This is a genomic window from Streptomyces sp. NPDC001068 (assembly GCF_042897315.1).
GTDB lineage: Bacteria > Actinomycetota > Actinomycetes > Streptomycetales > Streptomycetaceae > Streptomyces.
Genome location: NZ_JBIAYD010000007.1, coordinates 339,293 through 452,940, shown reverse-complemented (window position 1 = coordinate 452,940; position 113,648 = coordinate 339,293). Strand labels below are relative to the sequence as shown.

The following is a 113,648-nucleotide window of genomic DNA, read 5'->3' as shown; positions in this document are numbered from 1 at the left end:
TGCCGGCGGGGGTGGCGAGGACCACACCGGGGCGTCTGCCGCCGACGGCCCGGACGCCCCTGGCGGAACCGGTCCGCCAGTCGCTGTGCGTGGTCCACGAGTGGTAGTCGACCGGGCGGGCCAGGGCCCGGCCGGTGTCCTCGGACTCGGGCTCCGGCGCCGCGGCCGCGGGGGCCGCCGGGATCACTCCCTGGGCCACCGCGGCCGCCGCGACGGAGGCCGCGGCGGCCAGGACTGTTCTGCGGGACGGCTGTTCGGCTCTGCTCATGGGCGGGAAACCCCCAGGTGTGCGCGACGCTGCTGGTCCGGTGCGGGACTTCGCGCCAACTATGGAGCAGGGGACATGCCCCTGCCAGCACTTCCACCGATGCCACGCCCACCAATATTGGTCTGGTCCGCTGGAAGGCCCCGGCACCCGGCGCCGGGGCCCGTCCTCACAGGCGTCAGACGAGGTCCATCGCGGCCACCTCGTCGGGGCGGCCGTAGCTGACCGGGCCCTGGAAGCGGCGCCGGGCGGTGGCGAACCACCAGGCCGTGGCCACGATCAGGACGACGGCCAGGGCGATCGGCGCGTAGTTGAAGGTGTCGACGGTGATCGGCGAGGCCTGCGGAAGCATGAACAGGACGCTGCTCAGAAGGATCCAGGTCACCGCCAGCCAGCCCACCGGCCGGCTCCAGCGGCCGAGGTTCCACGGCCCGGGCCGGAACTCGTCGCCGAGGCGCAGCCTCAGGAACACCGGTACGGCGTAGGCGAGGAACAGCCCGACGACGTTGACGCTGACGATCGCGGTGAACGCCGTGTGCGACCACCAGCCCGGCACGATCAGGGCGAGGGAACAGGCGACCGCGAGCCACACGGCCTTGACGGGGGTACGGGTGCGGGGCGAGACCGAGTGCCACAGGCGGGAGCCGGGCATGGCGCCGTCCCGGGAGAAGGCGAAGATCTGCCGGGTGTTGCTGGTGAGGTTGGCGAGGCCGCAGAAGAGCATGGCGCCGATGACGACGAGCAGCATCGCCTTGGCCCAGCCCATGCCGAGTCCGTCGATGAGGATCTGCACGGGCGGCGCGGAAGAGCCCGCCACCTTGGCGTAGTCGCCGATGCTGTACACGAGCGCGAGCATCAGCACGAGGCCCGTGATCGCCGAATAGCCGATCGAGCGGATGATCCCCCTGGGGGCGTTCACGGTCGCCTGGACCGTTTCCTCGGACATGTGGAAGCTGCCGTCGAAGCCGGTGAAGGTCCAGCTGGTGACCAACAGGCCGAGCATCCCGCCGTAAAGGCCGTTGGTGAAGCCGGTGTTGTTCACGAAATGGGTCACGAAGGACGCCGACTGGTGCTGGGCGGGCATCACCACCAGTGTACTCACGATCACCACGAGTCCGATCAGCAGCCACCACACGGAGATCCGGTTCAGTACGGCCACGAGCTGGACGGTGTAGGTGTTGGCGAGCCCCTGGACCACGATGATCAGCGCCGTGATCAGGACCGTCTGGTGGACCGTCGGGGTGTACGAGGGCCACTGCAGGGCGACGAAGGCCTGGATGAAGGTGGCCGCCGCGTAACCGGTGGCCGCGGTGCCGCCGATCTGGCCCACGAAGTTCAGCCAGCCCGTGTACCAGGACCAGGCCCCCTTGTGCCGTTTCGCGAGTTTACCGGCCGAGAAATACAGGGCGCCGCTCGTCGGAAAGGCGGAGGCGACTTCCGCCATGGCGGCACCGATGCACAGCACCATCACGCACACGCCGATCCAGCCGAACACGAGAATGCGGGGGCCGCCCGCGTTCATGCCGAACCCGAAGGACGAGAAGATTCCGGAGAGAATATTGATGATGGTGAAGGAGATGGCGAAATTGTCGAACGCCTGGAATCGGCGGGTGAGTTTTCGCGGATATCCCATCGCGTGCAGGGTCGCGTCGTCGTCGAGGGTGACGGGGTCCGCTGTGCGCTCTGACACGTACCGGCCTTTCTCTGTGGGGGGTCTCGCTACGAGGGGACGGGCAGGCCGCAGGCGCGGCGGGCCCGGGAGAGCTGCTCGGCGGGCTCGCCGAAGACGCTCCACGGCATGCGGGAGGCGTACCGGCCCATGGCCGTGAAGACCGCCCGGGCCTCGAACTGGCACTGGGCCATGACCAGCGCGTGCGCGAGGTAGGCGAGGTCGAGTACCGGGGTGAAGGGATATCCGGCCGTGGCGGGCAGCCAGTTGTGGTAGTTCGACAGCGCGGTGGCGCGCCACTGCGGCTGCTCCCAGACCCGCTCGGCGAGCAGTTGGGTGGGGTTGTGGCTCTCCACCAGTGCGACCAGGGGCAGCAGCCGGATCGCCGAGTCGGCGGGGGCGCGCTGGGCCAGGAAGGCGGCGACGTCCCAGGCGGCGTTGACCGACCCGCCGTGGCGGGTGAAGAAGAAGGACAGGAAGCGGTGGTGGGCCTCCCGGTGCCAGGGGTCGAGGTCGAGGGTGTGCGCGAACAGCCGCCAGGGCCCGGGCGGTGAGGTCAGCAGGCCGCTCGGTGCCGCGTCGTGCGGACGGTGCAGCCGGGCCATGGCCAGCTTGGCGGCCCACGGCGTGGGATCGGCGGGGTTCACGGCCGAGGCCCGGTCGCAGGCGGCGAGGGCGATCCGCTCCAGCGCCTCGGCGCGCTCGTCGTGGGCGTCGGCCGCCCGGATCGCCCGCTGCACGGCCACCCGGGCCCACATCAGCGCGGACTCGGGGCCCGGTTCCTCGGCCAGCCAGCGCTCGACCAGGTCGGTGCCGGCCGCCTCGGAGGCCAGCACCAGGGAACGGTGGGCGCGCAGGGCGAAGTCGGCGCGGGTCTCGATCAGGGCCTCGTCGGCGCTGCGATATCTCCCGGCGCGCACGTCCACGCACACGCTCGCGAGCAAGCGGTCATCGGCCGCCGGATGCCATACGTACTGCCCCTCGAATAACTCCGCGGCCATCTTCCCCTGTCCGTCCCCGTGCGACGCGTCGCAGTCGCGCTGAAAACACCCTACTCAGCGGCGGCCGCACCGGGAACGTCTGATTTCGACATAACGGTCAGCGGGTCGAAATATTGACGAGGGCACCGGAGAACGGCTCGAAATCAGTTCAAGCCGCTACTTTCCCAGGGCCCGGGAACGCCCGCTATGCACCGCACTACTAGAATGTTTCGGGAAAACACCCCACACCGCGCGACACCACACCACACCTCGGCACACCTCGGGAATCGTCATTCACCGTCTCGCCTCGGCCCTCCGGGCCCTGCCTCCCTCCTGCGGCCCGGTCCGCCTCGTCGGCGTGGACGGACACGCCGGTTCCGGGAAGACCACCTTCACCGGGCGGCTGGCCGCCGCGCTGGGCGGGGCGCCGGTGCTCCACCTCGACGACATCGCCAGCCACGACGAGCTGTTCGCCTGGACGGGCCGGCTCCTGACCCAGGTGATCGAGCCGCTCGGCCGCGGCGAGACCGCCCACTACACGCCCTACGACTGGCGCACCCGCGGCTTCGGCCCGCCCCGGCCCTTGCCGCCCGCCCCCGTGGTGCTCGTCGAGGGGGTGGGCGCCGGCCGCCGAGCCCTGCGCCCGTTCCTGGCGCGACTGCTGTGGATGGAGGTGCCGCGGGAGGAGTCCTGGACGCGGGGCAGGTTGCGCGACGGAGCGGAACAGCGGGAGTTCTGGGACGGATGGGTCGGGGCGGAACGCGCGCACTTCGACGGGGACCCCTCGAGGCCGTACTCCGATCTCCTGGTGACACAGTCACAGAAGGGGTACAAGGTACTTCCGGGACCCGTGACGACGATTGGACCGGACCACACGGTCACTCACCGTGAGGGACCGTCGGCGATGTGCTGAACTCGTGAAGACGAGCCCGAAAGAAGTTGCCTCAGTACCTCAACTCGGCTTGACCCAAGGGTCGTACAGGACTTACGTTCTCACTGAGCGGCCCCTGGGAGCCGCCCCGCAGACGCGAAGCCCCCGGTTGTTCCCCCGTGATCGGGGGCTTCGTTCTACCCTTTATCCCTTTTGCGCGCGACGCGCGCACCTCCCCGCTCACCCTCGGTCACCGCGCGGTGTGCGCCCCGTCTGCTCCCACCTCGTCAAACGGCCTGTGCGGCACCCTTCGGCGGGCGGTGGGACCGCAGGTACGATGCCCTCGGTGCGACCTTCGAACGGCTGCTTCGCGCACCTGCAACTCCGGTCCGCGGCACAGCGGTTCGACCAACTGCGGCCATCGGGGGGAGCCCGGGGGCCAACCACGGGCACGGTTTGTGGGGGACGTGATGGATTTCGGCACGCGGGGCCCCGAGGCCCCGGCCGACCTCGCCTGGCTGCGAGGTGTGGACGCCTACACGATGGGCGCCTATCCGCAGGCGGAGGAGGAGTTCCGCGCCGCGGTACGGATGGATCCCGGGATGGCCGACGCCTGGCTCGGCCTGCACGCGCTGCGCGTCGACACGACGACCGCGCTGCTGCGGATGTTCCGGCACCGGGACCGCTTCGGAGATCAGCGCGCCCGGCACCGCCGCGCGCTCAACTCCTGGTACTGGCTCGGCTGGTGGGTGCAGCCGGTTCTCGAGAACCCGCGGGATCTGCTGCTCGCCCACGCCTCGCACTGGCTGGACGGCCGGCACGTCCCGGAGCTCGACCGGGCGCTCGCCGGGCTGCCGCCGGTCGACGCCGACCCGCAGGTCCGCTTCCTGCACGCCTGCCGGGCCTATCTGGTCAAGGACTGGGAGCAGTTGGTTCGGCACACCGACCCGCTCCTGGACGATCCCATGCTGGGCATCGAGGCCGGCCTCTTCGGTGGCATGGCCCGGGTCCGCCTAGAGACGTACGGCCAGGCCGAACCACTGCTCTCCGCGGCCCTGATGCGCTGCCGCAGCGAGCAGCCGCAGCGCAAGGAGCTGCGCTACTGGCTGGCCCGGGCGCACGAGGGCACCGGGCGCAGTGCCGCCGCGCTCCCCCTGTACCGGGCCGTGCACCGGGTCGACCCCGCGTTCATGGACACCTCGGCACGGCTGGCCGCGATCGCCGAGGGGGACGGGTACGACGACAGTGCCGACCTCGCGGCGATCACGCTGGCGGGCGCGGGCCAGGACGTCGTGGACGGGTCGGACCTGCTCGACCCGCTCTTCGGCGCGGAGGGCCGCGATCTGCGGTTCGGGGACGCGGAGCCGCCGGCCGGGGCGATGCCCTCGGTGGTCGATCCGGCGGTGCGCGAGAAGGTCATGGCCTCGCCTCCGCTGCCGGCCGGTCCGACCGACCCCGCGTTACTCGAGGAGGCGCTCGCCGAACTGGAGCGCATGGTCGGTCTCGAGCCGGTGAAGCGGCAGGTCAAGGCGTTGTCCGCGCAGTTGAACATGGCCCGGCTGCGGGCCGGGCAGGGGCTGCCGGTGCAGCCGCCGAAGCGCCACTTCGTCTTCTCCGGCCCCTCGGGCACCGGGAAGACCACGGTCGCCCGGATCCTCGGACGGGTCTTCTACGCACTGGGGCTGCTCGGCGGCGACCACCTGGTGGAGGCGCAGCGGGCCGACCTGGTCGGCGAGTACCTCGGCCAGACCGCGGTGAAGGCCAACGAACTGATCGACTCCGCGATCGGCGGGGTGCTCTTCGTGGACGAGGCCTACTCGCTGTCCAACTCCGGCTACGGCAAGGGTGACGCGTACGGCGACGAGGCCCTGCAGGTGCTGCTGAAGCGGGCCGAGGACAACCGCGACCACCTGGTGGTGATCCTGGCCGGCTATCCGGAGGGCATGGACCGGCTGCTGGCCGCCAACCCCGGGCTCTCCTCGCGCTTCACGACCCGCGTCGACTTCCCCTCCTACCGTCCGCTGGAACTGACCTCGATCGGCGAGGTGCTGGCCGGGGAGAACGGCGACGCATGGGACGAGGAGGCGCTGGAGGAGCTGCGCTCGATCGCCGGGCACGTGGTCGACCAGGGGTGGATCGACGAGCTGGGCAACGGGCGGTTCCTGCGGACCCTGTACGAGAAGAGCTGCGCCTACCGGGATCTGCGGCTGTCGGTGTATCCCGGGGCGCTCTCACGGGACGACCTGGCGACGTTACGGCTGCCGGACCTGATGCAGGCGTACGGCGAGGTGCTGTCGGGGCGCGGGCCGCAGGATCCGGCCGGGATGTAGCGGCGGGCCGGGACCGCGAGGTCCCGGCCCGCCCGCCCGGTCCGTGCCGCTCCCCCGCCCCCGGTCAGGTGGTCAGCGTCTCCGCCAGGGCGGCCAGGCCGTCCCGGTAGATGCCCTCGAAGAGCGCGGCCGCCTCGGCGTCGGTGACGCCGTCCGCGGTGAACGTGCCCGACCACTCCACCCGGCACCCCTCGCCGCCGCGGTCGACGACCTGGAGCGTGGATCGGTACCCCGTGACGGGGAACGGGGCCCGCACGATCGAGTAGGAGTAGCTGCGGGCCGCCTCGTCGAAGGCTTCGAGGCGTTCGACGATGACCCCGCCCTCGGCGTTCGTCAGGGTGCGCAGCCGACCGCCCTCGCTCGGCCGGCTCTCCGCGATGTACGGCAACCAGTCGGGCAGCGAGTCGAAGCCTCAGCCGCCAGACCCGCTCGGCGGACTGCCGCGCGTCGAGGGTGACGCGGGCCGCTGCGGTCACGAGGCGTCCCCCAGGGGGACCGGGGCGTCGTGCGCGATGATCTTCTGCTCGCGCAGGGCCTTCCAGAAGCCGTACGGGACGGGTTCGACGAGCGCGGCCAGGTCCTCGGCGATGCGGCTGGGCCTGGTCGCGCCGGGGATGGCCGCGGCGACGGCCGGGTGGGCCAGCACGAACTGGAGGGCGGCGGACTTGATGCCGATGCCGTGCCGCTGTGTGAGCGCCTTGATCCGGCCGACCTTCTCGACGATGTGCGCGGGCGCCTCGGCGTACTCGAAGTGGCTGCCGCCGGCGAGGATGCCGGAGCTGTAGGGGCCGCCGACGACGATGTCGACGTTCTGTTCGACCGCGGCGGGCAGCAGCCGCTGCAGGGCGCGGGAGTGGTCGAGCAGTGTGTACCGGCCCGCCAGCAGGAACGCGTCGGGGCGCGGTTCCTCCAGGTCCAGTGTCATCTCCAGCGGCTCGACCTTGTTGACGCCGAGGCCCCAGGCCCTGATGACGCCCTCCTCCCGGAGGCGGGTCAGGGCGCGGAACGCGCCGGTGCGGGCGCTCTCGTACACGCCGACCCACTCGTCGCCGTAGAAGTCCTGGGCGACGTCGTGCACCCAGACGATGTCGAGGCGGTCGGTCCGCAGGCGCTTGAGACTGTCCTCGACGGAGCGCAGCGTCGCGTCGGCGCTGTAGTCGTTGACCATCCTGTTGGGGCGGCCGTGCTCGAACAGGGCGCCCTTCTCGCCGAGTTCCCGGCTCGCGGGGTCCTCGACCTCGTCGAGGACGATCCGGCCGACCTTGGTGGACAGCACGTACTCGTCGCGCGGCTTGCCGGCCAGCACGTCGCCGAGCCGGAGTTCCGCCAGGCCCGCGCCGTACAGGGGCGCGGTGTCGTAGTAGCGGATGCCCTGGTCCCAGGCGGCCTGCACGGTGGCTGCGGCCTCGTCGTCGGGGATGGCGCGGAACATGTTGCCGAGTGGCGCGGTACCGAAGCCGATGCGGTCCGGCAGGAAGGAGCGGATGCTCATGGTGGTGCCTCAATCTGTCTTGCGGCGTGGGGGGTACGAGGTCGGGGGCATCGCGAGCGGGGCGAACGTCGCCCGTCGCGTGGCTAGTTGAGGGTGTCGGGGTCCGGGCCCGCGCGCATGCCGCGGTCGAGCGCGCCGATCGCCTCGATCTCCTGAGGGGTGAGCTCGAAGCCGAACACGTCGAAGTTCTCGCGGATACGGGTGTCCGTGACCGACTTGGGGATGACCACGTTGCCGATCTGCAGGTGCCAGCGCAGGACGACCTGGGCCGGGCTCCTGTCGTGCGCGGCGGCGATCGAGGTGATCGTCTCGTCCTTGAGGACGGCGCCCTGGGCGAGCGGGCTCCACGCCTCGGTGGCGATGCCGTGCCGGGCGTGGAATTCGCGCAGCGCGGCCTGCTGGAGGCCCGGGTGGAGCTCGACCTGGTTCACGGCCGGGACCACGGAGGCCGCTCCGAGCAGGCGTTCCAGGTGCGCGGGCTGGAAGTTGGAGACGCCGATCGCCCGGGTGCGCCCGTCGGCGTACAGCTTCTCCAGCGCGCGCCAGGTGTCGATGTACAGGTCACGGGCCGGGGTCGGCCAGTGGATGAGGTAGAGGTCGACGTGGTCCAGGCCGAGCCGGTCCAGGGACGCGTCGAAGGCGGCGAGCGTGCTGTCGTAGCCCTGCTCGCTGTTCCAGAGCTTGGTGGTGACGAACAGCTCGTCACGGGCGATCCCGGAGTCGGCGAGGGCCTGGCCCACGCCGCGTTCGTTGCCGTAGATCGCGGCGGTGTCGATGCTGCGGTAGCCGGCCCGCAGGGCGCCGGTCACGGCGGCGGTGGTCTCCGTGTCGGGTACCTGGAAGACGCCGAAGCCGAGCTGCGGCATGGTGACGCCGTTGTTGAGGGTGACGGCGGGGATGGAGGTCACGAGGTTCTCCCTGTCCTTGTCGATCTCGCCGGCCGCCGCGGGCAACGGGGTGCGTATCCACGGCTCCGTAGTCGATGGTCCGTGGTGTGCGGCGTCGGCGCGCGGTCAGCGGTGCCGTCGACGACATTACTTGCAGACGCCGATTAATTGCAAACGCGGTATAGCGGCGCACGCACAGCCAGGAGAACGGAGAGTTCGAGGAGAGAACGAAAAGGGCCGCGGGACCGGCCGTCACCGGTCCCGCGGCCCTCCGACGGCGTCAGCCCACCGTCACTTCCTCGGGCTCTCCGCTGGCCCGGGGCTCGGGCGGCCTCGCCGGCCGTTCCTCCCGGTGCGCCGGGTCCGTCACCTCGCCCACCAGCAGTTCCAGCACGTCCTCCAGCGCCGCAAGCCCCAGCACCCGGCCATGGGCGTCGGCCACCTGCGCGAGATGCGTCGCCGCCCGGCGCATGACCGTGAGCGCGTCGTCCAGCGGCAGCTCGGCCCGCAGAGTCGTCATCGGACGCCACAACTGCTGCGGCACCGCCCGGTCCGAGTCCTCCAGGTCGAGCACGTCCTTGACGTGCACATAGCCCATGAACGCACCCGCCTCGGCGGCCACCGGGAAGCGGGAGTAACCCGTACGGGCGGTCAGTTCCACGATCTGGCCCGGGGTGACCGACGGCGGAACCGTGATCAGGGACTCCCGTCGCAGGAGCACGTCCGTCACCGGGCGGGAGCCCAGTTCCAGCGCGTCCTCCAGCCGCTCCTGCTCCTCGGGGTCCAAAAGGCCCGCCTGCCCGGAGTCCTCCAGGAGCCGGTTGAGCTGCTCGCTGGTGACGACGGCCTCGACCTCGTCCTTGGGCTCCACCCGGAACAGCTTCAGGATGCCCTGGGCCAGGGCGCCCAGGGCGACCGTGATCGGCCGGCACACGCGGGCGAACGCCACCAGGCCGGGGCTCAGCCACAGCGCCGCCTTCTCGGGCGCCGCCATCGCCATGTTCTTCGGCACCATCTCACCGATGACCAGGTGGAAGAAGACGACTCCGGCGAGCGCGATCACATAGCCCAGCGGATGGATCACCCCTTCCGGCAGCCGTACCGCCTCGAACAGCGGCTCCAGCAGGTGCGCCACGGTCGGCTCGGCCACCGCGCCCAGCGTCAGCGAACACACCGTGATGCCGAACTGGGCGGCGGCCATCATCTGCGGGAGGCGCTCGAGACCGTAGAGCACCTGACGGGCCCTGGCGGTGCCCAGCGGTTCGATCTGACTGCGCCGGACCGAGACCAGGGCGAACTCGGCGCCCACGAAGAAGCCGTTGGCGAGCACCAGCAGGGCCGCGAAGACCAGTTGCAGAACGCTCATCGGACCGCCTCCGCGACGGCGGGGGCCATGCGGACCAGGCGGACCCGCTCGGCGCGGTAGTGGCCGACCCGGCGGACCGACAGCCGCCAGCCGGGCAGCTCGGCCCGGTCACCGGGCGCCGGGATCCGGCCGAGCAGGTCGGCGACCAGGCCGGCGACCGTCTCGTACGGGCCCTCGGGCACGTCCAGGCCTATCCGCTGCAGGATGTCGACGCGGACACTGCCGTCGACGTCCCAGGCGGGTCTGCCGTCCTGCGGCGGGGCGGCCGCGAGCTCCGGCGCGTCGGGGCTGTCGTGCTCGTCACGGACCTCGCCGACGAGCTCCTCGACGATGTCCTCCAGGGTGACCACCCCGGCCGTGCCGCCGTACTCGTCGACGACGACCGCGATGGGCTGTTCGGAGCGGAGCCGCGCGAGCAGCGGCTGGACCGGCAGGGTCTCGGGCACCAGCAGCGCCTTGCGGGCGATGCGCCCGACGGGTGTGCGCAGCCGGTCGTGGACCGAGACGGCCAGGGCGTCCTTGAGGTGCGCCATGCCCACGATCTCGTCGATCTTCTCCCGGTAGACCGGGAAACGGGACAGACCGGTGGCCCGGGTGAGGTTGACCACGTCCTCGGCGGTCGCCGAGTCCTGGAGCGCGCTGACCTTCACCCGGGGGGTCATGACGTGCTGCGCGGTCAGCTCGCCCAGCGACAGGGTGCGGACGAACAGGTCGGCCGTGTCCTGCTCCAGGGCGCCGGCCTGCGCGGAGTGCCGGGCCAGCGAGACCAGCTCGCCCGGGGTGCGGGCGGAGGCCAGTTCCTCGGCGGGTTCCACGCCCAGGGCGCGGACGAGCCGGTTGGCGACCGTGTTCAGCGCGGCGATGACCGGGCGGAACAGGCGGGAGAAACGGGCCTGCGGGCCGGCGACGAAGCGCGCGACCGTGAGCGGCTTGGAGACCGCCCAGTTCTTGGGCACGAGTTCGCCGACGACCATCTGGATCGCCGAGGCCAGCAGCATGCCGACGATCACGGAGATGCCGGAGACCGCGCCGTCGGGCAGGCCGATCGCGGTGAACGGGCCGTGCAGCAGCGCGGCCAGTGCCGGTTCGGCGAGCATGCCGACGACCAGCGAGGTGATGGTGATGCCGAGCTGGGTGCCGGAGAGCTGGAAGGAGAGTTCCTTCAGCGACTCCACGACCGTACCGGCGCGCTTGTCGCCGTCGGCGGCGGCCTTCTCGGCCTCGGGTCGCTCCACGGTCACCAGGCCGAACTCCGCGGCCACGAAGAAGCCGTTGGCGAGGATGAGCAGGAACGCGGCTGCCAGGAGCAGCAGGGGGGTGGTCATGATGCCGCCGCCTCCGAAGCCTCGCGGACATCGACCGGACGGTCCGCGGTATGTCGGGAGGGGGCGGCGCAGGTACTACAGGACGATCCGTCCATCGCCGGAGAGGGTCACTCCTCGGGTAGCAGGAACCCCTGTGCGCGGGGCGCGCGACAGGGGTGGAGGCGGGACGTGAAAAGCCTCCGCCAACAGATTAATCAAGACCTGGCCCACAAGGGCAGGGTGGACGACCCCGAGGCGGCCCCGAAGTTGCGTGATCTCAGCCCTGGTGCTGCTCGGGGTCGTGCACCGCGTGGGCCTCGGCGAGGGCCCGCAGGGCCCTGGCGTCGGCGATGGCGTGCCGTTTGGCGATGCCCGGCTGGATGCCGAGCGCGGGCAGGCTGGTGCCGTCGCTGAGGTTCAGGAACACCCACGGGTCACCCGGGCGGAGGTTCACCTGGACGATCTCCGCCCACGCCAGACGCCGCCTGCTGGCGATGTTGACGACGGTGACACCGGACTCGTCGGCGACCACCTTCACCCGGGCCAGCTGGGCCAGCGCCCAGAAGACCAGCGCGCCGGTCAGGACGAAGCTGAGCTGTTCGCCCGGGCCGAGCTGCTCGAGGAGCAGCGCGACCGCGGAGATCGTGACGAACATGGCGGCGCCCGCGGTGAGCAGGATCACGCGCGTCAGGCCCGGCCGGAAGGTGACGGGAAGGGAAGGGAGCTCGGACATCTCTCGCAGGCGTTTCAGAGGCGGCAGGCGTGGATGGCCGTGGTCAGGATGGCGCGGGCGCCGATGTCGTACAGGTCGTCCATGATCCGCTGCGCGTCCTTGGTCGGGACCATGGCACGGACGGCGACCCAGCCCTCGTTGTGCAGCGGGGAGACGGTCGGGGACTCCAGGCCCGGGGTGAGGGCGACGGCCTTCTCCAGCTGCTCGACCCGGCAGTCGTAGTCCATCATCACGTAGGTCCGCGCGACCAGGACGCCCTGGAGGCGGCGCAGGAACTGCTGGACCTTCGGCTCGGCGGGGTCCTCCGCGTGGGCGCCGGCCCGGCGGATGACGATCGCCTCGGAGGTCATGATCGGCTCGCCGAAGACCTCCAGGCCGGCGTTGCGCAGCGAGGTGCCGGTCTCGACGACGTCGGCGATGACCTCGGCGACGCCGAGTTCGATGGCGGTCTCGACGGCGCCGTCCAGGTGGACGACGGAGGCGTCGACGCCGCTGTCGGCCAGGTGCTTGGCGACGATGCCCTCGTAGGAGGTGGCGACCGTCCTGCCCGTCAGGTCCGGCAGGCCGTCGGCCGCGCCGGGCTTGGCGGCGAACCGGAAGGTGGAGCGGGCGAAGCCGAGCGGCAGGATCTCCTCGGCGTGGACGCCGGAGTCGACGAGCAGGTCACGGCCGGTGATGCCGATGTCGAGGCGTCCCGAGGAGACGTAGATCGCGATGTCCCGGGGGCGCAGGTAGAAGAACTCGACGTCGTTGACCGGGTCGATGACGCGGAGTTCCTTGGACTCCCGGCGCTGCCGGTAGCCGGCCTCATGCAGCATGTCCGCCGCAGGTCCTGAGAGGGAACCCTTGTTGGGGACGGCGATGCGCAGCATGAGGTCGGCTTCCTTTGCTCGAAAAGGCGGTTTTGTCGGAAAGGTTTCTACAGGTGGGCGTAGACGTCGTCCAGCGAGATTCCGCGGGCGACCATCATCACCTGGACGTGGTACAGCAGCTGGGAGATCTCCTCGGCCGCCGCCTCCTTGCCCTCGTACTCGGCGGCCATCCAGACCTCGGCGGCCTCTTCGACGACCTTCTTGCCGATGGCATGGACCCCCTTCCCGACCAGTTCGGCGGTACGGGAGGTGGCGGGGTCGCCGTGGGCGGCCTTGTGCTGGAGCTCGGTGAAGAGCTCCTCGAAAGTCTTGTTGGACATGGTGAGCGCCAGACTACGCCAAACGCCGCGTCGCTCAGTGCCAGGGTTCGGATACCGAGCGAAGCGTGGCCGCCGTCGCGACCGCCGCCGTCACCGCCTCGTGGCCCTTGTCCTCGTTGGAGCCCTCCAGGCCCGCCCGGTCCAGGGCCTGCTCCTCGTTGTCACAGGTGAGCAGGCCGAAACCGACCGGGACACCGGTCTCCACGGACACCTGAGTGAGGCCCTGGGTGACGCCCTGGCACACGTACTCGAAGTGGGGGGTGCCACCGCGGATGACGACACCGAGGGCGACCACCGCGTCGTAGCCGCGGCCCGCGAGGACCTTGGCGGCGACCGGGAGTTCCCAGCTGCCGGGGACCCGCAGCAGGGTCGGCTCGTCGATCCCCAGGTCGTGCAGGGCGCGCAGGGCGCCGTCCACCAGACCGTCCATCACCTTCTCGTGCCACTGGGCAGCGATGACGGCGACCCGCAGGTCGCTGACATTGCGCACGGTCAACTCCGGTGAACCCTTGCCGCTCACGTCTCTCCTCAGTGCTGTTTCTTTACTGGTTGCCGCAGGTGGACGTCGCCCCTGACGGGGTGTCCAGCCAGGGCAGGTCGTGGCCCATCCGGTCCCGCTTGGTGCGCAGGTAGCGGAGGTTGTGCTCGCCCGCCTGTACGGGCATCGGCTCCCGGCCGCTGATCTTGAGGCCGTGGCTGAGCAGCGCGTCGCTCTTGTCGGGGTTGTTGGTCATCAGGCGCACGCTGCGCACCCCGAGGTCGGCCAGGATCTCGGCGCCGGCGCCGTAGTCGCGGGCGTCGGCGGGCAGCCCGAGTTCGAGGTTGGCGTCGAGGGTGTCCCGGCCGCGCTCCTGGAGTTCGTAGGCGCGGAGCTTGGACAGCAGCCCGATGCCCCGGCCCTCGTGGCCGCGCAGGTAGACCACGACACCCCGGCCCTCGTCCTGGACGCGGTCCAGGGCCGCGTCCAGCTGGGGACCGCAGTCGCAGCGGGCGGAGCCGAAGACGTCCCCGGTGAGGCACTCGGAGTGGACCCGGACCAGCACGTCCTCGCCGTCGCCGATCTCGCCGTGGACGAGGGCGACGTGCTCGACGCCGTCGGTGGCGGAGCGGTAGCCGTACGCCGTGAACGTGCCGTGCCCGGTGGGCAGGTTGACCTCGGCCTCACGGTGGACGGTGGGCTCGGCGGCACGGCGGTGGGCGACCAGGTCCGCGATGGAGATGATGGTCAGACCGTGCTTGCGGGCGAACGGGATCAGCTCGGGGAGGCGGAGCATCCGGCCGTCCTCGCCCGCGATCTCGACGATGGCTCCGGCCGGGCGCAGGCCGGCGAGCCGGGCCAGGTCGACGGCGGCCTCGGTGTGGCCGTTGCGGGTGAGGACACCGCCGGGCCGGGCGCGCAGCGGGAAGACGTGGCCGGGGCGGACGAAGTCCGCGGGCCCGGCGTCCCCGGCGGCGAGCAGCCGCAGGGTGGTCGCGCGGTCGGCGGCGGAGATGCCGGTGGTGACGCCGTGCGCGCCGGACGCGTCCACGGAGATGGTGAACGCGGTCTTCATGGACTCGGTGTTGTCCCCGACCATCTGCGGCAGCTGGAGCCGGTCCAGCTCCTCCCCCTCCATGGGCGCGCAGATCAGGCCGCGGCACTCGCTCATCATGAAGGCGACGATCTCGGGGGTGATCATCTCGGCGGCGACGACGAGGTCGCCCTCGTTCTCGCGGTCCTCGTCGTCGACGACCACGATCGGGCGGCCGGCCGCGATGTCGGCGACGGCCTGCTCGACCGTGTCGAGGGTGAGGTCCTCGACGCCATCGGCGCTGTAAAGGACGGGCGGGACCCGGGGGACGGCGCGGAGCGTCTCGTTCGGGGCGGCGGCGGGCGACGGGAGGGCGGTCATGCGGGGGCTCCTTCGAGAGCGGGCCGCGTGCCCTGGCGGGAGCGCAGCCACCAGTCGCGCATGCCCCACAGGACGAGCGCGCCGTAGATGACGTAGACGAAGCCGGAGAAGGCGTAGCCGTTGGCGAAGTTGAGGGGGACGCCGACCAGGTCGACCAGGAGCCAGGCGATCCAGAACTCGACCATCCCGCGTGCCTGGGCGTACATGGCGACGACGGTGCCGACGAAGATGTAGGCGTCCGGCCAGGGGTCCCAGGACAGGGACGGGTACGCCTTGAAGAGCAGGGCGACGGCGACGGTGCCGGCGGCCGCGGCGGCGACCATCGCGCCGCGCTCGCGCCAGGTGGCGAACCGGGGGGTGATGTGCCCGTCCCCGCCGTCACCGGCCCGCCTCCGGTCGCGGTTCCACCGCCACCAGCCGTACAGCGCGACGGCCATGACGACGGCCTGCTTGCCGGCGCTGCCGGTCAGGTGCCCGTAGAAGGCGCCGAAGAGGATGAGGCCGGAGGCGAACTGGACCGGCCAGCTCGACAGGTTGCGGCGCCAGCCGAGCGCGAGCGCGGCCAGGCCGAGGATGTTGCCGATCATGTCCGACCACAGGATGTGCTGGCCGAACAGGGCGAAGGCCTCGGAGTTCAGCCAGTTCACTTGCCCGCTCCCCGCGAGCTCGCGAGCAGCCGCTCCACGTACTTGGCGACGACGTCGACCTCCAGGTTGACCGGGTCGCCTGCCTGCTTGAGACCGAGGGTGGTCAGGTCGAGGGTGGTCGGGATGAGGCTGACGGTGAAGTAGTCGGGGCCGGCCTCGACGACGGTGAGGCTGATGCCGTCGACGGTGATGGAGCCCTTCTCCACGACGTAGCGGGCGAGGTCGGCGGGGAGCGAGACCCTGACGATCTCCCAGTTCTCCGACGGGGTCCTCGACAGCACCTGACCGGTGCCGTCGACATGGCCCTGGACGATGTGGCCGCCGAGCCGGGAGCCGACGGCGGTGGGGCGCTCCAGGTTGACGCGGGAGCCGACACCGAGCGCGCCGAGGGAGGAGCGCTTCAGGGTCTCCTGCATGACGTCGGCGGTGAACTCGTCGCCCTCGTGCTCCACGACGGTCAGACAGACCCCGTTCACGGCGATGGAGTCGCCATGCTGTGCGCCCTCGGTCACGACGGGGCCACGGAGCCGGAAACGGGAGGCGTCGCCGAGATTCTCGACGGCGGTGATCTCACCCAGCTCTTCGACGATTCCGGTGAACACTTCCCGGGTCCTCCTGCCTCATTGGGGCACGGACTCCGGGGCCTGTCGAAGAACGACAGAAAGGACGGAAGAGCACACCGGGAACGACGCCGACAGGGCCCCGCCCATCACGGACGGGACCAGATACGGCGGCGCGCACGGATACATGCTCGCCCGCCGCGCACTGCCTCCCATCCGGACTTTAACCGTCGGTCCAGGAATTTCACCTGGTCAACCGGCCGCTGGAAGCGGACGGGTCGCGGACTGTAACCGCCGGTTCGGAGTTTCACCGACCCCGGAGTGCGCTGCTTCTGGTACACGGCCAGTCTGCCACGCCCGGGGGTGGTCCATTCAAGGGAAGCGTGTGGGTTGCCTCACAGACCGTGTCGCTGGACTTCCCCGACGGGCCGTCATATGCGTAGCGGGCACCCAACTACCCCCCGGACCAGGCAACTTGACTTGATCCGCAGCTCTTGACCCTACTGGTCTAGTCCATTTATCGTTCGGGCGGGCCCGGCGGCGGTGACGACGGCCCTTGCCCGTCGCCGGGTCGCCCAACGGGCTGCCGGGTCAGCGGTCCCGCGGTGCGAACAGTTCGTCCTGCGCGCGCTCCCGCGCCGTCAGAAGCGCTCCGCGCAGCACGGCCCCGCCGCCGAGGGCACTCGCCCGGACCTCGGTGGCCAGCGGGGACATCCGGCGCAGCCGCCCCTCGACGCGGGCGGCCAGCGCGGTGCCGCCGGCCGCGCCGATCTCGCCGCCGAGGACCACCCGGCCGGGGTCCAGGACCGCCACGACGGCGGCCACACCCACGGCGACGCGGTCGGCGAGGGCGTCGAGGAAGCGGGTCCCGGGAGACACCGGCGAGGGTGGACGGTCGTCCGCGGGTCCGTCGTGACCGGTCGCGCAGTTCCCCGCGCCCCTTCGGGGCGCCGACTCCCCCGCGCCTCGGACCGCCTCCCTGACCAGGGCGGCCGCCGCGGGCTCGGGGCCCGTCGACCCGGCGGGCGCAAGGCCGTGTTCGGCGCCGAGTTCGGCGATCGCGGCCGCCGCCACCAGGGAGTGGTAGCCGCCCGTGCAGTCCGTCGCCGACGGGAGCGCTCCGGTGCCCGGCACCGGCAGGAAGCCGATCTCGCCGGTGCCGCCGGAGGCGCCCCGGCGCAGGCTGCCGTCCAGGACGACGGCGGCGCCGCAGCCGTGCCCGAGCCAGAGCAGCACGAAGGTGTCCCGGTCGCGGGCGACGCCCTCGCGCTGCTCGGCCAGGGCGGCCAGGTTGGTCTCGTTCTCCACGCTGACCCGGGCCTCGGGGAACCGCTCCTGCACGGCGGCGACCAGCCGGCGGTGCCAGGCCGGCAGGCCCGCCGTGTCGCGGAGTTCGCCGCCTGCCGGGTCGACGAGCCCGGGCGCCCCGATGCCGACGGTGTGCAGCCGCCCGCCTCCGGAGGCCGCCGCCTCCTTGGCGGTCCGCTCGACCAGCTCCACCGCCCGCTCGACGGCCGCCGTCTCCCCCGCCTCCGGCCCGACCGGCACCGACCCTTCCGCCAGCACCCGCCCCACCAGGTCGGACACCAGCACCGAGACGCTCTCGGTACGGACGTCGAGGGCGGCCAGGCAGAAGCGGTCGGCGACGATGCCGTACAACCGGGCGTTCGGCCCCCGGCGCTGCTCGCCGGACTCGCCGACCACCGCGATCAGGCCGGAGGCGGTGAGCCGCTCGACGAGGTCGGCGACGGTGGGCCGGGACAGCCCGGTGAGCTGCTTCAACTGCCCTGCCGTCAGCGCGCCTTCCCGCTGGAGCAGGGTCAGCGCGAGCCGGTCGTTGATGGCCCGGGCGGTGCTCGGTGATGCGGGCATGACGGGCATCCTCCCAGATCGGTCCGGCCCGGACGGCCGTATCGCTCCCTATCTATCAGGAAGGGTCCCTGATAGTTTACGGCGCGACAGCGGGGCGGTACCCACCCGGGGAGGGGCAGGACCATGAAAGACGTGGGTCACGAGCGGCACGAGGTGAAGCGGGCGCGGTACGCCGTCGCGGCCGTGTTCACCGTGCACGGTGCCGTCACCGGCTCGTTCGCGACCCGGGTCCCCTGGATCCAGGAACACGCCGGCCTGGGCACCGGGCAGCTGGGCTTCGCGCTCGCCTTCACCGCGTTCGGCGCCTCCTGCTCGATGCCGCTGGCCGGCCGGATCAGCCACCGTTTCGGCAGCCGTACGGCGCTGCGCGGGCTGATCGCGATGTGGACGCTGTCGCTGGTCCTGCCGTCCCTGGCGACGAACCTGTACACGCTGTGCCTGGCCATGTTCGTGTACGGCGCCAGCGCGGGCATGTCCGACGTCGCGATGAACGCGCTGGGCGTCGAGGTGGAGCGGCTGCTCGGGAAGTCGATCATGTCGGGGCTGCACGGCATGTGGAGCGCGGGCGCGCTGATCGGCTCGGCGGCCGGCACCCTCGCCGCGCACCTCGGCTCGGACGCCCGGCTGCACTTCGCGCTGGCAGCCGCCACCCTGACCGTGCTCGGCGTCCTGGCGGCCGGCTGGGTGCTGGACGTGCAGCCCGCCGAGGACGAGGAACCGCCGCCGCGGTTCGCGCTGCCGCCCCGGTCGGCGCTGCTGATCGGCGCGGTCGGCTTCTGCGCGGTGTTCGCGGAGGGGGCGAGCCTGGACTGGTCGGCGGTGTTCCTGCGCGACCGGATGGACAGTTCGGCGGGGCTCGCCGCGGCCACCACCACCGGGTTCATGCTGACCATGGCGGTCGCCCGGATCTGCGGGGACACGGTGGTGAACCGATTCGGCGCGGTGCGCACCGTGCGCGGCGGCGGGGTGCTGGCCGCGATCGGCGGCCTGCTGATCGTCCTGGCCGGACATCCGGCGGTGGCGATGACCGGGTTCGCGCTGATGGGTCTCGGCATCGCCGTCGTCGTACCGCTGTGCTTCGCGGCCGCCGGGCACGCGGGGCCGAACCCGAGCCAGGCCATCGCGGGCGTCGCGACCATCACCTACACCTCGGGCCTGGTCGCCCCCAGTCTGATCGGCGGGGTGGCCCAGGCGACCAGCCTGGTGGTGTCGTTCGGTGTGGTCACGGTGCTCACCTGCGGCCTGGTGGGGTTCGCGGGGGTGCTGCGGGCCGGGGAGCGGGGCGCGCGGGCCGAGGTCAGTCCGCCGGCCGCAGCAGTTCCCGGCCCGCGGTCCTGAAGCGATCGCTCCAGGGGGCCGGGCGCAGGGTGGCCGCGTCCAGCCGGACCAGGACCCGGGTGCCGTACGCGTAGGTGGTCCGGCCGTCCGCCGAGGAGAACCGGAAGCCGTAGGTCAGCCCGGTGTTGCCGAGCCGTTCCAGCCAGAGGTGGACGGCGTACGTGCCCGGCCGGGTGACCGGCGCCTCGTAGCTGATCCGGAGTTCCTTGACCGCGTTGCAGGCGTCCTCGGCCGCGGCCCAGTCGCCCTCGAACGCGAAGCCGTGCCCCTGCCACAGCTCGGCCCAGGCGCGCTCGACCATCACCGGGTAGCGGGCGTTGTGGAGCAGCCCGAGCGCGTCCAGGTCGTCGAAGTGGACGGTGACGGGGATCAGCCGTCCGTAGGACAGGGCGGGCGCGGTCGGGGCTTCGGCGGTCACGGGTGGGGCTCCTGGGCGTTGCTGGCATGTCGCTGACCTTCAGCTCCCGCCAGTCTAAGCGAGCGCTCAGAAGCCCCACCGGCGGGTTCAGCCCGCGATCGAGTCCAGCTGTTCGGCGGCCGGGCGCAGCGCCCAGAGGTCCCCGCCGGGGGGCGCCTCCAGCCGTCGTACCGCCCGCCGGGCCGCCCTGTCCCCGGCGTCGGCGGCCGCGTGGACGACGTCGGACGCGGCGTAGCGGTGGAACTCCAGCTCCGGATAGGGCCAGGCGGTGGCTCCGGTCGCGGCGGGCAGCAGGAAGTCGACGGCCCTGAACAGGTTCTGCCCGTCCGGTCCCCGGTAGGTCCACAGGTCGACCCCCACGTGCCGGCCGATGGCGGCGAGCCGGGTGTAGGCGACCAGGTCGAAGGTCGAGTAGTGCCAGCTCCTGGTCCTGGCCAGCTCCTGCGGCTGGCTCCCGTCGGCCGCGACCTGCGGGTCGATCCGCCGGGCCCGGGCGTCCAGCACGGTCTTCCGTGCCAGTGCCCGGTCGCCGGTCGCGTAGGCGAGGGCGGCGAGCTGCATGTCGTAGAAGGTGCCGTGGTTGTTGGCGGCGGCCCCCTCCTCCTTGCCGAAGGCGCTGTTCCGGAGCCAGTCGCGGAAGTCCGTGTTCCAGTCGCGCATCCCGGCCCGGTCGGCGGCGCTCCAGCCCGGTGCGCCGGTGGCGAGGACGGCCAGGGCGTCGACCACGCTCGTGTACGACTGGGAGAAGTCGATGACGCCGATGGCGCGGCCGTCGTACTTGCACGGGATGAACTGGGCGTGGTCGAGGTTCGGGTTCATCCGGGTCGCCGGGGCGAGGAACCAGGTGCGCAGCACCTGTCCGGCCTTCTCGGCGTACCGCCGCGCGCCCGTGTAGTACCAGGCCAGGGAGAGGTCGTAGGCCGAGTCGAAGACCTTCTCCACGTCCTGGCGGTCGGTTCCGGTGTCGACCTCGGGATTGCGCACCCCGTCGCGCTGGACGTAGGGGCAGCCCCAGGGGTTGCCGGCGGTGGGGGCGGTGGTGGGCCACCAGTAGGGGGCCTGGCTCAGGTAGTCGTGGACGTCGCCGCCGGGGGCGGGCTTCGGTTTGTCGACGACCGTCCAGGGACCCTGGTCCAGCCAGGCGTCGGCACGCTTCGTCAGGACCGCGACGGTACGGCGCAGCCGGGGGTCGCCGTGGTCGAGTCGGGCCTTGGTGCGCTGGAGGCGGGCACCGTCGAGCACGGCGGTGTCGGGGGCCTTCGGGGCCCTCGCGGTCGCGTGGGCGGAGGGGACGAGGACGGCCCCGATGGCCGCCAGTGCCGTCAGGACGACGGCCGCGCGGGATCTTCCACTCATCGAGCACTCCGATCGGACGAACAGACGGGAAGCAGTCGCAAATCAGATATATGAACGAGGTTCACGAGTGGGACCGTGTGAGCGTAGGACGGCCAGGTAGCCGTGACAATGGTCCGGACCGTCTTCACGTACGAAGCCGGCTGCACAGCACCTCGAAGAAAGCGAACCCCCATCATGGATCTCGGCGTGCGCTGGAAACTGCACGGAGACGGGCGCACGCCCGCGCCCGGAGCGGTGGTACGCCCCGACGAACGGCTCTCCTGGCCCCGCACGATCGGGCTGGGCGCCCAGCACGTGGTCGCCATGTTCGGCGCGTCCTTCGTCGCCCCGGTACTGATGGGTCTGGACCCGAATCTCGCGATCATGATGTCCGGTGTCGCGACCGTGATCTTCCTGCTCGCGACCCGGGGCCGGGTCCCCAGCTACCTGGGGTGCTCGCTGTCCTTCGTCGGGGTCGCGGCCGTCATCCGCGCCCAGGGCGGCACCAGCGCCACCGTGACCGGCGCGGTCCTCGTGGTCGGTGCCGTGCTCTTCCTGGTCGGCCTGGCCGTCCAGCGCTTCGGCGCCCGGATCATCCACGCCGCGATGCCGCCGATCGTCACCGGCGCGGTCGTGATGCTGATCGGCTTCAACCTGGCCCCGGTGACCGCCTCCACCTACTGGCCCCAGGACCAGTGGACCGCCCTGCTGGTGATGGCCTTCACCGGTCTGGCCGTCGTCTGTCTGCGTGGTTTCTGGTCACGCGTGGCGATCTTCCTCGGCCTGGTCTTCGGGTACGTCCTGTCCTGGGCCCTGGACCGGATCCTCGGCCGGATCCACTCCACCGGCCCGGGCGGCAAGGTCACCGACCACTGGCGCCTCGACCTCTCGGGCGTCGGCCGGGCGGACTGGATCGGGCTGCCGTCCTTCCACGGACCGTCCTTCCAGTGGTCGGCGATCCTGGTCGCCCTCCCGGTCGTGATCGCCCTGGTCGCGGAGAACGCCGGACACGTCAAAGCGGTCGGCGAGATGACCGGCGACTCCCTCGACGACCGGCTCGGCACGGCGATCTCGGCGGACGGGGTGGCCTCCATGCTCTCCACCGCGGTCGGCGGCCCGCCCAACACCACGTACTCCGAGAACATCGGCGTGATGGCCGCGACCCGGGTCTACTCCACCGCCGCCTACTGGGCCGCGGCCGGCTTCGCGCTGCTCTTCGGCGTCTGCCCCAAGTTCGGCGCGGTCGTGGCCGCCGTCCCGGGCGGGGTGCTCGGCGGCATCACCGTCATCCTCTACGGCATGATCGGCCTGCTCGGCGCGCAGATCTGGCTGCACGCCAAGGTCGACCTGCGCAACCCGCTGAACCTGGTCCCGGCCGCCGCGGGCATCATCATCGGCGTCGGCAACGTGAGCATGAGGTTCACCGACACCTTCTCCCTCAGCGGCATCGCCCTCGGCACGCTGGTCGTCATCGTCGGTTACCACACCCTGCGCGCCTTCGCCCCCGCCCACCTCAAGGCGCAGGAGCCCCTCCTCGACGAGGGCACCAGTTCCTACGACGAGACCAGCCCGCAGTAGCCGCACACCGGGACGGAGCCCTCCGTCCCCCGTTTCGGGGAAGCGCCGGGCCCGTCGGCCCGCCCGCCGGTCCGGGGCTGGGACGCTTCCCCCATGGCGCAGTCGGAACACCTCACCCTTCCGGTCAACACCGTCGTCTCCCGGATGCGGGCGCTGGACGCGGCCCTGCCCGGGCGGGACGGGGTCGCGGTCTTCAACCGCGTCTACCTCGCGGTCACCGAGGAGGTCGAACGGGGTCTGTACGCGGGCCGGTTCGCGGACCCCGGGGCCGCCGCGACGCTGGACGTGCGGTTCGCGCAGCGGTACCTGGCCGCCGTGGACGCGGCGGACGACGGCCGCCGTCCGCCCGCCTGCTGGCGCCCGCTCTTCCAGCTCCGCCGGCACCCGGGTGTCCGGCCGCTGCAGTTCGCGCTCGCGGGCATCAACGCGCACATCGGGCACGACCTGGCGCTGGCCGTGGTGGACAGCTGCCGGGAGCTCGGTTGCGAACCAGCCGAGATCGAGGACGAGTTCGACCGTGTGGGCGAGCTGCTCGTCTCACTGGAGGAGCGCATCCGCGAGGATCTGATGCCGGGTCCGGATCTCCTCCAGATCGCCGATCCGCTGACCCATCTGCTCGGTTCCTGGAGCCTGGAGCGGGCCCGGGACGCGACCTGGTCGGCGGCGCGGGCGCTGTGGGCGCTGCGCCGGTTCGGCGACCTGGCCGAGGAGTTCACCGAGCGGCTGGACGCGGCCGTGGGGCTGGCCGGCCGGATGCTGCTCACCCCGCTGTCCGGCTGAGGGTGGCCTGATCCGATCGGCGTGCGAGCCGCCTCGGAATCACCCGGCGATCACCATACGTTGACGGCACGACCCGACTGCGAAGGAGAACCGGAATGACCACTCGGCTCGGCCTCGGCCTTCCCCAGATGCGGCAGTACTCCATCGGCACGGACGTCCCCGACGTGGCCCGTACCGCCGAGCGGATCGGTTACGAAAGCCTGTGGGTCTTCGAGCGGGCCCTCTTCCCGGAACCCGCCACCCAGGGCCTGTACAACGTCGAGGGACTCCCCTGGCCCGACTCGTACCGGAACGTGGCCGAACCGCTGGTCACGCTCGCCCTCGCCGCCGCGGTGACCGAGCGGGCACGGCTGGGCACCAGTGTGCTGGTGGCCCCGCTGCACATCCCCTTCCAACTGGCCAAGTCCCTGGCCTCGCTGGACGCCGCCAGCGGCGGCCGGGTGGTCGCCGGCCTGGGCACCGGCTGGTCGCTCGACGAGTACGCGGCCGCCGGGATCAGGCCGTTCGAGGAGCGCGGCAAGGTGCTCGACGAACTGATCGGGGTGTGCCGGGCCGTGTGGGGCCCGGACCCGGTCAAGTACGACGGGCTGGTGACGAAGATCGCCTCCGCCGTGGTCGGCCCCAAGCCCGCAAGGCCGATCCCGGTCCTGCTGGCCGCGGGCGGCGGGAAGGCGCTGCGGCGGCTCGTCGACCACGCCGACGGCTGGCTGCCGGTGGGCATGGGCGCCGATCAGCTCGCCGCCCAGTGGCGGCAGTTGCAGGACCTGGCGGCCGAACGCGGCCGCACGGAACCGATCCGGACGGTCGTGCGGGTCAACGCCGTCCACACGGCGAAGCCCTACGACGGCCCCGACCGCCAGCCCTTCCAGGGCAGCGCCGACCAGATCGTGGAGGACCTGGTGGCGCACGCGGCGGTCGGTCTCGACGAGATCCTGGTGGACCTCCAGACCACTCCGCGGGACGCCCAGGAACTGAAGGAGGTCGCCGCGGAGGTGTACGAGAAGGCCAGGGCGGCCGGGGTCTAGTCCTCGGGGAGCTCGACCGGCGCGATCTCGTCGTAGACGTCACCGGGGCCCGGGTTGGACGCGTCGGTCGTGCCGCCGAAGTGGTGCATGACGCCCCAGACCGCGTTCAGCGCGGTCTGGACGGCGCCCTCGGCCCAGCCGGCCGTCCAGGAGATGTCGTCGCCGGCGAGGAAGATGCCCCGCTTGTCCGCGGGCAGCCGGTCCTGCATGAAGTGCGTGAACAGGCGGCGCTGGTAGCGGTAGTGGCCGGGCAGGTTGGCCTTGAACGCGCCCATGAAGTACGGCTCGTTCTCCCAGGAGACGGTCACCGGGTTGCCGATGACGTGCTTCCTGATGTCGACCTTCGGATAGATCTCGCCCAGCGACTTCAGCATCACCTCCATCCGCTCGTTCGCGGACAGCGGCAGCCACTTCAGGCTGTCGTCGCACCAGGTGTAGGAGAGGCAGATGACGGCCGGCCGGTCCGGGCCGTCGTCGAGGAGGTAGGTGCCGCGGGTCATCCGGTCGGTGAGCGTCATCGACATGACGTCCCGGCCGGTCTCCTCGTCCTTGTCGAGCCAGAACGGCCGGTCGACCGGGACGAACAGCTTCGAGGACTCCATGTAGTGGGTGCGCTCGATCGCGGTCCAGTGGTCGATCGGGAACAGCGAGTCGTCGCAGGCGATCTTCGAGAGCAGCATCCAGGACTGGGCGGTGAAGATCGCCGCCTGGTACGTGCGGATGTCACCGGCCGCGTCGGTCACCGTGATCCGGTTGCCGGTGGTGCGGTGCAGCCGGGTCACGGCCGGGCGCGGTTCGCCGCCCCGGTGCAGCTTCGCGAGCGAGGTGCCGTACTCCCAGTGCACGATCTTCTGCGGCTCGCGCTCCCAGAGCCGCAGCGGAAGCTGCTGGCTGCCGCCGACGATGCCGCGGTGGTGGTCGTCGGCCTCGGTGTAGACGACCCGCAGGATCTCCAGGATCGAGTTCGGGAAGTCCGTGTCCCAGCCGCCCGTCCCGAAGCCGACCTGGCCGAAGATCTCGCGGTGCCGGAAGGACTTGAAGGCCTCGGAGTCGCAGAGGAAGCCGTAGAAGGTCTGGTTGTCGAGCTTCCCGACCAGCCGGGACCAGATCTCCCGGATGCGCGGCACGTCCCGCTCGCGCAGCGCGCGGTTCATGTCGGAGAAGTCGGCTCCCTCCTCCAGGCACTTGTTCCAGGCGTCGGCGACGTCACGGTAGACCTGCGGGAGGTCGGCGGCCGTCTCGGCGTAGTGCGACTCGCCCTTGAGGTCCACGACCGTCGAAGGGGTCGCCTCCGCGAGGGGGTTGGGGAAGGGCCGGGTCTCCAGTCCCACCATGTCGATGTAGTGCTGCAGCGTGGTGGAGGAGGGCGGGAAGCGCATCGCGCCCATCTCGGCGCGCAGCGAGGGCTCGCAGCCCTCGAAGCCGACGGTCCGCAGCCGGCCGCCGATCTTGTCGGCCTCGTACACGACCGGCTTCAGGCCCATCTTCATCAGCTCGTACGCGGCCACGATGCCGGACAGGCCGCCGCCGATGACCGCGACCTCGGTGCCGTGCTCGGTCGCGGGTATCTGGCCCAGGCCCGCCGGGTGGGCGAGGAAGTCGTCGTACGCGTAGGGGAAGTCCGGCCCGAACATGGTGATCGGCGGCTGCTGTTCGTCGGCGTGCTCGACGGCGTTGGGCACCGTGGACGTCATGGGGTACGGACTCCTTGCGACTTGCGACCTGCGAGAAGAATGGGGAAGGGAGAGCGGGGGGAGGTCAGGCCAGGGACCCGTAGAGGCCGGGCCGGCGGTCCTTCAGGTAGGGGTTCGCCTCGCGGGAGGCGGCGAGGAGGGCCGGGTCGACGTCGGCGAGAAGGAGTTCCTCGCCACGTCCGGCGCGGGCCCGCGCCACGCCGTCGGGGCCGGCCAGGCCGGAGAGCCCGAAGAAGTCGAACTCGCCTTCCAGACCGACCCGGTTGACGTACGCCACATACATCTGGTTCTCCCAGGCCCGCACCGGGACGAGCGACTCGGCGACGAGCTGGAACGGGTGCATGTTGGCCGTCGGCACGATCAGCAGGTCGGTCCCGGCCAGGGCGTGCGCGCGGACCGGCTCCGGGAACTCGACGTCGTAGCAGATCATGATCCCGACGGTCAGGCCGTTCAGCTCGGCCTGCACGACCGGCTGCTCGCCCGGCGTGAAGTGGTCGCGCTCGAAGCCGCCGAAGAGATGCGTCTTGCGGTAGTTCGCGAGCCGGGTGCCGTCCGCGGAGATCAGCTGGGCGGAGTTGTGGACCACGTCTCCGGCCCGCTCCGGGTAGCCGTAGGTGATCGCCACGCCGTGCCGGTGGGCCAGCTCGGCGATCGCGTCCGCGCAGTCGCCGTCGGCGGGCTCGGCGAGGCGGCCGATGCCGTCGCCGATCGCGTAGCCGGTCAGGAACATCTCGGGGGCGACGAGCAGCGCGGCGCCCGCGGCGGCGGCCCGGCCGGCGGCGTCGTCGAGCGCCTTGAGGTTCTCGACGGTCGAGCCGGGGCGGCCGGAGCTCTGGAGCAGGGCGGTGCGCATGCGGGTCCTCACCGGGTACGGAGGGGTTCTGGGGCCATTTAGACGTTAAGTCCGCAGGCCGGACCGGACAAGGAGGAGCCGTTGCGCGTGGCCGGGCGGTTCGTTGCGTGATACAGGTGTCCGGCGGCGATTCGTTGCGCCGGCCGTCCCCCTACAGCTCCCTCAGCCGCTCGATGATCTCCTTCAGCAGGGCCGGGTCGGCGACCGGGCCGCTGCCCGGCACCCGACGCGGCCGGTCGATACGGATCAGGCCGGCCTCGGCGAGGTCGCCGAGCAGCACGCGCACGACGGTGAGCGGCAGGTCCGCGTCCGCGGCGAGCTCGACGACCGGCCGGGCACCGCGCCGCACCAGGGCGAGCAGCGCGGCCCCGGCATGGTCGACGCGAAGCCGGGCCGGCTCCGCGTCCACCGCCGTGACCTGGGACATCAGGTCGATCGTGTGCCGCCCGGACGGCGCGGTGCGGCCCCTCGTCACGGTGTAGGGGCGGACCAGCGAACCGGTCTCGTCCTCGTACCAGTGCTCGTCGCTCACCGCGGGGTCATGGGGCCGAGCGCGCGGCCGCGTCCAGGTGGCGGCCGAGGCGGCGGACGAGCAGGGCCATCTCGTGGGCCAGCTGTCCGATGTCGGTGCGGACGTCGCTGAGGACGGCCAGCCGGCTGCCGTGCCCGGCCGGGGTGACGAAGAGGTAGGCGTCGTCGAGCATCACCATGGTCTGCCGCACCTCTCCGGCCGCGAACCGGTCTCCGGCCGAGCGGGCCAGGCTGTGGAAGCCGGAGCAGACCGCCGCGAGATGCTCGACGTCCCGCCGCCGCATGCCCTCGGAGTGGCTGAGCGGCAGCCCGTCCGCGGTGAACAGCACGGCCTGCCGGACGTGGTCGGTCCGGGCGACCAGGTCGTCGAGAAGCCAGCCGAGGTCGCTGCCGGGGGCCGCGCCCGGCTCCGGGGCGGGGTTGTTGTCAGTGGTCATCGGCGTGGGGCGTCCTTTCCTCGGTGGCGGTCGGCTCGTCCGTGTCGAGGGGCAGTCCGCTGCGCCCGCGGGCCAGGCCCCGCTGGAACGCTCCGAAGACCGCCCTCATCTCGTCGGCGTCCAGGTCACGCGGCCGCCCGGGCTCCGGCTCGGCGCGCAGTCCGGGGGCGAGGGAGGCCTGGCGCCTGCGGGTGGGCAGCGCGGGGGCGGCGGCCGTGCGGGACCCGCCGGGACCGTTCGCCGCGGTTCCGTCCGGTCGGACGTCGGTCACCGCCGGGCCGTCGGGACCGCGCGGCGGCCCGTCGGCGGCTGCCACCGCGCCGACCCCACCCGACGGCACACCCGTGCCCGTGCCCGCACCCGTGCCCGTGTCCAACTCCGTGCCCGTGCCCGAGTCCGTGCCCATGCCCATGCCCATTTCCGTGTTCGTGTCCGTGTCCGTGTCCGGCAAGGCGTGCGGGCCCTTCGCGGTGGGAGCGGGCAGGGCGCCCGTGGTCGCGTCGGGCTCCGCGAGCACCGTCGCCGGCAGCAGCACCACCGCGGTGGTGCCCCCGTACGGGGACTCCCGCAGGGTCACCTCGATGCCGTGCCGGGCGGCCAGGCGGCCCACGACGTAGAGGCCGAGCCGGTCGTGGCGGGTCGGGTCGAAGGCCTCGGGGTCGGTGAGGGTGCGGTGGGCCTCGGCGGCCTGGGCGGCGTCCAGCCCGAGGCCCCGGTCGTCGATCTCCAGGGTGAAGCCGTGTCCGGCCCGCCCCGCGCGCAGGGTGACCTCGGTGTGCGGCGGCGAGAACGCCGTGGCGTTCTCCAGCAGTTCGGCGATCAGGTGCACGACGTCGGCGACCGCGTCCGCGGCGACCCCCGCCTCGGGCATCGGCGGCACCACGACCCGCGGGTAGTCCTCGATCTCGCCGACCGCCGAGGAGACCACGTCGGCGACGGGCACGGGCCGCCGCCAGCGCCGCCCGGGGGTGGCACCGGAGAGGATGATCAGGCTCTCCGCGTGCCTGCGCATCCGGGTGGTCAGATGGTCGATGCGGAACAACTCGCCCAGCACGGCCGGGTCGTCGGTCCGCCGCTCCAGTGTGTCGACGAGTTTCAGCTGGCGGTGGACGAGGGCCTGGTTGCGGCGCGCGATGTTGAGGAGGACCGCGAACAGGCCCCTGCGCAGGGTGGCCTGCTTCACCGCCGCCTCGACGGCGGCCAGCCGCGCCCTGTTGAACGACCGGGCGACGTCCCCGATCTCGTCGTGGCCGGCCTCCCCGGCGGCCAGCGGTGGCGCCTCGGTGACCGCGTCGACGTCCTCGCCCGCGCTCAGCCTGACCATCAGGGCGGGAAGCCGGCGGGCGGTGAGCAGGTCGGCCGCGTCCCGCAGTTGTTCCAGACGGCGTGAGATGCGGCGCGCGCCGCGCACCGTGAACCACAGCGAGAGCCCCACCGCCGCCAGCCCGACCGCACCGACCACGGCCGCCTTGGTCAACTCCCGGTAGGCGAAGGCCCGTCCGCGCGCGGCACAGTTGCGCGCCGAGTCGGTGGCCAGCTGCATGTACCGCTTGACGGCCCGGTCGGTGGTCGACCGCCAGGTGTCCGCGGCGACGGCCGCACCGGCCCGGTCCGCGCCGGCCCGCAGCAGCGCGTCCTCGCCGCGCACCAGGGACGTGTACAGCGCGCCGTGCTGGAACCGCTCGAACAGCGCCCGCGAGTCGGCGGGCAGGTCGGGCACGTAGGTCCGCTCGAAGACCCGGCGGTCCTCGATGGCCGCGGTGAGGCCGTCGTACTGCCCGTCGGTGAGCCGTCCGGCGGCCCGGGCGCCCGCGACCAGCGCGTCCTCGCGTGAGACGAACTCCCGCACCCGCACCAGCTCGACGAGGACCTGCGCCTCCCGGGCCAGCTGTCCGGCCTGGAGTGCGGTCAGGGCCGACTGGACGTCGAAGCCGGGCTCCACGAGGGCGTTGTAGTCGGTGACGGCGGTGTCCCAGGAGATCTTCCGGGACAGCACCCGCGCGCGCAGCGCCTCCAGCCCGCCGGTGGCGGCCACCATCGCGTCCAGGCTCGCGCGCTGCCCGTCGCTGAGCCGTCCGCGGTCACCGCCCCGGATCGCGTCCCGCATGGCGCCCACCGCCCGGTCGGTGCGCCGCTGTTGTGCCAGCAGGTCGGCGGCGGTGGCCGTGGAGAGCCGGCCGCCGAGGTAGGCCGCCGACAGCCGCCGCTCGGTCTGGAGCTGCCCGACGGCGGTGTCCACGGGGGTGCCGAAGTCCTCGTACACCCCCTGGACCCTGATCAGCGCGCGCAGTTGGGCGGTGACGGAGACCATGGCGAAGGTCCACAGAGCCGTCAGTGCGACGGCCGGTGCGAGGGCGAGTGCCACGATCCGCGCGCGGACGGTGGTGGATCGGCCGACTGTCCAGCGCATGGATTGCCTACCGGTGTTACCAGCGAGTAAGTAGCCCGGCACAAACTACGGGATGCCCCCGGTGACCGCAATGGTTGCCTCTGGTGACACCCGGTCAGTACTCGACGGCGAACGTGCTGACGACCGCCGCGTGGTCGGAGGGCCAGTCGTTGCCCGCCACGTCCGGCCAGGGCGCCGGAACACCGCTGACACAGGTCCGGGAGTCGAGTACGCGCAGCCCCCTGTGCAGCACGTAGTCGATCCGGTCCTGCGGCTCGGGCCGCCCGCTGCCGTCCTCCGCCACCGGGTGGACCGGCGACCAGGTGTGCCCCGGCGCGGTCACCGGATCCGGGTGGACCTCCCGGTAGGAGTCACGGAACCCGGCCTCCTCGGCGGCCCTGGTCACCGGCCACTCCACGTCCGTCCAGTCCAGGTGGGAGGGGCAGTTGAAGTCCCCCACGAGCACCACGGGCACCGGACCGTCCCCGATCCGCCGCAGCGCCTCGCGCAGTTGCCCGAGCCGGACCTCCTCGTGGTCGATCAGTTCGGCCGCCCCGAGCCCGTCGAAGTGGAACTCGTAGGGCCCGTACGGGGTGTAGTGCAGGTGCGCGGTCCAGACGTCGACCTCGCGTCCGGGACGTACGGCGATCCGTACCCCGGCGGCTCCGTAGAACCCCACCTCCGGGTCGCCCAGCCGCGCGGTGATCGGATACCGGCTGATGATCCCGAGGTTCTCGCCGGCCGTGTGGTGGTGCCAGCCGAGGGCCTCGGCGAGTTCCGCGGCCGAGGTGCCGGCGGTCTCCTGGAGGCCGACGACGTCCGCCCCGGCGTCGACGACGGCCTTGATCTGCTTGGCCCGGGCGTCGTCGATCCGGCTGCCGCCGAGCCACAGGTTCCAGGACATGACCCGCAGTTCGGGTACGGCCATGTCGCTGAGCTGCTTCGGGGTGACTCCGACGAGGGTGTCCCGGACGGTCCGGCCGGGGGCCTCGCCGATCGGTGCCAGCGAGGGGACGGCGAGGACCGCGCAGCCGGCGGCCTCGGCGGAGGCCACTCCGGTCTCGGTGTCCTCGACGGCGACACAGGCGGCCGCGTCGACGCCGAGCGCGCGGCAGGCGGCGAGGTAGGGGTCGGGGGCGGGCTTGGTGCGACCGGTGTCGTCGGCGGTGACGGAGGCGGCGAACCGCCCCGCGCCGAGCGCGTCGAGCACGAGGTCGGCGACCGCGCGTGGGGACGCGGTGACCAGGGCGGTGGGAACGCCGGCGGCGGCGAGCGCGTCCAGCAGGTCGAGGGCGCCGGGGCGGGGCACGATGCCGGTGCGGACGCGGTCCGTGAACTCCCGGTGGAGTTCGGCCGCGAGATCGGCGCCGGACCTGCCGGTGCGGCCGGCCAGCCAGTGGGCGGTGTACTCGACCGGCCGGCCCAGCACCTCGGGCTCGTCGGATTCGCCGAGCGTCCGCCCGGCAACGCGTTCCACCGCCTCCCACCACAGTCGCTCGGTGTCGACGAGCGTTCCGTCCATGTCGAACAGGACGGCCTGGAGCGGGAGTCGGGGGTGGGGGGTCACGTTGTCGTCATTCCTCACGTCTGGGCTGCGGGAAGCCTCCGGACATCCGGAAGCGAGGCTTCTGGACGGTCCGGAAGCGTTGTATCCGGTCGGGGTCCGGAAGCGTTGTATCCGGTCGGGGTCCGGATGTGTCGTCTCCGGTCGGGGTCCGGAAGCGTGGTCTTTTTTCAGGGGGGCCGGAAGCGTTACCTCCGGGTACGGTCGGCCACCAGCACCGGCCTTTCGGGCAGCGACACGCTCACCGCGGCGCCGGCACCCAGACCCGCGGCCTCGTGGGCGGCCAGATCGGCCTTGGCCTCGGTGCCGTCGGCGAGCCGTACGGTGACCCGGACGACCGCGCCCAGGAAGGCGGTGGCGACGACGGTGGCCGTACCGGTGGCGTCCGCGCGCACTTGGACCGCCTCGGGCCGCACCAGCACGTCGACCTCGCTCGCGTCCGGCGCCGGTCCGTCCAGCGGCAGCCGCTGACCGAGCACCTCGACCCGGTCGTCCTTGACCGTGCCCGGGATCCGGCTCATGGTGCCGACGAACTCGGCGACGAAGGCGGTGGCCGGCCGTCCGTACAGCTCGGCGGGTTCCGCGCACTGTTCGAGCCGCCCGGCGCGCATCACCGCGACCCGGTCGGCGACGGACAGCGCCTCCTCCTGGTCGTGGGTCACGAACAGCGTGGTGATGCCGAGTTCCTGCTGCAGGCGGCGGATCTCCTCGCGGAGGGTGAGCCGGACCTTGGCGTCGAGGGCCGACAGCGGCTCGTCGAGCAGGAGCACCCGGGGCCGCAGGGCGAGGGCGCGGGCGAGGGCTATGCGCTGCTGCTGGCCGCCGGAGAGCTGGTGCGGGAACCGCTCCCCCTTGTCGCCGAGCCCGACCAGCTCCAGCAACTCGGCCGCCCGGGCGCGCCGTTCGGAGGTGCGGACCTTGCGCATGCGCAGCCCGAACGCCACGTTGTCGACGGCGTTCAGGTGCGGGAAGAGGCTGTACGACTGGAAGACCATCCCGGCGTCGCGGCGGTGCGCGGGCACCGAGGTGACGTCCTCGCCGTCCACCAGCACGGCGCCGGAGTCGGGGTGTTCGAACCCGGCGAGCATGCGCAGCGCGGTGGTCTTGCCGCAGCCGGACGGGCCGAGCAGGGCCAGGAACTCCCCGGGCCGGACGGTGAGATCGAGTCCGTCGAGGGCGACGGTGGTGCCGAACTCCCTTCGCAGGGCGCGGAATTCGACGGTGGCGGCGGTGGCGGCGGTGGCGGTGGCCTTCTCAGGCGTGCTGACACTCATGGTTCATCCCCGGGAGGAAGCGGTTCGGTCACGGCCGCCGGCACCGGCGAGCGCGAGGAGCAGGGCCCAGGTCACCAGGAGACTGAGCACGGACACGGCGACGGACATCTGGGCCTGCGAGCCGCCGACGTTGTAGATCCACACCGCGAAGGGCTGGAAGCCGAGCAGCCGGGCGACGGTGAACTCGCCGAGCACCAGCGCGAGAGTGAGGAAGGCCGCGTTGAGCAGCGCCCCGCGCAGGTTGGGCAGTACGGCCCGCACCAGCGCCTGCGGCCAGTTGGCACCGCAGCTGCGGGCGGCCTCGACGAGGGTGCGCACGTCGATCGCGCGCAGTCCGGCGTCCAGCGCCCGGTACACGAAGGGCAGCGCCATCACGACGTACGCGAGGACCAGGACGAACGGGAAGTCCGGGTTCTGGATGGCGACGAACGTCTCGAACAGCGGGGTCCGGGACAGGTGGTCCGGTCCCCACTTGAGAACGCTCGCGATGCCGGCGACGAACGCGATCGGCGGCACCACCAGCGGCAGCGAGCAGACGATCTCGACGACGGGCCGCAGCTTCGGCGCGCTCAGCCGCAGCGCGACCACGGCGGGCACCATCAGCAGCAGCACGACGGCGATGGTGGCGACGGCCAGCTCGAGGGAGAGCAGCAGGCTGGAGGTGAACCCGTCGGCGGACAGGATCTGGCTGTAGGCGTCGAAGGTGACGCCCTGGCCGGGCACGTCGACCGTGAAGACGACGGAGGCGCCCAGCGGGACCAGGAAGTAGAGGGCGGCGAGGCCTAGGACGGCCCAGCGCCAGGGGGTCAGGCGTCGAGCCATCGGGCACTCCGTCGTTGCAGGGGCAGGTACACGGCCATCACCACGCCGGCCACCAGCACCATGTCCAGGCTGAGGGCGAGGGCCACGTTCTCCTGGCCGACCAGGACGTTGCCGGAGAGGGCGTCGGCGATCTGCAGGGTGACCAGCGGGACCGCGCTGCCGACCATCGCGGCGGCGGTGGCGTAGGCCGCGAAGGCGCTGCCGAAGAGCAGCACGAGCCCGCCGAGCAGCGAGGGCGCGAGCACCGGCAGGGCCACGAAACGCCAGTACTGCACGCCGGTGGCGCCGTTGTTCAGCGCGGCCTCCCGCCACTGCGCGCGGAGTCCGTCCAGGGCGGGGGTGATGGTGAGGACCATCAGCGGGATCAGGAAGTACAGGTAGACCAGGACGAGGCCCCAGAAGCTGTACAGGTTCCAGCCGTGGTCCGCGAGGTGCAGGTGCACGGTGAGCACACCGGCGTTGCCGAGGGTCGCCACGAACGCGAAGGCCAGCGGTACACCGCCGAAGTTGGCGAGCACACCGGAGGCGGTGAGCACGGCCTCGCGCAGCGCTCGGGAGCGGGAGCTGACCACGGCCTGGGCGAGCGGCAGTCCGAGGACGGCGGCGATCAGGGCGGAGAGCGCGGACAGCTTGACGCTGCCGACGAGGGCGGTGAGGTACGGCCCCTGGAGCGAGTCCGTGAGGTTGCTCCCGGTGTACGAGGACACCCCGGTCGCCGGGTCCTTGACCGTGAAGGCGCCGTTCAGCATGGCCACGGCCGGCAGCCCGAAGGCGACGGCCGTGAAGAGCAGCAGCGGGACGACGGCCAGCCAGCCGGGGGCGCGGCGCCGCCGCTTCTGGGAAGCGGCGGACGCCACGTCGGCCCGCGTGAGCGTGGCCGTCATCCGGAGACGGCCTTCGACCAACCGGAGGAGAGGACGGTCTTGGCCTTGTCCTGCTGGGCCTCGGTCGGGAAGGACGGCGAGCCGGAGACCGCGGGGAGCTTGGCGGCGGCGGTCTTGTCCAGCGTGCCGGCCGAGTCCATGGAGGTCATCAGGACCGGGCGGGCGTAGCCCTTGAGCCACAGGTTCTGGCCCTCGGTGCTGTACAGGTACTCCTGCCACAGGCGGGCGGCCGCCGGGTGCGGGGCGTCCTTGTTGATGGCCTGCGAGTAGTACTGGGCGTACTGGCCGTCGGACGGGATGGCGACCTTCCAGTCCACGCCCTTGGACTTGAACTCGTCGGCGTAACCGGCGTTCAGGTAGTCCCAGTCGATCGAGATGGGCGTCTCGCCCTTCTCGACGGTGGCCGGGGTGGACTCGACGGGCGTGTAGTTGCCGTTCTTCTTCAGCTTGGCGAAGAAGTCCAGACCGGGCTGGATGTCGTCGAAGGAGCCCTTGTTGGCGAGTGCGGCCGCGTACACGCCGCCGAAGGCGGAGCCGGACTTGGTCGGGTTGCCGTTGAGGGCGACCTGGCCCTTGTACTGCGGCTTGAGCAGGTCGGCGAAGGTGGTCGGGCAGGTCTTGACGCGCTTGGCGTCGCAGCCGATGGAGATGTAGCCGCCGTAGTCGTTGAACCAGCGCGCCTGCGGGTCCTTCTGGGCGGTGGGGATGTCGCCGTACGTGGTCACCTTGTACGGCGCGAGCAGCCCCTGCTGGGCGGCGCTGAGCGCGAAGGAGGAACCGAGGTCGAGCACGTCCGGCGCGCGGTCCTGGCCCTTGCGCGAGGTCACGGCGTTGATCTCGTCCTGGCTGGAGCCGTCGGGGCTCTCGTCCTCGATCTTGATGCCGTACTTCTTCTGGAAGCCGTCGATGATGGCGCCGTAGTTGGCCCAGTCACGGGGCACGGCGATGATGTGCAGCGCGCCCTCCTTCTTCGCCGCGGCGACCAGCTTGTCCATGCCGCCGAGGTCGGCGGCGGAGGTGGCGGTGGCGGCGTTCTTGCCGTCGGAGGTGGTGGACGACGCGTTGTCGGGGGCGGCGCCGCAGGCGCTCAGGGCGAGCGCGGCTACGACGGCGAGGGAGCCGCCAAGGACGGCGGTTCTCGGCAGGGACACGATCACGGTCTCTCCAGGGAGTACGCACGAGGGTGGCGCTGTGGTCGGCGCTGTGGCTGGCGCCGAGCGAACTTGTCTGAACAAGTTGACCCCAGTACGCCCGGCGCGAGTGACCTGTTCATGAACACGGCCCAAACACCGGCCCCTGATTCCCTGCACATTCGCGGCTGACACGAATCACCCATGAACGTCGATTAGGCTGGTCACGCTGTGCACAGCAGCCCGATCAGAGGGGAAGCATGACGGCGCGACACGAGGAGATCGCCGACGAGTTGCGGCGCGCCATCGACCGCGAGGAGTACACCGTCGGCAGCCGGCTCCCCGCGGAGACGGAGCTGGCGGCTCAGTACGGCGTGTCCCGCGGCACCGTCCGGCAGGCCGTCGCCGCGCTCACCTCCGAGGGACTGATCGGCTCCCGCCAGGGCGCCCGCCGGGTGGTACTGGCCAGCCGGCGCAGCCAGAGCTTCGCGGAGCTGCGCAGTTTCGCGCAGTGGGCGCGGTCGATGGGGCGCGAGGCGACCGGACACGTGGTGTCCCAGGAGTACCGCCCGGCCACCCAGGAGGACACGGTCCGCCTCCAGCTGCCCCTCGGCACCGACGTGTTGCACGTACTGCGGGTCCGCGGACTGGACGGCGAGCCGGTGCTGCTGGAGCGCACGGTGTACGCGGACTGGATCTCCCCGGCGGTGGCCGCGATCGAGCCGGAGTGCCCGTCGGTGACCCAACGCCTGTACGAGGACACGGGGTTGGTCTTCGCCTACGGCGAGCACGTGATCGACGCGGTCGCCTGCGGGGCACGGGACGCCGACCTGCTCGGGGTCCGCCGGTCGAGCCCGCTGCTGCGGGTGCGGCGGGTGACCACGACCCGGGAGGGGCGCCCGGTGGAGTGGTCCGACGACCGCTACCGGTCCGACGCGGTGAGCTTCAGCGTGCACAACTCGATCGGCAGCAACGCGTTGGCGCGGATGACCGCGGGGTAGTGGGTGCCGGCGCGTTTCCGGGTGCGGGTGGTCCGTGGCTGGTCGCGCAGTTCCCCGCGCCCCTTGGCAAGCGGCACTACCGTGCCCTGAAGGGGCGCGGGGAACTGCGCGAGCAACCCCCACCCGCCCCCACCCGGCACTCCACTGTCACCCCCGGGCCGATCCCGGGCCGATCCCGCCCCTTACCCCGGCGCCCCGGAGGAGAACCGGCGCAGCAACGGCGACAGCACGAGTACCGACTTGGTGCGTTCCACGAACGGCTCCCCCGCGATCCGCTCAAGCACCCGCTCGAAGTGCCGCATGTCCGACGCGAAGACCTGCACGACCGCGTCGGCCTCCCCGGTGACCGTGGACGCGGCCACCACCTCCTGGTACCGCTCCAGGCCCCGCTGGATCGTCTCGGGCGAGGTGTTGCGCCGGCAGTAGATCTCGACGAACCCCTCCGTCTCCCAGCCGAGGGCCGCCGGATCGACCCGCACGGTGAAACCCGTGATCGCTCCGGTGGCGCGCAGCCGGTCCACGCGCCGTTTGACGGCGGGCGCGGACAGGCCGACCAGTTGCCCGATGTCCGCGTAGGAGCGGCGGGCGTCCTCGGCGAGGGCGTGCACGATGCGTTCGTCGAGATCGTTCAGCAAGGGGTGGTTCAGCTTTCAGGTGGTGCAGGACGGGACCGGCGACAGCCGTAAGGGAAGTAGAACACGAGCCCCGCCGCCGTCCTGAAACGGCGCCCCCGGCGAGGCGGCTAGCTCCAGCTCGCGTGCAGCGGCTTGCCCTCCGCGTACCCGGCCGCGCTCTGGATCCCCACGATCGCCTTCTCGGCGAACTCCTCCAGGGAGCCCGCGCCGGCGTACGTGCACGAGGACCGTACGCCCGCGATGATCGAGTCGATCAGGTCCTCGACGCCCGGCCGGGCCGGGTCGAGGAACATCCGGGACGTGGAGATGCCCTCCTCGAAGAGCGCCTTGCGGGCCCGGTCGTAGGCAGACTCCTCGGAGGTCCGGTTGCGTACCGCGCGTGCCGAGGCCATCCCGAAGGACTCCTTGTACAGCCGGCCGTCGGCGGCCTGCTGGAGGTCGCCCGGCGACTCGTAGGTGCCGGCGAACCAGGAGCCGACCATCACGTTGGACGCGCCCGCGGCCAGTGCCATGGCGACGTCCCGCGGGTGCCGGACACCGCCGTCGGCCCAGACGTGCCTGCCGTACTTCTTCGCCTCCGCGGCGCACTCCAGGACCGCCGAGAACTGCGGCCGGCCGACGCCGGTCATCATCCGGGTGGTGCACATGGCGCCGGGGCCCACACCGACCTTGATGATGTCCGCGCCCGCGTCCACGAGGTCCTTGACGCCCTCGGCGGAGACGATGTTGCCGGCCGCGATCGGGACCTTCGGGTCGAGGCCGCGGACCAGCTTGACCGCGCTGATCATCGACTCCTGGTGGCCGTGCGCGGTGTCGATGACGAGCGTGTCGACGCCCGCGTCGAGCAGCTGCTTGGCCTTGTCCGCGAAGTCCCCGTTGATGCCGACGGCGGCGGCGATCCGCAGCCTGCCCCGCGCGTCGGTGGCCGGGGTGTACAGGGTGGCGCGCAGGGCGCCCTTGCGGGTGAGGATGCCGGCCAGCCTGCCGTCCCCGTCGACGGCCGGGGCGTAGCGGCGGTTGGCCGTGTCCAGCCGGTTGAACGCCTCGCGCGGGTCGATGTCCGCGTCGAGCAGCAGCAGGTCGCGGGACATGACCTCGGCCAGCTGGGTGAAGCGGTCCACGCCGCTGAGGTCCCGGTCGGTGACGACGCCGACGGGGCGGCCGTCCTCGTCGACGACGACGCCCGCGTTGTGCGCGCGCTTGGGCAGCAGGGCCAGCGCGTCGGCGACGGTCTGGTGCGGGGCGAGCACGATCGGGGTGTCCAGCACCAGGTGGCGGCTCTTGACCCAGGTGATGACGTCGGTGACCACGTCGATCGGGATGTCCTGCGGGATGACGACGAGTCCGCCGCGCCGGGCCACCGTCTCGGCCATCCGCCGGCCCGCGATGGCCGTCATGTTGGCGACCACCAGCGGGATGGTGGTGCCGGTGCCGTCCGGCGAGGCGAGATCCACGCCCTGGCGCGAGCCGACCGCGGAGCGGCTGGGCACCATGAAGACGTCGTCGTACGTCAGGTCGTACGCGGGCTGGATGTCATTGAGGAAACGCACGTGCCGCACATCCCGGTCGATCAGAGGTGACCCCCGGACCGGCCGGCCAGAGGGAAGAGCACGTACTTCATTGTCCCACGGCGACCGGTATGCGGTGCCCGGGACGAACGTCCAGGCAGGTCAGCGCCGCTTGGGAGGAAGCTACAGGCCCGCCTTCCGGGCGGGTCCGAGGGCGGGTGCCGGCGGCAGGTCGTCGAGGAAGTCGCCGGACGGCACGTGGAAGAGCGTGCCGGTGACCGCCGTGGAGAAGTCGAGGATCCGGTCGTGGCGGGCGTTTTCGGTGCCGAGGAACATGTTCCGCAGCATGTGCTCGATGACGTCCGGGGTACGGGCGTACCCGATGAAGTAGGTGCCGAACTCGCCCTTCCCCGGGCTGCCGAAGGGCATGTTGTCGCGCACGATGTCCTGTTCCCTGCCGTCGGGTCCCTCGACGGTGTTCAGGTCGACGTGCGAGCCGGGCTCCTCCAGTTCGATGTTGGTCAGCTTCGTCCGGCCGATGATGCGCTCCTGGGTCTCGACCGGCAGCGCGTTCCAGGCGTCGAGGTCGTGCAGGTACTTCTGCACGACCACGTAGCTGCCACCGGCGTGCGCGGGGTCCTCCGCGCCGATCAGCACGTCCCTGCGGGCGGCGGCGCCCTCGGGGTTCGCGGTCCCGTCCACGAAGCCCAGCAGATCACGGGCGTCGAGGTACTTGAAGCCCTGGACCTCGTCCTCGACGGTGACCGCGTCCCGCAGCCGGCGCATGATCTCGGCGGCCAGTCCGAAGCAGAGGTCGAAGCGGGTGGCGCGGATGTGGAACAGGAGGTCGCCCGGAGTGGCGACGGCGGTGTGCCTGGCGCCCTCCAGGGGCCGGAAGGGACGGAGCCCGGCCGGGCGCGGGTGGTCGAACAGGCGGTCCCAGGCCGCGGAGCCGATCCCCGCGACGCAGCTCAGGGCGGCGTCCGGGGCACCGAACCCGAAGCTGCGCCGGAGCGCGGCGAGATCGCCCAGCACGTCCCGCACCTCGGACTCGTGGCCGGGACGGACGCCGACCACCAGGAAGATCGCGGCCGTGGTCAACGGGCCCAGAACCGGCTGCGGTTCGGTTTCCCGTGCGGGCTGGGGTTCAGTGCTCACCGCGTCCTCCGATGCGATCGGTTCTCGGCCCGTCCTACACGTGCGCCGTACACATGATCGGGGTTGACGCCGCCCGGTCGGCGCAGACGCTCCACACGCCGGCCCGGATATCGCCACGCGGTCTCGCGAAGTTTTTTCGCCGCACCGGAATAGACAGACCTGTCTATGGGGTTGACCTGGTCACGTAGACAGACCGGTCTACTCAAAGAACGCGACCGTGACCGACGATCTCCAGCACCGTCACCGCTAAGGATCTCTCCGATGACACACCCCGCACAGCACGCCCGGCACAAGGCGCCGGGCAGGCCGATCCCGCCCCGCGCGGCGTTCTACGTGCTCGCCTCCATCGTCGTCTCCTTCCTCGCCGCCTCCAGCGCGCCGACCCCCCTCTACGCGTCCTACCAGGCCGAATGGGGCTTCAGCCCGATCACCACCACCGTGGTGTTCGGCATCTACGCCATCGCCGTGCTCTCCGGTCTGCTGGTCCTCGGCAAGCTCTCGGACCACGTCGGCCGCCGCCCCGTCCTGATCACCGCGATCGCCGCCCAGGCCGTCGCGATGGTGCTGTTCTCCACGTCCTCCGGCGTCGGCGAGCTGCTCGTCGCCCGCATCGTGCAGGGACTGTCCACCGGCGCCGCCCTCGGCGCCGTCGGCGCCGCGATGATGGACATCAACCGTGCCCGGGGCACCGTGGCCAACGCCCTCGCCCCCGGCCTCGGCACCGCGACGGGCGCCCTGGTCAGCGGATTCGTCGTGCAGTACCTGCCCGCGCCGACCCACACGATCTACCTCGGCCTGCTCGGCGTGTTCGTGGCCCAGGCCGTCGCCATCACCCTGATCGACGAGACGGTCACCCGTGCGCCCGGCGCGCTGGCCACCCTGGTACCCGAGATAAAGCTCCCGCGCACGGTCCGCGGCGCCGCCCTCGCCGTCGCCCCGGTCATCTTCGCCGTCTGGGCGCTCGCCGGGTTCTACGGCTCCCTCGGCCCCGCCCTGGTCCGCACCCTGGTCGGCTCCGACTCCGCCGTCTACGGGGGGCTCGGCCTCTTCGTCCTCGCGTTCGTCGCGGCCGCCGCCGTCCTAGTGTTCCGATCCGCCCGCGCGACGACCGTGATGTACACCGGGATCGGCGCGCTGGTCGTGGGCGTCGCGCTGACGCTGCTGGCCGTCGACCGGAGCGCACCGGTGCTGTTCTTCGTCGGCACGGCCGTCGCCGGCTTCGGCTTCGGCAGCGGCTTCCAGGGCGGCATCCGCACCGTGCTGCCGCTGACCAGGCCGCACGAGAGCTCCGGCGTGCTGTCCCTGCTGTTCGTCGTCGCCTACCTCGGCATGGGCGTCCCGTCCGTGATCGCCGGAACGCTGGTGGTGCACGGCGGCGGACTGGTCCCGACCTCCGAGGAGTACGGCGCGGTGGTCATCGCCCTGGCGCTGCTGGCCCTCGCCGCCCTGCTGCTGCGCCGCGGGCCGCGGAGCGCGCCCGGCGTACTGGTCGCCGCCGGCGGAGCGCCCGCCGACGAGGTCCGCGACAACGAGCGCGCCGACGCGGTGAGCCGGTGAGCCGGTGAGCCGGTGACTGAGTAGACCGGTCTGGTCATCCGTAGAGTGGAAGTCTCGGGAAGGTGATTGGCATGACGAAGACGTCGGGCGCCAAGGCTCCCACGGCCAGGGAGCGGCTGCTCGCGGCCGCGGACGAGCTGTTCTACGCGGAGGGCGTGCAGTCGGTCGGGATCGACCGGATCATCGAGCGCGCCGGGGTCGCCAAGGCCTCGCTGTACAACACCTTCGGCGGCAAGGAAGAGCTCATCCGGGCCTACCTCGACTCCCGGAACGGCAGGCTGTCCGGACGTCTGCAGCGCGCCGTCGAGGGCACCGACGATCCACGGGAACGCCTGCTGGCCGTCTTCGACGCGCAGGCCGCGCTGTACGCCCAGCCGGGTTACCACGGGTGCGCGTTCCTCGCGGCCAGCGCGGAGGCCAAGCAGGGCAGCGCCATCGAAGAGGCCTCCGACGCCTCCCGCGCCTGGGTCCGGGCGCTGTTCACCGACCTCGCCCGGGAAGCCGGTGCCCCGGATCCCGAGAACCTCGCCCGCCAGCTCCACCTGCTGTACGACGGGGGTGGCGTGTCCGCCCGGATGGACCGCGACCCGTCGGCGGGCCTGGTCGCCCGGCAGGCCGCCGCCGTCCTGATCGACGCGACGCTGCCCCGCCGCCCCGCGGACCCCGCTTCCGGGGAGCCCGCTTCCTGAGACCTCGACCCCGGGGACCGGCGGCCACCGGCGCCGGGCGGGCGGACGGGCCGTCGCCCGGACAGGCCGGGACCCGGAACCGGGAATCGGTCCCGGAACCGGGAACCGGCTCCAGCGGCAAGGGAGTTCGCCCCCTCGGCAGCGTTGTCACCGGTACCGGTGCCGCAGCGGTCGTCTCCGTCAGGAACCGTCTGGGTCGGAACGGTTGAGCGTCGACTTGGGCGTGGGCCCCGCCGTCATCAGGTAGTCGGCGGCCGAGGTGTCGGTGACGAGGCTGGTGACCAGTCCCGACCTCAGCACCGCGTCGATCGCGGCCGCCTTGCGCTGCCCGCCCGCGATCGCCACGACCTCGGGGATGCGGCGCAGCTGGTCGGCCTTGACCGTGATGCACCGCTCCCCCAGGTCGCGTCCGACCCGGCGGCCCTCGGCGTCGAAGAGATGCGCGGCCATCTCGGCGGCGACACCGAGCGTGGCGTAGTGCGCGCGCTCCTCGTCGCTGAGCATGTCGTGCACCGTCGAGATGCCGGGCTCCCAGGAGCCGATGGAGACGCAGGCGACCGTGACCTTGTCGAAGTACTCGAAGGCACGGGCGATACCGGTCTGGTTGCGCAGCGCGGCCGCGGTGGCCGCGTCCGGCAGCAGCATCGGCGCGTAGATCGGGTGCGCGTCGCCGCCGGACACCTGGGCGGCGCGCCGTACGGCCTCGACCGAACCGCGCTCCGAGGTCCCGGCGTCGTACACGCCCGTCAGCTGGACCACCGTGCACGGGGGCAGCCGGTCGAGAGCCGCGGCCATGTGGATGGTGGAGCGGCCCCAGGCGAGGCCGAGCACGTCGCCCTCGTTGACGAGTTCGCCGAGCAGGTCGGCGGCCACCTCGCCGAGGTTCTCGGGGTCGGGGGTCTCCTCCGCCTCGGCCGGGGACTCGACCACGACGGCGTGCCGCAGGCCGTAGCGGGCGCGGAGCGCGTCGGAGCGCTCGGCGTCCAGTTCGGCCGGCACCCGGATCTCGATGCGTACGAGATCCCTTTCGAGGGCGGTCTCCAGCACCCGGGCCACTTTGAAGCGGCTGACGCCGAACTCCTCCGCGATCTGGATCTTGGATTTGCCCTCAAGGTAGAAGCGGCGGGCCATGGCCGCCGCCTGCACCAGCTCAGCGGGACCCATCCGCATGGCTGACCGGCCCGCCGACATACCCGACACGGCCATCTCCTCACTGCTGTTCACACTCTGGATACGCCGTTCATCCTTGCAGATCCGGCGCAGTCGATCAGCCCTGATCGGAGCCGTTCACGTTCCCGTACCTCAGTGGTCGCACGCCCAGGACGCGGCAGCCGTGGCCGCCTCGGCCTGGGTGCGTAGTGCACGTACCGCCTCTGCCGGGTCGTTTGCCCCGTACACCGCGGAACCTGCCACGAAAACGTCGGCTCCCGCGTCCGCGCACCGTTCGATCGTCGCCGCCGAGACTCCGCCGTCGACCTGCAGCCACAGCTCCAGTCCGTGCTTGCCGATCAACTCCCGGGTGCGGCGGATCTTCGGCAGCATGATGTCGAGGAACGCCTGTCCCCCGAATCCCGGCTCCACCGTCATGATGAGCAGCATGTCCAGCTCGGGGAGCAGGTCCTCGTACGGCTCGATGGGTGTCGCGGGCTTGAGCGCCATGGAGGCGCGCGCGCCCTTCGCGCGGATCTCGCGCGCGAGCCGTACCGGAGCGGCCGCCGCCTCCACGTGGAAGGTGACGGAGGAGGCCCCCGCTTCGACGTACTGGGGTGCCCACCGGTCGGGGGCCTCGATCATCAGATGGCAGTCCAGCGGGGTGTCCGTGGCCCGCGCCAGGGATTCTACGACCGGTACGCCGAGCGTGAGGTTCGGGACGAAGTGGTTGTCCATGACGTCGACGTGGAGCCAGTCGGCGCCCTCGACCGCCCTGGCCTCGTCCGCGAGGCGGGCGAAGTCGGCGGACAGGATGCTGGGGTTGATCTGCGCGGCCATGCGTCAAGCGTGCCATGCCCTGCCGGGGAGGGCCGCGTGGGGTTCCGGGGTGGTCGCGGTCGGACCCCGGCCACCGGACGGTGGGGGCTGATCGCGCAGTTCCCCGCGCCCCTTCCGGGGCGCACCGGGATCAGCCGGTCCTGCGGATCAGTGCCAGGTACATCGCGTCCGTGCCGTGCAGGTGCGGCCACAGCTGGACGTCCGGGCCCTCGCCGAGGTCCGGGACGCCCGGCAGCAGTGGACGCGCGTCCAGCAGTTCCGTGTCCGGGCGCTGCTTCAGCACGTCCTGGACCACCGCCCGGGTCTCGGCGAGATGCGGTGAGCAGGTGGCGTACCCGACCACCCCGCCCACCCGCACCGAGTCGACGGCCGTCCGCAGCAGCGCCCGCTGCAGCGGAGCGAAGTTTTCGAGGTCCTCGGGCCGCCGGCGCCAGCGTGCCTCCGGGCGTCGGCGCAGGGCGCCCAGACCGGTGCAGGGGACGTCCATCAGCACCCGGTCGAAGGTGCCGGGACGCCACGGCGGCCGCGTGCCGTCGGCGGTGACGACCTGGTAGGGCCCCGGATTGCCGTCCAGCGCCTTGGCCACCAGGCCGGCCCGGTGCGGCTGCTTCTCCGAGGCCAGGAGCACGGCCCCGCGCTCCGCGGCGAGCGCGGCGAGCAGCGCGGCCTTGCCGCCGGGACCGGCACAGCCGTCGAGCCAGGTCCCGTCGGGCCCGTCCAGCGGCGCGTTGGCCAGTGCCAGGGCCACCAGCTGGCTGCCCTCGTCCTGCACCCCGGCCCGGCCCTCCCGGACGGCCTCGACGGCGCCGGGCTCCCCGCCCTCGCTGAGCCGCACCGCGTACGGCGACCAGCGCCCCGGCACGGCCGCCTCCTCGGTCAGCAGTTCCTCCGTGGTGGCCCGCCCGGGCCGGGCGACCAGCGTCACCTCGGGCCGTTCGTTGTCGGCGGACAGCAGGTCCTCGATGCCCGCGCGGCCCCCGCCCAGCGAGTCCCAGAGCGCGGAGACGACCCACCGCGGGTGCGAGTGCACGACGGCGAGATGGTCCTCGGGGTCCTGGTCGTAGGGGGGCGCGACCTTCGCGAGCCAGCCGTCGAGATCGTCCTGAGCGACCTTGCGCAGCACGGCGTTGACGAACTTGGCCCGTCCGTCGCCGAGCACCACCCGGGCCAGCTCGACGGAGGCGGACACGGCGGCGTGGGACGGGATCCGGGTGCCCAGCAGCTGGTGCGCGCCGAGGCTCAGCACGTCCAGCACCGGCGGGTCGACCTCGCGCAGCGGCCGGTCCACGCACTCGGCGATGATCGCGTCGTACGTCCCCTGGCGGCGCAGCGTCCCGTACACCAGCTCGGTCGCGAGGGCCGCGTCCCTCCCGTCGAACCTGTCGGGGCCCTCCTTCTCCCGCGCCTTGCGCAGCAGTGGCGGCAGGACGAGGTTGGCGTACGCGTCCCGCTCGTCCACGGCGCGCAGCGCCTCGAAGGCGAGGAGACGGACGGGGTCCTTCTGGGGACGGCGGTAGGGCTTGGCGGGCCGGCGCGGCCCCCGGGACTGCTGGCTCACGAAAAAGGTGCTCCGGGTATGGGAATGAGGCGACTCCCAGCGTACGCCGCGCGCACCGGGAAGCCGTTGCCGGGACGGGCGGCTCAGTCGCCGAGGGTCTCCTCGGGGCCGATGCGCACACCGCGCGCCCAGTCGGCGGCCCGCATCGGCTTCTTGCCCTGGGCCTGCACCCAGAGCAGTTCCACGGCGTACGACCCGGTCCCGACGTGCGCGCTGTTCTTCCCGACGGCGATCCGGCCCGGCGCCAGATCGGTCCGGTCGGGCACCGGGGCGACCTGGATCAGCTTGAGCCGCTCACCGCGGAAGGTGGTCCAGGCGCCGGGGGCGGGGGTGCAGCCGCGCACCACCCGGTCGACCCGCAGCGCGGGGGCCGACCAGTCGATCCTGGCGTCCTCGACGGTGATCTTCGGGGCGAGGGTGACGCCGTCGGCCGGCTGCGGCACGGCCTTGAGCGTGCCGTCCTCGATGCCGTCCATGGTGGCGGCGAGCAGCCCGGACCCGGCGAACGCGAGCCGGGTCAGCAGGTCACCGCTGGTGTCGGTGGGCCGGATCTCCTCGGTGACGGTCCCGTAGACGGGTCCGGAGTCCAGGCCCTCCTCGATGAGGAAGGTGGAGGCGCCCGTGATCTCGTCGCCCGCCATCACGGAGTGCTGCACGGGAGCCGCCCCGCGCCAGGCGGGGAGCAGGGAGAAGTGCAGGTTGACCCAGCCGTGGGCCGGCACGTCGAGGGCGACCCGCGGCAGCAGCGCGCCGTACGCCACCACCGGGCAGCAGTCCGGCGCGATCTCCCTCAGCCGCTCCAGGAACTCCGGGTCGCGCGGCTTGACCGGCCTGAGCACCTCGATGCCGGCCTCCATCGCCCGCTCGGCCACGGGCGAGGCGACCAGCCTGCGACCCCGCCCGGCCGGCGCGTCGGGCCGCGTCACCACGGCGGCCACCTCGTGCCGCCCGGAGGCGATGAGAGCGTCCAGGGCGGGAACGGCGACTTCCGGGGTACCGGCGAAGACGAGCTTCATGGGCGACTGAGGGCCTCTCGGACACGACGAACACGGGCAACGCACAAGTCTATGCCGCGAACCGCGGGCAGCCGACGGCGAACACCCCCGCGGACCGTAGGACCGACGACGACGGGAACGAGCGGTGCGCGGGCGGCAGAACACGGCGTACGCATATGCCCGTACGCCCCCTCACCGTGACCAGCGGCGCGCCCACGCGTTGGTCAAGGAAGAGTTGACCACAACGGGCCGCACGCGCGGCCCATTCCTTTCAACGCCGGTTCGAGAGGCTTGTTCATGGCCGACCACGCAACCCACGACGCCCAGGCCCGGGCCAGCCTGCACTTGTTGGTGCGGGACATCGAGCGGGTCCGCCGACAGGTGGACGCACTGCGCACGCTCACCGCCCAGTTGGGCAACGTCTACCGCCCGCGCCGCTCCGGGCCGTCCACGGGCTTCGTCGTCTACGGACGCGCCCCCGCCCCGACGGTCCGCCTCGCCCAGGAACTCCGGGACAGCGTGGAAACCCTGGTCACGGCCGCCGTGGACTTCGACCGCTCGCTCGGCTTCTCGTGGGACGCGGTGGGTTCCGCGCTCGGGGTGACCAAGCAGGCGGTGCACCGCCGTTACGGCGCCCGCCGCGCCACGGCCCAGTCGGCGCCGGCCACCGAGACGGACCGGCCGGCCGAGCCGGCCGCCACCCGCACGCTCAACATGGGCACCGGTCTGCCCGCGGTACCCACGGTCCCGGCCGCCCGTTCCATGCCCACCCAGCCGACCGCGGGCAGCCCCACCCTGCGCGACGAGGTGCGGCCGACGGCCTTTCCCGGTCCGCGCAACGGCTGACCGGGCCGGACGGCTGACCTTCCGCGGGCCACCGCGCCCGTCCCTGCCCTCCCGGCACACATCCGGGAGGGCAGCCGTCGACCCACCGGGAATCAGCCGCACGCCGACCCACCGCGGACCAGTCGTGCGCCGCCCCCGGGGACCAGCCCTACGCCCCCCCCGAGGACTAGCCGGGCGCCGACCCACCGGTGATCACGGGACAGTCCTCAGCCGATGTCGGGCGGGTCGATCCGCACCCGTACGGTCTCGCCGTTCCCGCGTGCCATGCGCGCGGCCTGAGCCGCCTTCAGCGCGGCCGTCAGCACGGCACCGCTCCCCGGCCGCACCCGCACCAGCGCCCGCTCCCAGTGCTCCCCGGGTGGTGGCGCGCCCGCCCGCCAAGGCGCACCGGCTCTCGTCACGGGCAGCGGAACCGGTCCCAGCACCTCGGCGTCCGCAGGCAGTTCCGCCGTCGTGAGGAACTCGCCGAGCGCCTCCGCCGGACCCGACACCGCCGCCATCCGCGACACCGGCGGAAACCCCAGCTCGGCCCGGTCGGCGAGTTCCCGGACGGCGTGCCCGACCGGGTCCCAGCGCACCAGCGCCTGCACCGGTCGCAGCGTCGGCTCCGCGACGACGACCACCGTGCCGCCCTCCTCCTGCGGCCGCACCAGTGCCCCGGCCGCGATCCACCGCCGCAGCGCGTCCTCGCCGGCCCGCAGGTCGGGCCGTCCGAGCATCGCCCAGCCGTCCAGCAGCAGGGCCGCCGCGTAGCCGCCCTCCGCGACCGGCTCGGCCCCCGGTGTGCTCACGACCAGCGCGGGCGTCCCCGGCACGGTGTCCAGCACCTGCTCGCGTCCCGAGGTGCGTACCGGCACGGCGGGAAACGCCCGTCCCAGCTCCTCCGCGGTGCGCCGGGCCCCGACCACCTGGGCGCGCAGCCGGAAACCTCCGCACTCGGGGCAGTGCCAGTCGCTCTCCGCCCGCCCGCACCAGCCACACGCGAGCGCCCCGGCGTCCCGTGCCTCCAGCGGGCCCGCGCAGTGCCGGCAGCGGGCCGGCGCCCGGCACCGGTCACAGGCCATCCGCGGCACGTACCCGCGCCGGGGCACCTGCACCAGCACCGGCCCGTGCCGCAGGCCGTCCCGGACGGCCTGCCAGGCGAGCGTCGGCAGCCGCGCGGCGCGGGCGGCCTCGTCCCGCGCGAGATCCCCGTCGCCCACGGTCCGCACGAGCGGCGCGGCCCGCCGCACCTGTTCCCGGCCGGCCACCAGGGGCCGCGCCCAGCCGTTCTCCACGAGTTGCGCGGCCTCCACCGTGCAGCTCCAACTCCCCAGCAGGAATGCGCACTTGTCCAGGGCGGCGCGCAGCAGCAGGACATCCCTGGCATGCGGCTGCGGGGCGTGCTGCTCGCTGTGGCTGTCGTCCCCGTCGTCCCAGATGGCGACGAGCCCGAGGTCGCGTACCGGTGCGAACATGGCGGCCCGCGTCCCCACCACCGCGCGCACCGCGCCGCGGCTGACCGCGAGCCACTGCGCGTACCGCTTCTCGGGACCGGCGTCGGCCGTGAGCAGCGCGTGCCGCCCTTCGCCCAGCACTTCGGTCAGCGCCGCGTCGACCCGCGCGGCGGTCCGCCCGTCCGGTACGACGACCAGCGCCCCGCGTCCCGAGGCGAGCGTGGCGGCGACGGCGCGGGCGATCTCCTCGCTCCACCGGGGTCCCGGCAGGGCGTTCCACACCGCTCGCGGCGCGCCGCCGGAGGCCAGTGAATCGACGAAGGCGGGCCCGTGTTCGTAGCGCGTCCAGGAGCCGGCGTCGGGCACCGGCGGGGGCGGCAGCGGCTCGGCGCAGGGCCGCTTCTCCGCTCGGGCGCTGCGCGGCGGCACCGCCAGCTGCAGCACGTCCGCGAGGCTTCCCGCGTACCGGTCGGCCACGGCCCGGGCGAGCCGCAGCAGTTCCTCGCCGAGCACCGGCTCGGGCGACACCACCTGGGCCAGCGCGGCCAGCGGTCCCGCGTAGTCCGACTCGGCGAGTCGCTCCACGAGGAACCCGTCGACGAGTCCGCCGCCCTCCCGGCGCCCGTCCCGCACCCGGTGCCGGCCGGCGCCGAACCGCACCCGCACCCGCACCCCGGGCTGTGCGTCGGCGTCCAGCTCGGCCGGGACGGCGTAGTCGAAGTACCGGTCGAGATGGAGCACGCCCTTGTCCACGAGCACCCGGGCCACCGGCAGCCGCTCGGCCAGCGAGGCTCCCCGCCAGGTCCGCGGCTTGGCCCGGGGGGCCTTGGCTTCCCGCACACTCTCCCGGATGAGCGCGAGCTGCTCCGGCGGCGCCCCGTCGGCGCCCCCGCTCCGCTGTCCGTTCTCGCTGCTCACGCTTGCATTCTTACCAAACGCCACTGACATCGGCCGCGCCCGCCGTGAGCGGCGCCGAACGGCCCCGGCTCCCGCGTCCACCGGGCGGTGGTCGCGGGAGCCGGGGTCAGGGGCGCTTGCGGGTCAGAGGCCGGCGGCCTTGCGCAGGGCCTCCACGCGGTCCGTCTTCTCCCAGGTGAACTCGGGGAGTTCACGGCCGAAGTGGCCGTAGGCGGCGGTCTGCGCGTAGATCGGGCGGAGCAGGTCGAGGTCGCGGATGATCGCGGCCGGACGCAGGTCGAAGACCTCGTCGATCGCCTTCTCGATCTTCTCGGCGTCGACCTTGGCGGTGCCGAAGGTCTCCACGAAGAGGCCGACGGGCTCGGCCTTGCCGATCGCGTAGGCCACCTGGACCTCGCAGCGGGAGGCGAGGCCCGCCGCGACGACGTTCTTGGCGACCCAGCGCATCGCGTAGGCGGCGGAACGGTCCACCTTGGACGGGTCCTTGCCGGAGAAGGCGCCGCCGCCGTGGCGGGCCATGCCGCCGTAGGTGTCGATGATGATCTTGCGGCCGGTCAGGCCGGCGTCGCCCATCGGGCCGCCGATCTCGAAGCGGCCGGTCGGGTTGACCAGCAGGCGGTAGCCCTCGGTGTCGAGCTTGATGCCCTCGTCCAGCAGGGCCTTGAGCTCCGGCTCCACGACGAACTCGCGGATGTCGGGGGCGAGCAGCGACTCCAGGTCGATGTCCGAGGCGTGCTGGCTGGAGACGACGACCGTGTCGAGGCGGACGGCCTTGTCGCCGTCGTACTCGATGGTGACCTGCGTCTTGCCGTCGGGGCGCAGGTAGGGGATGGTGCCGTTCTTGCGGACCTCGGACAGGCGCTTGGACAGGCGGTGCGCCAGGAAGATCGGCAGCGGCATCAGGGTCGGCGTCTCGTCGGTCGCGTAGCCGAACATCAGGCCCTGGTCGCCGGCGCCCTGCTTGTCGAGCTCGTCGTCGTCGCCCTCGACCCGGTTCTCGTACGCCGTGTCCACGCCCTGCGCGATGTCCGGGGACTGCGCGCCGATCGACACAGACACGCCGCAGGAGGCGCCGTCGAAGCCCTTCTTCGACGAGTCGTAGCCGATGTCGAGGATCTTGTTGCGGACCAGCGTCGCGATGTCCGCGTACGTCTTGGTCGTGACCTCGCCGGCCACGTGCACCAGGCCGGTCGTGATCAGCGTCTCGACGGCGACCCGGGAGGTCGGGTCCTCGCGCAGAAGCGCGTCGAGAATGGTGTCGCTGATCTGGTCAGCGATCTTGTCGGGGTGACCCTCGGTCACGGACTCCGAGGTGAACAGGCGACGGGACACAACGCTCCCTGGGGTTGCAGCGGCTGCTGGCTGATCATTGGCGGACGACACGGGGAGCTGCGCCCGGCATCGTCCGAGAACAGTTTATCGGTCGTACTCCGCCGCGGGCCCACCTGTCTCGACACTCGGAAGTGCTGTGACCTGCGGCACGGGCATTGTGCCCAATGGGCGGCGGCGTTGAACAGGGCCCCCGCACCCGAATGTGGCGTCCGGGGAAGTTGACAGACGGGCTGTGGACGTTAACCCAATCGGGCCGCCGCCAGATCCCACACGATGTCGGCGAGGGCCTCCTTGGGCCCGTGCGGCACGGGGGTCTCGCTGCCGTCGGCGCCGAGCACCACGGCCTCGTTCTCCTCGGAGCCGAAGGTCTTGCGCTCCCCCACCTCGTTCACCACGAGCAGGTCGCAGCCCTTGCGGGCCAGCTTGGCGCGGCCGTTGGCGAGGACGTCGTCGGTCTCCGCGGCGAAGCCGACGATCACCTGTCCGGGCCGCGCCCGGTCGGCCGAGATCTCCGCGAGGATGTCCGGATTCCGCACCAGGACGATCGGCTCGGGCTCCTGGCCGTCCTTCTTCTTGATCTTCCCGGTCGCGTAGACCGCGGGGCGGAAGTCGGCGACGGCGGCGGCCATCACCACGGCGTCGGCGTCGGCGGCCGCCTTCAGCACGGCCTCCCTCAGCTGCACGGCCGTGCCGACCGGGACGACGTCCACGCCGGCCGGGTCGGGCAGGCCGGTGGTGTTGGCGGCGACCAGCGTCACCCGGGCGCCCCGCGCGGCGGCCGTGCGGGCGAGGGCGTAGCCCTGCTTGCCGGAGGAGCGGTTGCCGAGGAAGCGGACCGGGTCGAGGGGTTCGCGGGTGCCGCCCGCGGAGACCACGACATGGCGCCCGGCCAGATCGGGCTCCCGCACCCCTCCGGCCAGGACGCGGCGGCAGGCCTCGAAGATCTCGGCCGGGTCGGGCAGCCGTCCCTTTCCGGTGTCGACGCCGGTGAGCCGGCCGACCGCCGGCTCGACGACGACGGCGCCGCGCCGGCGCAGCGTGGCCACGTTCTCCTGGGTGGCCGGGTGCTCCCACATCTCGGTGTGCATCGCGGGGGCGAAGACGACCGGGCAGCGGGCCGTGAGGAGGGTGTTGGTGAGCAGGTCGTCGGCCAGGCCGTGGGCCGCCTTGGCGAGCATGTCGGCGGTGGCGGGGGCGACCACGACCAGGTCGGCGTGCTGGCCGATCCGGACGTGCGGGACCTCCTCGACGCGGTCCCAGACCTCGGTGGAGACGGGGTTGCCGGAGAGCGCGGACCAGGTGGCGGCGCCGACGAAGTGCAGCGCGGAGGCAGTGGGCACGACCCGGACGTCGTGGCCCGACTCGGTGAACCTTCTCAGCAGCTCGCAGGCCTTGTACGCGGCGATGCCACCGCTGACTCCCAGCACGACCTTCGGCTTGTCCACCGTCTCTCCCCGCACTCGGCTCCCGTGCACCGGCTCCGGCGCACGACTCCATCACACACCACAGGCCCGACAGTCGGCTGCCGGGCCTGTGGATAAGTCAACTGCAGTACGAACGTACTACCGCGGAACTACTGCGCCGGGCCCTCGACGGCCTCGGAGGTCAGCAGACCCGCGTTGATCTCGCGCAGGGCGATGGAGAGCGGCTTCTCGTGGACGTGGGTGTCGACGAGCGGACCGACGTACTCCAGGAGACCCTCGCCGAGCTGCGAGTAGTACGCGTTGATCTGACGGGCGCGCTTGGCCGCGTAGATCACGAGGCTGTACTTCGAGTCGGTGGCCTCGAGGAGCTCGTCGATCGGAGGGTTGATGATGCCCTCGGGCGCGGTGATGGAAGAGGACACGCTCTGCCTTCCGATGGATGGGAAAGATTTCAGTCTGAATGATCAGCGACGATCACACAACGTCCATCAAGGCTAGCAGCTCGCGCGCCACGTCCTCGACGGAGGTGTTGACCAGGGTCTCGTCGAACTCCGGCTCGGCCGCCAGCTCAATCCTGGCCGCGTCCAGACGGCGCTCGATCACCTCGGGCGGCTCCGTGCCCCGTCCGGTGAGTCTGCGCACCAGCTCCTCCCAGGAAGGGGGAGCCAGGAACACCAGCCGGCCGTCCGGCATCGTCTCGCGGACCTGACGGGCGCCCTGGAGGTCGATCTCCAGCAGTACCGGTACGCCGGACTCCAGGTGCTCCAGCACCGCCTGCCGCGGGGTGCCGTAGCGGTTGCCCGCGAATTCGGCCCACTCCAGGAGCTCGCCGTTGGCGATGAGCTTGTCCATCTCCTCGTCGGAGACGAAGAAGTACTGCACTCCGTGCTTCTCGCCCGGGCGGGGCTTGCGGGTGGTCGCCGACACCGAGAGCCAGACCTCGGGGTGCACCGTGCGCATATGAGCGACGACCGTGCTCTTGCCGACCCCTGAGGGGCCGGAGAGCACGGTCAGCCGCGGACGTACGTCCGGGGGCTCGGGGGTCGTCCCCCGGAATGTTGCAGCCATGCAGCGATTATTCCAGCAATCGCGGGCTGCCCGGGACGGGTGTCCCGGGCAGCCCGGCGATCAGGAGCCGGTGCTGCCGAACTCGCGCTCCAGGGAGGCGATCTGGTTGGAACCGAGACCACGGACCCGGCGGCTCTCGGAGATCCCGAGTCGCTCCATGATCTGCTTGGCGCGGACCTTGCCCACGCCCGGCAGGGACTCGAGGAGGGCGGAGACCTTCATCTTGCCGATGACGTCGTTTTCCTGACCCTGCTTGATGACCTCGTGGAGAGAGGCGCCGGAGTGCTTGAGTCGATTCTTCACCTCGGCCCGCTCCCGGCGAGCCGCGGCGGCCTTTTCGAGCGCGGCTGCGCGCTGTTCAGGGGTAAGGGGCGGAAGAGCCACGCCTACGTCACCTCGGATGTCGAACTGTCGGATACGGACCGGTGAGGAACCTAGTCGCCCCACACCAGGGGAGCTACGAGCAACACGCTTGCCCGCGACTCTGCTCGGAGACTAGCGGGCAAGTCCGCCGGAGTCAGCGAGAACAGCGGAAAAGTCCTGGTCAGCCTCCGTGAGGCCAGACTTTTCGGACATACTGCCCTGGATTTGAGGATGTATTCACGCTCGGCCCGTCGCCGGAACGCTGTCCGAGGCGCCTGCCGGAGTCCTCATCCACCTGCGACGACGTCCCGGATCTCACCCGCGAACCGCTCCGCGGCCACCCGGAGGGCCACGACATCGGGACCGTGACGCAAAACACCTCGGCTCACGTTTGGAACCACGTTGCGCACCGCCGCCCCGAACACCGCGGGCAGGTCGGCGGCCGTCGCCCCCTGTGCCCCGACACCCGGCGCGAGCAGCGGGCCGTTGATGTCGAGGTCGTACGACGACAGGTCGCCGACCGTGGCACCGACGACCGCCCCGAAGGAGCCCAGCGGCTCCTCCCCCGCGTTCTCGGCGGCCAGGTGGGCCAGCATGGTCGCACCGACCGTCCGGCCGTCCCCGCGCACCGCGTGCTGCACCTCGGGACCCTCGGGATTCGAGGTCAGCGCCAGGACGAACAGCCCGGCCCCGCTCTCCCTGGCCAGCGCCACGGCCGGGCTGAGCGAGCCGTAGCCGAGGTACGGCGACACGGTCAGGGCGTCCGAGAACAGCGGCGCGTCCTTGCTCAGGAAGGCCTCCGCGTACCCGGCCATGGTGGAGCCGATGTCACCGCGCTTGGCGTCCATGACGACCAGCGTCCCGGCGTCCCGCGCCTCCCGCACGACCCGTTCGAGGACGGCCACCCCGCGCGAGCCGAACCGCTCGAAGAACGCGCTCTGCGGCTTCATGACCGCGACCCGGTCGGCCACCGCCTCCACCACGGTTCGGCTGAACCGCTCGAGCCCGGCCACGTCGTCGTCCAGACCCCACTCGCAGAGCAGTGAGGCGTGCGGGTCGATGCCGACGCACAGCGGACCGCGCTCGTCCATCGCACGGCGCAGCCGCGCGCCGAAGGGCTCCAACGGGCTCATACGGTCGTCCTCACATCGGCGCCGACGGCGTCGGCGAGCGTGGCGTACGGGCTGGTGCGCAGGCGGGCCGCGAGCCCCTTGTGCACGGCTCGGGCCCAGAAGGGCCCCTCGTAGATGAAGGCGCTGTAACCCTGCACCAGCGTGGCACCGGCCAGGATGCGCTGCCAGGCGTCCTCGGCGTTCTCCACGCCCCCGACCCCGACCAGGACGATCTCGTCGCCCACGCGGGCGTACAGCCGCCGCAGCACCTCCAGGGACCGCGCCTTCAGCGGCGCCCCCGACAGCCCCCCGGTCTCCCCGACCAGTTCGGGGCCGGAGCGCAGCCCGAGGCCCTCGCGCGCGATGGTGGTGTTGGTCGCGATGATCCCGTCGAGTCCCAGCTCGACGGCCAGGTCGGCGACGGCGTCGACGTCCTCGTCGGCGAGGTCCGGTGCGATCTTGACCAGCAGCGGCACCCGGCGGTTGGCGGCCACCCGGTCCGCGGCCTCGCGCACGGCGGTGAGCAGCGGCCTGAGCGCCTCTGTGGCCTGCAGGTTGCGCAGGCCCGGCGTGTTCGGCGAGGAGACGTTCACGACCAGGTAGTCGGCGTACGGGGCGAGCCGCTCGGCGGACTTCACGTAGTCGCGGACCGCCTCGGCCTCCGGTACCGCCTTGGTCTTGCCGATGTTGACGCCGACGGCGGTCCTGAAGACGGGCTCACGGGTCGCCAGCCGCGCGGCGACGGTCAGCGAACCGTCGTTGTTGAAGCCCATGCGGTTGATCAGCGCCCGGTCGGCGACCAGCCGGAACAGCCGCTTCCCGGGGTTGCCGGGCTGTGCCTCACCGGTCACGGTGCCGATCTCGACGTGGTCGAACCCGAGCATCGACATCCCGTCGATCGCGACGGCGTTCTTGTCGAAGCCGGCGGCCAGCCCGAAGGGCCCGTGCATGCGCAGCCCGAAGGCCTCGGTGCGCAGTTCCTTGTACCGGGGCGCGAGCGCGGCGGCGACGAAGGTGCGCAGCACGGGGACGCGGGCCGCCAGCCGGATCCACCGGAAGGCGAGGTGGTGCGCCCGCTCCGGGTCCATCCGCTTGAAAACGAGGTTGAAGAAGATCTTGTACATGGAGTCCTCGTGCGAAGGGGGACACCGAGTTCGGTGCCCCCCATGTCGACAGCTGGGCAACGCGCCCCGAAGGGGGCGCGGGGAACTGCGCGACCGGCCGCAACCGGCCCGCAGCCGACCTACGGCCTATCAGTCCCGCGCGGCCGTCAGCGTCTCCGCATGCTCCTGCAGCGACCGCACGCCCACGCCTCCGTGATTCAGCGCGTCGATCCCCTGCACGGCCGCCGCCAGCGCCTGCACCGTCGTCAGACACGGCACCGACCGGGCCACCGCGGCCGTCCGGATCTCGTACCCGTCCAGGCGACCACCCGTGCCGTACGGGGTGTTGACGATGAGATCGACCTCGCCGTCGTGGATGAGCTGGACGATCGTCCGCTCGCCGTTCGGCCCGACGCCGTCCGACTGCTTGCGCACCACCGTCGCGTTGATGCCGTTGCGCTTGAGCACCTCGGCCGTGCCCGACGTGGCGAGCAGCTCGAAGCCGTGGGCGACCAGCTCACGGGCCGGGAAGATCATCGAGCGCTTGTCGCGGTTGGCGACCGAGATGAAGGCGCGGCCCTTGGTCGGCAGCGGGCCGTAGGCACCCGCCTGCGACTTGGCGTACGCCGTGCCGAAGACCGAGTCGATGCCCATGACCTCGCCGGTGGAGCGCATCTCCGGGCCGAGCACGGTGTCCACACCGCGCCCCTGGATGTCCCGGAACCGCGACCACGGCATGACCGCCTCCTTGACGGAGATCGGCGCGTCGAAGGGCAGTTCGCCGCCGTCGCCGCGGGCCGGAAGCAGCCCCTCGGCGCGCAGTTCGGCGACGGTCGCGCCCAGCGAGATCCGGGCGGCGGCCTTCGCCAGCGGCACCGCGGTCGCCTTGGAGGTGAAGGGCACGGTACGGGACGCGCGCGGGTTGGCCTCCAGGACGTAGAGGATGTCCCCGGCCATCGCGAACTGGATGTTGATCAGGCCGCGTACGCCGACGCCCTTGGCGATGGCCTCGGTCGAGGCCCGCAGGCGCTTGATGTCGAAGCCGCCCAGGGTGATCGGCGGCAGGGCGCACGCCGAGTCGCCGGAGTGGATGCCGGCCTCCTCGATGTGCTCCATGACGCCGCCGAGGTAGAGCTCCTCACCGTCGTAGAGCGCGTCGACGTCGATCTCGATCGCGTCGTCGAGGAACCGGTCGACGAGCACCGGCCGGGAGGGGCTGATCTCGGTCGACTCGGCGATGTAGGAGGCGAGGCGGGTCTCGTCGTAGACGATCTCCATGCCCCGGCCGCCGAGGACGTACGACGGCCGCACGAGGACCGGGTAGCCGATCTCGTCGGCGATGGCCTTGGCCTCGGCGAAGGTGGTGGCGGTGCCGTGCTTGGGCGCCGGCAGGCCGGCCTCCGCGAGGACCCTGCCGAACGCGCCCCGGTCCTCGGCCGCGTGGATGGCCTCGGGGGAGGTGCCGACGATCGGCACGCCGTTGTCCTTGAGGGCCTGCGACAGGCCCAGCGGGGTCTGTCCGCCCAGCTGGACCACGACGCCGGCGACCGGTCCGGCCTGCTGCTCGGCGTGCACGATCTCCAGGACGTCCTCCAGGGTGAGCGGCTCGAAGTACAGCCGGTCGGAGGTGTCGTAGTCGGTGGAGACGGTCTCCGGGTTGCAGTTGACCATCACGGTCTCGTACCCGGCTTCCGACAGCGCGAAGGAGGCGTGCACGCAGGAGTAGTCGAACTCGATGCCCTGGCCGATGCGGTTGGGACCGGAGCCCAGGATGATGACGGCCGGCTTCTCGCGGGGCGCGACCTCGGTCTCCTCGTCGTAGGAGGAGTAGAAGTACGGCGTCTTCGCGGCGAACTCGGCCGCGCAGGTGTCGACCGTCTTGTAGACCGGACGGACGCCGAGCGCGTGCCTGACCTCGCGGACGACGTCCTCGCGCAGGCCGCGGATCTCGCCGATCTGCTGGTCGGAGAAACCGTGCCGCTTGGCCTCGGCGAGCAGGTCGGGAGTGAGTTCGGCGGCGGCCGCCAGCTCGTCCGCGATCTCCTTGATCAGGAAGAGCTGGTCCACGAACCACGGGTCGATCTTCGTGTACTCGAAGACCTCCTCGGGGGTGGCGCCCGCGCGGATGGCCTGCATGACCGCGTTGATCCGGCCGTCGGTGGGCCGCACCGCCTCGTGCAGCAGGGTCTCCTTGTCGCCGGGGTCGCCGACGAACGTGAACTGGCTGCCCTTCTTCTCCAGCGAGCGCAGCGCCTTCTGGAAGGCCTCGGGGAAGTTGCGGCCGATGGCCATCGCCTCGCCGACCGACTTCATGGTCGTGGTCAGCGTGGAGTCGGCCTGCGGGAACTTCTCGAACGCGAAGCGCGGGGCCTTGACGACCACGTAGTCGAGCGTGGGCTCGAAGGAGGCCGGGGTCTCCTGCGTGATGTCGTTGGGGATCTCGTCGAGGGTGTAGCCGACGGCCAGCTTGGCGGCGATCTTCGCGATCGGGAAGCCGGTGGCCTTGGAGGCGAGCGCCGAGGACCTCGAGACACGGGGGTTCATCTCGATGACGATGACCCGGCCGTCCTCGGGGTTGACCGCGAACTGGATGTTGCAGCCGCCGGTGTCCACGCCGACCTCGCGGATCACGGCGATGCCGATGTCCCGCAGGATCTGGTACTCGCGGTCGGTGAGCGTCATGGAGGGGGCGACGGTGATCGAGTCGCCGGTGTGGACGCCCATCGGGTCGAAGTTCTCGATGGAGCAGACGACCACGACGTTGTCGTGCTTGTCGCGCATCAGCTCCAGCTCGTACTCCTTCCAGCCGAGGATGGACTCCTCCAGGAGCACCTCGGTGGTCGGCGAGAGGGTCAGGCCCTGGCCCGCGATGCGGCGCAGCTCCTCCTCGTCGTGGGCGAAGCCGGAGCCGGCACCGCCCATGGTGAAGGAGGGGCGCACCACGACCGGGTAGCCGCCGCCGAGTTCCTCGACGCCCGCGATGACCTCGTCCATGGTGTGGCAGATGACGGAGCGGGCGGACTCGCCGTGGCCGATCTTGCGGCGGACCTCCTCCACGACCTCCTTGAAGAGGTCGCGGTCCTCGCCCTTGTTGATGGCCTCGACGTTGGCGCCGATCAGCTCGACGCCGTACTTGGCGAGGACGCCGTTCTTGTCCAGCGCGATGGCGGTGTTCAGGGCCGTCTGGCCGCCCAGGGTGGGCAGCAGGGCGTCGGGGCGCTCCTTGGCGATGATCTTCTCGACGAACTCTGGGGTGATCGGCTCGACGTAGGTCGCGTCGGCGATCTCCGGGTCGGTCATGATCGTCGCCGGGTTGGAGTTGACCAGGACGACCCGCAGGCCCTCGGCGCGCAGTACGCGGCAGGCCTGGGTGCCGGAGTAGTCGAACTCGGCGGCCTGCCCGATGACGATCGGGCCGGAGCCGATGACCAGGACGGACTGGATGTCGGTGCGCTTAGGCACGCTGGCCCTCCATCAGGGAGACGAAGCGGTCGAACAGGTAGGCGGCGTCGTGCGGGCCGGCTGCCGCTTCGGGGTGGTACTGGACGGAGAAGGCCGGCTGGTCGAGCAGCTGCAGCCCCTCCACGACGTCGTCGTTGAGGCACACGTGCGAGACCTCGGCGCGGCCGAACTCCGTCTCGCTGACCCGGTCGAGCGGGGCGTCCACGGCGAAGCCGTGGTTGTGCGCGGTGACCTCGACCTTGCCGGTCGTACGGTCCTGGACCGGCTGGTTGATGCCCCGGTGGCCGTACTTCAGCTTGTAGGTGCCGAAGCCGAGCGCGCGGCCGAGGATCTGGTTGCCGAAGCAGATGCCGAACAGCGGGGTCTTCCGCGCCAGGACGGCACTCATCAGGGCCACCGGGCCGTCGGCCGTGGCCGGGTCGCCGGGGCCGTTGGAGAAGAACACCCCGTCGGGAGCGACGGCGTAGACGTCGTCCTCGGTGGCGGTGGCCGGCAGCACGTGCACCTCGATGCCGCGCTCGGCCATCCGCTGCGGGGTCATGCCCTTGATCCCGAGGTCGACGGCGGCCACGGTGAACCGCTTCTCCCCGACCGCGGGGACGACGTACGCCTCCTTGGTGGCGACCTCCTCGTAGAGCGAGGCGCCCTTCATGTGCGGCTGGGCCTGCACGCGCGCGACCAGTTCGGCGTCGGCGGCGATCGCCTCGCCGGAGAAGACGCCGGCGCGCATCGAGCCCCGCTCGCGCAGGTGGCGGGTGAGGGCCCGGGTGTCGATCCCGGAGATGCCGACCACGCCCTGCGCGACCAGCTCGTCGTCCAGGGAGCGCTTGGCGCGCCAGTTGGAGGGCACGCGCGAGGGATCGCGCACGACGTAGCCGGAGACCCAGATGCGGCTGGACTCGTCGTCCTCGTCGTTCCAGCCGGTGTTGCCGATCTGCGGGGCGGTGGCGACCACGATCTGGCGGTCGTAGGACGGGTCGGTGAGGGTCTCCTGGTAGCCGGTCATGCCGGTGGAGAACACGGCCTCGCCGAAGGTCTCCCCCACGGCCCCGTAGGCGCGGCCGCGGAAGATGCGGCCGTCCTCCAGGACGAGTACGGCGGGAGCCTGGCCGGCTCCCCTGGTGGAGGTCGTCATCGTTCGGCGCCTTCCGTGCTGGGTGTCTTGATCATGGAGTTGACGGCGTCGACCCACTCGGTGTGCTCGGCCGCGTGGTCCGAGCGGAATCCGGAGTCGATCAGCCGGTCGCCGTGTTGCCAGGTCACCACGAGCAGTCCGCCCTCGGTGAGGACCTTGCCCGCGATGCCCTTGCCGAGCAGGGCCTCGCGGAGCGCGGCGGCGGGGATGAAGAAGTCGTTCGCCCCGGGGCGTACGACGTCCAGGCCCGCGTCGGTCAGGGTGAGCTCGGCCCGGCTGCGGGAGCCGAGGCCGCGGGCCACGATGCGGTCCAGCCACTGCCCGGCGGTGGTGGAGCCGTGGTAGCGGCCGCTCATCGTCAGTCTCGCCTCGCCGGGGTTCTCCGGCGCGGTGGGCAGCTCCGGCAGGTCGCCCTGGAGGGTGCCGCGCCACTTCCAGCCCTCGCGCATCAGCCAGTAGACGAGCGCGACGAACAGGGCGAGGCCGACCAGCCAGCCGATGCGGGCGGACCAGTCGGTGACCGCGGCCGACTTCTTGTCGTCGGCCAGCAGGATCAGAGGTGTCACGTCAGCTTCCCGTCCACGAGCGTCGCCTTGCCCCGCAGCCACGTGTGGGTGACACGGCCCGGCAGCTCACGCCCCTCGTAGGGGGTGTTGCGGCTGCGCGAGGCGAAGCCCGCGGGGTCCACCGGACCACGGTATTCCGTGTCGACGAGGACGAGGTTGGCGGGCTCGCCTGCCGAGACGGGACGGCCGTGACCGGCGGCCCGTCCGATCCGGGCGGGCGCGAAGGACATCCGGTCGGCGACACCGGCCCAGGTCAGCAGGCCGGTGTCCACCATCGTCTCCTGCACCACCGACAGCGCGGTCTCCAGGCCGACCATCCCCATGGCGGCCGCGGCCCACTCGCAGTCCTTGTCCTCGTGCGGGTGCGGGGCGTGGTCGGTGGCGACGATGTCGATGGTGCCGTCGGCCAGCGCCTCGCGCAGCGCCACGACGTCGCGCTCGGTGCGCAGCGGCGGGTTGACCTTGTAGACCGGGTTGTAGGACCGCACCAGTTCGTCGGTGAGGAGCAGGTGGTGCGGGGTGACCTCGGCGGTGACGTCGATGCCGCGGGACTTGGCCCAGCGGACGATCTCGACGGAGCCCGCGGTCGACAGGTGGCAGATGTGGACGCGGGAGCCGACGTGCTCGGCGAGCAGGACGTCCCGCGCGATGACCGACTCCTCGGCGACGGCCGGCCAGCCGCCGAGCCCCAGCTCGGCGGAGACCACGCCCTCGTTCATCTGGGCGCCCTCGGTCAGCCGCGGCTCCTGCGCGTGCTGGGCGACGACTCCGCCGAAGGCCTTCACGTACTCCAGGGCGCGGCGCATGATCACGGCGTCGTCGACGCACTTGCCGTCGTCGGAGAAGACGGTGACCCCGGCGGCCGACTCGTGCATGGCCCCGAGTTCGGCGAGCTTCTTGCCCTCGAGGCCGACGGTGACGGCGCCGATGGGCTGGACGTCGCAGTAGCCGTGCTCCTGCCCGAGCCGGTAGACCTGCTCGACCACGCCGGCGGTGTCCGCGACCGGGAAGGTGTTGGCCATGGCGAACACGGCCGTGTAGCCGCCGCTCGCGGCCGCGCGGGTGCCGGTCAGCACGGTCTCGGAGTCCTCGCGGCCCGGCTCCCGCAGGTGGGTGTGCAGGTCGACCAGGCCCGGCAGGAGCACCTTGCCGTCCGCCTCGACGACCTGGTTGGCCTCGGCCTGCGGGATCACGCCCACCTCGGCGATCGTCTCGCCGTCGATCAGGACGTCCTGCGGCTCACCGCCGAGCACCTTCGCACCACGGATCAGGATCTTGCTCATGGGTGTTACTTCTCCTCGATGGTGCGGGCGTGGCTGACGGCGGGTTCGTTGCCGCCGAGCAGGAGGTAGAGGACGGCCATCCGGATGGAGACCCCGTTGGCGACCTGCTCGACGACGGTGCAGCGTTCGGAGTCGGCGACCTCGGCGGTGATCTCCATGCCCCGGACCATCGGGCCGGGGTGCATCACGATGGCGTGTTCGGGCATCCGCGCCATCCGCTCGCCGTCGAGGCCGTACCGCCGCGAGTACTCGCGCTCGGTCGGGAAGAACGCGGCGTTCATGCGCTCGCGCTGGACGCGCAGCATCATCACGGCGTCGGACTTGGGGAGGACGGCGTCGAGGTCGTAGGAGACCTCGCAGGGCCAGTTCCCGACGCCGACCGGCACCAGGGTGGGCGGGGCGACGAGGGTGACCTCGGCGCCGAGGGTGTGCAGCAGGTCGACGTTGGAGCGGGCGACGCGGCTGTGCAGGACGTCGCCGACGATCGTGATGCGCCGCCCGGCCAGGTCCTGCCCTATCCCGGCGTCCCGGCCGACCAGCCTGCGCCGCATGGTGAAGGCGTCCAGGAGGGCCTGGGTGGGGTGCTGGTGGGTGCCGTCGCCGGCGTTGATGACGGCGGCGTCGATCCAGCCGGAGTTGGCGAGGCGGTAGGGGGCTCCGGAGGCGCCGTGCCGGATGACGACGGCGTCGACGCCCATGGCCTCCAGGGTCTGGGCGGTGTCCTTCAGGGACTCGCCCTTGGAGACGCTCGACCCCTTGGCGGTGAAGTTGATGACGTCCGCCGACAGCCGCTTCTCGGCGGCCTCGAAGGAGATCCGGGTCCGGGTCGAGTCCTCGAAGAAGAGGTTGACCACGGTGCGGCCGCGCAGGGTCGGCAGTTTCTTGATCGGCCGGTCGGCGACCCGGGCCATCTCCTCGGCGGTGTCGAGGATCAGGACGGCGTCGTCGCGGGTGAGGTCGGCGGCCGAGATGAGATGACGCTGCATCTGTCAGGCTCCGTAAGGCAGTTCACATATGGGGAGATTACGGGCAGGCGTGGGCGCACCGGTGCGGTGCGGGTCCCTGGGCCTGCTAAGGGGTCGGCTTCACACCGAGCAGCACGGTGTCGCGACCGTCCTCCTCGGTGAGCTGGACCTTGACCGTCTCCCGCAGCGACGTGGGGAGGTTCTTGCCGACGTAGTCGGCGCGGATGGGCAGTTCGCGGTGGCCGCGGTCGACGAGGACCGCGAGCTGGACCGCGCGCGGGCGCCCGATGTCGTTCAGGGCGTCGAGGGCGGCGCGGATGGTGCGGCCGGAGAACAGCACGTCGTCGACGAGGACGACCAGCCGGCCGTCGACGCCGTCACCGGGGATCTCGGTGCGGGCCAGCGCACGCGGCGGGTGCATGCGCAGGTCGTCGCGGTACATGGTGATGTCGAGGGAGCCGACGGGCATCTTGCGGTCGGTGATCTCCTCCAGCTTGGCGGCGAGCCGCCGGGCGAGGAAGACACCGCGGGTCGGGATCCCGAGCAGCACCACGTCGTCGGCGCCCTTGGCGCGCTCGACGATCTCGTGGGCGATGCGGGTCAGCACCCGCGCGATGTCGGGGCCCTCGAGAACGGGCCGGGCATCGGAAGCCTGGGCCTGAGCTTCGGGCTCTGCCTGCCGGTCCTGCTGGTCTTGCTGGTTCTGCTTGTCCATACGAAACGGACCCCCTTCTCCGCCTCACGGGACGGATCTTAAAGGACGTCGGATTTGCGCCATCCACCGTATCAGGCGCCGGGGAGGGCTCCGATCACCCCCTTGGCGTAATCGGCCATCGCGACCTCGGAAGAGTCGGTGCGGACCATTCGGCTTGACGCGAGAGAGTAACGCTGCGTAACCTCACAGTGAGTTACCAGCCGCGCGGCGGGAACCAAGGGCCGGCCGCGTCGACACAGTGTCCGGGGAGCTATATGTCCAGCGAATACGCCAAACAGCTCGGGGCCAAGCTCCGGGCCATCCGCACCCAGCAGGGCCTTTCCCTCCACGGTGTCGAGGAGAAGTCCCAGGGTCGCTGGAAGGCCGTGGTGGTCGGTTCGTACGAGCGCGGCGACCGTGCCGTGACCGTGCAGCGTCTTGCCGAATTGGCGGATTTCTACGGGGTTCCGGTGCAGGAGCTGCTTCCGGGCACCACCCCTGGCGGCGCCGCCGAGCCCCCGCCGAAGCTGGTCCTGGACCTGGAGCGGCTGGCGACCGTGCCGGCCGAGAAGGCGGGCCCGCTGCAGCGCTACGCGGCGACGATCCAGTCCCAGCGCGGTGACTACAACGGCAAGGTGCTGTCGATCCGCCAGGACGACCTGCGCACTCTCGCCGTCATCTACGACCAGTCCCCCTCGGTCCTCACCGAGCAGCTGATCAGCTGGGGCGTCCTGGACGCGGACGCGCGCCGCGCGGTCGCGACCCACGAGGACGCCTGACCCCACGACGCTTGAGCAGAAACGTGCCGCCGCGGTGGCCGGAACCATCGAGTTCCGGCCACCGCGGCGGCCTTTTCGGCGTTCACGCGTCGAGGGACGTACGGGCGACCCCGGGAGCGCCGGGGGCACCCCCGGCCGAGGGCTGGGCCAGGAACCGCGCGACAGGCCCCGGACGGCCCGCAGCCGCGCCACAGGCGCACCACCCGCCCCATGGGCCACACAGCATGCCGGAGGGCCCGCAGCAGGCGCTGCGGGCCCTCCGGCATGCGTCGCTCACGCCTCCCGGCGCAGCGAGGGCTTGAGCTCCTTCAGGCGCCCGAGAAGCCCGTTCACGAACGAGGGCGACTCGTCCGTCGAGAACTCCTTCGCCAGCTGCACCATCTCGTCGAGGACGACGGCGTCCGGCGTCTCGTCGACCCAGATCAGCTCGTAGGCACCGAGCCGCAGGAGGTTCCGGTCCACGACCGGCATCCGGTCGAGGGTCCAGCCGACCGCGTACTGCGCGATCAGTTCGTCGATCCGCCGCGCGTGCTCGGCGTAGCCCTCGACGAGCTGCATCGTGTACTCGCTCACCGGCGGCTGCCGGGTGTCGTCCCGGGAGAGCCTGATCCAGTCGGCGAGCACGGTCAGGACGTCCGCCCCCCGCTGATCGCCCTCGAACAGGATCTGGAAGGCGCGCTTGCGGGCCGTGTTGCGGGCAGCCACGGTTAGCTGTTCACCCGGCCGAGGTAGTCGCTGGTACGGGTGTCGACCTTGATCTTCTCGCCGGTGGTGATGAAGAGCGGCACCTGGATCTGGTGGCCGGTCTCCAGCGTGGCGGGCTTGGTGCCACCGGTGGAACGGTCGCCCTGGACACCGGGCTCGGTCTCCTGGATGACCAGCTCGACGGCGGCCGGGAGCTCGACGAAGAGCACCTCGCCCTCGTGCTGGGCGACGACGGCCGTGAAGCCCTCGATCAGGAAGTTCGCGGCGTCGCCGACGGTCTTCCGGTCGATGTGCAGCTGGTCGTAGGTGTCCATGTCCATGAAGACGAAGTACTCGCCGTCCATGTACGAGAACTGCATGTCGCGCTTGTCGACAGTGGCCGTCTCGACCTTGACGCCGGCGTTGAAGGTCTTGTCGACCACCTTGCCGGACAGCACGTTCTTCAGCTTGGTGCGCACGAAGGCCGGGCCCTTGCCGGGCTTGACGTGCTGGAACTCGACGACGGACCAGAGCTGGCCGCCTTCGAGCTTGAGCACCAGGCCGTTCTTGAGGTCGTTCGTGGAAGCCACGGTTGCGGAATCTCCTGGACTGACGTACGACCCCGGGTCACGCGCTACAGCGCGAGCAGCTCCTTGGTCGTGATGGTGAGTAGCTCGGGTCCGCCGTCCGCCTCAGGGCGTACGACGAGCGTGTCATCGATCCGGACACCGCCCCGGCCCGGGAGGTGGACCCCCGGTTCGACGGTGACCGGCACGCAAGCGTCCAGTTTACCCATGGACGACGGGGCGAGCTGCGGGTCCTCGTCGATTTCGAGTCCGACGCCGTGTCCGGTGAGGGGCTGCAGCCCCGTGCCGTACCCCGCGGAGTCCAGCACCTGACGGGCCGCGCGGTCCACGTCGCGACAGGAGGCCCCCGGTACGAGGCCCTCCCGGCCGGCCCGCTGAGCGGCGAAGACGAGGTCGTAGAGCTCGATCTGCCAGTCGGCCGGCGAGGTGCCGATGACGAAGGTCCGGCCGATCTCGCAGCGGTAACCGCGGTAGGTGGCGCCGAGGCAGACGGACAGGAAGTCACCCTCCTCGACCCGCCGGTCGGTGGGGCGGTGCCCGCGGCGGCCCGAGTTCGGTCCGGTCGCCACGGAGGTGGGGAAGGCCGGGCCGTCGGCGCCGTGGTCGACGAGCCGGCGTTCCAGCTCCAGCGCGAGGTGCCGTTCGGTGCGGCCGACCAGGATCGACTCCAGCAGCTCCCCGAGTGCCTGGTCGGCGATCTCGGCACCGATGCGCAGGCAGGAGATCTCCTCCTCGTCCTTGACGACCCTCAACTGCTCGACGGCGCTGCCGAGGTCGGCGAGGCGGAGCCGGGGGGCGACCGAGGACAGGGCGCGGTGCCGGGTCACCGTGAGGTGGTGCTCCTCGACGGCGAGGAGGTCGGCGTCCTGGGCGGCGGCCAGGTCGGCGGCGGCCACGGCGGCGTCGCCGCCGGGTCCTTCCAGCAGGTGCTGCCGGAGGGACTCGTCGGGGCGCGCCTCGGTGGGGCGGTCGTCCCGCACCCCTGGGCCGACGAGAAGGTCCTCGTGTCTGCCGAGCAGCAGGACGGAGCCGGCGGGGGCGGCGCCGGCCAGGTATCTCACGTTGGCGGGGCGCGAGACGAGGGCGGACTGGCAGCCGGCCGCGTTGCATCGTTCCCTCAGCCTGGTTCGGCGGGCCGCGTACACGTCTGACATGAGTCGAGCGTAGGAGTTGCGGGCGGTTTGCGCCGGTTGAGCGGGGCCGAGTGGGGTGGCCGGGCGCCGCGGTCCACGGCGGGACAGCGGGAGGACCGCGCGTTTCCCCACGCGCCCGGCCGACCTGACCCCCGCGCGCTGCCGACCGGACCCCCGCGCGCCCGACCGACCGGACCACCGCGCGCTGCCGACCGGACCCCCGCGCGCTGCCCGCCGGAAGGCCGGTTCGGGCCGACGGCGCAGTGCCCTGCCCCGGTGCGGGCCCGCGGGGGCGGTCCCGCGGTTCCCCGGGTTCCCCGCGCGCCTGTACGGACCCGGGGTCTCGCCAGGGTCACGCCCCTCGGGAGAGCCGCTCGGGAGAGCCGCTCGGGACTCACCAGTTCGGGGGGCTCGCTATCGCTCTCGCCAGGACCTCGTCCAGGACGCGGGCCGTGGCCGGGACGTCCAGTTGCGAGTTGTCGATGATCGGGAGGCCGGAGCCGTACCAGCCCGCCATGCGGCCGTGGATGCGGGCCACCTCCTCGTCGGTGAGGCGGCGGTTGCCCGTGCGTTCGGCGTTGCGCTCCAGGACGACGTCCAGTCCGGGGAGGAGGACGACCGGAAGCAGGCCGGGGCCGACATGGCGCTTCCAGCCGCCGAGGCCGACGACCGGACGGTCGGGGAAGACCGCGTCGTCGAGGATGCACGAGATGCCGTTGGCCAGGAAGTTGCGTGCCGCGAAGCCGCAGGTGCGGCGGGCCAGGCGGTACTGGGCCTCGGAGTGCTCGTTCCAGCCGGACTGGGGGTCGGCGAAACCGGAGCGGACCCATTCGCGGACGTCGTCGAGGCTGATGTGGGCCGTGGGAACCCTGCGGTGGTCGGCCCAGTACTTGGCCACGCTGGTCTTGCCCGCGCCCGCCGGGCCGATGAGCAGCACGGCCAGGGTCGTGACGGTCGGGTCGGGTGCGGCGGTCGCCGCCGGGGGTGCGGTGGGGATGCCCACCGGGGCACCCGGCGGCAGCGGGACATGGCCCGTGGTGTCGGCGGACGGCGGCATCGAGGGCGGTGGCGGCGCGACCGGCGGCTGGGTACGCGGGGCCGGTGGCGGCACGGCCGGTGGCGGCGTGAGCGGCGGCTGCGGGGGCGCGGCCGGTGGCGGTGGCACGGGTGCGGGGCCCTGCGGCGCTCCCGGGTGCTGTGCGGCCGGCGGCCAGCCGGCCGGTCCCTGCCCCGGCTGATGGGGCGGCGGCAGCGGAGATCCCACTGCGTGCTGCATCCGGTGCCACTCCGTCTCGTCGTGTTCGGCTGCGCTCGTGACCGAACGGTACCGCCCCAGGTCGTCGTTTGGTGAAACGGCCGGGGGCGGTACGAAGTGCCCGCGCCGAAAGGCGAATCCGGGCGGAAGGAACAGCTGAGGACCTACTGCCCGACCTCGCCGTAGGCGGCGAGCAGTACGGCCGGGTCCGGGCCCTCCAGGACGGTCGGCTTGGCGAGGCCGTCCAGGACGATGAAGCGCAGCAGGTCGCCGCGGGACTTCTTGTCGACCTTCATCGTCTCGACCAGCTTGGGCCACTGGTCGTACCGGTAGTGCAGAGGCAGGCCCACCGACTCCAGGACCGTGCGGTGGCGGTCCGCCGTCGCGTCGTCCAGGCGTCCGGCCAGTCGGCCGAGTTCCGCGGCGAAGTGCATGCCGACGGCGACCGCGGCGCCGTGCCGCCACTTGTAGCGCTCGTTCTTCTCGATGGCGTGGCCGAGGGTGTGGCCGTAGTTGAGGATCTCGCGCAGGCCCGATTCCCTGAGGTCGCTGGAGACGACCTCGGCCTTGACCCGGATGGAGCGCTCGATCAGCTCGGCCGTGTGCGGGCCGGCCGGGGTGCGCGCGGCCTCGGGGTCGGACTCGATCAGCTCCAGGATCGCGGGATCGGCGATGAACCCGGCCTTGATGACCTCGGCGAGCCCGGAGACGTAGTCGTGGACCGGGAGGGAGTCGAGGGCGGCCAGGTCGCAGAGCACGCCCGCCGGCGGGTGGAAGGCACCGACGAGGTTCTTCCCCTCGGCGGTGTTGATGCCGGTCTTGCCGCCGACCGCAGCGTCCACCATGGCGAGCACGGTGGTGGGGACGGCGATCCAGCGGACCCCGCGCAGCCAGGTGGCGGCCACGAAACCGGCCAGGTCCGTGGTGGCGCCGCCGCCCACTCCGACGATCACGTCGGAGCGGGTGAAGCCGCACTGGCCGAGCGCCTTCCAGCAGTAGGCGGCGACCTCGGCGGTCTTGGCCTCCTCCGCGTTGGGCACCTGGATGGCGACGGCCTCGAACCCCTGCCCGGCCAGGTCGGCGCGGAGCGCGTCGCCGGTCTCGGCGAGCGCCTCGGGGTGGATCACCGCGACCCGCTTGACCCGCTCGCCGACCAACCCGCCCAGCTCGCCGAGCAGTTGCCGGCCCACCAGGACCTCGTACGGCTCGGTGCCCGCCGTGCCACCGACCTGGATCCGGGTGACTGCCTCGCTCATGCTTCCTTCAACTCCAGTGCGTCCAGCGCTGCTTCGGTGACCTCTTCGGGGGTACGCCCGTCGGTCGCGACGACGGCCGACGCGACCTCCTCGTACAGGTGCCTGCGTGCCTCCATCAGCTCCCGCCACTGCCTGCGCGGGTTGATGGCGAGCAGCGGCCGGGCGACGTTGAGACCGGTGCGCTTGACGGCCTCCTCGACGTCCATGGACAGGTAGACCACCTGCCGGCCGGCGAGCAGCGCGCGGGTGTCCGGGTCGAGGATCGCGCCGCCGCCGAGGGCGAGGACTCCCTCGTGCTCGGCGAGCGCGACCCGTACGGCCCGCTTCTCGATCTCGCGGAAGGCCGCCTCGCCCTCGGCGACGAAGATGTCGGCGATGGTCCGGCCCTCGGCGGCGACGATGTCCTCGTCGCTGTCCCGGTAGCCGACGCCGAGCCGCTCGGCGAGCAGCTCCCCGACCGTGGACTTGCCGACGCCCATCGGCCCGACCAGCACCACCAGCGGTGCCCGGGTCACCGGATGGCCAGGTTCTCGAGGTACGACCGGACGTTGCGGCGGGTCTCGGTCACCGAGTCGCCGCCGAACTTCTCCGCGACCGCGTCGGCGAGGACCAGGGCGACCATGGCCTCGGCGACGATGCCGGCGGCCGGCACCGCGGAGACGTCGGAGCGCTGGTGGTGGGCCTGGGTGGCCTCGCCGGTGGCGACGTCGACGGTCTGCAGGGCGCGCGGCACGGTCGCGATCGGCTTCATCGCGGCCCGGACCCGCAGCAGCTCACCGGTGGACAGGCCGCCCTCGGTGCCGCCGGAGCGGCCGGAGGCGCGACGGATGCCCTCGGGGGTGCCGAGGATCTCGTCGTGCGCCTGGGAACCGGGCACCCGGGCCAGCTCGAAGCCGTCACCGATCTCGACGCCCTTGATCGCCTGGATGCCCATCAGGGCCCCGGCGAGCCGGGCGTCCAGCTTGCGGTCCCAGTGGACGTGCGAGCCGAGGCCGACCGGTACGCCGTAGGCCAGGACCTCGACCACGCCGCCGAGGGTGTCGCCGTCCTTGTGGGCCTGGTCGACCTCCGCGACCATCGCCTTGGACGCGTCGGCGTCCAGGCAGCGCAGCGGGTCGGCGTCGAGCCTCTCGACGTCGGCCGGGGTGGGGTAGACGCCCTTCGGGGCCTTCACGGAGCACAGTTCGACCACATGCGAGACGATCTCGACGCCGGTCGTCTCCTTCAGGTACGACCTGGCGACCGCGCCGAGCGCCACCCGGGCCGCGGTCTCCCGCGCGGAGGCGCGCTCCAGGACCGGCCGGGCCTCGTCGAAGCCGTACTTCTGCATACCGGCGAGGTCGGCGTGGCCGGGGCGGGGGCGGGTCAGCGGGGCGTTGCGGGCGAGCCCGGCCAGGACCTCGGGGTCGACCGGGTCGGCGGCCATGACCTGTTCCCACTTGGGCCACTCGGTGTTGCCCACCATGATCGCGACCGGGGAGCCGAGGGTCAGGCCGTGCCGGACACCGCCGAGGAAGGTGACCTGGTCCTGCTCGAACTTCATGCGCGCACCGCGTCCGTAGCCGAGGCGCCGCCGCGCGAGATGGTCGGCGACCATCTCGGTCGTGATCGGCACGCCGGCGGGAAGGCCCTCCAGCGTCGCGACAAGTGCGGGACCGTGGGACTCCCCCGCGGTCAGCCAACGCAGCCTGCTCAACGATGCTCCTCAGTGCTCGCGCCCCGGTACTGCCCTTGGTACGCGTGTCCTCGCGTACGGCGACGGCCCGACCGGGTGCGCGGCCCCGGTCCGCCATGTCCGATCCTCCCACGTCCGGGCGGTGGAACCGCCGTCCGGTCCAGCAGACGGACGCGGTCGCCCGCGGTCGCGATCTCCGCCAGTTTCTCCGCGGCCGTGAAAATGAGGACCCCGATCCCGGCGCCGAGGGAATTCAGCACGAAATCGTCGACATCGGCGACCCGCCCGCCGCCCAGGACCAGCTGCGAGAATTCGATCAGAAAGCTGAGAGCCACCCCGCCGCACAGGGCGACCCACGGCCCGAGACGCCGCCAGGAAAGCCCGATCAGCGAGGCGAAGGGGGTGAACATGAGAATGTTCGCCAGGGCTTCCCTGACGACCATGTCCTTCTCCAGGCCGCCGAGGTTCCGGCCCCCGTCCAGGAAATAGGCGAGCGCGCCGGATTCCAGCCGCCCGCTTCCGCCGGTGCCGTAATCCATGGAGAAGGTGGCGGCGATCACCAGCAGGAGACAGGACGCGAGCACCGTACGGCCGATCACGCTCACGCCCGCCCGGTGGCGTCGTGCCACGAGGAGCAGGGCCGCCACCGGGAAGGGGGCGGCCAGCAGTACCGAGATCGTCGTCGCCGGGGTGACCCAGAGGACGACCTGCCATAAGGACACCGGACGCCCGTCACTCCTTGCCGGGGCTCAGGGCTCCGGTCGCCGCGGCGCGCAGCACCGACACCGGGACCGGCGGGCGTCCCGTCATCTGTTCGACCTGGAGAACCGCCTGGTGCACCAGCAGGTCGAGGCCGCCGACCACGGCACCGCCGAACATGGACCAGCGTGCCGCGAGTTCGGTGGGCCAGGGGTCGTAGAGCACGTCGAAGAGGGTCGCGGGCCGCTCCGGTACGGCGGCGGCGAGCGCGTCGGTGGTGCCGGCGGGCGTGGTCGCGATGACCAGCGGGGCGTGCAGCGCCTCGGCCGCGTCCGCCCAGTCGGCCGTGCGGACGTCGACCTCCAGGCGCTCGCCCCAGTGCCGCATCTCGGCGGCGCGCTCCTCGCTGCGGACGTAGGCGACGACCTCGCCGGTGCAGATCCGGGAGAGCGCGGCCAGCGCCGAGGAGGCGGTGGCGCCGGCGCCCAGGACGGCCGCGGAGTCGACCTGTTCGACGCCGTGCTCGCGCAGCGCGGCGACCATGCCCGGGATGTCGGTGTTGTCCCCGAGTCGGCGGCCGTCCTCCGTGAAGACGACCGTGTTGACCGCGTCGACCGAGGCGGCCGTCTCGCTGATCTCGTCGACGAGCGGGATGACCGCCCGCTTCAGCGGCATGGTCAGCGACAGCCCGGCCCACTCCGGGCCCAGCTGCCCGAGGAAGCCGGGCAGCCGGGTCTCGTCGACCTCGAAGCGCTCGTACGACCAGTCGGTGAGCCCGAGTTCGTCGTACGCGGCCCGGTGCAGCACCGGGGAGAGCGAGTGGGCGATGGGCTTGCCGAGCACCGCCGCCCGGCGGGCGTCAGTGGCCCGAGGTGGCATTGAATTTGTCCTTGAGCTGCTGGAATTCCGCGTAGGTCTTCGCGAATTCGGTGTTGTTCTGACCGTCGGTCGCCACGAAATAGATCCAGCCGTCGTCGGTCGGATTCAGCGCCGCCTTGAGCGCCTCGTCGCCGGGGTTCCCGATCGGGCCGGGCGGGAGGCCCTTCTGGGTGTACGTGTTGTACGGATCCTGGTTGCTGTTGATCTCCGACTCGCTGATGTGGATGTTGCTGGTGCCCTTCAGGTAGTTGAAGGTCGAGTCGAACTGCAGCTTCTGGTTGGTCTCGGTGTTCGTGGGCTCGAGGCGGTTGTAGATCACTTCCGCCATCTTGCGGAAGTCGTCGTGGGTCTTTCCTTCGGCCTGGACGAGGCTCGCGACCGTGATGACCTGCAGCGGGTTGTCCAGGCCGAATTTCTTGGCCTGGGCCGTGAGGTCGAAGGTGGCGTACTCCTCCTTGGCCGCGGCGACCATCTGCTTCAGGACCACCTCGGGCTTCATGCCCTTGGCCGCGGGATACGTGCCCGGGAAGAGGAAGCCCTCCAGCGGGTCCATGATCTTGCTGTTGGTGTTCGCGTAGCTGGGCAGACCGAGGCTCTTGTACTGGGCCTTGGCGACCTTCCGGGTGCTGCCGGAGGAAAGGCCGAGCTTTTTGTCGAGGTCCGCATAGACGCGCGCCGCCCGCTCGCCCGGGGTGACCACCACGTTGGCCTTGCTCTTCGGGTCGAGCATCAGATGTACGGCGCTCGCCGCGGACATCTCCTTCTTCAGGAGATAGGCGCCCGCCTGAATCGTTTTTCCATCGGGGTTCTGCGACTGGGCGGCCACGAATGCGTCGACGCTCTTGACGACCCCGGCGTCCTTCAGACGCCGGCCGATGTCGTAACCGCCCGCGCCCTTCGGAATCTCGACGGTCACCGAGCCGGTGCCGTCGCCCGCGTAGTCGGGGGCCGCGCCGAAACGATTTTGATAGAAGTGCCAGCCGTAATAGCCGACCCCGGCCGCGCCGCCTCCGAACACCAGGCAGACCACCAGGCAGGCGCAGCCGTTGCGCCGCTTCTTGGCCCCCTTGCCGCCCTTCGCCTCCTTGCCGCGGCCACCACCGCGGCGCCCTTTCGGGTCGTCGTCCTCGTCGTCGCCGTCGTCGTCCGCGCCCGTGAAGAAGGGGTGCTGCTCTTCCTCCTCCTCGACGGCCGGCTCCGGCTGCGGTTCCGGCTCCGGGCGCCGGCGGCCGGGTGGCTCGGGCGGCGGGTAGGCGTCCTCGGTGCCGTAGAAGTCGGGCTGCTCCCCGCCGTACGCCACCGGCTGCTGGCCGTAGGGGTCGCCCGGGTCGGCGGCGTAGGGAACCTGCCCGTGGGTGCCGGTCGCGTCCCAGCCGCCCTGGTGGTACTGCTGCTGGGCATGCCCGGCGTACTGCTGGTCGTACTGCTGCTGACCGTGCCCGTCGGCGTACCGGAGCCGGCCCTGCTCGTCGTAGTACGTGTACTGCTGCCGGCCCTGGTTCTGGTCGTACCCGCCCTGCGGATGCTGGGCCCAGTCGCCGTACTGCTGCTGCTGCGGCTGCTGCGGGTAGTGCTGCGGCTGGCCGCCGTAGGGGGACTGCTGGCCCACGTGGGGCTGCTGTCCGCCCCACCCGTCGTCCCCGTACAACGGGTCCTCCGGGTGCCACGGTTCGGAGCCCTGGCCCCGGCCATACTCAGTCATCGATCCCCTAGAGCCGCGAGGCGGCGCGTCATGCGGCTGGTGGGCCGGGTGACCGTTCCGCCTCTTGCTGTGCGGTGGCTGTTCGAAAACCATCGCATCGCGCGGAACGTTACCGTATCGCGATCAGATGACCACTTCGACGCCCTCGCCGGGTGGTTTACCTGACACCCGTTCGGATTCCAGCGCCTGCTGCAGGATGATCACAGCGGCCGCCTGGTCGATGACCGAACGCCCCTTCTTGGTTTTCACCCCCGAGGCGCGCAGCCCCTGACTGGCCGTCACGGTCGTCATCCGCTCGTCGACCAGCCGGACCGGCACCGGTCCGATGCCCTTGGCCAGCTCCTGGGCGAAGGCCCGCACCTTGGCGGCGGCCGGCCCCTCGCCCCCCTTGAGGGAGCGAGGGAGTCCGACGACGACCTCGATCGGCTCGTACTCCTCGACCAGCTGCCGCAGCCTGCGGTGGGCGGCGGGGACGTCCCGGCCGGGGACCGTCTCGACGGGGGTGGCCAGGATCCCGTCGGGGTCGCACGAGGCGACCCCGATCCGGGCGTCCCCGACGTCGACGGCGAGCCGACGTCCTCTGCGCATCTTCGTAACCGTTTCTTACTCGGCGGTCTCGGCCACGAGACGCTCGACGGCGTCGATGGCCTCGCCCACGGCGGCCGGGTTCTGGCCGCCGCCCTGGGCGACGTCCGGCTTGCCGCCGCCACCGCCGCCGAGCGTCTTGGCGGCGGTGCGGACCAGCTCACCGGCCTTGAGACCGCGGTCGCGGGCCGCGTCGTTGGTGGCGATGACCGTGAGCGGCTTGCCGCCCGTGACCGTGAACAGGGCGACCACGGCGGCCCGCCCGCCCTGGATGCGGCCGCGCACGTCGAGGACCAGCTTGCGCAGGTCGTCGGCGGTGGTGCCGTCCGGGACCTGCCCGGTCACCAGGGCGATCCCGCGCACGTCCTTGGCGGAGTCGACCAGGCCGCCGGCGGCCTGCAGCACCTTCTCGGCGCGGAACTTCTCGATCTCCTTCTCGGCGTCCTTCAGCTTGCCGAGCATGGCGGAGACCTTCTCCGGAAGTTCCTCCGGGCGGCCCTTGATCAGCTCCTGGAGCTGGGCGACGACCGTGTGCTCACGGGCCAGGAAGTTGTAGGCGTCCACACCGACGAGGGCCTCGATCCGGCGCACGCCCGAACCGATCGACGACTCGCCGAGCAGCTTGACCAGGCCCAGCTGGGCGGTGTTGTGCACGTGGGTGCCGCCGCACAGCTCCTTGGAGAAGTCGCCGATGGTGACCACGCGGACCCGCTCGCCGTACTTCTCGCCGAACTCGGCGATGGCGCCCTGCTTCTTGGCCTCGTCGATGCCCATGATGTCGGCGCGCACGTCCAGGTCGCGGGCGAGCACCTCGTTGATCTTCTGTTCGACGTCGGTCATCACGGCCGTCGGGACGGCGGACGGCGAACCGAAGTCGAAGCGGAAGCGGCCGGGCTGGTTCTCCGAACCGGCCTGGGCGGCCGTCGGGCCGAGGGCGTCGCGCAGCGCCTGGTGGGTGAGGTGGGTGGCCGAGTGGGCGCGGGCGATGGCGGTCCGGCGGCGCTGGTCGATCGCGGCGTGGGCCTTGGCCCCGACCGTGACCTCGCCGACCTGGACGACGCCCTTGTGCACGTAGACGCCCGGGACCGGCTTCTGGGTGTCGCGGATCTCGATGACGGCACCGGTGTCGACCCTGATCCGGCCGGTGTCGCCGATCTGGCCGCCGCCCTCGGCGTAGAACGGGGTGCGGTCCAGGACGATCTCGACCTCGTCGCCCTCGGTGGCGGCCGGCGAGGACACGCCGTCGACGAGGATGCCGACGACGGTGGTCTCGCCCTCGGTGTCGTTGTAGCCGATGAAGTCGGTGGCGCCGGTCCGGTCGGCGATCTCGCGGTAGGCGCCGGCGCCGGCGTGCCCGGTCTTCTTGGCCTGGGCGTCGGCCTTGGCGCGCTCCCGCTGCTCCTTCATCAGGCGGCGGAAGCCGTCCTCGTCCACGGCCAGGCCCTGCTCGGCGGCCATTTCGAGGGTGAGGTCGATCGGGAAGCCCCAGGTGTCGTGGAGCAGGAAGGCCTTGTCGCCGGCGAGGACCGTGCCGCCGGACTCCTTGGTCTCGGTGACGGCGGTGTCGAGGATGTTGGTGCCGGCCTTCAGCGTCTTGAGGAAGGCGTTCTCCTCGGCGACGGCGACCTTCTCGATGCGCTCGCGGTCGGTGACCAGCTCCGGGTACTGCCGGCCCATCATCTCGATGACGGTGTCGATGAGGTCGAGGACGACCGGGCCGGTGGCGCCGAGCAGCCGCATGTTGCGGATGGCGCGGCGCATGATCCGGCGCAGCACGTAACCGCGGCCCTCGTTGCCCGGGGTGACGCCGTCGCCGATGAGCATCACGGACGTGCGCATGTGGTCGGTGACCACGCGCAGCGAGACGTCCGAGCCGTGGGCGTCGCCGTAGGCCACGCCGGTCAGCTCGGTGGCCTTCTCGATGACCGCCATGGAGGTGTCGATCTCGTACATGTTCTGCACGCCCTGCAGAATCATGGCGAGTCGTTCGAGGCCGAGGCCCGTGTCGATGTTCTTGCTGGGCAGCTCGCCGAGGATCTCGAAGTTGTCCTTGCCGATGCCCTCGCCCCGCTCGTACTGCATGAAGACGAGGTTCCAGATCTCGACGTACCGCTCGTCGTTGACGGCGGGGCCGCCCTCGACGCCGAACTCGGGGCCGCGGTCGTAGTTGATCTCGGAGCAGGGACCGCAGGGGCCGGGGACGCCCATGGACCAGTAGTTGTCCTTCATGCCGAGGCGCTGGATGCGCTCCTTCGGCACGCCGACGACGTCGTGCCAGATGCGCTCGGCCTCGTCGTCGTCCTTGTAGACGGTGATCCACAGCCGGTCCGGCTCCAGGCCGTAACCGCCCTTGTCCTGGGGGCTGGTGAGCAGCTCCCAGGCGTACTTGATGGCGCCTTCCTTGAAGTAGTCGCCGAAGGAGAAGTTGCCGCACATCTGGAAGAAGGTGCCGTGCCGGGTGGTCTTGCCGACCTCCTCGATGTCCGGCGTGCGCACGCACTTCTGCACGCTGGTGGCGCGGTCGAAGGGCGGCTTGACCTCACCCAGGAAGTAGGGCTTGAACGGCACCATGCCGGCCGGGACGAGGAGCAGAGTCGGGTCGTCCGCGATGAGCGACGCCGAAGGGACGACGGTGTGCCCGCGCTCCTCGAAGAAGCTCAGCCAGCGGCGGCGGATCTCTGCCGACTCCATCAGTGGTCCTCATTCCGGTCGTACGAGTACGTCGTGTTCTCGATGTACTTCGGGTTGCTGCGGTTGTTCTCGATGGCGGTGAACCGCCGGGGCGCGGGGAGTTCGGGGTTCGCGTCGATACCCAGCGCGTCCCCCAGTTCCTGTTCCCGCTGGGCCATGTTCTCGCGGACGTCCAGCGCGAAGCCGATCGCCCGGTCCTTGATCCGGTGGCCGGTCTCCAGCGCCTTGTTCGCGGCGGTGGCGGCGAGACTCTCGGGAGTCAGCTGCCGGAGCTTGCGGTTGACCTTGGTGGTGGCCCAGACACCGGCGGCGACGCCGGTGGTGAACCAGAACGTACGGCGGAACATTGCCTGGCTCCTACTTTCCGCGGTTCTTCCGCCGAGCGGCGGGCACGGTCCGGCCCAGGATCACCGTACGCCCGGGCTCCCGGGCGGGCATGTCCGCCCTGCGGCCGGACAGGGCCCGGCGCACGCCGTACCCGAACGCGGCGACCTTGACGAGCGGGCCGCCGAAGGTGGAGGCGACGGTGGTCGACAGGGCGGAGGCGTTGGAGGTGACCTCCTGGACGTCGGAGGCGATCGCGTCGACCCGGTCGATCTGGGTCTGCGCGGACCGTACGGCCGCGGAGGCGTCGGCGAGCAGCGGGACGGCCTGGTCGGTCACGTCCGCCACCAGCTTGGTGGTCGCCCTGAGCGTCTGGGCCAGCCTCACGAGAGCCACCGCGAGGAAGGAGACCAGGATCGCCCAGAAGACGGCCACCAGGATCCCGGCCACCTCTCCACCGGACACCGTGCGCACCTGCTTCCGCTCTTCCGCGAGAATCGATCGAGCTCCGAGCCTATCGCGCGCGGCGTCGGGCTCCGTACCGGATTACCGCGCGCGAGCGGCCGAGTTGCGGGAACCGATTGTACGGACCGAACACGGTTAAGTACGCTCCGTGTCCTATGCGAGGTCCTCAGCGCCCCGGCCCGTCGGCGGACGGCAATCTGCCCCTGGAACTGACCGCGTTCGTGGGCCGCTCGGCCGAACTCGGCGAGCTGGCCCGGGCCCTGGGGTCCGGCAGGCTGGTGACGGTGACCGGGGTGGGCGGGGTCGGCAAGTCCCGGCTCGCGGCCAGGGCGGCCGCCGCGGCGGCGCCCCGGGACGGGGTGTGGCGGGTGGAGCTGGCCGCGGTGCGCGACCCGGGGTTCGTGGAGTACGCGGTCGCGGAGGCGCTGGGTCTGACCGACCACACCACCCGGCTGCCGCGCGAGACGCTCCTGGAGCACCTGGCGGGCCGCCGGTGCCTGCTGTTCCTCGACGGGTGCGAACACCTGGTCGCCGACTGCGCGGAGCTGGTGGCCGAACTGCTGGGGTGGCTGCCCGACCTGACCGTGCTGGTGACGGCGCGGCGGCCGCTGGGGCTGGCGGGTGAACGGCTGTTCCCGCTGGCGCCGCTCGGCCCCGAGGACGCGGTGGAGCTGTTCGCCGAGCGCGCCGAGCGGCAGGGGCTGGCGGTCCGGGACCACGCGTCGGTACGGGAGCTGTGCCTGCGCCTGGACGGGATCCCGCTGGCGATCGAGCTGGCGGCGGGCCGGCTGCGGGCGCTGTCGCCGGCGCAGATCCTGGAGCGGCTCGACGACCGGTTCCGGCTGCTGACCGGCGGCGGGCTCGACGGCCTGCCCCGGCACCGGACGCTGCGCACGGCGATCGGCTGGAGCCACGAACTGTGCACCGGCGCCGAGCGGTTGCTGTGGGCGCGGCTGTCGGTGTTCGCGGGCGGCCTCGACCTGGAGGCCGCCGAGTACGTGTGCGGCGGGGACGGGCTGCCGTCCGAGAACGTCCTGGACGTGCTGACGGAGCTGCTCGCGCAGTCGGTGGTGTCGCGGGAGGAGACCCCGGCGGGTGTGCGCTACCGGATGCTCGACACCGTGCGGGCCTACGGCGCCGAGTGGCTGGCGGCGACCGGGGACGCGGGACGGCTGCGGCGACGGCACCGCGACTGGTTCATGGGGCTGGCGACCTGGTGCGAGCTGGACTGGTTCTCGCCCCGGCAGGGCGAGGTGGCCGCGCGCGCCGAGGCCGAGCTGCCGAACCTGCGGGCCGCCCTGGACCACTGCCTGACCGAGCCGGACGAGGCGCATCTGGGGCAGTACCTGGCGGGCTCGCTGTGGTTCTACTGGGTGGGCTGCGGGCGGCTCTCGGAGGGGCGGCGCTGGCTGGAGCTGAGCCTGGAGCTGGACTCGGAGTACCCGCGCTCCCGGCTGAAGGCACTGTGGGTGCTGGGTTACGTGGCGGTCCTCCAGGGCGACGCGGTGTCCGCGCTGGCCGCGCTCCAGGAGTGCCGGGAGGCGGCCGGGCCGGCCGCCGACCCCACGGCGCTGGCGTACGCGGAGCACCGCACCGGCTGTCTGGCCCTGGTCACCGACGACATGCCCCGCGCGGAGACGCTGCTGCGCTCGGCACTCGACCGTTACCGGGAGATCGGCGAGCTCAACAGCAACGTCCTGATGGGCCAGGTCGAGCTGGCGATGGCCCGGGCGTTCCTCGGCGACCTGCCGGACGCGGTGCGGCTGTGCGAGGACGTGCGCCGGGTGTGCGAGGACCACGGCGAGCGGTGGGCGCGGTCGTACGCGCTGTACGTGCTGGCGTACGCGGCCTGGCGGGACGGCGATCTCGCGGGCGCCCGCGAGCTGCTGGCCGACTCCCTGGGCCATGCGCACGGCTTCAACGACCTGCTGGGGTCGGTGCTGTCGATCGAGCTGCTGGCGCTGGTGACCGTGGCCGAGGGGGATCCGGCGGAGGCGGCGGTGCTCCAGGGGGCGGCGGGTCGGATGTGGCCGTCGGTGGGGCTGCCGCTGTTCGGCTCGGCCTACTACAACGCCCCGCACGAGCTGTGCGCGGCGACGGCCCGGCGGGCGCTGGGCGAGGAGCGGTACGCGGAGTGCGTGCGGCAGGGGGCGCTGCTGGACCGGCAGGCGGCGGTGGCCCGGGCGCTGGACCGCTTCGGGGTACGGCCGCTGGACGCGCTGCCGTCGCCGCGTGGGCCGGGCCCGCGGCACGAGGACGGTGCCGACATGCGGCAGCCCGCCGCCTCGCCCACCCGGAAGGGCGGGGAGACGGCGGGCTGACGACCGAGTGCTGTGCCGGGGCTGGGATCAGCGGGCGTAGTACTCGACGACGAGCTGCTCGTCACAGATGATCGGAACTTCCTTGCGGTTGGGCTCGCGGTCCAGGCGGAACGCCAGGGCCTTGAGGTTCACCTGCAGGTAGCGCGGGATCTCGCCGTCGGGGGCGAAGCCGCCCTCACGGGCGATCTGGAAGAGCGTCTTGTCCTTCGAGCGGTCGCGGACCTGGATGACGTCGTCCGGACGCACGCGGTAGGACGGCTTGTCGACCTTCTGACCGTTGACCTGGATGTGGCCGTGCACGACCATCTGGCGGGCCTGGTAGATCGTGCGGGCGATGCCCGAACGCAGGACCAGCGCGTCGAGGCGACGCTCCAGCTCGATGATCAGGGCCTCACCGGTCTTGCCCTGCACCTTGGAGGCACGCTCGTAGGCGCGGACGAGCTGGCGCTCGGACACGTCGTACTGCGCGCGCAGACGCTGCTTCTCGAGCAGACGGACCTTGTAGTCCGAGTTCTGCTTGCGGCCGCGGCCGTGCTCACCCGGCGGGTAGGGACGGGCCTCGAAGTACTTGACGGCCTTCGGGGTCAGCGCGATGCCGAGGGCACGCGACTTCTTGACCTTGGGGCGGGACTGGTTCGCCACTTGTCTCTTTCTTCCTTCTGATATCGGCTCGTCAGGGTTGAGGGAGGTCGCAATCCGCAGCCGGGGAAACCCGCCGGAGCCCGTTGCCGGGTCTGGTGGGCAGCCGCTCCCCTGGTCTGGGCACATACGTGCAGCACGCGAGTGGCCCACCGACCGGTCCCGCCGTACGGCGAGTGGTGGTGGGCTGCCCGCGACACCGTTCGACGGTGCGCGACGCTCCTGGATCCTCCTTGCGGAGGTTCCGGCCGACTGTCCCGCTCTGACAGCGCGGGACTCAGCGCTTCGAGGGATTCTACAGGCTGCTCAGGACCGCCTGCGACCGAGGTGTTTCCGGGTCCACTCGACGGCGTCCGCGTACCGCGCCTCGGAGCCGTGCCGGGTCGGGGTGTAGTACTCGCGGTCCTTGACCGGGTCCGGGGCGTACTGCTGCTCGGCGATGCCCTCGGGCAGGTCGTGCGGGTACACGTACCCCTGCGCGTGGCCCAGCTTGGCGGCGCACTTGTAGTGGCCGTCGCGCAGGTGCGGGGGCACCTGTCCGGCCAGTCCCCTGCGGACGTCCTCCAGCGCCGCGCCGATCGCCGTGGTCGCGGAGTTGGACTTGGGCGCCAGGGCGAGGGCGATGGTGGCGTGGCTGAGGGTGAGGGCGGCCTCCGGGAAGCCGATCATGGCGACGGCCTGGGCGGCGGCCACCGCGGTGGGCAGGGCGTGCGGATCGGCGAGGCCGATGTCCTCGCTGGCGGAGATCATCAGGCGGCGGGCGATGAAGCGGGGGTCCTCGCCCGCCTCGATCATCCGGGCCAGGTAGTGCAGGGCCGCGTCGACGTCGGAGCCGCGGATGGACTTGATGAGGGCGCTGGCGACGTCGTAGTGCTGGTCGCCGTCCCGGTCGTACTTGACCGCGGCCCGGTCGACGACCTCCTCCAGGGTTCCCAGGCCGATCTCCGCCTCGCCCTTGTCGAGGGCCGCTCCGGCGGCGGCCTCCAGGGCGGTCAGGGCGCGGCGGGCGTCGCCGCCGGCGATGCGCAGCAGGTGGTCCTCGGTGTCCGCCGGGAGGGCGACGGAGTCCTTCAGGCCGCGCTCGTCGGTCAGGGCCCTGCGCAGCAGGCCGCGGAGGTCGTCGTCGGTGAGCGGTTCGAGGGTGAGCAGCAGCGAGCGGGAGAGCAGCGGGGAGATCACCGAGAAGTACGGGTTCTCCGTCGTCGCCGCGATCAGGGTGACCCAGCGGTTCTCGACGGCCGGGAGCAGGGAGTCCTGCTGGGCCTTGCTGAAGCGGTGGATCTCGTCGAGGAAGAGGACGGTCTCCTTGCCGTAGCCCCCGGTGGCGCGGCGGGCGCCGTCGATGACCGCGCGGACCTCCTTGACGCCCGCGGTGATCGCGGAGAGCTCCACGAACCGCTTGTCGGTGGCCTTGGACACGACGTAGGCGAGGGTGGTCTTGCCGGTGCCGGGCGGACCCCAGAGGATCACCGAGGACGGACCGGCCGGGCCGCCGGAACCCTCGCCGACCAGTCTGCGCAGCGGGGATCCCGGCTTCAGCAGATGCTGCTGGCCCACCACCTCGTCGAGGGTGCGCGGGCGCATCCGCACCGCCAGGGGGCTGCCGGCCGGATCCTTCTCCTGGCGTTCTTCTGCGGCTGCGGTGAACAGGTCGGGTTCCACACCGAAACCCTAAATGACCGCACTGACAGCGCGGGCCGCGCCGTCAGCTGGTCCAGAAGTCCCACCAGCGGGTCAGGATCAGCATGCCGATGATGCCCACGTGCAGGACCGGCAGGACCCAGGTGAACTCGCCGAAGAAGGACTTCAGCCAGTTCGGGGCCGACAGGAAGTTCTTGCGGATGTTGAAGGAGGTCACGTACCAGAACATGGTGATCGTGGCGACCCAGGCCAGCGAGCACCACAGGCACAGGGCGTTGATCCGGTACAGGGACTGGAACTGCAGCCAGGTGCAGAACGCGACGCCGAAGAGGGTGCCGAAGTTGAAGGTCAGCCAGTACCAGCGCGGGAAGCGGGCACGGGCCAGCAGGCTCATGCCGACGCAGATCACGATGCCGTAGCAGACCAGGCCGAGCATCGGGTTCGGGAAGCCGAAGGCGGCGGCCTGCTTGGACTCCATGACGCTGCCGCAGGAGACGACCGGGTTGAGGCTGCACCCCGGTGTGAACGTCTTGCCCTCGACCTTGGCTTCCAGCAGCTTGAACTTGTCGATCGTGATGACCCAGGCGGCCAGCAGGCCGGCGGCGCCGGTGATGATCAGCAGCAGCCCGAAGGCGATGCCGCCGCCCTCCGTGCGCGGTGCCGTGGAGGCGTGCTCGGGCTCGGGCTCGCTGGAGACGTCGTGGACTGTCGTCTTGCTCATCACGCCGATTCCGTCTGTTTGAGAGTTGGAGACTCCTTCGGGCAGTGGCCATTGTGCCGCACGAGGCGCCCTCTCCACCGTTCGGTGGACATAAGGACGTACGCGACGGTGCCCCCCGGGGCCGGGTTCCGGCCGCCCCTCGGGGCCCGGCCGGGGCGGCCGGGCCGGGACGGCGGCGGGGTCCGGTCCTGGGCACGGATCCGGCGGCGGGCACGCGCGCGTGGCGGCCCCGCGCCTGCCGGTCCGGGCCGGAATCGCCCGGCAGGAGGAATCGCCACCCGCCGGGTTGACGGGCCGCGAGACGGTACGGCGCCGCACGCGGAGCTGCCCGGAGCCGTGCGGCTCCGGGCAGCATGATCCGTTCGCCCCGCCGGGCTCAGCCCAGCCTGGACTCCAGTTCCGCCACGATCTCGTTCACGCCGATCGCCGTCTGCTCGCCGGACTCCATGTCCTTGAGCTGGACGACACCCTCGGCGAGGTCCCGCTCGCCGGCGACGATCGTGTAGCGGGCCCCGCTGCGGTTGGCGTTCTTCATCGCGCCCTTGAGGCCCTTGGCGCCGTAGGAGAAGTCCGCCGCGACCCCGGCCCGGCGCAGTTCGGTGACCTTGGCGAACAGGATCCGGCGGGCCTCCTCGCCGAGCGGTACCGCGAAGACGCTGGTGGCGGACGGCAGGTCCGGCTCCACGCCCTCGGCCTCCAGCGCCAGGACCGTGCGGTCGACGCCGAGTGCCCAGCCCACCGACGGCAGCGCGGGGCCGCCGATCATCTCGGACAGGCCGTCGTAGCGGCCGCCGCCGCCCACCGCGGACTGCGAGCCCAGACCGTCGTGGACGAACTCGAAGGTCGTCCGGGTGTAGTAGTCGAGGCCGCGCACCAGCTTCGGGTCGTCCTCGAAGGCCACGCCCGCGGCCGTGATCAGTTCCCGGACCTCCTCGTGGTACGCCTTGCAGGCGTCGCAGAGGTAGTCGCGGAACAGCGGGGCGTCGCCCAACTGCTTCTGGACCGACTCCCGTTTGTCGTCCAGCACCCGGAGCGGGTTGATCTCCGCCCGGCGCAGGGTGTCCTCGTCGAGGTCGAGGCCGCGCAGGAAGTCCTGGAGCGCGGCCCGGTACACCGGACGGCACTCCTTGTCGCCCAGACTGTTCAGCAGGATGCGGAAGTTCCGCAGCCCCAGCGAGCGGTATGCCTGGTCGGCCAGGATGATCAGCTCGGCGTCGAGCGCCGGGTCCTCCGCGCCGATGGCCTCGGCACCGACCTGCGAGAAGTGGCGGTAACGGCCCTTCTGCGGACGCTCGTAGCGGTAGTACGAGCCGGAGTACCAGAGCTTGACGGGCAGGTTGCCGGCCTTGTGGAGGTTCGCCTCCAGGGCGGCGCGCAGCACGGACGCGGTGCCCTCGGGGCGAAGTGCGAGCCTGTCGCCGCCCTTCGTCTCGAAGGCGTACATCTCCTTGGTGACGATGTCGGTGGACTCGCCCACCCCGCGCGCGAACAGCTCCACCTTCTCGAAGCCGGGCGTCTCGATGTAGCCGTAGCCGGAGTTGCGCAGCGGCGCGGCGATGGCCTCGCGGACGGCCAGGTACTTGGCGCTGTCCGGCGGGATCAGGTCGTAGGTGCCCTTGGGGGCCTGAAAGGTGCTCACGGAAGGTCTCTCGTCACATTCCTCGTCGGGGAGCGTCCGCGCTCCCGAGGCCGCCCGCCACCTGCCGCAGATAGGCATTGGTGGCGCGCTCCTGGCCGATGGTCGTCTGGGGGCCGTGGCCGGACAGCACCACGGTGGAGTCGTCGAGCGGCAGGCACACGCGGGCCAGCGAGGCCAGCATGTCGTCCATGGAGCCGCCCGGCAGGTCCGTGCGTCCGATGGAGCCGGCGAAGAGCAGATCGCCCGAGAAGAAGACCGACGGGACGTCGGCCGTCTCCGGCATCTGGAAGGTCACCGACCCCTTGGTATGGCCCGGCGCGTGCGCGACGGAGAATTCGAGTCCGGCCAGCTCCAGCTTCGCGCCGTCGGTCAGTTCGAAGACGTCGTCGGGCTCCCCCACCGTCAGCTCGCCCATCAGCGGCATGCCGATGGACCGGCCGAGCGCCTTCTCGGGGTCGCTCATCATGTACCGGTCCTCGGGGTGGATCCAGGCCGGCACGTCGTGCGCGCCGCACACGGGGACGACCGAGGCCACGTGGTCGATGTGGCCGTGGGTGAGGACGACGGCGACGGGCTTGAGCCGATGCTTCTTCAGTGCTTCCTCGACGCCTTCGGCGGCCTGGTGGCCGGGGTCGATGATCACGCACTCCGCACCGGCGGCGGGGGCGACGAGATAACAGTTCGTCCCCCATGCCCCGGCGGGGAACCCGGCAATGAGCACGATCGTCCTTTGTTGTGTCGGTTCGGGTGGCTACAAGCTGTGGTCCAGAGCCTACCGGCGCTGCCGTTTCCTCAGCGAACCCATATACGGTACGGGGCTACACGCAGTGGTCGGCTCACACAGCGCACAGGACGCACGCGTACCGGTCGACATACGACACGCATGAGGAGAGAACCCGGTGGTCACCCAGGAGCAGCGGCGGCGTCAGCTCGCCCGGGAGAAGTTCTTGCGGCAGCAGCAGCGGCGTACCAGCGCACGGCGCAAGTCACGCATGCGCAACTCCGTGATCGCGTCCGTGCTCGGCGTGATCGTGATCGGCAGCGTTGCGCTGTACACGACCGGTGTGCTGAAGAACGACGACAAGGCGAACGCCAGCTCGCAGACGACGCCGAGTGCCGCGCCCAGCGCCAGCAAGCCGGCGGACCCGTGCGCGAAGCCGGCGGCGGGCAAGGTCGAGAAGCTGAGCTGGAAGAAGGAGCCGGCGATGTCGATCGACACGTCGGCGAACTACACCATGAAGCTGGCGACGACGTGCGGTGACATCGCCATCGCGCTGAAGACGGCGGCCGCCCCGCACACGGTGAACTCCTTCGACTTCCTCGCGTCCAAGGGGTACTTCGACCACACCAAGTGCCACCGGCTCACCACCAACGGCATCTACGTGCTGCAGTGCGGCGACCCGACGGGCACCGGCAGCGGTGGTCCCGGGTACACGATCCCCGACGAGAACCTGAAGGACACGAGCCTGAAGGGCGGCGTGTACCCGACGGGCACGATCGCGATGGCCAACACCGGTCAGAAGCACACCGGCGGCAGCCAGTTCTTCCTGGTCTACCAGGACAGCCAGTTGCCGCCCAGCTACACCCCGTTCGGCACGGTGGACGCCGCCGGACTCAAGGTCCTCAAGAAGATCGCGGCGGCCGGCGACAGCACCGGATCCGGCGACGGAGCCCCGAACGCGACGGTCGTCATCAACAAGGCGACGGTCACGAAATCCTGAGGTCCAACCGCGAAACTTCGGTCGCGCGGGATGCGGACAGGCAACCCGCCGGTCGCCTATGTTGGCCGTGACGAAACTGTGGACGATGCCCGGGGGCACAGAGGCCCCTCGCAGGCATCATGTGGAGGAGGCGCTGTGAGCAGCGACCCGTGGGGCCGCGTCGACGAGACGGGGACCGTGTACGTGCGTACGGCCGACGGCGAGCAGGTCGTCGGTTCCTGGCAGGCCGGCTCCCCTGACGAGGCGCTGGCCTACTTCGAGCGCAAGTACGAGGGCCTGGTTGTCGAGATCGGCCTCCTCGAGAAGCGCGTGCGGACCACCGACCTGTCCGCCAAGGACGCCCAGGTCGCCATCGACCACCTGCGCGAGCAGGTGGAGGCGCACCACGCGGTGGGTGATCTGCAGGCGCTGCGGGGCCGGCTCGACGAGCTGGTGAAGACCGTGGAGTCGCGTCGCGAGGAGCGCAAGGCGCAGCGTGCCAAGCAGTCCGACGAGGCCCGCAAGGCCAAGGAGGACCTGGTCGTCGAGGCGGAGCAGCTGGCCCAGTCCGACCAGTGGCGGTCGGCCGGTGAACGGCTGCGCGCGCTGGTGGACACCTGGAAGGGTCTGCCGCGCCTGGACCGCAAGTCGGACGACGAGCTGTGGCACCGCTTCTCGCACGCCCGGTCGGCGTTCTCCAAGCGTCGCAAGGCGCACTTCGCGCAGCTCGACGCGCAGCGTGAGGACGCCCGCAAGGCCAAGGAGAAGCTGGTCGCCGAGGCCGAGTCGCTGGCGGCCTCGACCGACTGGGGCCCGACGGCCGCGCGCTACCGCGACCTGATGACGGAGTGGAAGGCCGCCGGCCGCGCCCAGCGCGAGCACGAGGACGACCTGTGGAACCGCTTCCGCGGCGCCCAGGACGTGTTCTTCGCGGCCCGCGGGTCCGCGTTCGCCGAACGGGACGCGGAGCAGACGGAGAACCTGAAGCTGAAGGAGGAGCTGGCCGGCGAGGCCGAGAAGCTCCTGCCGATCTCGGACCTGAAGTCCGCGCGGTCCGCCTTCCGCTCGATCAACGAGCGCTGGGAGGCCATCGGCCACGTGCCGCGCGACGCGCGTCCGAAGGTCGAGGGCCGGATGCACACGGTCGACCGGGCCATCCAGGAGGCCGAGGAGGCCGAGTGGCGGCGGACCAACCCGGAGGCACGCGCGCGTGCCGCGGGTCTGACCGGCCAGCTGCAGGCCGCGGTGGACAAGCTGCGGACGCAGATCGAGCAGGCCCGCGCCCAGGGCAACACGTCGAAGGCGGAGAAGCTGGAGCGTGAGCTGGAGGGCCGGCAGGCGCTCCTGGACCAGGCCCTGAAGGGTCTCCAGGAGTTCGGCGGCTGAGCGGCGCGCAGGCGCACACGACGAGAGGGGCCCCGTACGGCGCGTACGGGGCCCCTCTCGTCGTGTGCCGGGCGCTAGGACCGGTTGCGGGCCGACGTGACCCGGTAGACGTCGTAGACGCCCTCCACGCCCCGTACGGCCTTCAGGACGTGGCCCAGGTGTTTGGGGTCGCCCATCTCGAAGGTGAACCGCGAGGTGGCCACCCGGTCGCGGGAGGTCTGGACGGCGGCGGAGAGGATGTTGACGTGCTGGTCGGACAGGACGCGGGTGACGTCCGACAGGAGCCGGGACCGGTCCAGGGCCTCGACCTGGATGGCGACCAGGAAGACCGAGGACTGGGTGGGCGCCCACTCGACGTCGAGGATGCGCTCCGGCTCCCTCGACAGTGACTCCACGTTGACGCAGTCGCTGCGGTGAACCGATACACCGCTGCCGCGGGTGACGAACCCGATGATCGGGTCGCCGGGCACGGGCGTGCAGCAGCGGGCCAGCTTGACCCAGACGTCGTCGACGCCCTTGACGACCACGCCGGGGTCCTGGTTGCTGCGCCGCTTGCGGCCGCGGGTGCGGGACGGCGGTACCGCCTCGTCGATCTCCTCGGTGGCCGCCTCCTCGCCGCCGAGCGCCTGCACCAGCTTCTGCACCACGTTCTGCGCGGCCACATGGCCCTCGCCGATCGCCGCGTACAGCGAGGAGATGTCGGGGTAGCGCATCTCGTGGGCGAGCGTGACCAGCGAGTCCCCGGTGAGGATGCGCTGGATCGGCAGGTTCTGCTTGCGCATCGCGCGGACGATGGCGTCCTTGCCCTGCTCGATCGCCTCGTCCCGGCGCTCCTTGGAGAACCAGGCGCGGATCTTGTTGCGGGCCCGTGGGGACTTGACGAAGCCGAGCCAGTCCCGGGAGGGGCCGGCGCCGGGTGCCTTGGAGGTGAAGACCTCGACCAGGTCGCCGTTGTCCAGGGTGGATTCGAGCGGTACCAGGCGGCCGTTGACACGCGCGCCTATCGTGCGGTGGCCGACCTCGGTGTGCACGGCGTACGCGAAGTCGACCGGGGTGGCGCCGGCCGGAAGCGCTATGACGTCGCCCTTGGGCGTGAAGACGAAGACCTCGTTGCGGGACAGGTCGAAGCGCAGGGACTCCAGGAACTCGCTGGGGTCCTCGGTCTCCTTCTGCCAGTCCAGCAACTGGCGAAGCCACGCCATGTCGTTGAGGTGGTCGTCCTTGCCCTTGCCGGACGACTTGGGCACGTCGGTACGGACCTTGGAGGCGCCGGCGACGGCCTCCTGCTTGTACTTCCAGTGCGCGGCGATGCCGTACTCGGCGCGGCGGTGCATGTCGAACGTGCGGATCTGGAGTTCGACGGGCTTGCCGTTGGGGCCGATGACCGTGGTGTGCAGCGACTGGTACATGTTGAACTTGGGCATCGCGATGTAGTCCTTGAAGCGCCCCGGAACCGGGTTCCAGCGCGCGTGGACGGTGCCCAGGGCCGCGTAGCAGTCGCGGACGGTGTCCACCAGGACGCGGATGCCCACCAGGTCGTAGATCTCCGCGAAGTCCCGGCCGCGGACGATCATCTTCTGGTAGACGCTGTAGTAGTGCTTCGGGCGGCCGGTGACGGTGGCCTTGATGCGGGCGGCCCGCAGGTCGGCCTGGACCTCGTCGGTCACTATGGCCAGGTACTCGTCACGCTTCGGTGCCCGCTCGGCCACCAGCCGGACGATCTCGTCGTACATCTTGGGGTAGAGGATCGCGAACGCGAGGTCCTCCAGTTCCCACTTGATGGTGTTCATGCCCAGGCGGTGGGCGAGCGGCGCGTAGATCTCCAGGGTCTCGCGCGCCTTCTTCTCCTGCTTCTCGCGCTTGAGGTAGCGCATGGTGCGCATGTTGTGCAGGCGGTCGGCGAGCTTGATGACCAGGACGCGCGGATCCTTGGCCATGGCGACGACCATCTTGCGCACGGTCTCGGCCTGCGCGGCCTCGCCGAACTTGACCTTGTCCAGCTTGGTCACGCCGTCCACGAGCAGCGTGACGACGTCGCCGAAGTCGCGGCGCAGGTCCTCGAGGCCGTACTCGGTGTCCTCGACGGTGTCGTGCAGCAGGCCCGCCATCAGGGTCGCCGGATCCATGCCCAGCTCGGCGAGGATCGTGGTCACCGCGAGCGGGTGGGTGATGTAGGGGTCGCCGCTCTTGCGCTTCTGGCCGCGGTGCCAGCGTTCGGCGACCTGGTACGCGCGTTCGATCTGGCGCAGCGTGGCGTTCTCGATCTTGGGGTCGTTGCTGCGGACTATGCGCAGCAGCGGCTCCAGGACCGGGTTGTACGGGTTGGCCCGCTGCACGCCGAGGCGGGCCAGGCGGGCGCGGACGCGGCTGGAGGAGCCGGTGCGCGCGGGCTGGCCGCTGTTGGGGCGGGTCGTGGAACGCTCGGCCGGGGACGGTTTGGGGCGCGAGCTCTCGGCCGACTTCTCGGCGGGCGCGGACTGGGCGTGCTCGACCGGCCCACGGGTGTCGTTCTTGGTCTGCGACACGTTCGGCGCGGGCTTGGCCGCGGGCGCCGAGGCGGGCTCGGGCTTGGCGGCGGTCAGTGGCTGGGCCTCGTCTGGCAAGAGGGCTCCTCGTGCGCGATCCGGGTCCCCCGGTCAGGCTCCGGAATGCCCATGGTAGCGATCCTGGGCCATGTCATCGCCCGCAGGACGGACCGGGGACCGTATACGCAAGTAACACAGGAGGCCACCGAGGGATTCCACGCGGGTGTCCTGAGGGTTGCGGGAGGCCCCGGGCGGACGGCGAACGGCCGCCCCCGGAAGGGGACGGCCGGTTCGTTCGGTCGCGGGACGCTCAGACCTTGAGGAGGGACTCCAGCGGCGCTCCGGCGAGGGCCGGCTCCAGGCGGGCGCGGCCGCCGAGGAAACCGAGCTCCATCAGGACCGCGACGCCCGCGATCTCGGCGCCGGCGCCGTGGACCAGGCGGATCGAGGCCTCGGCGGTGCCGCCGGTGGCGAGCACGTCGTCGACGATCAGGATCCGGTCGTGCTCGCCGATGTCCTCGGCGTGCACCTCGATCTCGGCGGAGCCGTACTCCAGGTCGTAGGACTGGCGCAGGGTCGCTCCGGGCAGCTTGCCCGCCTTGCGGACCGGGATGAAGCCGAGGCCGGCCCGGACGGCGACCGGGGCGCCCAGGATGAAGCCCCGGGCCTCCAGGCCGACGACCTTGGTGGCACCGGTGCGGCCGGCGATCTCCGCGAGGGCGTCGGTGAGCGCGGTGAACGCGGCGGGGTCCGCCAGGAGCGGGGTGATGTCCTTGAACACCACACCCGGCTCGGGGTAGTCCGCGACGTCCCTGATACGGCTGAGCAGCAGTTCCCTGATCTCCGTCATCGGCGCTTCCCCGACGGACGGCCGCGGCCGCCCCGGTTGCGGGACGCCGGCTGGTTGCGCGGTCCGACGACCGCCGGAGCGGAGTCGTCCGGTCCCTCGGAGCCGCCGACGCGGGCCTCGGACATCTCGTCCTCGGCGGCGGCCTGGGCGCGCTTGGCGAGAACGCGCTTCCTCAGCGCCTTCATCTGCGGCTCGGCCTCCTTGAGGTCGGCGACGAGCGGCGTGGCGATGAAGATCGAGGAGTAGGCACCCGCGGCGAGACCCACGAACAGCGACAGCGAGATGTCGTTGAGCGTGCCCGCGCCGAGGAAGCCGCCGCCGATGAACAGCAGACCCGCGACCGGCAGCAGCGCGACGACCGTGGTGTTGATCGAACGGACCAGGGTGCCGTTGATCGAGTGGTTGGCGATGTCGCTGTAGGTGAAGCGGGTCTGCTTGGTGATGTCCTTGGTCTGCTCCTTGAGGCTGTCGAAGACGACGACCGTGTCGTAGAGCGAGTAACCGAGGATCGTCAGCAGACCGATGATCGTGCCGGGGGTGACCTCGAAGCCGACCAGGGCGTAGATACCGGTCGTGATGGTGATGTCGTGGATCAGCGCGACCAGGGCCGCGACCGCCATCCGCCACTCGAACGCGATCGCCAGGTAGATGACCACGAGGACCATGAAGATCGCGAGGCCTTCCCAGGCCTTGTTGGCGATCTCGTCACCCCAGCTGGGTCCGACCAGGTCGGCGGCGATGGACTCGGGGTCCACGTTCATGTCCTTGGCCAGCGCGGCCTTGGTCTCGTCCGACTTCTCGGTGTCCATGCCGGCGATCTGGATGCGCAGACCGCCGGTGCCGAGCTTCTGGACGACCGCGTCGTGACCGGAGGCCTCGGACGCGTAGGTCTCCGCCTGGGACACCGAGATGCTGGTCTTCGAGGTGGTGAAGACGGCACCGCCCTGGAAGTCGATGCCCATGTTCAGGCCGCGCACCGCCAGGCCGACGATGGCCGTGATGGTGATCAGGATGGAGATGCCGTACCAGATCTTGCGCTTGCCGACGAAGTCGTAGCTGATCTCGCCGCGGTGGAGTCGGGCGCCGAGGTTGCCGAGTTTCGACATCGCTCACGCTTCCTTCGGGTCGACAGGGCCGGCGGCGGGGCCGGCGGGACGGCGGGTACGGCGCAGCGGGGGCTTGGCGCCCAGACCCTTCGGGTCGAGCCCGGACCACTTGTGGCCGCTCGCGAAGAACTTACGCCGGGCGAGGATCGTCATCAGCGGCTTGGTGAAGAAGAAGACGACGACCACGTCGAGGACCGTGGTCAGGCCGAGCGTGAACGCGAAGCCCTGGACCTTGCCGACGGTCACGATGAACAGCACCGCGGCGGCGAGGAACGACACGAAGTCGGAGACCAGGATGGTGCGCCGGGCGCGCGGCCAGGCCCGCTCGACGGCGGGACGCAGGGTGCGGCCCTCCCGGATCTCGTCCCGGATGCGTTCGAAGAACACGATGAACGAGTCCGCCGTGATGCCGATCGCGACGATCGCGCCGCAGACGGCCGGCAGGTTCAGCGCGAAGTGGATCGTGGGGCCGAGCAGCGCCATGATCGCGTAGGTGAGGGCCGCGGAGACCAGCAGCGAGGGGATCGCGACGAGCGACAGGCCGCGGTAGAAGGCCACCAGGTAGATGATGACCAGTGCCAGACCGATGGCACCGGCCAGCAGACCGGCGTGCAGCTGCTGGCCGCCGAGGGCGGCGGTGACGGTGGTGACGCTCTGCGTCTTGAAGGACAGCGGGAGCGCGCCGTACGACAGCACGTTGGAGAGGCTCTGGGCCTCCTCCTGCGTGAAGCTGCCGGAGATCTCCGCCTGGCCGCCGGTGATGGACTGGGCCACGGTCGGGCTGGAGACGACCTCGCCGTCGAGGACGATGCCGAACTCGTTCTGCGGCGGCTGGCCGTTCTTGGCGAGCTCACCGGTGACGTCCGCGAACTTCTTGGCACCGCTGGAGGTGAAGGTCATCTGGACCTGCCAGCCGGAGGCGCCCTGCGTGTCGAAGACGGCCTGGGCCTTCTTGACCTCGGTGCCGTCGACGCGGGCCGGGCCGAGCACGTACTTGTACCAGGCGCCGTCGACCTGGCCGCAGGCCACGGTCGAGTCACCCGGCTTGGCGGTCTTGCCCGCCGTTGCGCGCTGGGCGGCCTTCGAGCAGTCCAGCGCGGTGAACTCGGCCTGCAGCTTGGCGGCGGCCGCGGAGGCGCCGGCGTCGGCCGAGGAGGACGCGGACGGGGCGGAGGGGCTCGCCGGCGAGGACGCGGAGGCGGACGACGACGGCGTGGAGTCGGCCTTCAGGGCGTCGGTGACCGCACGGCCCTGCGAGGTGGCCGAGGACGACGGCGAGGCGGTGGACGTGCCGGTCGCCTTCTGGGAGCCCGAGGCGCTGCTCGACGGGGAGGAGCTCGGCGAGGAGCTGGCGCCGCCGCCGGCGGCGGACGCGCTCGGCGAGGCGCTCGGCGTGGCGCCCGTGCTGGCCTCCTGGGCCAGGACCGGGCGGAAGTACAGCTTCGCGGTGGTGCCGACCTGCTTGCGGGCCTCGGCGGAGTTCGTCCCCTTGGGGATGTTGACGATGATGTTGCTGGTGCCCTGGGTCTGGACCTCCGCTTCCGACACGCCCAGACCGTTGACACGGCGGTTCATGATCGAGACCGCGGTGTCCATGTTGGTCTTGTTGATCGCGTTGGGCTGGCCCGGCTCGTTCTTCGCCTGAAGCGTGATGCTCGTACCACCGGCCAGGTCGATACCGAGACGCGGAGTGGTGTTTCCGGAGGCGAACATTCCGCCGGTGAGCGCCGCGATGGCGATCAGGATGAGGGCCAGCGAGCGCCCTGGCTTGCTCTGGGCGCTCGCGCTCCGGCCCCTCTTAGGTGCTGCCACCTTCTCGTACTCCCTCTCGGGCCGCCGCGCCCCTGGTCGGTGCGGTCGGCCATGACATGGTGTCGGGATCCCGTCCGGGAAACAGACGCGCCCGGGGCGCGGACGGCGCGCGTGAGGCGCGCCGTGCTCCCCGGGACACGGCTACTTCGCGTCGGAGTCGCCCTCGGTCTTCTTCGGCTCTTCGTCGGCCTTCGCGTCGGAGGGCTTCGCCTCCTCGGCCTCGACCGCGACCGTGTCCCCGGCCTTCCCTTCGGCCTTCTCGTCGGCCTTGTCGTCGGCCTTCTCCTCGGCCACGTCCTTCTTGCCGAAGTCGACGGCCTTGTCGCCGGAGGCGGCGGCAGCGCCGGCGGGCTCGTCGTCGGTCTCGGTGAGGGAGGAGGCGTCCTGCGGAACGACGTCGGCGTCGGACTTCAGGTCGTGCTCGATGCCGTGCACGATGCGGTTGTACTCGTCGTCCGTGAGCACGGCGCCGATCGCGTTCTTCGCGAAGAGGAGGTCGACGCCCGGGCCGGCGTCGAGGAGGACCGTGTCCTCGTTGACTTCCTTGACCGTCGCGTACATGCCCCCGATGGTGCGCACGCCACTGCCGGGCTGCATCTCGTTCCTCATCTGCTTGGCCTGCTGCTGGCGCTTCCTGTTGGAACGCGTCATCAGGAACATGGCTGCGATAAGGACGACGAAGAAGAGAAGAGGCAAGGTATTCACGAGACGGAATTTCCTTCGCGCAGCCGCGGCGGTGAGCGGCCTGGATGATGGGGGTGTGGTCGGCGCCGCCCGCAAAGGCAGCATCGGCGGAGTCTAAGCGAGTCCGCGCGCCTGGAACAACGCTCAGCATGGCACCTGGGTTCCTGCGCCCGCCAATGCCCCGCCGTCACGAAGAGATCACGTCTGGCCACGAACCCCGCGGGGCATCCGGCGGCACAGGGGTGATCGGGGGTATTGGAGAGTCCGGCCACATCCCGCCGAGGGCGTGAGGACGCCCGCGGCGGGGCGCGCGGTGCGGGCAGGACGCCCGCCGATGTTCACGTACCGAACAGGTCCTGTTGGCCGGATCCCGTCCCTCGCGGGGCCGTCAGACCCAGGTGGGCCCAGGCCGCGGGGGTGGCGACCCGGCCCCGCGGGGTGCGGGCGAGGAGCCCCTCGCGGACCAGGAAGGGCTCGGCGACCTCCTCGACGGTCTCGCGCTCCTCCCCCACCGCGACGGCCAGGGTGGACAGACCGACCGGGCCGCCGCCGAACAGCTTGAGCAGGGCCTCCAGCACCGCGCGGTCGAGCCGGTCGAGGCCGCGCTCGTCCACCTCGTAGACGGCCAGCGCCGCGTGCGCGATGTCGCGGGTGATCAGTCCGTCGGCCTTGACCTGCGCGTAGTCGCGGACGCGGCGCAGCAGCCGGTTCGCGATCCGGGGCGTGCCGCGCGAGCGCCCGGCGATCTCCGCGGCCCCGGCCGGGTCGATCTCGACGTCCAGCAGGTTCGCCGAGCGGTGCACCACCCGCTCCAGCTCCCTCGGCTCGTAGAACTCCATGTGCGCGGTGAAACCGAAACGGTCCCGCAGCGGCGGCGGCAGCAGACCCGCGCGCGTGGTGGCGCCGACCATGGTGAACGGGGGGAGTTCGAGCGGGATGGCGGTGGCGCCGGGGCCCTTGCCGACGATGACGTCGACCCGGAAGTCCTCCATCGCCATGTACAGCATCTCCTCGGCGGGCCGGGACATGCGGTGGATCTCGTCGAGGAAGAGGACCTCGCCCTCCTGGAGGGAGGAGAGGATCGCGGCCAGGTCGCCCGCGTGCTGGATGGCGGGGCCCGAGGTGATGCGGATCGGCGCCCCCATCTCCGCCGCGATGATCATCGAGAGAGTGGTCTTGCCCAGGCCGGGGGCGCCGGAGAGCAGCACGTGGTCGGCGGTGGCGCCGCGCGCGCGTGCGGCGCGCAGGACCAGGTCGAGCTGCTCGCGGACCTTCTCCTGGCCGATGAACTCGCCGAGGTCCTTGGGGCGCAGGGCGGCCTCGACGGCCTGGTCCTCACGGTCGGCGACGGCGCCCACCAGCCGCTCCGCGTCGGCGCCGGTGTCGGTCGTGTCGTCCCAGTTCATAAGTGATGTGCCTCAGCGGTGGTGGGGTCAGCGAGCGCGGTTGAGGGTCTGCAGGGCCGCCTTGAGCAGCTGCCCGACCTGGGGGGTGCCCCCGGCCGCCTCGGCCTGCGGGGCGACGGCGGTGACGGCCTCCTCGGCCTCGCGGGTCGCGTAGCCGAGGCCGATCAGCGCGGCGTGCAGCTGCTCGCGCCAGCCCTGGCGGACCGGCGTGCCGACCGCGGGGGCGCCCAGCGGCTCGCCGAGCCGGTCCTTGAGCTCCAGGAGCAGCTTCTGGGCGCCCTTCTTGCCGATGCCGGGGACGGCGACGAGCGCTTTCTCGTCACCGGTGGCGACCGCCCGGCGCAGCGCGTCCGGGCTGTGCACGGCGAGCATCGCCTGGGCGAGCCGCGGGCCGACACCGCTCGCCGTCTGCAGCAGTTCGAAGACCTGGCGCTCGTCGTCGTCCGCGAAGCCGTACAGGGTGAGCGAGTCCTCCCGTACGACCAGCGAGGTGGCGAGCTTGGCCTGCCGGCCCATGCGCAGCCCGGACAGGGTGTTGGGCGAGCACTGGATGGCGATGCCGATCCCGCCGACCTCGACGACGGCGGAGTCCGGGGCGAGGGCGGCGACCGGGCCGCTCACGAAGGCGATCATGCCGTACGGCCTTTCGTTGCGTTGGCTGCGTGCAGGGCGACGGCCTGCTGGAGTCGGTTCTGGGCGGGGGCGCGCCAGATGTGGCAGATGGCGAGCGCCAGGGCGTCGGCGGCGTCGGCCGGCTTGGGCGGTGCGTCGAGCCGGAGGAGCCGGGTGACCATGGCGCCGACCTGCGCCTTGTCGGCGCGTCCGGAGCCGGTGACGGCGGCCTTGACCTCACTGGGGGTGTGCAGGGCGACCGGGATGCCGCGGCGGGCGGCACACAGCATGGCGACGGCACTGGCCTGCGCGGTGCCCATCACGGTACGGACGTTGTGCTGGCTGAACACCCGCTCCACGGCGACGAATTCGGGCCGGTGCTCGTCCAGCCACTGTTCGATGCCCTGCTCGACGGCGACCAGGCGCCGGCCGAGTTCGGCGTCGGCCGGTGTCCGCACCACCCCTACGCCGACCATGGTGAGCGGCCGGCCCGCGACGCCCTCGACGACCCCGACACCGCATCGCGTGAGGCCGGGGTCCACCCCCAATACGCGCACCGCGCCCCTCCCTTCGGTCACCTGTTTGTGCAGGCTAGCGGGTGCCACCGACAACGGCCGACATGACGACGGGCCGACGGGTGTGTCCCGTCGGCCCGTCCGTCGGCTCAGCCCGCGGCGGCGCTACGCGTCCACCTTCTCCATGACCTCGTCGCTGACGTCGAAGTTGGCGAAGACGTTCTGCACGTCGTCGCTGTCCTCCAGGGCGTCGATCAGCTTGAAGATCTTCCGGGCGCCGTCCTCGTCCAGCTCGACCTGCATGGTCGGGACGAAGTTGGCCTCGGCGGAGTCGTAGTCGATCCCGGCGTCCTGGAGGGCGGTGCGGACCGCGACCATGTCGGTGGCCTCGCTGAGCACCTCGAAGGACTCGCCGAGGTCGTTGACCTCCTCGGCGCCCGCGTCCAGGACGGCGCCGAGGACGTCGTCCTCGGCCAGCTCGCCCTTGGGCACGATCACGACGCCCTTGCGGTTGAAGAGGTAGGAGACCGAACCCGGGTCGGCCATGGAGCCGCCGTTGCGGGTCATGGCGACCCGGACGTCGGAGGCCGCGCGGTTGCGGTTGTCGGTGAGGCACTCGATGAGCACCGCGACGCCGTTCGGCCCGTAGCCCTCGTACATGATCGTCTCGTAGTCGGCGCCGCCGGCCTCCAGGCCGCCGCCGCGCTTGACCGCGGAGTCGATGTTCTTGTTGGGGACCGACTGCTTCTTCGCCTTCTGGATGGCGTCGTAGAGGGTCGGGTTGCCCTCGATGTCGACGCCGCCCATCCGGGCCGCGACCTCGATGTTCTTGATCAGCTTCGCGAAGAGCTTGCCGCGCTTGGCGTCGATCACGGCCTTCTTGTGCTTCGTCGTAGCCCATTTAGAGTGGCCGGACATCTGCCTGTCTCCTTCGCGTAACCCATCCAACAACGAACGCCAGAGATCCTACTAGGACTCCGTCGCCCGGGACGCGTGCACCATGTCGACGAACAGGGAGTGCACACGGTGGTCACCGGTGAGTTCCGGGTGGAACGACGTGGCGAGCGCGTTGCCCTGGCGGACCGCGACGATGTGGCCGTCGTGCTCGGCGAGCACCTGGACGGCGGCGCCGACCGACTCGACCCAGGGCGCGCGGATGAACACGCCCTCCACGGGATCGCCCGGGACGCCCTCGACGGCGACCGCGGCCTCGAAGGACTCGTTCTGCCGTCCGAAGGCGTTGCGGCGCACGATCATGTCGATGCCGCCGATCGTCTCCTGGCCCGAGCGCGGATCGAGGATCTTGTCGGCGAGCATGATCATGCCCGCGCAGGTGCCGTAGACGGGCATTCCGGCCCGCACGCGCGCGCGGAGGGGTTCCATCACGCCGAACAGGACCGCGAGCTTGGAGATGGTGGTGGACTCGCCGCCCGGGACGACCAGGCCGTCCACCTCGGCCAGCTCCTCCGCGCGGCGGACCGGCCGGCCCACGGCGTCGGCCGCGGCCAGGGCGACGAGGTGTTCCCGTACGTCGCCCTGGAGCGCGAGCACTCCGACCACCGGAGTGGTCATCACCAGCCCCGGTTCGCGTAGCGCTCGGTCTCGGGGAGGGTGTCGCAGTTGATGCCGACCATGGCCTCGCCGAGGTTGCGGGACGCGTCCGCGATGATCTTCGGGTCGTCGTAGAAGGTGGTCGCCTTGACGATGGCGGCGGCGCGCTTGGCCGGGTCGCCGGACTTGAAGATGCCGGAGCCGACGAAGACGCCCTCGGCGCCGAGCTGGCGCATCAGGGCGGCGTCGGCCGGGGTGGCGACACCACCGGCGGAGAACAGGACGACCGGGAGCTTGCCGAGCTCGGCGACCTCCTTGACGATCTCGTACGGGGCGCGCAGCTCCTTGGCGGCCGCGTACAGCTCGTTGTTGTCGTAGCCGCGCAGCCGGGCGATCTCGTTCTTGATCTGGCGCAGGTGGCGGACGGCCTCGACGACGTTGCCGGTGCCGGCCTCGCCCTTGGAGCGGATCATGGCCGCGCCCTCGGCGATGCGGCGCAGGGCCTCGCCGAGGTTGGTGGCACCGCAGACGAAGGGGGTCGTGAAGGCCCACTTGTCGGAGTGGTTGACCTCGTCGGCCGGGGTGAGGACCTCGGACTCGTCGATGTAGTCGACGCCGAGCGACTGGAGGACCTGGGCCTCGACGAAGTGGCCGATCCGGGACTTGGCCATGACCGGGATGGAGACGGCGTCGATGATGCCCTCGATCATGTCCGGGTCGGACATCCGGGCCACGCCGCCGTCCTTGCGGATGTCGGCCGGGACCCGCTCCAGGGCCATGACGGCGACGGCGCCCGCGTCCTCGGCGATCTTCGCCTGCTCCGGCGTGACGACGTCCATGATCACGCCGCCCTTGAGCTGCTCCGCCATGCCGCGCTTCACGCGCGCGGTGCCGGTCTCGGGGGCCTGGTTGTCGATGGTGGACACGGGTGACCTCACTCGCTGAAAGAGGGTTTCTGCAAACACAGAGGAAACGCGAGCGGACCAGTCCACAGCAAGGGCCAATGCCGAGCCGGTGGATCCTTTTGTCCTTCCCGGCCTGCCGCAGGTCAGACGGCCGGTCCGGTACCCCGGTCCGCCAGTGCGGCCGGCGGCTCGTCGTCCATCTCGAAGGCCATCGGGAACGGGGCGTGGCCGGCCAGCCGGAACCAGCGGACCTTGCGGTGCGCGCGCAGCCGGCGGGCCGCGCCGACGGCGTCGTTGTGGAAGCGGCGGGCCATCGGCACCCGGCGCACGGCCTCGGCCAGCTCGCTCGCCGCGGACTCGCCACCGGGAGCGGCGCGGACCTCCTCGACCTGCCGCGGGTCGTCCAGGACCGCGCGCAGCGCCTGGCTCAGATCGCTCTCGGCCACCTCCCGCTGGTCCTCCTCGGCCTGCCGGGCGGCGTGCGCGGCCTCGTACAGCACGATCGACGCGGCGGGGTCGAGCACCCCGGAGGTCGCCAGCTCCTGGGCGACCGAGGCGCGCCGCAGCAGCTGGGCGTCGAGGGCGGCGCGGGCCGCGTCGATCCGCGCGTGCAGCCGGTCGAGCCGCCCCGCGGTCCAGCTCAGGTAGAGGCCGACCACCACGAGCGCGGCGAGGATCCAGAGCGTCCAGATGAGCGTTGCGGTCACGGGCGGAACGCTATATGACGCGCCGCACGGCCGGCCCCCGCATCAGCGCCCCGAAGGGGCGCGGGGAACTGCGCGACCAGCCACGACGGCGCCGCACCCGTCGGACGTCACAGCGCGGCGCTCCCTGCCGTCGGCGCCCCTCCCGGCGGAGCGTCCAAGGGCTGTCCCATGATCCCCGGTGGGTCGGCGCACGGCGTCGGATGCGGTGCATCGCAAGGCGGAGGGTCGCCCTCATACCGGGCGTATTCGGGCGACCCCGACAACGCCGCGAGGTGCCGTAGCCGTCGTCGTGCGCCCGCCGGGGATCACGGGACAGCCCTTAGTCCCGCGCCAGTCCGAACCGTGCCCGCAGCCCCGGTCGTTCGTCGGCCGCGACCGCCGCCGCGCCCGCGGTCACCGTCTCGTAGACGGAGAGGATGTCCGCGCCCACGGTCGACCAGTCGAAGCGGCGTACGTGCACGCTGCCGCGTGCGCTCAGCGCGGCCCGGCGCTCCGGGTCCGCCAGGAGCCGCACCGCCGCCCGGGCCAGTTCGTCCGCGTCCTCGTTGGCGAAGAGTTCGCCCGCCGCCCCCTGGTCCAGGACCTGGGCGAACGCGTCGAGGTCGGAGGCGAGGACCGGGGCCCCCGCGGAGAGCGCCTCGACCAGGATGATCCCGAAGCTCTCGCCGCCCGTGTTGGGCGCGATGTACAGGTCGAGGCTGCGCAGGAAGCGGGCCTTGTCCTCGTCGCTCACCATGCCGAGGAACTCGACGCGGGAGCGCAGTTCGGCGGGCAGGGTCTCGACGGCCGCCTCCTCGTCGCCGCGGCCGGCCACCAGGAGGCGGGTCTGCGGGCGGGCGGCGAGGATGCCGGGCAGGGCCTTCATCAGCACCGGCAGGCCCTTGCGGGGCTCGTCGATGCGGCCGATGAAGCCGATGGTGTCGCCCTGCCACTCGGGGCGCGGCTCGGCCTTGGCGAAGAAGTCGACGTCGACGCCGTTGGGGATCACCACCGCGTCCCCGCCGAGGTGCTCGACGAGCGTGCGCCGGGCGTACTCGCTGACCGCGATCCGGGCGCTGATCTTCTCCAGGGCGGCCTGCAGGATCGAGTAGGCGGCGATCATCGCGCGGGAGCGCGGGTTGGAGGTGTGGAAGGTGGCGACCATCGGGCCCTGCGCCGCCCAGCAGGTCAGAAGGCCGAGGGAGGGCGAGGCCGGCTCGTGGATGTGGACCACGTCGAACGCCCCGTCGTGCAGCCAGCGCCGCACCCGCGCGGCGGACAGGAATCCGAAGTTGAGGCGGGCCACCGAACCGTTGTACGGCACCGGTACCGCGCGGCCGGCCGAGACGACGTAGGGCGGCAACGGGGTGTCGTCGTCGGCCGGGGCCAGGACGGAGACCTCGTGGCCGAGGCGGATGAAGTATTCGGCGAGGTCGCGGATGTGGAACTGGACGCCACCGGGCACGTCCCAGGAGTACGGGCAGACGATGCCGATCCTCACGACGGTCCCTTCGCGGGGTCGAGGTCGGCGAGCCACAGCCGCTGAAGCATGTGCCAGTCCTCCGGATGGTCGGCGATCCCGGTGGCGAAGGCGTCGGCCAGCGCCTGTGTCATGACAGACGTCCTCGCCGCCCGGTCACCTGACTCGGGGACGTCCACGGGCGCGTGCACCCGGCCCCGCATGACCGGGGAGTCGTCGTACCAGAGGGTCACCGGGAGCAGGTACGCGCCGGTCTGCTGGGCCAGGAGGGCCGGTCCCGCGGGCATCCGGGCGGTGTCGCCGAAGAAGTCGACCTCGACGCCCGAGGCGGACAGGTCGCGGTCGGCGACCAGGCAGACCAGGCCGCCGTCCCGCAGCCGGCGGGCCAGGGTGCCGAAGGCGGAGCCCCCGCTGTGCGGCAGGACCTCCATGCCGAGACCCTCGCGGTAGGCGACGAAGCGGTCGTAGAGGGTCTCCGGCTTGAGGCGCTCGGCGACCGTGGTGAACGGGGTCTCCAGCTCGGTGGTCACCCAGGCGCCGGCGAGGTCCCAGTTGGCCAGGTGCGGCAGCGCGAGGATCACCCCGCGGCCGGAGGCGAGGCCGTCGGTGAGGTGGTGGACGTCCTTGGGCGCGAAGCCGCCCCGGACCCGCTCCTCGCTCCAGGACGGCAGCCGGAAGGACTCCATCCAGTACCGCAGGTAGGACCGCATGCCCGCGCGCGACAGCTCGCGCAGCCGCTCCGGGCCCGCGTCGGGCAGCACGCGCGCGTAGTTGGACTCCAGGCGCCGCACGCCCTTGCCGCGCTGTCGCCAGGCGAGGTCCGCGACGGTGCGGCCGAGGCGCACCGCGACCGGCTCGGGGAGCTTCTTCACGGTGCTCCAGCCGAGTCCGTACAGACCGTCGGTGAGCCGGTCGGCGACCGTCACTGCCCGGCCTCGCTCCCGTGGCCGGCCGTCTCCCGCGCGGCGGCGGCCTCCGCCTCGGCGGACTCCCGGCGGACCGTGACGACCCGCTGGACGAGGGTGACCAGGCTGCCCACGGCGACCACCCACAGGGCGATCGGGAGCAGGATCTGGATGCCCGGCACGCCGAACTTGTGGAAACCGGCCAGACCGGCCGCCACCAGCGAGATGACCAGACGCTCGGCCCGTTCGACCAGACCGTTGACCGCGACCGGCAGGCCGATCGACTCGCCGCGCGCCTTGGTGTACGACACCACCTGGCCGCTGGCCAGGCAGAAGATGGAGACGGCGCACAGCACGTTGTCGGCGCCGTTGCCCGCGTACCAGAGGGCGAAGCCGCCGAAGATGGCGCCGTCGGCGACCCGGTCCAGGGTGGAGTCCAGGAAGGCGCCCCAGCGGCTGGTGCGGCCCAGCTGGCGGGCCATGTTGCCGTCCACCAGGTCCGAGAAGACGAACAGCGTGATCACGATCGTGCCCCAGAAGAACTCGCCCCGGGGGAAGAAGACCAGCGCGCCCGCCACCACTCCGGCCGTGCCGAGAAGCGTGACCGTGTCCGGGCTCACACCCCGGCGGATGAGAAACGAGGCGAACGGTGTGAGGACACGCGTGAAGAATGCACGCGCGTACTTGTTCAGCATGGCCTTCCCGACGGTCGTTGCGCCGTGCGGCCCCTGCTGGCCGCCCCGGCTGGCCCATCGTAGCCACGCGCGCGTGTGTGCGACGGGTGGGCACTCGCGGCGGGCGCCCCCGACGGCGCGCGGCGGAGGGTCGCGGGCACGATCACGTCCTTCGTATGGACGCACCGTGACGGGAGTGGAAAGCTCGAATAACCGCGGGCGTCATCGCAGCCGCCACCGCACGCGGCCCGCCATGCTCGCCCGCGCCCACACAGACCTCACCGTGCACGGGAGGCATGGCCATGGGCGACAAGGTCAAGGAACACCCCGGAGCCGCCGGCAGGGCTACGGCGGCCGACCACCCCGCGTCCGTACGGAATGTGGTGCTGGTCGGCCACTGCGGATCGGGCAAGACGACATTGGTGGAGGCTCTCGCGCTGACCGCGGGGGCGGTGAACCGGGCGGGCCGGGTGGAGGACGGCGGCACCGTCTCGGACTACGACGACATCGAGCACCGGCAGCAGCGGTCCGTACAGCTGTCGCTGGTACCGGTCGAATGGAACGGGATCAAGATCAATATCCTGGACACCCCGGGATACGCCGACTTCGTCGGTGAACTGAGGGCCGGTCTGCGCGCCGCGGACGCGGCCCTCTTCGTCGTCTCGGCCTCGGACGGGGTGGACGGCTCGACGCGGATGGTGTGGGAGGAGTGCGCGGCCGTGGGGATGCCACGGGCGATCGTCATCACGCACCTGGAGGCCGCCCGCGCGGACTTCGAGGAGATGACCCGGGTGTGCGCGGAGGCGTTCGGCGCCGACGACCCCGACGCGGTGCTCCCGCTCTACCTGCCGCTGCACGGCCCGCAGGGGCCGGACGGGCACGCGCCCGTGACCGGTCTGGTCGGGCTGCTCACACAGAAACTGTTCGACTACTCCTCCGGTGTCCGCAAGGAGTCCGAGCCCGGGCCCGACCGGCTGCCGGACATCGACGAGGCCCGCAACCGGCTGATCGAGGGGATCATCGCGGAGAGCGAGGACGAGACGCTCATGGACCGCTATCTCGGCGGCGAGCAGATCGACCTCAAGACGCTGATCGAGGACCTGGAGCGGGCCGTGGCGCGCGGGGCGTTCTTCCCGGTGCTGGCCGCGGCCCCGGCCGCCGACGGCGCCCGGCAGGGGCTCGGCACCGTGGAACTGCTGGAGCTGGTGACCGGCGGGTTCCCGACCCCGTTCGAGCACCCCACGCCGGGCGTCACCACCATCGACGGCGAGCCCCGCGAGATCAAACCCTGCGACACGGGCGGTCCGCTGGTCGCCGAGGTGGTGAAGACCGCCTCCGACCCGTACGTGGGCCGGGTCTCGCTGGTCCGGGTGTTCTCCGGCACCCTGCGCCCCGACGAGACGGTCCACGTCTCGGGGCACGGCATGGCCGACCGGGGCCACGAGGACCACGACGTCGACGAGAAGATCGGCGCCCTGTCCACGCCGTTCGGCAAGCAGCAGCGGCCGGTCACCCATGTCATCGCCGGTGACCTAGCGTGCGTGGCGAAGCTCGGCAGGGCGGAGACCGGGGACACCCTCTCGGGCCGGGACGACCCGCTGCTCATGGAGCCGTGGGAGATGCCCGACCCGCTGCTGCCGCTGGCCATCCAGGCCCACAGCAAGGCGGACGAGGACAAGCTCTCGCAGGGCCTTTCCCGGCTGGTCGCCGAGGACCCGACCATGCGGCTCGAACAGAACCAGGACACCCACCAGGTGGTGCTGTGGTGCCTGGGCGAGGCGCACGCGGACGTGGCGCTGGAGCGGCTGCGCAGCCGGTACGGCGTACAGGTGGACGTCGTACCGCACAAGGTGTCCCTCCGGGAGACGTTCGCCGGCAGGTCGGCCGGGCGCGGCCGGCACGTCAAGCAGTCCGGCGGGCACGGGCAGTTCGCGATCTGCGAGATCGAGGTGGAGCCCCTGCCGGGCGGTTCCGGCATCCAGTTCGTCGACAAGGTGGTCGGTGGCGCGGTGCCCCGGCAGTTCATCCCGTCCGTGGAGAAGGGCATCAGGGCGCAGGCCACCAAGGGAGTCGCCGCCGGCTACCAGCTGGTCGACGTGCGGGTCACCCTGCTCGACGGCAAGGCGCACTCGGTGGACTCCTCCGACGCCGCCTTCCAGACGGCGGGCGCGCTGGCGCTTCGGGAGGCCGCGGCGGACGCCAGGATCCACCTCCTCGAACCGGTGGCCGAGGTCTCCGTGCTGGTCGGCGACGACTACGTGGGCGCGGTGATGAGCGACCTGTCCGGTCGGCGCGGCCGGGTGCTGGGCACCGAGCAGACCAGTGGCGGCCGCACGCTGATCAAGGCGGAGGTGCCCGAGTTCGAGATCGGCCGGTACGCGATCGACCTGCGCTCCCTCTCGCACGGCACGGCGCGTTTCAGCCGCTCGTACGCCCGTCACGAGCCGATGCCCCCGCAGATCGCCGAGAAGATTCGCGAACAGGTCAAAGAAGCCTCGTAGGAGGCCTCATAGTCGACGACAAGGGTGTTCGGCGGACGGCTTCGGCCGTCCGCCGACGCTTGCGGGTGGCCGGGGATACCCTGAGTACTTGATCAACAGGTGTGCGGAGTACGGAAGTCGGGAAGGCCGCAGGAGCGGGACGGCGGCAAGTGGGGGCGGGAATGAGCTTCGAGGACTTCTTCGGGCCGCAGGTGCCGAGGCCGGGCGGCGAGGCGCAGGCCCCGACCTATGCCCTGGCCTCGGCGGCCTACCGGGACACGCCGATGGAGGACATCAAGAAGGCCGACAACGAATGGCACCAGTCCACGGTCAACGAGGGCCGCAAGTGGGCGAAGATCTTCCGGCCCAACTTCGGTGAGGCGTACTCCCAGGCGGTCATCGACCGCATGCTGGGCGTGGGCCGCAAGCCGCTGATCCAGTCCTTCGGCAGCGAGCCGCAGGTGGTCGTCGAGCACTGCCTGGCGGCCAACCGCATCCGCAAGGAACGCGACCAGCGGCTGACCGCCATCATGTTCGTGTGCGGCGTGCTGTTCCTGCCCGGTCTGATGGTCTGGCTGCTGCTCTTCCAGCTCCGGGCGACCATGATGAAGGCCGACAACAAGCGGGTCTCCGGGCTCGGCAGCGCCCTGCTGGCCGCCGTCGGCGTGCTCGCGGTGATCTTCCTGATCCGGATGCCGTTCACCGGCTTCTGGGGCTGGTACGCACGCGGCTGCATCGTGCTCCCCGTCGTCGGCTGGTACCTGGCCAAGCGGCTCTGCGAGCGGACCGCGACGAACCTGCGCGAGGCCTGGGGCGGTCTGCTCTCCGGCGGCAGTGTCGGCGCGAAGGTCCCCGAGGCGGTGCCGACCAGCCCCGACCAGGCCGCGGCCGAGCAGCTGCGCCAGTCACTGGCCCGGCTCAGCGCCGAGCAGCAGTCCAACTCGGTCTTCTACGCCGGCAGCAAGGGCATCCTCGGCATGGGCACCCGCTGGGGTTCCTGGGTGCTCGCGGAGGAACTGGTCCCCCTCGACCCGGTCAAGGGCGTGCACGAGTTCCGGGCCTGGACGGTCGTCCGGGAGATCGAGAAGGAGCTCAGCGTGCTGCACCGGCAGCACCTGAAGACCGGCGGCTTCCCCGAGCCCCAGGTCAAGCACTGGATCGTCACCCATGTCGGAGCGGGCGCCAAGGCGGTGTCCAGGTCCGAGGGCACCAACTACAAGGTGGGCCCCAAGGACGTCGAGGACATCTGCAACAACAACCACTTCGACAAGGGCGACCGCCACTACCTGGGCGTGCAGTGGCCGTACCTGTGGAACGGCGACCTGATCATCACGATGATGGCGACCGTGACCGTGCTGAAGGAGACCCTGCGCATCGAGGTCACCGGCCACGCCCTCGGCCCGGTCAACGGCCTGTTCAACGGCAAGCCCGAGGCGCCCACCAAGACGGTCGCCAAGACCGTGCGGTTCTGGGAGACCCGCACCGTCAAGCTGCCGCTGGTCACCCCCGACGAGGTGGTCCGCGTCGCCGCCCGGGCCACCGTCAGCTGGTACCCGCCGCTGCTGAAGTGGCTCGGCGGTTCGATAGGGCTGCCCGAGCCGTTCGGCCTGCGGCACGCCTGGGCCGACCAGCCCTGGGACCACCGCTTCATGGCGGACGACGCGCTGCGCGCCGCCACGCCGATACTCCGCGCCGTGCACCGGGCCGCGCTCAGCGTCCTGCGGGAGCACGACGTCGACATCGACAAGTTCACCTCGCGGGCCGGCAACCTCAGCGGTGCGGTGCAGGACGCGTCCCCGAAGAAGGCCGACAAGTACGACGCGTGAGCCCCGGGCGGCCGAGCCGAAACGCGAAACGGGGGGGCACCGGTGGGCTGCCCCCCTCGGCTGAGCCGAAGCGGGCGGCGAAGCGGGAGCCGAAGCCGGCGCCGCCGCAGGGCTGTCGCCCCGCCCCCGCTTCGGCCTCGACGGCTCGTCCTCACATGCCCGACGGGCTGATCACACGGCTCGTCCTCACAGACCCGACGGGCTGATCACGCCGCCGTCGGCCAGGCCTCGGCCAGCATCTTGCGGGTGTCGGCCAGCAGTTGGGGCAGCACCCGGGTGTGGCCCACCACCGGCATGAAGTTCGTGTCGCCGCCCCACCGGGGCACGATGTGCTGGTGGAGGTGGGCCGCGATGCCCGCGCCGGCCACCGCGCCCTGGTTCATGCCGATGTTGAAGCCGTGCGCGCCGGACGCCGCGCGCAGTGCCGTCATCGCCTGCTTGGTCAGCTCGGCCAGCTCGACCGTCTCCGGACCGGTCAGGTCCGTGTAGTCGGCGACGTGGCGGTACGGGACCGTCATCAGGTGGCCGCCGTTGTACGGGTACAGGTTGAGCACCGCGTAGACGTGCTCACCGCGCCGTACGATCAGCCCGTCCTCGTCGGACTTGGCCGGGATCGAGCAGAAGGGACAGCCGTCCTCGGCCCCCGGACCGGTCGGCTTGTTCTCGCCCTGGATGTAGGCCATCCGGTGGGGCGTCCACAGGCGCTGGAACGCGTCCTGCGTCCCCACTCCGATCTGCTGTTCCGGCTCACTCGTCATGCTAGGCAGCATATGGCTTCGCCCGTTCGCGGCGTGTCGCCGGGGCCAGCGGAAACCCCTGGGCGGCGAAGCTGTGCGGATGGACGACGACAGCCGCCTGGACCGCTGGCAGCGGGGGACGGACCTCCCGCTCGGCATCGCGTCCCTGGTCTTCCTGGGCGCGTACGCGGTGCACGTGCTGGCGCCGGGCCTGCCCCGGTCCGTGCACATCGTGTTCCTGTCGCTGACCTACGCGGCCTGGGCGCTGTTCGCGGTCGACTACGGGGTGCGCTGGCGGCTCAGCGGCACGGGCCCGCACTTCGTCCGCCGGCAGTGGCTGGACACCGTCGTCCTGCTGCTGCCCCTGCTGCGGCCGGTGCAGATCGTGCGCACCTACGAGGCAATCCAGCGCAGGCACGGACGCACCCGGCTCGCGCTGCAGGCCCGGGTGATGGCCTACGCGAGCCTGTCGATCACCCTGCTCGGCTTCGCCGGGGCGCTCGCCGTCTACCAGGTCGAGCGGGGTGCCCCGAACGCCACCATCCACACGTTCGGCGACTCCGTGTGGTGGACGTGCTCGACGCTGTCCACCGTCGGCTACGGCGACGTGACCCCGGTGACCACACTCGGCCGGACCATCGCGGTGGGGCTGATGGCCTGTGGCATCGCCCTGCTCGGCGCGGTCACCGGTTCGTTCTCCTCGATGCTGCTGCAGCGGTTCGCGGTGGAGGGCGAGGAGGACGCGCTGCCGGGCGCGACGGTACGGAGGCCCCCGGAGAAGTGATCTCCGGGGGCCTCCGGGACGGCGGGCGGGATCAGACCTGGGTCCGCTCCTCGACCACCTGGGCGATCTTGGCGATGGCCTCCTCGAAGGGGATGCCGTTCTCCTGCGAGCCGTCGCGGTACCGGAAGGAGACCGAGCCGGCCGTCATGTCCTCGTCGCCCGCGATGACCATGAAGGGCACCTTCTGCTTCTGGGCGTTGCGGATCTTCTTCTGCATGCGGTCCGAGGAGGCGTCCACCTCGACCCGCAGGCCCTTCTTCCTGGCCTCGGCCGCGAACTTCTGCAGGTACTCGACGTGTCCGTCGCCGATCGGGATGCCGACCGCCTGGACCGGCGCCAGCCACGCCGGGAAGGCACCCGCGTAGTGCTCCAGGAGTACCGCGAAGAACCGCTCGATGGAGCCGAACAGGGCGCGGTGGATCATCACCGGGCGCTGCTTGGTGCCGTCGGCGGCGGTGTACTCGAGGTCGAACCGCTCGGGCAGGTTGAAGTCGAGCTGCACGGTCGACATCTGCCAGGTGCGGCCGATGGCGTCCTTGGTCTGCACGGAGATCTTCGGGCCGTAGAAGGCGGCGCCGCCCGGGTCGGGGACGAGCGGGAGGCCCTGCTTCTCGGCGACCGAGCGGAGCGTCTCGGTCGCCTCCTCCCAGACCTCGTCGGAGCCGACGAACTTCTCCGGGTCCTTGGTGGACAGCTCCAGGTAGAAGTCGGTGAGGCCGTAGTCGCGCAGCAGGTTCAGGACGAAGGTGAGCGTCTTGTCGAGCTCCTCCGCCATCTGCTCCTTGGTGCAGTAGATGTGCGCGTCGTCCTGGGTGAAGCCGCGGGCCCGGGTCAGGCCGTGCACGACACCGGACTTCTCGTAGCGGTACACGGTCCCGAACTCGAAGAGGCGCAGCGGCAGTTCACGGTAGGAGCGGCCGCGCGCGTCGAAGATCAGGTTGTGCATCGGGCAGTTCATGGGCTTGAGGTAGTAGTCCACGCCCTCGTCGAGCTGCATGGGCGGGTACATGCCGTCGGCGTACCAGTCCAGGTGCCCGGAGGTCTCGAAGAGCTTCCCCTTGGTGGCGTGCGGGGTGTAGACGAACTCGTAGCCCTCCTCCTCGTGCCGGCGGCGCGAGTAGTCCTCCATCACCCGGCGGATCACGCCGCCCTTGGGGTGGAAGACGGCGAGGCCGGAGCCGATCTGCTCCGGGATGGAGAACAGGTCCAGCTCGTTGCCCAGCTTGCGGTGGTCGCGCTTCTCGGCCTCGGCGAGGAAGTCGAGGTGCTCCTTCAGCTCGTCCTTGGACGGCCAGGCGGTGCCGTAGATGCGCTGGAGCATCGGGTTCTTCTCGCTGCCGCGCCAGTAGGCGGCCGCGTTGCGCATCAGCTTGAACGCCGGGATCAGACGGGTGGAGGGCAGGTGGGGACCGCGGCAGAGGTCCTTCCAGCACAACTCGCCGGTCTTGGCGTCCAGGTTGTCGTAGATCGTCAGCTCGCCGGCGCCGACCTCGACGTCCGCGCCGTCGTCACCGGAGGCCGAGCCCTTGAGGCCGATCAGCTCCAGCTTGTACGGCTCGTCGGCCAGTTCCTCGCGGGCGGCCTCGTCGGTCACCACGCGGCGGGAGAACTTCTGGCCGCGCTTCTGGATCTCCTGCATCTTCTTCTCGATGGCCTTGAGGTCATCGGGGTGGAAGGGCTTCTCGACGTCGAAGTCGTAGTAGAAGCCGTCCTTGACGGGCGGCCCGATGCCGAGCTTGGCCTCGGGGAACAGCTCCTGCACGGCCTGGGCCATGACGTGCGCGGTGGAGTGGCGCAGGATGTTCAGGCCGTCCTCGGAGGAGATCTCGACGCCCTCGACGGTCTCGCCGTCCTTCAGCTCGTACGCGAGGTCCCTGAGCTCTCCGTCCACGCGCGCGGCGACGATCGAGCGCTCGCCGGCGAAGAGCTCGGCGGCCGTGGTGCCCGTCGCCACCACGCGCTCGTCCCGCTCGGAATCGCGTTGGATGATCACACGGACGTCTGACACCGGTCTCTCCTGACTGAAGACGAATGCGGGCGCCGTACGAGGAGCGCGCGCCATACCGGATCGTACCGACCCGGCACCGCCGACCGCTAAACGGTTACCCGGCGTCCCCGGTCAGTCGCAGTCGTCCCCGCTGCACGCCTCCTCGAAGAAGGCCAGCTCCTTGGCGGTCTCCTGGATCGACTTCAGCAGCCGGTCCCGCTCGGCCTCGTCCACCTGCACCGGTACGACCCCGGAGGCGCCGGACAGCCGCCGGAACCCGCCGCGGCTCTCCAGCCGGCCGCGCACCCGTACCGGCAGCCCGACCAGATGCGCCTGCCCGGCGGTCCGGTAGTCCTCCTCGTCGAGGGTGACCCGGACGTAGGGCACCTCGGCACCGGCGATGACCCGCAGCCGTACCGCGCCCTCGCCGCGCGGCTCCGTGCGGCGCATCCG

102 protein-coding genes, 1 pseudogene and 1 riboswitch (2 of these 104 running past the window's edge) are annotated in these 113,648 nt (G+C 71.6%); of the genes and pseudogenes, 17 read left to right on the top strand and 86 right to left on the bottom strand.

What is annotated here, in order from left to right:
* From ACFY3I_RS22305 to ACFY3I_RS22295, 3 genes are all read right to left on the bottom strand, one after another.
* On the bottom strand, nt 1–268 hold the 5' portion of the coding sequence (locus ACFY3I_RS22305; RefSeq protein ID WP_390862092.1) for a peptidase C39 family protein. The gene continues 1,112 nt to the left of window position 1, outside the view; the window shows 268 of its 1,380 coding nt (coding positions 1–268); it begins with the start codon at nt 266–268; the stop codon falls past the left edge of the window.
* Between the two features lie 175 nt (nt 269–443).
* The gene (locus ACFY3I_RS22300) at nt 444–1,898 is read right to left on the bottom strand and encodes an amino acid permease (RefSeq protein ID WP_365294406.1); all 1,455 of its coding nucleotides are present in this window, start codon (nt 1,896–1,898) and stop codon (nt 444–446) included.
* 86 nt (nt 1,899–1,984) lie between these two features.
* Entirely contained in the window at nt 1,985–2,935 is a 951-nt protein-coding gene (locus ACFY3I_RS22295) for a hypothetical protein (protein WP_390862091.1), read from the bottom strand.
* Between the two features lie 271 nt (nt 2,936–3,206).
* On the opposite strand from ACFY3I_RS22295, the gene ACFY3I_RS22290 reads away from it, so the two are divergent.
* Both ACFY3I_RS22290 and ACFY3I_RS22285 read left to right on the top strand, forming a co-directional pair.
* Nucleotides 3,207–3,827: a uridine kinase gene (locus ACFY3I_RS22290; protein WP_390862179.1), complete on the top strand. Its 621-nt coding sequence runs from the start codon at nt 3,207–3,209 to the stop codon at nt 3,825–3,827.
* Nucleotides 3,828–4,255: 428 nt separating this feature from the next.
* A complete protein-coding gene (locus ACFY3I_RS22285; protein ID WP_365294346.1) occupies nt 4,256–6,115 on the top strand; it encodes an AAA family ATPase in 1,860 nt (619 codons plus the stop codon).
* Between the two features lie 64 nt (nt 6,116–6,179).
* Here the strand turns inward: ACFY3I_RS22285 and ACFY3I_RS22280 are convergent.
* From ACFY3I_RS22280 to ACFY3I_RS22220, 13 genes and pseudogenes are all read right to left on the bottom strand, one after another.
* Nucleotides 6,180–6,531: pseudogene (locus tag ACFY3I_RS22280) on the bottom strand (SRPBCC family protein).
* Between the two features lie 56 nt (nt 6,532–6,587).
* On the bottom strand, nt 6,588–7,607 hold the full coding sequence (locus ACFY3I_RS22275; RefSeq protein WP_390862090.1) for an aldo/keto reductase: 1,020 nt from the start codon (nt 7,605–7,607) through the stop codon (nt 6,588–6,590).
* Between the two features lie 83 nt (nt 7,608–7,690).
* Entirely contained in the window at nt 7,691–8,473 is a 783-nt protein-coding gene (locus ACFY3I_RS22270) for an aldo/keto reductase (RefSeq protein ID WP_390862177.1), read from the bottom strand.
* Between the two features lie 301 nt (nt 8,474–8,774).
* On the bottom strand, nt 8,775–9,860 hold the full coding sequence (locus ACFY3I_RS22265) for a hemolysin family protein (RefSeq protein WP_390862089.1): 1,086 nt from the start codon (nt 9,858–9,860) through the stop codon (nt 8,775–8,777).
* Nucleotides 9,857–11,185, bottom strand: coding sequence for a hemolysin family protein (locus ACFY3I_RS22260; RefSeq protein ID WP_390862088.1), 1,329 nt, complete (start codon nt 11,183–11,185; stop codon nt 9,857–9,859). Before ACFY3I_RS22260 ends, ACFY3I_RS22265 begins: the two co-directional genes overlap by 4 nt.
* A gap of 256 nt (nt 11,186–11,441) precedes the next feature.
* A complete protein-coding gene (locus ACFY3I_RS22255) occupies nt 11,442–11,897 on the bottom strand; it encodes a PH domain-containing protein (protein ID WP_365294359.1) in 456 nt (151 codons plus the stop codon).
* Between the two features lie 14 nt (nt 11,898–11,911).
* Nucleotides 11,912–12,769, bottom strand: a complete 858-nt coding sequence (gene hisG, locus ACFY3I_RS22250; protein ID WP_365294361.1) for an ATP phosphoribosyltransferase — start codon at nt 12,767–12,769, stop codon at nt 11,912–11,914.
* A 47-nt stretch (nt 12,770–12,816) separates the two neighbouring features.
* Entirely contained in the window at nt 12,817–13,089 is a 273-nt protein-coding gene (locus tag ACFY3I_RS22245) for a phosphoribosyl-ATP diphosphatase (RefSeq protein ID WP_030946750.1), read from the bottom strand.
* Nucleotides 13,090–13,123: 34 nt separating this feature from the next.
* Nucleotides 13,124–13,609 (bottom strand): 6,7-dimethyl-8-ribityllumazine synthase, encoded by a 486-nt coding sequence (gene ribH, locus ACFY3I_RS22240; RefSeq protein ID WP_365294363.1) that lies wholly within the window; start codon nt 13,607–13,609, stop codon nt 13,124–13,126.
* Between the two features lie 22 nt (nt 13,610–13,631).
* A complete protein-coding gene (locus ACFY3I_RS22235) occupies nt 13,632–14,981 on the bottom strand; it encodes a bifunctional 3,4-dihydroxy-2-butanone-4-phosphate synthase/GTP cyclohydrolase II (RefSeq protein WP_390862087.1) in 1,350 nt (449 codons plus the stop codon).
* Nucleotides 14,978–15,628, bottom strand: a complete 651-nt coding sequence (locus ACFY3I_RS22230) for a nicotinamide riboside transporter PnuC (RefSeq protein WP_390862086.1) — start codon at nt 15,626–15,628, stop codon at nt 14,978–14,980. The genes ACFY3I_RS22235 and ACFY3I_RS22230 overlap by 4 nt, the downstream gene beginning before the upstream one ends.
* Nucleotides 15,625–16,230 (bottom strand): riboflavin synthase, encoded by a 606-nt coding sequence (locus tag ACFY3I_RS22225; protein WP_390862085.1) that lies wholly within the window; start codon nt 16,228–16,230, stop codon nt 15,625–15,627. Before ACFY3I_RS22225 ends, ACFY3I_RS22230 begins: the two co-directional genes overlap by 4 nt.
* 156 nt (nt 16,231–16,386) lie before the next feature.
* A riboswitch (FMN riboswitch) is annotated at nt 16,387–16,517 on the bottom strand.
* 262 nt (nt 16,518–16,779) lie between these two features.
* A complete protein-coding gene (locus ACFY3I_RS22220) occupies nt 16,780–18,060 on the bottom strand; it encodes an ROK family transcriptional regulator (RefSeq protein WP_390862084.1) in 1,281 nt (426 codons plus the stop codon).
* A gap of 123 nt (nt 18,061–18,183) precedes the next feature.
* On the opposite strand from ACFY3I_RS22220, the gene ACFY3I_RS22215 reads away from it, so the two are divergent.
* Complete coding sequence (locus ACFY3I_RS22215; protein ID WP_390862083.1) at nt 18,184–19,398, top strand: MFS transporter; 1,215 nt, start codon at nt 18,184–18,186, stop codon at nt 19,396–19,398.
* On the opposite strand, the gene ACFY3I_RS22210 is transcribed toward ACFY3I_RS22215, so the two are convergent.
* Together ACFY3I_RS22210 and ACFY3I_RS22205 are read right to left on the bottom strand one after the other, a co-directional pair.
* Nucleotides 19,358–19,816 (bottom strand): acyl-CoA thioesterase, encoded by a 459-nt coding sequence (locus tag ACFY3I_RS22210; RefSeq protein WP_390862082.1) that lies wholly within the window; start codon nt 19,814–19,816, stop codon nt 19,358–19,360. The two genes, ACFY3I_RS22215 and ACFY3I_RS22210, sit on opposite strands and share 41 nt — an antisense overlap.
* An 87-nt stretch (nt 19,817–19,903) precedes the next feature.
* A complete protein-coding gene (locus ACFY3I_RS22205; protein WP_390862081.1) occupies nt 19,904–21,172 on the bottom strand; it encodes an alginate lyase family protein in 1,269 nt (422 codons plus the stop codon).
* Nucleotides 21,173–21,346: 174 nt separating this feature from the next.
* Between ACFY3I_RS22205 and ACFY3I_RS22200 the strand changes: the two genes are divergently transcribed.
* The 3 genes from ACFY3I_RS22200 (at nt 21,347) to ACFY3I_RS22190 (ending at nt 24,534) form a co-directional block, all read left to right on the top strand.
* Nucleotides 21,347–22,729, top strand: coding sequence for a uracil-xanthine permease family protein (locus tag ACFY3I_RS22200; protein ID WP_390862080.1), 1,383 nt, complete (start codon nt 21,347–21,349; stop codon nt 22,727–22,729).
* A 93-nt stretch (nt 22,730–22,822) separates the two neighbouring features.
* Complete coding sequence (locus tag ACFY3I_RS22195) at nt 22,823–23,509, top strand: DUF5995 family protein (protein WP_390862079.1); 687 nt, start codon at nt 22,823–22,825, stop codon at nt 23,507–23,509.
* 95 nt (nt 23,510–23,604) lie between these two features.
* The gene (locus ACFY3I_RS22190; RefSeq protein WP_390862078.1) at nt 23,605–24,534 is read left to right on the top strand and encodes an LLM class F420-dependent oxidoreductase; all 930 of its coding nucleotides are present in this window, start codon (nt 23,605–23,607) and stop codon (nt 24,532–24,534) included.
* On the opposite strand, the gene ACFY3I_RS22185 is transcribed toward ACFY3I_RS22190, so the two are convergent.
* The 10 genes from ACFY3I_RS22185 to ACFY3I_RS22140 form a co-directional block, all read right to left on the bottom strand.
* Nucleotides 24,531–26,228 (bottom strand): flavin monoamine oxidase family protein, encoded by a 1,698-nt coding sequence (locus ACFY3I_RS22185; protein WP_390862077.1) that lies wholly within the window; start codon nt 26,226–26,228, stop codon nt 24,531–24,533. The genes ACFY3I_RS22190 and ACFY3I_RS22185 overlap by 4 nt on opposite strands.
* 64 nt (nt 26,229–26,292) lie before the next feature.
* Nucleotides 26,293–27,081 carry a carbon-nitrogen hydrolase family protein gene (locus ACFY3I_RS22180; protein ID WP_390862076.1) on the bottom strand — a complete coding sequence of 263 codons (789 nt, stop codon included), beginning with the start codon at nt 27,079–27,081 and terminating at the stop codon, nt 26,293–26,295.
* Nucleotides 27,082–27,232: 151 nt separating this feature from the next.
* Nucleotides 27,233–27,613 (bottom strand): DUF742 domain-containing protein, encoded by a 381-nt coding sequence (locus ACFY3I_RS22175; RefSeq protein WP_390862075.1) that lies wholly within the window; start codon nt 27,611–27,613, stop codon nt 27,233–27,235.
* A 7-nt stretch (nt 27,614–27,620) separates the two neighbouring features.
* Nucleotides 27,621–28,049: a roadblock/LC7 domain-containing protein gene (locus ACFY3I_RS22170; protein ID WP_390862074.1), complete on the bottom strand. Its 429-nt coding sequence runs from the start codon at nt 28,047–28,049 to the stop codon at nt 27,621–27,623.
* On the bottom strand, nt 28,039–30,459 hold the full coding sequence (locus tag ACFY3I_RS22165; protein WP_390862073.1) for a nitrate- and nitrite sensing domain-containing protein: 2,421 nt from the start codon (nt 30,457–30,459) through the stop codon (nt 28,039–28,041). The genes ACFY3I_RS22170 and ACFY3I_RS22165 overlap by 11 nt, the downstream gene beginning before the upstream one ends.
* 94 nt (nt 30,460–30,553) lie before the next feature.
* Nucleotides 30,554–32,005 (bottom strand): HAD-IA family hydrolase, encoded by a 1,452-nt coding sequence (locus tag ACFY3I_RS22160; RefSeq protein ID WP_390862072.1) that lies wholly within the window; start codon nt 32,003–32,005, stop codon nt 30,554–30,556.
* A 185-nt stretch (nt 32,006–32,190) separates the two neighbouring features.
* The gene (locus tag ACFY3I_RS22155) at nt 32,191–33,276 is read right to left on the bottom strand and encodes an ABC transporter ATP-binding protein (protein ID WP_390862071.1); all 1,086 of its coding nucleotides are present in this window, start codon (nt 33,274–33,276) and stop codon (nt 32,191–32,193) included.
* Nucleotides 33,277–33,279: 3 nt separating this feature from the next.
* Complete coding sequence (locus ACFY3I_RS22150; protein ID WP_365294395.1) at nt 33,280–34,098, bottom strand: ABC transporter permease subunit; 819 nt, start codon at nt 34,096–34,098, stop codon at nt 33,280–33,282.
* The gene (locus ACFY3I_RS22145; RefSeq protein WP_365294397.1) at nt 34,083–34,982 is read right to left on the bottom strand and encodes an ABC transporter permease subunit; all 900 of its coding nucleotides are present in this window, start codon (nt 34,980–34,982) and stop codon (nt 34,083–34,085) included. The genes ACFY3I_RS22150 and ACFY3I_RS22145 overlap by 16 nt, the downstream gene beginning before the upstream one ends.
* The gene (locus ACFY3I_RS22140) at nt 34,979–36,139 is read right to left on the bottom strand and encodes an ABC transporter substrate-binding protein (protein WP_390862070.1); all 1,161 of its coding nucleotides are present in this window, start codon (nt 36,137–36,139) and stop codon (nt 34,979–34,981) included. The genes ACFY3I_RS22145 and ACFY3I_RS22140 overlap by 4 nt, the downstream gene beginning before the upstream one ends.
* Before the next feature lie 233 nt (nt 36,140–36,372).
* On the opposite strand from ACFY3I_RS22140, the gene ACFY3I_RS22135 reads away from it, so the two are divergent.
* Nucleotides 36,373–37,113: a GntR family transcriptional regulator gene (locus ACFY3I_RS22135; protein WP_365294400.1), complete on the top strand. Its 741-nt coding sequence runs from the start codon at nt 36,373–36,375 to the stop codon at nt 37,111–37,113.
* A 182-nt stretch (nt 37,114–37,295) separates the two neighbouring features.
* Here ACFY3I_RS22135 and ACFY3I_RS22130 read toward each other — a convergent pair whose 3' ends face one another.
* The 3 genes from ACFY3I_RS22130 to ACFY3I_RS22120 all read right to left on the bottom strand — a co-directional run bounded on the left by ACFY3I_RS22130 (nt 37,296) and on the right by ACFY3I_RS22120 (nt 40,414).
* Nucleotides 37,296–37,748 (bottom strand): Lrp/AsnC family transcriptional regulator, encoded by a 453-nt coding sequence (locus ACFY3I_RS22130; RefSeq protein ID WP_046726552.1) that lies wholly within the window; start codon nt 37,746–37,748, stop codon nt 37,296–37,298.
* Between the two features lie 107 nt (nt 37,749–37,855).
* Nucleotides 37,856–39,298 carry a GuaB1 family IMP dehydrogenase-related protein gene (locus ACFY3I_RS22125; protein WP_390862069.1) on the bottom strand — a complete coding sequence of 481 codons (1,443 nt, stop codon included), beginning with the start codon at nt 39,296–39,298 and terminating at the stop codon, nt 37,856–37,858.
* Between the two features lie 141 nt (nt 39,299–39,439).
* Nucleotides 39,440–40,414 (bottom strand): Dyp-type peroxidase, encoded by a 975-nt coding sequence (locus ACFY3I_RS22120; RefSeq protein WP_390862068.1) that lies wholly within the window; start codon nt 40,412–40,414, stop codon nt 39,440–39,442.
* Between the two features lie 261 nt (nt 40,415–40,675).
* Here ACFY3I_RS22120 and ACFY3I_RS22115 point away from each other — a divergent pair, with 261 nt between their 5' ends.
* Nucleotides 40,676–41,971 carry an MFS transporter gene (locus tag ACFY3I_RS22115; RefSeq protein WP_390862067.1) on the top strand — a complete coding sequence of 432 codons (1,296 nt, stop codon included), beginning with the start codon at nt 40,676–40,678 and terminating at the stop codon, nt 41,969–41,971.
* 71 nt (nt 41,972–42,042) lie between these two features.
* Entirely contained in the window at nt 42,043–42,660 is a 618-nt protein-coding gene (locus ACFY3I_RS22110) for a TetR/AcrR family transcriptional regulator (RefSeq protein WP_390862066.1), read from the top strand.
* A gap of 180 nt (nt 42,661–42,840) precedes the next feature.
* Here ACFY3I_RS22110 and ACFY3I_RS22105 read toward each other — a convergent pair whose 3' ends face one another.
* From ACFY3I_RS22105 to fmt, 4 genes are all read right to left on the bottom strand, one after another.
* On the bottom strand, nt 42,841–43,884 hold the full coding sequence (locus tag ACFY3I_RS22105; RefSeq protein WP_365296727.1) for a sugar-binding domain-containing protein: 1,044 nt from the start codon (nt 43,882–43,884) through the stop codon (nt 42,841–42,843).
* Nucleotides 43,885–43,962: 78 nt separating this feature from the next.
* Nucleotides 43,963–44,649 carry a ribulose-phosphate 3-epimerase gene (gene rpe / locus ACFY3I_RS22100; protein WP_390862065.1) on the bottom strand — a complete coding sequence of 229 codons (687 nt, stop codon included), beginning with the start codon at nt 44,647–44,649 and terminating at the stop codon, nt 43,963–43,965.
* A gap of 130 nt (nt 44,650–44,779) precedes the next feature.
* Nucleotides 44,780–46,207 carry a transcription antitermination factor NusB gene (locus tag ACFY3I_RS22095; RefSeq protein ID WP_365296723.1) on the bottom strand — a complete coding sequence of 476 codons (1,428 nt, stop codon included), beginning with the start codon at nt 46,205–46,207 and terminating at the stop codon, nt 44,780–44,782.
* 83 nt (nt 46,208–46,290) lie between these two features.
* Nucleotides 46,291–47,223, bottom strand: a complete 933-nt coding sequence (gene fmt / locus ACFY3I_RS22090; protein ID WP_390862064.1) for a methionyl-tRNA formyltransferase — start codon at nt 47,221–47,223, stop codon at nt 46,291–46,293.
* A 276-nt stretch (nt 47,224–47,499) separates the two neighbouring features.
* Between fmt and ACFY3I_RS22085 the strand changes: the two genes are divergently transcribed.
* Entirely contained in the window at nt 47,500–48,048 is a 549-nt protein-coding gene (locus ACFY3I_RS22085; protein ID WP_390862063.1) for a hypothetical protein, read from the top strand.
* A 206-nt stretch (nt 48,049–48,254) separates the two neighbouring features.
* On the opposite strand, the gene ACFY3I_RS22080 is transcribed toward ACFY3I_RS22085, so the two are convergent.
* From ACFY3I_RS22080 to pyrR, 14 genes are all read right to left on the bottom strand, one after another.
* Nucleotides 48,255–50,402 carry a primosomal protein N' gene (locus ACFY3I_RS22080; RefSeq protein WP_390862062.1) on the bottom strand — a complete coding sequence of 716 codons (2,148 nt, stop codon included), beginning with the start codon at nt 50,400–50,402 and terminating at the stop codon, nt 48,255–48,257.
* A 123-nt stretch (nt 50,403–50,525) separates the two neighbouring features.
* Entirely contained in the window at nt 50,526–51,734 is a 1,209-nt protein-coding gene (gene metK / locus ACFY3I_RS22075; RefSeq protein WP_365296718.1) for a methionine adenosyltransferase, read from the bottom strand.
* Between the two features lie 239 nt (nt 51,735–51,973).
* Entirely contained in the window at nt 51,974–53,179 is a 1,206-nt protein-coding gene (gene coaBC / locus ACFY3I_RS22070; RefSeq protein ID WP_390862061.1) for a bifunctional phosphopantothenoylcysteine decarboxylase/phosphopantothenate--cysteine ligase CoaBC, read from the bottom strand.
* A 128-nt stretch (nt 53,180–53,307) separates the two neighbouring features.
* On the bottom strand, nt 53,308–53,580 hold the full coding sequence (gene rpoZ, locus ACFY3I_RS22065; protein ID WP_003982715.1) for a DNA-directed RNA polymerase subunit omega: 273 nt from the start codon (nt 53,578–53,580) through the stop codon (nt 53,308–53,310).
* A 52-nt stretch (nt 53,581–53,632) separates the two neighbouring features.
* On the bottom strand, nt 53,633–54,226 hold the full coding sequence (gene gmk, locus ACFY3I_RS22060; RefSeq protein WP_365296714.1) for a guanylate kinase: 594 nt from the start codon (nt 54,224–54,226) through the stop codon (nt 53,633–53,635).
* Nucleotides 54,227–54,286: 60 nt separating this feature from the next.
* Entirely contained in the window at nt 54,287–54,610 is a 324-nt protein-coding gene (locus ACFY3I_RS22055; protein WP_003977346.1) for an integration host factor, read from the bottom strand.
* 266 nt (nt 54,611–54,876) lie between these two features.
* A complete protein-coding gene (gene pyrF, locus ACFY3I_RS22050) occupies nt 54,877–55,722 on the bottom strand; it encodes an orotidine-5'-phosphate decarboxylase (RefSeq protein ID WP_390862060.1) in 846 nt (281 codons plus the stop codon).
* On the bottom strand, nt 55,719–56,825 hold the full coding sequence (locus ACFY3I_RS22045; protein ID WP_390862059.1) for a quinone-dependent dihydroorotate dehydrogenase: 1,107 nt from the start codon (nt 56,823–56,825) through the stop codon (nt 55,719–55,721). Before ACFY3I_RS22045 ends, pyrF begins: the two co-directional genes overlap by 4 nt.
* Before the next feature lie 129 nt (nt 56,826–56,954).
* Nucleotides 56,955–60,266 (bottom strand): carbamoyl-phosphate synthase large subunit, encoded by a 3,312-nt coding sequence (gene carB, locus ACFY3I_RS22040; RefSeq protein WP_390862058.1) that lies wholly within the window; start codon nt 60,264–60,266, stop codon nt 56,955–56,957.
* Nucleotides 60,259–61,401, bottom strand: a complete 1,143-nt coding sequence (gene carA / locus ACFY3I_RS22035) for a glutamine-hydrolyzing carbamoyl-phosphate synthase small subunit (RefSeq protein WP_390862057.1) — start codon at nt 61,399–61,401, stop codon at nt 60,259–60,261. Before carA ends, carB begins: the two co-directional genes overlap by 8 nt.
* Nucleotides 61,398–61,967: a hypothetical protein gene (locus ACFY3I_RS22030; RefSeq protein ID WP_365296705.1), complete on the bottom strand. Its 570-nt coding sequence runs from the start codon at nt 61,965–61,967 to the stop codon at nt 61,398–61,400. The genes carA and ACFY3I_RS22030 overlap by 4 nt, the downstream gene beginning before the upstream one ends.
* Complete coding sequence (locus ACFY3I_RS22025) at nt 61,964–63,250, bottom strand: dihydroorotase (protein ID WP_390862056.1); 1,287 nt, start codon at nt 63,248–63,250, stop codon at nt 61,964–61,966. Before ACFY3I_RS22025 ends, ACFY3I_RS22030 begins: the two co-directional genes overlap by 4 nt.
* Before the next feature lie 5 nt (nt 63,251–63,255).
* Nucleotides 63,256–64,236 (bottom strand): aspartate carbamoyltransferase catalytic subunit, encoded by a 981-nt coding sequence (locus ACFY3I_RS22020; protein ID WP_390862055.1) that lies wholly within the window; start codon nt 64,234–64,236, stop codon nt 63,256–63,258.
* A gap of 85 nt (nt 64,237–64,321) precedes the next feature.
* Nucleotides 64,322–64,930 (bottom strand): bifunctional pyr operon transcriptional regulator/uracil phosphoribosyltransferase PyrR, encoded by a 609-nt coding sequence (pyrR, locus tag ACFY3I_RS22015; protein WP_390862054.1) that lies wholly within the window; start codon nt 64,928–64,930, stop codon nt 64,322–64,324.
* Nucleotides 64,931–65,184: 254 nt separating this feature from the next.
* On the opposite strand from pyrR, the gene bldD reads away from it, so the two are divergent.
* Nucleotides 65,185–65,688 carry a transcriptional regulator BldD gene (gene bldD / locus ACFY3I_RS22010; protein WP_020938842.1) on the top strand — a complete coding sequence of 168 codons (504 nt, stop codon included), beginning with the start codon at nt 65,185–65,187 and terminating at the stop codon, nt 65,686–65,688.
* A 273-nt stretch (nt 65,689–65,961) separates the two neighbouring features.
* On the opposite strand, the gene nusB is transcribed toward bldD, so the two are convergent.
* The 14 genes from nusB to ACFY3I_RS21940 all read right to left on the bottom strand — a co-directional run bounded on the left by nusB (nt 65,962) and on the right by ACFY3I_RS21940 (nt 79,632).
* The gene (gene nusB / locus ACFY3I_RS22005) at nt 65,962–66,393 is read right to left on the bottom strand and encodes a transcription antitermination factor NusB (RefSeq protein WP_365293222.1); all 432 of its coding nucleotides are present in this window, start codon (nt 66,391–66,393) and stop codon (nt 65,962–65,964) included.
* A 2-nt stretch (nt 66,394–66,395) separates the two neighbouring features.
* Nucleotides 66,396–66,962: an elongation factor P gene (gene efp, locus ACFY3I_RS22000; RefSeq protein ID WP_351487768.1), complete on the bottom strand. Its 567-nt coding sequence runs from the start codon at nt 66,960–66,962 to the stop codon at nt 66,396–66,398.
* 44 nt (nt 66,963–67,006) lie between these two features.
* A complete protein-coding gene (locus ACFY3I_RS21995) occupies nt 67,007–68,113 on the bottom strand; it encodes an aminopeptidase P family protein (RefSeq protein WP_390862053.1) in 1,107 nt (368 codons plus the stop codon).
* A gap of 373 nt (nt 68,114–68,486) precedes the next feature.
* On the bottom strand, nt 68,487–69,368 hold the full coding sequence (locus ACFY3I_RS21990; RefSeq protein ID WP_390862052.1) for a Pro-rich N-terminal domain-containing protein: 882 nt from the start codon (nt 69,366–69,368) through the stop codon (nt 68,487–68,489).
* Between the two features lie 143 nt (nt 69,369–69,511).
* Nucleotides 69,512–70,603 (bottom strand): 3-dehydroquinate synthase, encoded by a 1,092-nt coding sequence (gene aroB, locus ACFY3I_RS21985; RefSeq protein ID WP_365293229.1) that lies wholly within the window; start codon nt 70,601–70,603, stop codon nt 69,512–69,514.
* Nucleotides 70,600–71,082: a shikimate kinase gene (locus tag ACFY3I_RS21980; protein ID WP_365293402.1), complete on the bottom strand. Its 483-nt coding sequence runs from the start codon at nt 71,080–71,082 to the stop codon at nt 70,600–70,602. The genes aroB and ACFY3I_RS21980 overlap by 4 nt, the downstream gene beginning before the upstream one ends.
* Before the next feature lie 32 nt (nt 71,083–71,114).
* On the bottom strand, nt 71,115–72,299 hold the full coding sequence (gene aroC, locus ACFY3I_RS21975; protein WP_390862051.1) for a chorismate synthase: 1,185 nt from the start codon (nt 72,297–72,299) through the stop codon (nt 71,115–71,117).
* The gene (locus tag ACFY3I_RS21970) at nt 72,296–73,000 is read right to left on the bottom strand and encodes a VanZ family protein (RefSeq protein ID WP_390862050.1); all 705 of its coding nucleotides are present in this window, start codon (nt 72,998–73,000) and stop codon (nt 72,296–72,298) included. The genes aroC and ACFY3I_RS21970 overlap by 4 nt, the downstream gene beginning before the upstream one ends.
* A gap of 10 nt (nt 73,001–73,010) precedes the next feature.
* Nucleotides 73,011–73,856, bottom strand: coding sequence for a shikimate dehydrogenase (locus ACFY3I_RS21965; RefSeq protein WP_365293237.1), 846 nt, complete (start codon nt 73,854–73,856; stop codon nt 73,011–73,013).
* Nucleotides 73,837–75,558 (bottom strand): endolytic transglycosylase MltG, encoded by a 1,722-nt coding sequence (gene mltG / locus ACFY3I_RS21960; protein ID WP_390862049.1) that lies wholly within the window; start codon nt 75,556–75,558, stop codon nt 73,837–73,839. The genes ACFY3I_RS21965 and mltG overlap by 20 nt, the downstream gene beginning before the upstream one ends.
* A gap of 123 nt (nt 75,559–75,681) precedes the next feature.
* On the bottom strand, nt 75,682–76,146 hold the full coding sequence (gene ruvX, locus ACFY3I_RS21955; protein ID WP_365293241.1) for a Holliday junction resolvase RuvX: 465 nt from the start codon (nt 76,144–76,146) through the stop codon (nt 75,682–75,684).
* 15 nt (nt 76,147–76,161) lie between these two features.
* Nucleotides 76,162–78,834, bottom strand: a complete 2,673-nt coding sequence (gene alaS / locus ACFY3I_RS21950) for an alanine--tRNA ligase (protein ID WP_390862048.1) — start codon at nt 78,832–78,834, stop codon at nt 76,162–76,164.
* Nucleotides 78,834–79,181 (bottom strand): hypothetical protein, encoded by a 348-nt coding sequence (locus ACFY3I_RS21945; protein WP_365293244.1) that lies wholly within the window; start codon nt 79,179–79,181, stop codon nt 78,834–78,836. Before ACFY3I_RS21945 ends, alaS begins: the two co-directional genes overlap by 1 nt.
* Before the next feature lie 10 nt (nt 79,182–79,191).
* On the bottom strand, nt 79,192–79,632 hold the full coding sequence (locus ACFY3I_RS21940) for a DUF948 domain-containing protein (protein ID WP_365293246.1): 441 nt from the start codon (nt 79,630–79,632) through the stop codon (nt 79,192–79,194).
* Between the two features lie 146 nt (nt 79,633–79,778).
* Here ACFY3I_RS21940 and ACFY3I_RS21935 point away from each other — a divergent pair, with 146 nt between their 5' ends.
* Nucleotides 79,779–81,944, top strand: coding sequence for an ATP-binding protein (locus ACFY3I_RS21935; protein WP_390862047.1), 2,166 nt, complete (start codon nt 79,779–79,781; stop codon nt 81,942–81,944).
* Between the two features lie 27 nt (nt 81,945–81,971).
* On the opposite strand, the gene rpsD is transcribed toward ACFY3I_RS21935, so the two are convergent.
* The 5 genes from rpsD to ACFY3I_RS21910 all read right to left on the bottom strand — a co-directional run bounded on the left by rpsD (nt 81,972) and on the right by ACFY3I_RS21910 (nt 87,305).
* On the bottom strand, nt 81,972–82,586 hold the full coding sequence (rpsD, locus tag ACFY3I_RS21930) for a 30S ribosomal protein S4 (protein WP_351707197.1): 615 nt from the start codon (nt 82,584–82,586) through the stop codon (nt 81,972–81,974).
* 303 nt (nt 82,587–82,889) lie between these two features.
* On the bottom strand, nt 82,890–84,245 hold the full coding sequence (locus ACFY3I_RS21925) for a replication-associated recombination protein A (protein WP_390862046.1): 1,356 nt from the start codon (nt 84,243–84,245) through the stop codon (nt 82,890–82,892).
* A gap of 43 nt (nt 84,246–84,288) precedes the next feature.
* Nucleotides 84,289–84,945 (bottom strand): vitamin K epoxide reductase family protein, encoded by a 657-nt coding sequence (locus ACFY3I_RS21920; RefSeq protein ID WP_390862045.1) that lies wholly within the window; start codon nt 84,943–84,945, stop codon nt 84,289–84,291.
* A gap of 376 nt (nt 84,946–85,321) precedes the next feature.
* On the bottom strand, nt 85,322–86,584 hold the full coding sequence (gene hisS, locus ACFY3I_RS21915) for a histidine--tRNA ligase (protein WP_390862044.1): 1,263 nt from the start codon (nt 86,582–86,584) through the stop codon (nt 85,322–85,324).
* A 13-nt stretch (nt 86,585–86,597) separates the two neighbouring features.
* On the bottom strand, nt 86,598–87,305 hold the full coding sequence (locus ACFY3I_RS21910) for an MBL fold metallo-hydrolase (RefSeq protein ID WP_365293254.1): 708 nt from the start codon (nt 87,303–87,305) through the stop codon (nt 86,598–86,600).
* 178 nt (nt 87,306–87,483) lie between these two features.
* On the opposite strand from ACFY3I_RS21910, the gene ACFY3I_RS21905 reads away from it, so the two are divergent.
* Both ACFY3I_RS21905 and ACFY3I_RS21900 read left to right on the top strand, forming a co-directional pair.
* Entirely contained in the window at nt 87,484–88,305 is an 822-nt protein-coding gene (locus ACFY3I_RS21905; protein ID WP_365293256.1) for a peptidylprolyl isomerase, read from the top strand.
* Nucleotides 88,306–88,440: 135 nt separating this feature from the next.
* Nucleotides 88,441–89,670, top strand: coding sequence for a DUF349 domain-containing protein (locus ACFY3I_RS21900; RefSeq protein ID WP_390862043.1), 1,230 nt, complete (start codon nt 88,441–88,443; stop codon nt 89,668–89,670).
* Between the two features lie 74 nt (nt 89,671–89,744).
* Here the strand turns inward: ACFY3I_RS21900 and ACFY3I_RS21895 are convergent, their stop codons facing one another.
* The 15 genes from ACFY3I_RS21895 to pgsA form a co-directional block, all read right to left on the bottom strand.
* On the bottom strand, nt 89,745–92,273 hold the full coding sequence (locus tag ACFY3I_RS21895) for a bifunctional (p)ppGpp synthetase/guanosine-3',5'-bis(diphosphate) 3'-pyrophosphohydrolase (RefSeq protein WP_365293258.1): 2,529 nt from the start codon (nt 92,271–92,273) through the stop codon (nt 89,745–89,747).
* A 232-nt stretch (nt 92,274–92,505) separates the two neighbouring features.
* Nucleotides 92,506–93,045, bottom strand: a complete 540-nt coding sequence (locus tag ACFY3I_RS21890) for an adenine phosphoribosyltransferase (RefSeq protein ID WP_390862042.1) — start codon at nt 93,043–93,045, stop codon at nt 92,506–92,508.
* Nucleotides 93,042–94,151, bottom strand: coding sequence for a protein translocase subunit SecF (gene secF / locus ACFY3I_RS21885; protein ID WP_365293262.1), 1,110 nt, complete (start codon nt 94,149–94,151; stop codon nt 93,042–93,044). Before secF ends, ACFY3I_RS21890 begins: the two co-directional genes overlap by 4 nt.
* A 3-nt stretch (nt 94,152–94,154) precedes the next feature.
* Complete coding sequence (gene secD / locus ACFY3I_RS21880) at nt 94,155–95,963, bottom strand: protein translocase subunit SecD (RefSeq protein ID WP_390862041.1); 1,809 nt, start codon at nt 95,961–95,963, stop codon at nt 94,155–94,157.
* Nucleotides 95,964–96,104: 141 nt separating this feature from the next.
* A complete protein-coding gene (gene yajC / locus ACFY3I_RS21875) occupies nt 96,105–96,668 on the bottom strand; it encodes a preprotein translocase subunit YajC (RefSeq protein WP_365293265.1) in 564 nt (187 codons plus the stop codon).
* Nucleotides 96,669–96,985: 317 nt separating this feature from the next.
* Nucleotides 96,986–98,053 (bottom strand): Holliday junction branch migration DNA helicase RuvB, encoded by a 1,068-nt coding sequence (ruvB, locus tag ACFY3I_RS21870; protein WP_390862040.1) that lies wholly within the window; start codon nt 98,051–98,053, stop codon nt 96,986–96,988.
* 27 nt (nt 98,054–98,080) lie between these two features.
* The gene (gene ruvA, locus ACFY3I_RS21865; RefSeq protein WP_390862039.1) at nt 98,081–98,686 is read right to left on the bottom strand and encodes a Holliday junction branch migration protein RuvA; all 606 of its coding nucleotides are present in this window, start codon (nt 98,684–98,686) and stop codon (nt 98,081–98,083) included.
* A complete protein-coding gene (ruvC, locus tag ACFY3I_RS21860; RefSeq protein WP_365293270.1) occupies nt 98,683–99,222 on the bottom strand; it encodes a crossover junction endodeoxyribonuclease RuvC in 540 nt (179 codons plus the stop codon). The genes ruvA and ruvC overlap by 4 nt, the downstream gene beginning before the upstream one ends.
* Nucleotides 99,223–99,345: 123 nt before the next feature.
* On the bottom strand, nt 99,346–100,098 hold the full coding sequence (locus ACFY3I_RS21855) for a YebC/PmpR family DNA-binding transcriptional regulator (protein WP_365293272.1): 753 nt from the start codon (nt 100,096–100,098) through the stop codon (nt 99,346–99,348).
* A 51-nt stretch (nt 100,099–100,149) separates the two neighbouring features.
* Nucleotides 100,150–100,752, bottom strand: a complete 603-nt coding sequence (gene pdxT, locus ACFY3I_RS21850) for a pyridoxal 5'-phosphate synthase glutaminase subunit PdxT (RefSeq protein WP_390862038.1) — start codon at nt 100,750–100,752, stop codon at nt 100,150–100,152.
* Nucleotides 100,752–101,657: a pyridoxal 5'-phosphate synthase lyase subunit PdxS gene (gene pdxS / locus ACFY3I_RS21845; protein WP_390862037.1), complete on the bottom strand. Its 906-nt coding sequence runs from the start codon at nt 101,655–101,657 to the stop codon at nt 100,752–100,754. Before pdxS ends, pdxT begins: the two co-directional genes overlap by 1 nt.
* 122 nt (nt 101,658–101,779) lie before the next feature.
* Nucleotides 101,780–102,343, bottom strand: a complete 564-nt coding sequence (locus tag ACFY3I_RS21840) for a hypothetical protein (protein WP_390862036.1) — start codon at nt 102,341–102,343, stop codon at nt 101,780–101,782.
* A gap of 319 nt (nt 102,344–102,662) precedes the next feature.
* A complete protein-coding gene (locus ACFY3I_RS21835) occupies nt 102,663–103,823 on the bottom strand; it encodes a glycosyltransferase family 4 protein (protein WP_365293279.1) in 1,161 nt (386 codons plus the stop codon).
* The gene (locus tag ACFY3I_RS21830; RefSeq protein WP_390862035.1) at nt 103,820–104,728 is read right to left on the bottom strand and encodes a phosphatidylinositol mannoside acyltransferase; all 909 of its coding nucleotides are present in this window, start codon (nt 104,726–104,728) and stop codon (nt 103,820–103,822) included. The genes ACFY3I_RS21835 and ACFY3I_RS21830 overlap by 4 nt, the downstream gene beginning before the upstream one ends.
* Entirely contained in the window at nt 104,725–105,402 is a 678-nt protein-coding gene (gene pgsA, locus ACFY3I_RS21825) for a phosphatidylinositol phosphate synthase (RefSeq protein ID WP_365293283.1), read from the bottom strand. Before pgsA ends, ACFY3I_RS21830 begins: the two co-directional genes overlap by 4 nt.
* Before the next feature lie 281 nt (nt 105,403–105,683).
* Between pgsA and ACFY3I_RS21820 the strand changes: the two genes are divergently transcribed.
* Nucleotides 105,684–107,882, top strand: a complete 2,199-nt coding sequence (locus tag ACFY3I_RS21820) for an elongation factor G-like protein EF-G2 (RefSeq protein WP_390862034.1) — start codon at nt 105,684–105,686, stop codon at nt 107,880–107,882.
* A 161-nt stretch (nt 107,883–108,043) separates the two neighbouring features.
* Nucleotides 108,044–109,687: a hypothetical protein gene (locus ACFY3I_RS21815; RefSeq protein WP_365293286.1), complete on the top strand. Its 1,644-nt coding sequence runs from the start codon at nt 108,044–108,046 to the stop codon at nt 109,685–109,687.
* A gap of 206 nt (nt 109,688–109,893) precedes the next feature.
* Here the strand turns inward: ACFY3I_RS21815 and ACFY3I_RS21810 are convergent, their stop codons facing one another.
* A complete protein-coding gene (locus ACFY3I_RS21810; RefSeq protein ID WP_390862033.1) occupies nt 109,894–110,457 on the bottom strand; it encodes an HIT family protein in 564 nt (187 codons plus the stop codon).
* Nucleotides 110,458–110,524: 67 nt separating this feature from the next.
* Here ACFY3I_RS21810 and ACFY3I_RS21805 point away from each other — a divergent pair, with 67 nt between their 5' ends.
* Complete coding sequence (locus tag ACFY3I_RS21805; protein WP_365293290.1) at nt 110,525–111,208, top strand: ion channel; 684 nt, start codon at nt 110,525–110,527, stop codon at nt 111,206–111,208.
* Nucleotides 111,209–111,239: 31 nt separating this feature from the next.
* On the opposite strand, the gene thrS is transcribed toward ACFY3I_RS21805, so the two are convergent.
* Both thrS and ACFY3I_RS21795 read right to left on the bottom strand, forming a co-directional pair.
* Complete coding sequence (gene thrS, locus ACFY3I_RS21800) at nt 111,240–113,216, bottom strand: threonine--tRNA ligase (protein WP_390862032.1); 1,977 nt, start codon at nt 113,214–113,216, stop codon at nt 111,240–111,242.
* A 111-nt stretch (nt 113,217–113,327) separates the two neighbouring features.
* Nucleotides 113,328–113,648, bottom strand: the end of a protein-coding gene (locus tag ACFY3I_RS21795) for a hypothetical protein (protein ID WP_390862031.1). It continues 915 nt past the right edge of the window; only the last 321 of its 1,236 coding nucleotides appear in the window; its start codon lies off the right edge, out of view — the gene reads right to left on this strand; it ends in the stop codon at nt 113,328–113,330.

Excerpts from the sequence above, each read along its gene's own strand:
- ACFY3I_RS22300 (WP_365294406.1), bottom strand. The coding sequence starts at position 1,898 with ATGGGATATCCGCGAAAACTCACCCGCCGATTCCAGGCGTTCGACAAT.
- ACFY3I_RS22295 (WP_390862091.1), bottom strand. The coding sequence starts at position 2,935 with ATGGCCGCGGAGTTATTCGAGGGGCAGTACGTATGGCATCCGGCGGCC.
- ACFY3I_RS22285 (WP_365294346.1), top strand. The coding sequence starts at position 4,256 with ATGGATTTCGGCACGCGGGGCCCCGAGGCCCCGGCCGACCTCGCCTGG.
- ACFY3I_RS22275 (WP_390862090.1), bottom strand. The coding sequence starts at position 7,607 with ATGAGCATCCGCTCCTTCCTGCCGGACCGCATCGGCTTCGGTACCGCG.
- ACFY3I_RS22270 (WP_390862177.1), bottom strand. The coding sequence starts at position 8,473 with ATGCCGCAGCTCGGCTTCGGCGTCTTCCAGGTACCCGACACGGAGACC.
- ACFY3I_RS22265 (WP_390862089.1), bottom strand. The coding sequence starts at position 9,860 with ATGAGCGTTCTGCAACTGGTCTTCGCGGCCCTGCTGGTGCTCGCCAAC.
- ACFY3I_RS22260 (WP_390862088.1), bottom strand. The coding sequence starts at position 11,185 with ATGACCACCCCCCTGCTGCTCCTGGCAGCCGCGTTCCTGCTCATCCTC.
- ACFY3I_RS22255 (WP_365294359.1), bottom strand. The coding sequence starts at position 11,897 with ATGTCCGAGCTCCCTTCCCTTCCCGTCACCTTCCGGCCGGGCCTGACG.
- hisG (WP_365294361.1), bottom strand. The coding sequence starts at position 12,769 with ATGCTGCGCATCGCCGTCCCCAACAAGGGTTCCCTCTCAGGACCTGCG.
- ACFY3I_RS22245 (WP_030946750.1), bottom strand. The coding sequence starts at position 13,089 with ATGTCCAACAAGACTTTCGAGGAGCTCTTCACCGAGCTCCAGCACAAG.
- ACFY3I_RS22235 (WP_390862087.1), bottom strand. The coding sequence starts at position 14,981 with ATGACCGCCCTCCCGTCGCCCGCCGCCGCCCCGAACGAGACGCTCCGC.
- ACFY3I_RS22220 (WP_390862084.1), bottom strand. The coding sequence starts at position 18,060 with ATGCCCGCATCACCGAGCACCGCCCGGGCCATCAACGACCGGCTCGCG.
- ACFY3I_RS22215 (WP_390862083.1), top strand. The coding sequence starts at position 18,184 with ATGAAAGACGTGGGTCACGAGCGGCACGAGGTGAAGCGGGCGCGGTAC.
- ACFY3I_RS22205 (WP_390862081.1), bottom strand. The coding sequence starts at position 21,172 with ATGAGTGGAAGATCCCGCGCGGCCGTCGTCCTGACGGCACTGGCGGCC.
- ACFY3I_RS22200 (WP_390862080.1), top strand. The coding sequence starts at position 21,347 with ATGGATCTCGGCGTGCGCTGGAAACTGCACGGAGACGGGCGCACGCCC.
- ACFY3I_RS22195 (WP_390862079.1), top strand. The coding sequence starts at position 22,823 with ATGGCGCAGTCGGAACACCTCACCCTTCCGGTCAACACCGTCGTCTCC.
- ACFY3I_RS22190 (WP_390862078.1), top strand. The coding sequence starts at position 23,605 with ATGACCACTCGGCTCGGCCTCGGCCTTCCCCAGATGCGGCAGTACTCC.
- ACFY3I_RS22185 (WP_390862077.1), bottom strand. The coding sequence starts at position 26,228 with ATGACGTCCACGGTGCCCAACGCCGTCGAGCACGCCGACGAACAGCAG.
- ACFY3I_RS22180 (WP_390862076.1), bottom strand. The coding sequence starts at position 27,081 with ATGCGCACCGCCCTGCTCCAGAGCTCCGGCCGCCCCGGCTCGACCGTC.
- ACFY3I_RS22170 (WP_390862074.1), bottom strand. The coding sequence starts at position 28,049 with ATGACCACTGACAACAACCCCGCCCCGGAGCCGGGCGCGGCCCCCGGC.
- ACFY3I_RS22165 (WP_390862073.1), bottom strand. The coding sequence starts at position 30,459 with ATGCGCTGGACAGTCGGCCGATCCACCACCGTCCGCGCGCGGATCGTG.
- ACFY3I_RS22155 (WP_390862071.1), bottom strand. The coding sequence starts at position 33,276 with ATGAGTGTCAGCACGCCTGAGAAGGCCACCGCCACCGCCGCCACCGCC.
- ACFY3I_RS22150 (WP_365294395.1), bottom strand. The coding sequence starts at position 34,098 with ATGGCTCGACGCCTGACCCCCTGGCGCTGGGCCGTCCTAGGCCTCGCC.
- ACFY3I_RS22145 (WP_365294397.1), bottom strand. The coding sequence starts at position 34,982 with ATGACGGCCACGCTCACGCGGGCCGACGTGGCGTCCGCCGCTTCCCAG.
- ACFY3I_RS22135 (WP_365294400.1), top strand. The coding sequence starts at position 36,373 with ATGACGGCGCGACACGAGGAGATCGCCGACGAGTTGCGGCGCGCCATC.
- ACFY3I_RS22115 (WP_390862067.1), top strand. The coding sequence starts at position 40,676 with ATGACACACCCCGCACAGCACGCCCGGCACAAGGCGCCGGGCAGGCCG.
- ACFY3I_RS22110 (WP_390862066.1), top strand. The coding sequence starts at position 42,043 with ATGACGAAGACGTCGGGCGCCAAGGCTCCCACGGCCAGGGAGCGGCTG.
- rpe (WP_390862065.1), bottom strand. The coding sequence starts at position 44,649 with ATGGCCGCGCAGATCAACCCCAGCATCCTGTCCGCCGACTTCGCCCGC.
- fmt (WP_390862064.1), bottom strand. The coding sequence starts at position 47,223 with ATGAAGCTCGTCTTCGCCGGTACCCCGGAAGTCGCCGTTCCCGCCCTG.
- ACFY3I_RS22085 (WP_390862063.1), top strand. The coding sequence starts at position 47,500 with ATGGCCGACCACGCAACCCACGACGCCCAGGCCCGGGCCAGCCTGCAC.
- gmk (WP_365296714.1), bottom strand. The coding sequence starts at position 54,226 with ATGGCTGCAACATTCCGGGGGACGACCCCCGAGCCCCCGGACGTACGT.
- pyrF (WP_390862060.1), bottom strand. The coding sequence starts at position 55,722 with ATGAGCCCGTTGGAGCCCTTCGGCGCGCGGCTGCGCCGTGCGATGGAC.
- ACFY3I_RS22045 (WP_390862059.1), bottom strand. The coding sequence starts at position 56,825 with ATGTACAAGATCTTCTTCAACCTCGTTTTCAAGCGGATGGACCCGGAG.
- carA (WP_390862057.1), bottom strand. The coding sequence starts at position 61,401 with ATGACGACCTCCACCAGGGGAGCCGGCCAGGCTCCCGCCGTACTCGTC.
- ACFY3I_RS22025 (WP_390862056.1), bottom strand. The coding sequence starts at position 63,250 with ATGAGCAAGATCCTGATCCGTGGTGCGAAGGTGCTCGGCGGTGAGCCG.
- ACFY3I_RS22020 (WP_390862055.1), bottom strand. The coding sequence starts at position 64,236 with ATGCAGCGTCATCTCATCTCGGCCGCCGACCTCACCCGCGACGACGCC.
- pyrR (WP_390862054.1), bottom strand. The coding sequence starts at position 64,930 with ATGGACAAGCAGAACCAGCAAGACCAGCAGGACCGGCAGGCAGAGCCC.
- bldD (WP_020938842.1), top strand. The coding sequence starts at position 65,185 with ATGTCCAGCGAATACGCCAAACAGCTCGGGGCCAAGCTCCGGGCCATC.
- ACFY3I_RS21995 (WP_390862053.1), bottom strand. The coding sequence starts at position 68,113 with ATGTCAGACGTGTACGCGGCCCGCCGAACCAGGCTGAGGGAACGATGC.
- ACFY3I_RS21990 (WP_390862052.1), bottom strand. The coding sequence starts at position 69,368 with ATGCAGCACGCAGTGGGATCTCCGCTGCCGCCGCCCCATCAGCCGGGG.
- aroB (WP_365293229.1), bottom strand. The coding sequence starts at position 70,603 with ATGAGCGAGGCAGTCACCCGGATCCAGGTCGGTGGCACGGCGGGCACC.
- ACFY3I_RS21980 (WP_365293402.1), bottom strand. The coding sequence starts at position 71,082 with ATGGGCGTCGGCAAGTCCACGGTCGGGGAGCTGCTCGCCGAGCGGCTC.
- ACFY3I_RS21965 (WP_365293237.1), bottom strand. The coding sequence starts at position 73,856 with ATGCCACCTCGGGCCACTGACGCCCGCCGGGCGGCGGTGCTCGGCAAG.
- mltG (WP_390862049.1), bottom strand. The coding sequence starts at position 75,558 with ATGACTGAGTATGGCCGGGGCCAGGGCTCCGAACCGTGGCACCCGGAG.
- ruvX (WP_365293241.1), bottom strand. The coding sequence starts at position 76,146 with ATGCGCAGAGGACGTCGGCTCGCCGTCGACGTCGGGGACGCCCGGATC.
- alaS (WP_390862048.1), bottom strand. The coding sequence starts at position 78,834 with ATGGAGTCGGCAGAGATCCGCCGCCGCTGGCTGAGCTTCTTCGAGGAG.
- ACFY3I_RS21945 (WP_365293244.1), bottom strand. The coding sequence starts at position 79,181 with ATGTTCCGCCGTACGTTCTGGTTCACCACCGGCGTCGCCGCCGGTGTC.
- ACFY3I_RS21935 (WP_390862047.1), top strand. The coding sequence starts at position 79,779 with ATGCGAGGTCCTCAGCGCCCCGGCCCGTCGGCGGACGGCAATCTGCCC.
- ACFY3I_RS21920 (WP_390862045.1), bottom strand. The coding sequence starts at position 84,945 with ATGAGCAAGACGACAGTCCACGACGTCTCCAGCGAGCCCGAGCCCGAG.
- ACFY3I_RS21890 (WP_390862042.1), bottom strand. The coding sequence starts at position 93,045 with ATGACGGAGATCAGGGAACTGCTGCTCAGCCGTATCAGGGACGTCGCG.
- secF (WP_365293262.1), bottom strand. The coding sequence starts at position 94,151 with ATGTCGAAACTCGGCAACCTCGGCGCCCGACTCCACCGCGGCGAGATC.
- ruvB (WP_390862040.1), bottom strand. The coding sequence starts at position 98,053 with ATGAACTGGGACGACACGACCGACACCGGCGCCGACGCGGAGCGGCTG.
- ruvA (WP_390862039.1), bottom strand. The coding sequence starts at position 98,686 with ATGATCGCCTTCGTGAGCGGCCCGGTCGCCGCCCTCGCCCCGGACTCC.
- ACFY3I_RS21855 (WP_365293272.1), bottom strand. The coding sequence starts at position 100,098 with ATGTCCGGCCACTCTAAATGGGCTACGACGAAGCACAAGAAGGCCGTG.
- pdxT (WP_390862038.1), bottom strand. The coding sequence starts at position 100,752 with ATGACCACTCCGGTGGTCGGAGTGCTCGCGCTCCAGGGCGACGTACGG.
- pgsA (WP_365293283.1), bottom strand. The coding sequence starts at position 105,402 with ATGCTGAACAAGTACGCGCGTGCATTCTTCACGCGTGTCCTCACACCG.
- ACFY3I_RS21820 (WP_390862034.1), top strand. The coding sequence starts at position 105,684 with ATGGGCGACAAGGTCAAGGAACACCCCGGAGCCGCCGGCAGGGCTACG.
- ACFY3I_RS21815 (WP_365293286.1), top strand. The coding sequence starts at position 108,044 with ATGAGCTTCGAGGACTTCTTCGGGCCGCAGGTGCCGAGGCCGGGCGGC.
- ACFY3I_RS21810 (WP_390862033.1), bottom strand. The coding sequence starts at position 110,457 with ATGCTGCCTAGCATGACGAGTGAGCCGGAACAGCAGATCGGAGTGGGG.
- ACFY3I_RS21805 (WP_365293290.1), top strand. The coding sequence starts at position 110,525 with ATGGACGACGACAGCCGCCTGGACCGCTGGCAGCGGGGGACGGACCTC.